Annotated in this window: 112 protein-coding genes, 3 tRNA genes, 1 other RNA gene and 1 riboswitch (2 of these 117 only partly in view); of the genes, 55 read left to right on the top strand and 61 right to left on the bottom strand. The window is 62.9% G+C overall.

What is annotated here, in order from left to right:
* Positions 1-66: transfer RNA gene (locus DXY35_RS06195), tRNA-Arg, on the bottom strand (it extends 8 nt beyond the left edge of the window).
* An 88-nt stretch (positions 67-154) separates the two neighbouring features.
* On the opposite strand from DXY35_RS06195, the gene DXY35_RS06190 reads away from it, so the two are divergent.
* From DXY35_RS06190 to DXY35_RS06180, 3 genes are read left to right on the top strand one after another with little or no spacing between them, the layout of a single operon-like run.
* Positions 155-400 carry a hypothetical protein gene (locus DXY35_RS06190; RefSeq protein WP_115081555.1) on the top strand — a complete coding sequence of 82 codons (246 nt, stop codon included), beginning with the start codon at positions 155-157 and terminating at the stop codon, positions 398-400.
* 42 nt (positions 401-442) lie between these two features.
* Positions 443-733, top strand: coding sequence for a DUF3181 family protein (locus tag DXY35_RS06185; protein ID WP_011363281.1), 291 nt, complete (start codon positions 443-445; stop codon positions 731-733).
* Positions 734-760: 27 nt separating this feature from the next.
* Entirely contained in the window at positions 761-1,024 is a 264-nt protein-coding gene (locus tag DXY35_RS06180) for a cytochrome-c oxidase (protein ID WP_114988123.1), read from the top strand.
* Here DXY35_RS06180 and murJ read toward each other — a convergent pair.
* A complete protein-coding gene (gene murJ, locus DXY35_RS06175; RefSeq protein WP_115081554.1) occupies positions 1,011-2,618 on the bottom strand; it encodes a murein biosynthesis integral membrane protein MurJ in 1,608 nt (535 codons plus the stop codon). The two genes, DXY35_RS06180 and murJ, sit on opposite strands and share 14 nt — an antisense overlap.
* Before the next feature lie 68 nt (positions 2,619-2,686).
* On the opposite strand from murJ, the gene sfsA reads away from it, so the two are divergent.
* The 4 genes from sfsA to DXY35_RS06155 all read left to right on the top strand — a co-directional run bounded on the left by sfsA (position 2,687) and on the right by DXY35_RS06155 (position 6,996).
* Positions 2,687-3,451, top strand: a complete 765-nt coding sequence (sfsA, locus tag DXY35_RS06170; protein WP_115081553.1) for a DNA/RNA nuclease SfsA — start codon at positions 2,687-2,689, stop codon at positions 3,449-3,451.
* Positions 3,452-3,553: 102 nt separating this feature from the next.
* Entirely contained in the window at positions 3,554-5,017 is a 1,464-nt protein-coding gene (locus tag DXY35_RS06165) for an ammonium transporter (RefSeq protein WP_115081552.1), read from the top strand.
* A 110-nt stretch (positions 5,018-5,127) separates the two neighbouring features.
* Complete coding sequence (locus DXY35_RS06160; protein WP_115081551.1) at positions 5,128-6,327, top strand: 4-hydroxy-3-methylbut-2-enyl diphosphate reductase; 1,200 nt, start codon at positions 5,128-5,130, stop codon at positions 6,325-6,327.
* 60 nt (positions 6,328-6,387) lie between these two features.
* Positions 6,388-6,996, top strand: a complete 609-nt coding sequence (locus DXY35_RS06155) for a DUF1997 domain-containing protein (RefSeq protein WP_115081550.1) — start codon at positions 6,388-6,390, stop codon at positions 6,994-6,996.
* A gap of 7 nt (positions 6,997-7,003) precedes the next feature.
* Here DXY35_RS06155 and DXY35_RS06150 read toward each other — a convergent pair whose 3' ends face one another.
* On the bottom strand, positions 7,004-7,462 hold the full coding sequence (locus tag DXY35_RS06150) for a DUF4079 domain-containing protein (RefSeq protein ID WP_114988117.1): 459 nt from the start codon (positions 7,460-7,462) through the stop codon (positions 7,004-7,006).
* 54 nt (positions 7,463-7,516) lie between these two features.
* Positions 7,517-9,079 (bottom strand): bifunctional phosphoribosylaminoimidazolecarboxamide formyltransferase/IMP cyclohydrolase, encoded by a 1,563-nt coding sequence (purH, locus tag DXY35_RS06145; protein WP_115081549.1) that lies wholly within the window; start codon positions 9,077-9,079, stop codon positions 7,517-7,519.
* Positions 9,080-9,135: 56 nt separating this feature from the next.
* On the opposite strand from purH, the gene DXY35_RS06140 reads away from it, so the two are divergent.
* Positions 9,136-9,708 carry an alpha/beta hydrolase gene (locus DXY35_RS06140; RefSeq protein ID WP_115081548.1) on the top strand — a complete coding sequence of 191 codons (573 nt, stop codon included), beginning with the start codon at positions 9,136-9,138 and terminating at the stop codon, positions 9,706-9,708.
* Here DXY35_RS06140 and DXY35_RS06135 read toward each other — a convergent pair whose 3' ends face one another.
* Positions 9,709-10,077: a DUF3155 domain-containing protein gene (locus DXY35_RS06135; RefSeq protein WP_011363271.1), complete on the bottom strand. Its 369-nt coding sequence runs from the start codon at positions 10,075-10,077 to the stop codon at positions 9,709-9,711.
* A 340-nt stretch (positions 10,078-10,417) separates the two neighbouring features.
* Between DXY35_RS06135 and DXY35_RS06130 the strand changes: the two genes are divergently transcribed.
* Positions 10,418-11,539 (top strand): sensor histidine kinase KdpD, encoded by a 1,122-nt coding sequence (locus DXY35_RS06130; protein ID WP_115081547.1) that lies wholly within the window; start codon positions 10,418-10,420, stop codon positions 11,537-11,539.
* Here DXY35_RS06130 and cobS read toward each other — a convergent pair.
* Positions 11,499-12,269 (bottom strand): adenosylcobinamide-GDP ribazoletransferase, encoded by a 771-nt coding sequence (cobS, locus tag DXY35_RS06125; protein ID WP_115081546.1) that lies wholly within the window; start codon positions 12,267-12,269, stop codon positions 11,499-11,501. The genes DXY35_RS06130 and cobS overlap by 41 nt on opposite strands.
* A gap of 29 nt (positions 12,270-12,298) precedes the next feature.
* On the opposite strand from cobS, the gene tgt reads away from it, so the two are divergent.
* Entirely contained in the window at positions 12,299-13,417 is a 1,119-nt protein-coding gene (gene tgt / locus DXY35_RS06120; protein ID WP_115081545.1) for a tRNA guanosine(34) transglycosylase Tgt, read from the top strand.
* A gap of 31 nt (positions 13,418-13,448) precedes the next feature.
* Positions 13,449-13,592, top strand: a complete 144-nt coding sequence (locus tag DXY35_RS06115; protein ID WP_025362038.1) for a photosystem II reaction center protein K — start codon at positions 13,449-13,451, stop codon at positions 13,590-13,592.
* Positions 13,593-13,596: 4 nt separating this feature from the next.
* Here DXY35_RS06115 and DXY35_RS06110 read toward each other — a convergent pair whose 3' ends face one another.
* Positions 13,597-14,331, bottom strand: a complete 735-nt coding sequence (locus DXY35_RS06110) for a WecB/TagA/CpsF family glycosyltransferase (protein WP_115081628.1) — start codon at positions 14,329-14,331, stop codon at positions 13,597-13,599.
* Positions 14,332-14,379: 48 nt separating this feature from the next.
* Here DXY35_RS06110 and DXY35_RS06105 point away from each other — a divergent pair, with 48 nt between their 5' ends.
* Complete coding sequence (locus DXY35_RS06105) at positions 14,380-17,556, top strand: glycoside hydrolase family 15 protein (RefSeq protein ID WP_170950535.1); 3,177 nt, start codon at positions 14,380-14,382, stop codon at positions 17,554-17,556.
* 15 nt (positions 17,557-17,571) lie between these two features.
* Here DXY35_RS06105 and DXY35_RS06100 read toward each other — a convergent pair whose 3' ends face one another.
* The 4 genes from DXY35_RS06100 to DXY35_RS06090 form a co-directional block, all read right to left on the bottom strand.
* Positions 17,572-18,579 (bottom strand): Gfo/Idh/MocA family protein, encoded by a 1,008-nt coding sequence (locus DXY35_RS06100; protein ID WP_115081544.1) that lies wholly within the window; start codon positions 18,577-18,579, stop codon positions 17,572-17,574.
* Between the two features lie 37 nt (positions 18,580-18,616).
* Positions 18,617-19,900: a hemolysin family protein gene (locus DXY35_RS06095; protein WP_115081543.1), complete on the bottom strand. Its 1,284-nt coding sequence runs from the start codon at positions 19,898-19,900 to the stop codon at positions 18,617-18,619.
* Between the two features lie 13 nt (positions 19,901-19,913).
* Positions 19,914-19,986 (bottom strand) — tRNA-Ile (locus tag DXY35_RS12645).
* 12 nt (positions 19,987-19,998) lie between these two features.
* Complete coding sequence (locus tag DXY35_RS06090; protein WP_244272941.1) at positions 19,999-20,499, bottom strand: hypothetical protein; 501 nt, start codon at positions 20,497-20,499, stop codon at positions 19,999-20,001.
* A 56-nt stretch (positions 20,500-20,555) separates the two neighbouring features.
* Here DXY35_RS06090 and pyrE point away from each other — a divergent pair, with 56 nt between their 5' ends.
* Both pyrE and DXY35_RS06080 read left to right on the top strand, forming a co-directional pair.
* Positions 20,556-21,128, top strand: a complete 573-nt coding sequence (gene pyrE / locus DXY35_RS06085; protein WP_115081541.1) for an orotate phosphoribosyltransferase — start codon at positions 20,556-20,558, stop codon at positions 21,126-21,128.
* Positions 21,125-21,919 (top strand): glycine cleavage T-protein, encoded by a 795-nt coding sequence (locus DXY35_RS06080; protein ID WP_115081540.1) that lies wholly within the window; start codon positions 21,125-21,127, stop codon positions 21,917-21,919. Before pyrE ends, DXY35_RS06080 begins: the two co-directional genes overlap by 4 nt.
* Here DXY35_RS06080 and DXY35_RS06075 read toward each other — a convergent pair.
* The gene (locus DXY35_RS06075) at positions 21,901-23,376 is read right to left on the bottom strand and encodes a TM0106 family RecB-like putative nuclease (RefSeq protein WP_115081539.1); all 1,476 of its coding nucleotides are present in this window, start codon (positions 23,374-23,376) and stop codon (positions 21,901-21,903) included. The genes DXY35_RS06080 and DXY35_RS06075 overlap by 19 nt on opposite strands.
* A gap of 53 nt (positions 23,377-23,429) precedes the next feature.
* Here DXY35_RS06075 and DXY35_RS06070 point away from each other — a divergent pair, with 53 nt between their 5' ends.
* The 6 genes from DXY35_RS06070 to DXY35_RS06045 all read left to right on the top strand — a co-directional run bounded on the left by DXY35_RS06070 (position 23,430) and on the right by DXY35_RS06045 (position 30,392).
* Complete coding sequence (locus DXY35_RS06070) at positions 23,430-24,893, top strand: phosphoglucomutase/phosphomannomutase family protein (RefSeq protein ID WP_115081538.1); 1,464 nt, start codon at positions 23,430-23,432, stop codon at positions 24,891-24,893.
* Positions 24,890-25,471, top strand: a complete 582-nt coding sequence (rdgB, locus tag DXY35_RS06065) for an RdgB/HAM1 family non-canonical purine NTP pyrophosphatase (protein ID WP_115081537.1) — start codon at positions 24,890-24,892, stop codon at positions 25,469-25,471. The genes DXY35_RS06070 and rdgB overlap by 4 nt, the downstream gene beginning before the upstream one ends.
* Positions 25,472-25,540: 69 nt before the next feature.
* The gene (locus DXY35_RS06060; protein ID WP_115081536.1) at positions 25,541-26,578 is read left to right on the top strand and encodes an SAM-dependent methyltransferase; all 1,038 of its coding nucleotides are present in this window, start codon (positions 25,541-25,543) and stop codon (positions 26,576-26,578) included.
* The gene (locus DXY35_RS06055) at positions 26,578-27,633 is read left to right on the top strand and encodes a Glu/Leu/Phe/Val dehydrogenase dimerization domain-containing protein (protein ID WP_115081535.1); all 1,056 of its coding nucleotides are present in this window, start codon (positions 26,578-26,580) and stop codon (positions 27,631-27,633) included. Before DXY35_RS06060 ends, DXY35_RS06055 begins: the two co-directional genes overlap by 1 nt.
* Positions 27,630-28,820, top strand: coding sequence for an FAD-dependent oxidoreductase (locus DXY35_RS06050; RefSeq protein WP_115081534.1), 1,191 nt, complete (start codon positions 27,630-27,632; stop codon positions 28,818-28,820). Before DXY35_RS06055 ends, DXY35_RS06050 begins: the two co-directional genes overlap by 4 nt.
* 18 nt (positions 28,821-28,838) lie before the next feature.
* Positions 28,839-30,392 carry a BCCT family transporter gene (locus tag DXY35_RS06045; RefSeq protein WP_115081533.1) on the top strand — a complete coding sequence of 518 codons (1,554 nt, stop codon included), beginning with the start codon at positions 28,839-28,841 and terminating at the stop codon, positions 30,390-30,392.
* Between the two features lie 12 nt (positions 30,393-30,404).
* On the opposite strand, the gene DXY35_RS06040 is transcribed toward DXY35_RS06045, so the two are convergent.
* The 5 genes from DXY35_RS06040 to fabI all read right to left on the bottom strand — a co-directional run bounded on the left by DXY35_RS06040 (position 30,405) and on the right by fabI (position 35,267).
* Positions 30,405-31,106 carry an SIMPL domain-containing protein gene (locus DXY35_RS06040; protein WP_115081532.1) on the bottom strand — a complete coding sequence of 234 codons (702 nt, stop codon included), beginning with the start codon at positions 31,104-31,106 and terminating at the stop codon, positions 30,405-30,407.
* Positions 31,107-31,225: 119 nt separating this feature from the next.
* A complete protein-coding gene (locus tag DXY35_RS12410; RefSeq protein ID WP_137006719.1) occupies positions 31,226-32,287 on the bottom strand; it encodes a hypothetical protein in 1,062 nt (353 codons plus the stop codon).
* A gap of 29 nt (positions 32,288-32,316) precedes the next feature.
* Positions 32,317-33,786, bottom strand: a complete 1,470-nt coding sequence (locus DXY35_RS06025) for a carotenoid oxygenase family protein (RefSeq protein ID WP_115081529.1) — start codon at positions 33,784-33,786, stop codon at positions 32,317-32,319.
* 60 nt (positions 33,787-33,846) lie between these two features.
* Positions 33,847-34,455 carry an imidazoleglycerol-phosphate dehydratase HisB gene (hisB, locus tag DXY35_RS06020; RefSeq protein WP_115081626.1) on the bottom strand — a complete coding sequence of 203 codons (609 nt, stop codon included), beginning with the start codon at positions 34,453-34,455 and terminating at the stop codon, positions 33,847-33,849.
* A 29-nt stretch (positions 34,456-34,484) separates the two neighbouring features.
* Entirely contained in the window at positions 34,485-35,267 is a 783-nt protein-coding gene (fabI, locus tag DXY35_RS06015; RefSeq protein WP_025362030.1) for an enoyl-ACP reductase FabI, read from the bottom strand.
* A gap of 83 nt (positions 35,268-35,350) precedes the next feature.
* On the opposite strand from fabI, the gene DXY35_RS06010 reads away from it, so the two are divergent.
* Positions 35,351-36,262 (top strand): FAD-binding domain-containing protein, encoded by a 912-nt coding sequence (locus DXY35_RS06010; RefSeq protein ID WP_115081528.1) that lies wholly within the window; start codon positions 35,351-35,353, stop codon positions 36,260-36,262.
* Positions 36,263-36,277: 15 nt separating this feature from the next.
* Positions 36,278-36,718, top strand: a complete 441-nt coding sequence (locus DXY35_RS06005; protein WP_115081527.1) for a hypothetical protein — start codon at positions 36,278-36,280, stop codon at positions 36,716-36,718.
* Here the strand turns inward: DXY35_RS06005 and DXY35_RS06000 are convergent.
* Complete coding sequence (locus tag DXY35_RS06000; protein ID WP_115081526.1) at positions 36,700-37,218, bottom strand: hypothetical protein; 519 nt, start codon at positions 37,216-37,218, stop codon at positions 36,700-36,702. The two genes, DXY35_RS06005 and DXY35_RS06000, sit on opposite strands and share 19 nt — an antisense overlap.
* Positions 37,219-37,275: 57 nt before the next feature.
* On the opposite strand from DXY35_RS06000, the gene DXY35_RS05995 reads away from it, so the two are divergent.
* Positions 37,276-37,860 carry a thioredoxin family protein gene (locus tag DXY35_RS05995; RefSeq protein ID WP_115081525.1) on the top strand — a complete coding sequence of 195 codons (585 nt, stop codon included), beginning with the start codon at positions 37,276-37,278 and terminating at the stop codon, positions 37,858-37,860.
* A gap of 19 nt (positions 37,861-37,879) precedes the next feature.
* Positions 37,880-39,121 carry a DegT/DnrJ/EryC1/StrS aminotransferase family protein gene (locus DXY35_RS05990; RefSeq protein ID WP_115081524.1) on the top strand — a complete coding sequence of 414 codons (1,242 nt, stop codon included), beginning with the start codon at positions 37,880-37,882 and terminating at the stop codon, positions 39,119-39,121.
* Here DXY35_RS05990 and DXY35_RS05985 read toward each other — a convergent pair.
* Positions 39,100-40,533, bottom strand: a complete 1,434-nt coding sequence (locus DXY35_RS05985; RefSeq protein WP_115081523.1) for an FAD-binding domain-containing protein — start codon at positions 40,531-40,533, stop codon at positions 39,100-39,102. The genes DXY35_RS05990 and DXY35_RS05985 overlap by 22 nt on opposite strands.
* Entirely contained in the window at positions 40,533-41,093 is a 561-nt protein-coding gene (locus DXY35_RS05980) for an NUDIX hydrolase (RefSeq protein WP_115081522.1), read from the bottom strand. The genes DXY35_RS05985 and DXY35_RS05980 overlap by 1 nt, the downstream gene beginning before the upstream one ends.
* Before the next feature lie 61 nt (positions 41,094-41,154).
* Between DXY35_RS05980 and DXY35_RS05975 the strand changes: the two genes are divergently transcribed.
* A complete protein-coding gene (locus tag DXY35_RS05975) occupies positions 41,155-42,837 on the top strand; it encodes an ATP-binding cassette domain-containing protein (protein ID WP_244272939.1) in 1,683 nt (560 codons plus the stop codon).
* On the opposite strand, the gene folK is transcribed toward DXY35_RS05975, so the two are convergent.
* Entirely contained in the window at positions 42,827-43,312 is a 486-nt protein-coding gene (gene folK, locus DXY35_RS05970) for a 2-amino-4-hydroxy-6-hydroxymethyldihydropteridine diphosphokinase (RefSeq protein WP_115081520.1), read from the bottom strand. The genes DXY35_RS05975 and folK overlap by 11 nt on opposite strands.
* Positions 43,313-43,350: 38 nt before the next feature.
* Between folK and DXY35_RS05965 the strand changes: the two genes are divergently transcribed.
* A complete protein-coding gene (locus DXY35_RS05965) occupies positions 43,351-45,456 on the top strand; it encodes a magnesium chelatase subunit D family protein (RefSeq protein WP_115081519.1) in 2,106 nt (701 codons plus the stop codon).
* Between the two features lie 50 nt (positions 45,457-45,506).
* On the opposite strand, the gene DXY35_RS05960 is transcribed toward DXY35_RS05965, so the two are convergent.
* Positions 45,507-46,367, bottom strand: coding sequence for an MlaD family protein (locus tag DXY35_RS05960; protein ID WP_115081518.1), 861 nt, complete (start codon positions 46,365-46,367; stop codon positions 45,507-45,509).
* 5 nt (positions 46,368-46,372) lie between these two features.
* Positions 46,373-47,131 carry an ABC transporter ATP-binding protein gene (locus DXY35_RS05955; RefSeq protein ID WP_170950534.1) on the bottom strand — a complete coding sequence of 253 codons (759 nt, stop codon included), beginning with the start codon at positions 47,129-47,131 and terminating at the stop codon, positions 46,373-46,375.
* 149 nt (positions 47,132-47,280) lie between these two features.
* Here DXY35_RS05955 and yvcK point away from each other — a divergent pair, with 149 nt between their 5' ends.
* Positions 47,281-48,636 carry a gluconeogenesis factor YvcK family protein gene (gene yvcK, locus DXY35_RS05950; RefSeq protein WP_115081517.1) on the top strand — a complete coding sequence of 452 codons (1,356 nt, stop codon included), beginning with the start codon at positions 47,281-47,283 and terminating at the stop codon, positions 48,634-48,636.
* On the opposite strand, the gene DXY35_RS05945 is transcribed toward yvcK, so the two are convergent.
* From DXY35_RS05945 to DXY35_RS05935, 3 genes are read right to left on the bottom strand one after another with little or no spacing between them, the layout of a single operon-like run.
* On the bottom strand, positions 48,630-49,196 hold the full coding sequence (locus DXY35_RS05945; protein WP_115081516.1) for an NAD(P)H-quinone oxidoreductase subunit J: 567 nt from the start codon (positions 49,194-49,196) through the stop codon (positions 48,630-48,632). The genes yvcK and DXY35_RS05945 overlap by 7 nt on opposite strands.
* A complete protein-coding gene (locus DXY35_RS05940) occupies positions 49,193-49,933 on the bottom strand; it encodes an NADH dehydrogenase subunit K (RefSeq protein ID WP_115081515.1) in 741 nt (246 codons plus the stop codon). The genes DXY35_RS05945 and DXY35_RS05940 overlap by 4 nt, the downstream gene beginning before the upstream one ends.
* A 2-nt stretch (positions 49,934-49,935) precedes the next feature.
* The gene (locus tag DXY35_RS05935) at positions 49,936-50,298 is read right to left on the bottom strand and encodes an NAD(P)H-quinone oxidoreductase subunit 3 (RefSeq protein WP_038551549.1); all 363 of its coding nucleotides are present in this window, start codon (positions 50,296-50,298) and stop codon (positions 49,936-49,938) included.
* Positions 50,299-50,381: 83 nt separating this feature from the next.
* Between DXY35_RS05935 and DXY35_RS05930 the strand changes: the two genes are divergently transcribed.
* The 6 genes from DXY35_RS05930 (at position 50,382) to DXY35_RS05905 (ending at position 52,594) form a co-directional block, all read left to right on the top strand.
* Entirely contained in the window at positions 50,382-50,780 is a 399-nt protein-coding gene (locus DXY35_RS05930; RefSeq protein ID WP_115081514.1) for a rubredoxin, read from the top strand.
* 9 nt (positions 50,781-50,789) lie between these two features.
* A complete protein-coding gene (locus tag DXY35_RS05925; protein WP_115009598.1) occupies positions 50,790-51,791 on the top strand; it encodes a photosynthesis system II assembly factor Ycf48 in 1,002 nt (333 codons plus the stop codon).
* A 71-nt stretch (positions 51,792-51,862) separates the two neighbouring features.
* Entirely contained in the window at positions 51,863-52,111 is a 249-nt protein-coding gene (gene psbE / locus DXY35_RS05920; RefSeq protein ID WP_006850675.1) for a cytochrome b559 subunit alpha, read from the top strand.
* Positions 52,112-52,114: 3 nt separating this feature from the next.
* A complete protein-coding gene (psbF, locus tag DXY35_RS05915; protein ID WP_006851435.1) occupies positions 52,115-52,255 on the top strand; it encodes a cytochrome b559 subunit beta in 141 nt (46 codons plus the stop codon).
* An 8-nt stretch (positions 52,256-52,263) separates the two neighbouring features.
* Entirely contained in the window at positions 52,264-52,383 is a 120-nt protein-coding gene (locus DXY35_RS05910) for a photosystem II reaction center protein L (RefSeq protein ID WP_006852026.1), read from the top strand.
* Between the two features lie 10 nt (positions 52,384-52,393).
* On the top strand, positions 52,394-52,594 hold the full coding sequence (locus DXY35_RS05905) for a photosystem II reaction center protein J (protein WP_011363231.1): 201 nt from the start codon (positions 52,394-52,396) through the stop codon (positions 52,592-52,594).
* An 89-nt stretch (positions 52,595-52,683) separates the two neighbouring features.
* Here DXY35_RS05905 and DXY35_RS05900 read toward each other — a convergent pair whose 3' ends face one another.
* The 4 genes from DXY35_RS05900 to hisS are packed head-to-tail and all read right to left on the bottom strand — an operon-like array spanning position 52,684 to position 57,351.
* Positions 52,684-53,706 (bottom strand): NAD-dependent epimerase, encoded by a 1,023-nt coding sequence (locus tag DXY35_RS05900; RefSeq protein WP_115081513.1) that lies wholly within the window; start codon positions 53,704-53,706, stop codon positions 52,684-52,686.
* Positions 53,706-55,109 (bottom strand): nucleotide sugar dehydrogenase, encoded by a 1,404-nt coding sequence (locus DXY35_RS05895; protein ID WP_115081512.1) that lies wholly within the window; start codon positions 55,107-55,109, stop codon positions 53,706-53,708. The genes DXY35_RS05900 and DXY35_RS05895 overlap by 1 nt, the downstream gene beginning before the upstream one ends.
* Complete coding sequence (locus DXY35_RS05890) at positions 55,106-56,056, bottom strand: UDP-glucuronic acid decarboxylase family protein (protein WP_115081511.1); 951 nt, start codon at positions 56,054-56,056, stop codon at positions 55,106-55,108. Before DXY35_RS05890 ends, DXY35_RS05895 begins: the two co-directional genes overlap by 4 nt.
* A gap of 2 nt (positions 56,057-56,058) precedes the next feature.
* The gene (hisS, locus tag DXY35_RS05885; protein WP_115081510.1) at positions 56,059-57,351 is read right to left on the bottom strand and encodes a histidine--tRNA ligase; all 1,293 of its coding nucleotides are present in this window, start codon (positions 57,349-57,351) and stop codon (positions 56,059-56,061) included.
* 110 nt (positions 57,352-57,461) lie between these two features.
* On the opposite strand from hisS, the gene galE reads away from it, so the two are divergent.
* Complete coding sequence (gene galE, locus DXY35_RS05880) at positions 57,462-58,496, top strand: UDP-glucose 4-epimerase GalE (RefSeq protein ID WP_115081509.1); 1,035 nt, start codon at positions 57,462-57,464, stop codon at positions 58,494-58,496.
* On the top strand, positions 58,493-60,517 hold the full coding sequence (selD, locus tag DXY35_RS05875) for a selenide, water dikinase SelD (RefSeq protein ID WP_115081508.1): 2,025 nt from the start codon (positions 58,493-58,495) through the stop codon (positions 60,515-60,517). The genes galE and selD overlap by 4 nt, the downstream gene beginning before the upstream one ends.
* On the opposite strand, the gene DXY35_RS05870 is transcribed toward selD, so the two are convergent.
* Together DXY35_RS05870 and DXY35_RS05865 are read right to left on the bottom strand one after the other, a co-directional pair.
* Positions 60,462-61,886, bottom strand: a complete 1,425-nt coding sequence (locus DXY35_RS05870; RefSeq protein WP_115081507.1) for a hypothetical protein — start codon at positions 61,884-61,886, stop codon at positions 60,462-60,464. The two genes, selD and DXY35_RS05870, sit on opposite strands and share 56 nt — an antisense overlap.
* On the bottom strand, positions 61,883-63,094 hold the full coding sequence (locus tag DXY35_RS05865; protein ID WP_115081506.1) for a CCA tRNA nucleotidyltransferase: 1,212 nt from the start codon (positions 63,092-63,094) through the stop codon (positions 61,883-61,885). Before DXY35_RS05865 ends, DXY35_RS05870 begins: the two co-directional genes overlap by 4 nt.
* An 18-nt stretch (positions 63,095-63,112) precedes the next feature.
* Between DXY35_RS05865 and DXY35_RS05860 the strand changes: the two genes are divergently transcribed.
* The gene (locus tag DXY35_RS05860) at positions 63,113-64,126 is read left to right on the top strand and encodes an SIS domain-containing protein (RefSeq protein ID WP_170950524.1); all 1,014 of its coding nucleotides are present in this window, start codon (positions 63,113-63,115) and stop codon (positions 64,124-64,126) included.
* On the top strand, positions 64,123-64,674 hold the full coding sequence (locus DXY35_RS05855; protein WP_115081504.1) for an HAD family hydrolase: 552 nt from the start codon (positions 64,123-64,125) through the stop codon (positions 64,672-64,674). The genes DXY35_RS05860 and DXY35_RS05855 overlap by 4 nt, the downstream gene beginning before the upstream one ends.
* A 2-nt stretch (positions 64,675-64,676) precedes the next feature.
* On the opposite strand, the gene kdsB is transcribed toward DXY35_RS05855, so the two are convergent.
* Genes kdsB through DXY35_RS05840 form a run of 3 tightly spaced genes read right to left on the bottom strand, consistent with a single transcriptional unit; the run spans position 64,677 to position 68,582 of the window.
* Entirely contained in the window at positions 64,677-65,456 is a 780-nt protein-coding gene (gene kdsB, locus DXY35_RS05850; RefSeq protein ID WP_115081503.1) for a 3-deoxy-manno-octulosonate cytidylyltransferase, read from the bottom strand.
* Complete coding sequence (locus DXY35_RS05845) at positions 65,456-66,166, bottom strand: hypothetical protein (RefSeq protein ID WP_115081502.1); 711 nt, start codon at positions 66,164-66,166, stop codon at positions 65,456-65,458. The genes kdsB and DXY35_RS05845 overlap by 1 nt, the downstream gene beginning before the upstream one ends.
* A gap of 25 nt (positions 66,167-66,191) precedes the next feature.
* Positions 66,192-68,582 carry a UvrD-helicase domain-containing protein gene (locus tag DXY35_RS05840; RefSeq protein ID WP_115081501.1) on the bottom strand — a complete coding sequence of 797 codons (2,391 nt, stop codon included), beginning with the start codon at positions 68,580-68,582 and terminating at the stop codon, positions 66,192-66,194.
* Positions 68,583-68,605: 23 nt separating this feature from the next.
* Between DXY35_RS05840 and DXY35_RS13020 the strand changes: the two genes are divergently transcribed.
* From DXY35_RS13020 to DXY35_RS05820, 4 genes are read left to right on the top strand one after another with little or no spacing between them, the layout of a single operon-like run.
* The gene (locus DXY35_RS13020; RefSeq protein ID WP_206749207.1) at positions 68,606-69,496 is read left to right on the top strand and encodes a hypothetical protein; all 891 of its coding nucleotides are present in this window, start codon (positions 68,606-68,608) and stop codon (positions 69,494-69,496) included.
* A 30-nt stretch (positions 69,497-69,526) separates the two neighbouring features.
* Complete coding sequence (locus tag DXY35_RS05830) at positions 69,527-70,351, top strand: sulfotransferase family protein (RefSeq protein ID WP_170950523.1); 825 nt, start codon at positions 69,527-69,529, stop codon at positions 70,349-70,351.
* Between the two features lie 45 nt (positions 70,352-70,396).
* Positions 70,397-71,245, top strand: a complete 849-nt coding sequence (gene kdsA, locus DXY35_RS05825) for a 3-deoxy-8-phosphooctulonate synthase (RefSeq protein ID WP_115081498.1) — start codon at positions 70,397-70,399, stop codon at positions 71,243-71,245.
* Between the two features lie 6 nt (positions 71,246-71,251).
* Positions 71,252-72,100, top strand: a complete 849-nt coding sequence (locus DXY35_RS05820; protein ID WP_244272937.1) for a sulfotransferase family protein — start codon at positions 71,252-71,254, stop codon at positions 72,098-72,100.
* 24 nt (positions 72,101-72,124) lie between these two features.
* Here DXY35_RS05820 and DXY35_RS05815 read toward each other — a convergent pair whose 3' ends face one another.
* From DXY35_RS05815 to DXY35_RS05775, 9 genes are all read right to left on the bottom strand, one after another.
* A complete protein-coding gene (locus DXY35_RS05815) occupies positions 72,125-72,979 on the bottom strand; it encodes a sulfotransferase (RefSeq protein ID WP_011363208.1) in 855 nt (284 codons plus the stop codon).
* Positions 72,976-74,100 (bottom strand): glycosyltransferase, encoded by a 1,125-nt coding sequence (locus DXY35_RS05810; RefSeq protein ID WP_115081497.1) that lies wholly within the window; start codon positions 74,098-74,100, stop codon positions 72,976-72,978. The genes DXY35_RS05815 and DXY35_RS05810 overlap by 4 nt, the downstream gene beginning before the upstream one ends.
* The gene (locus DXY35_RS05805; protein ID WP_115081496.1) at positions 74,097-75,356 is read right to left on the bottom strand and encodes a glycosyltransferase; all 1,260 of its coding nucleotides are present in this window, start codon (positions 75,354-75,356) and stop codon (positions 74,097-74,099) included. The genes DXY35_RS05810 and DXY35_RS05805 overlap by 4 nt, the downstream gene beginning before the upstream one ends.
* Complete coding sequence (locus DXY35_RS05800) at positions 75,349-76,503, bottom strand: glycosyltransferase (RefSeq protein ID WP_115081495.1); 1,155 nt, start codon at positions 76,501-76,503, stop codon at positions 75,349-75,351. The genes DXY35_RS05805 and DXY35_RS05800 overlap by 8 nt, the downstream gene beginning before the upstream one ends.
* Positions 76,500-78,755: a glycosyltransferase gene (locus DXY35_RS05795; RefSeq protein WP_115081494.1), complete on the bottom strand. Its 2,256-nt coding sequence runs from the start codon at positions 78,753-78,755 to the stop codon at positions 76,500-76,502. Before DXY35_RS05795 ends, DXY35_RS05800 begins: the two co-directional genes overlap by 4 nt.
* Before the next feature lie 6 nt (positions 78,756-78,761).
* Positions 78,762-80,579, bottom strand: a complete 1,818-nt coding sequence (locus DXY35_RS05790; protein ID WP_115081493.1) for an ABC transporter ATP-binding protein — start codon at positions 80,577-80,579, stop codon at positions 78,762-78,764.
* A gap of 81 nt (positions 80,580-80,660) precedes the next feature.
* Positions 80,661-81,698 (bottom strand): glycosyltransferase family 1 protein, encoded by a 1,038-nt coding sequence (locus DXY35_RS05785; protein ID WP_115081492.1) that lies wholly within the window; start codon positions 81,696-81,698, stop codon positions 80,661-80,663.
* 16 nt (positions 81,699-81,714) lie between these two features.
* Positions 81,715-82,428 (bottom strand): heme oxygenase (biliverdin-producing), encoded by a 714-nt coding sequence (locus DXY35_RS05780; protein ID WP_115081491.1) that lies wholly within the window; start codon positions 82,426-82,428, stop codon positions 81,715-81,717.
* Between the two features lie 75 nt (positions 82,429-82,503).
* A complete protein-coding gene (locus DXY35_RS05775; protein WP_244272935.1) occupies positions 82,504-82,947 on the bottom strand; it encodes a hypothetical protein in 444 nt (147 codons plus the stop codon).
* Positions 82,948-83,024: 77 nt separating this feature from the next.
* Here DXY35_RS05775 and DXY35_RS05770 point away from each other — a divergent pair, with 77 nt between their 5' ends.
* Both DXY35_RS05770 and DXY35_RS05765 read left to right on the top strand, forming a co-directional pair.
* On the top strand, positions 83,025-83,780 hold the full coding sequence (locus tag DXY35_RS05770) for a 5'-methylthioadenosine/adenosylhomocysteine nucleosidase (RefSeq protein ID WP_115081622.1): 756 nt from the start codon (positions 83,025-83,027) through the stop codon (positions 83,778-83,780).
* Complete coding sequence (locus DXY35_RS05765; RefSeq protein ID WP_244272933.1) at positions 83,780-84,985, top strand: ChbG/HpnK family deacetylase; 1,206 nt, start codon at positions 83,780-83,782, stop codon at positions 84,983-84,985. The genes DXY35_RS05770 and DXY35_RS05765 overlap by 1 nt, the downstream gene beginning before the upstream one ends.
* On the opposite strand, the gene DXY35_RS05760 is transcribed toward DXY35_RS05765, so the two are convergent.
* Positions 84,968-85,918, bottom strand: coding sequence for a glycosyltransferase family 2 protein (locus tag DXY35_RS05760; RefSeq protein ID WP_115081489.1), 951 nt, complete (start codon positions 85,916-85,918; stop codon positions 84,968-84,970). The two genes, DXY35_RS05765 and DXY35_RS05760, sit on opposite strands and share 18 nt — an antisense overlap.
* Before the next feature lie 82 nt (positions 85,919-86,000).
* On the opposite strand from DXY35_RS05760, the gene DXY35_RS05755 reads away from it, so the two are divergent.
* Together DXY35_RS05755 and DXY35_RS05750 are read left to right on the top strand one after the other, a co-directional pair.
* Positions 86,001-87,425, top strand: a complete 1,425-nt coding sequence (locus tag DXY35_RS05755) for an NADP-dependent isocitrate dehydrogenase (RefSeq protein ID WP_115081488.1) — start codon at positions 86,001-86,003, stop codon at positions 87,423-87,425.
* 34 nt (positions 87,426-87,459) lie between these two features.
* A complete protein-coding gene (locus tag DXY35_RS05750) occupies positions 87,460-88,818 on the top strand; it encodes a (Fe-S)-binding protein (protein WP_115081487.1) in 1,359 nt (452 codons plus the stop codon).
* On the opposite strand, the gene DXY35_RS05745 is transcribed toward DXY35_RS05750, so the two are convergent.
* The gene (locus DXY35_RS05745) at positions 88,717-90,063 is read right to left on the bottom strand and encodes a four-carbon acid sugar kinase family protein (RefSeq protein ID WP_115081486.1); all 1,347 of its coding nucleotides are present in this window, start codon (positions 90,061-90,063) and stop codon (positions 88,717-88,719) included. The genes DXY35_RS05750 and DXY35_RS05745 overlap by 102 nt on opposite strands.
* A 14-nt stretch (positions 90,064-90,077) precedes the next feature.
* Between DXY35_RS05745 and DXY35_RS05740 the strand changes: the two genes are divergently transcribed.
* Positions 90,078-91,229, top strand: coding sequence for an FAD-binding oxidoreductase (locus DXY35_RS05740; RefSeq protein WP_115081485.1), 1,152 nt, complete (start codon positions 90,078-90,080; stop codon positions 91,227-91,229).
* Here the strand turns inward: DXY35_RS05740 and DXY35_RS05735 are convergent.
* Both DXY35_RS05735 and DXY35_RS05730 read right to left on the bottom strand, forming a co-directional pair.
* Complete coding sequence (locus DXY35_RS05735; protein WP_170950522.1) at positions 91,214-92,068, bottom strand: galactose mutarotase; 855 nt, start codon at positions 92,066-92,068, stop codon at positions 91,214-91,216. The genes DXY35_RS05740 and DXY35_RS05735 overlap by 16 nt on opposite strands.
* A gap of 26 nt (positions 92,069-92,094) precedes the next feature.
* The gene (locus tag DXY35_RS05730) at positions 92,095-93,006 is read right to left on the bottom strand and encodes an alpha/beta fold hydrolase (protein ID WP_115081483.1); all 912 of its coding nucleotides are present in this window, start codon (positions 93,004-93,006) and stop codon (positions 92,095-92,097) included.
* 20 nt (positions 93,007-93,026) lie between these two features.
* On the opposite strand from DXY35_RS05730, the gene DXY35_RS05725 reads away from it, so the two are divergent.
* Entirely contained in the window at positions 93,027-93,377 is a 351-nt protein-coding gene (locus DXY35_RS05725; RefSeq protein ID WP_115081482.1) for a hypothetical protein, read from the top strand.
* 1 nt (position 93,378) lies between these two features.
* On the opposite strand, the gene DXY35_RS05720 is transcribed toward DXY35_RS05725, so the two are convergent.
* Complete coding sequence (locus DXY35_RS05720; protein WP_115081621.1) at positions 93,379-94,755, bottom strand: cation:proton antiporter; 1,377 nt, start codon at positions 94,753-94,755, stop codon at positions 93,379-93,381.
* A gap of 211 nt (positions 94,756-94,966) precedes the next feature.
* On the opposite strand from DXY35_RS05720, the gene DXY35_RS05715 reads away from it, so the two are divergent.
* Positions 94,967-97,489, top strand: coding sequence for a glycogen/starch/alpha-glucan phosphorylase (locus DXY35_RS05715; protein WP_115081481.1), 2,523 nt, complete (start codon positions 94,967-94,969; stop codon positions 97,487-97,489).
* A gap of 59 nt (positions 97,490-97,548) precedes the next feature.
* On the opposite strand, the gene DXY35_RS05710 is transcribed toward DXY35_RS05715, so the two are convergent.
* The 3 genes from DXY35_RS05710 to DXY35_RS05700 all read right to left on the bottom strand — a co-directional run bounded on the left by DXY35_RS05710 (position 97,549) and on the right by DXY35_RS05700 (position 98,547).
* A complete protein-coding gene (locus tag DXY35_RS05710; protein WP_115081480.1) occupies positions 97,549-98,016 on the bottom strand; it encodes a hypothetical protein in 468 nt (155 codons plus the stop codon).
* 37 nt (positions 98,017-98,053) lie between these two features.
* Positions 98,054-98,380, bottom strand: a complete 327-nt coding sequence (locus DXY35_RS05705) for a hypothetical protein (RefSeq protein WP_025362017.1) — start codon at positions 98,378-98,380, stop codon at positions 98,054-98,056.
* Between the two features lie 93 nt (positions 98,381-98,473).
* A tRNA-Arg gene (locus DXY35_RS05700) sits at positions 98,474-98,547 on the bottom strand.
* Between the two features lie 38 nt (positions 98,548-98,585).
* Between DXY35_RS05700 and rnpB the strand changes: the two genes are divergently transcribed.
* An RNA gene (rnpB, locus tag DXY35_RS05695) (RNase P RNA component class A) lies at positions 98,586-98,976 on the top strand.
* Positions 98,977-99,018: 42 nt separating this feature from the next.
* On the opposite strand, the gene DXY35_RS05690 is transcribed toward rnpB, so the two are convergent.
* Positions 99,019-99,276, bottom strand: a complete 258-nt coding sequence (locus DXY35_RS05690) for an HU family DNA-binding protein (protein WP_170950521.1) — start codon at positions 99,274-99,276, stop codon at positions 99,019-99,021.
* Between the two features lie 130 nt (positions 99,277-99,406).
* Between DXY35_RS05690 and rnc the strand changes: the two genes are divergently transcribed.
* A complete protein-coding gene (gene rnc, locus DXY35_RS05685) occupies positions 99,407-100,132 on the top strand; it encodes a ribonuclease III (protein ID WP_115081620.1) in 726 nt (241 codons plus the stop codon).
* On the opposite strand, the gene DXY35_RS05680 is transcribed toward rnc, so the two are convergent.
* Both DXY35_RS05680 and DXY35_RS05675 read right to left on the bottom strand, forming a co-directional pair.
* A complete protein-coding gene (locus DXY35_RS05680) occupies positions 100,090-100,917 on the bottom strand; it encodes an ion transporter (protein ID WP_115081478.1) in 828 nt (275 codons plus the stop codon). The genes rnc and DXY35_RS05680 overlap by 43 nt on opposite strands.
* Positions 100,918-100,921: 4 nt before the next feature.
* Positions 100,922-101,107: an NAD(P)H dehydrogenase subunit NdhS gene (locus tag DXY35_RS05675; protein WP_114988059.1), complete on the bottom strand. Its 186-nt coding sequence runs from the start codon at positions 101,105-101,107 to the stop codon at positions 100,922-100,924.
* A gap of 55 nt (positions 101,108-101,162) precedes the next feature.
* Here DXY35_RS05675 and rimM point away from each other — a divergent pair, with 55 nt between their 5' ends.
* Positions 101,163-101,696: a ribosome maturation factor RimM gene (rimM, locus tag DXY35_RS05670; RefSeq protein WP_115081477.1), complete on the top strand. Its 534-nt coding sequence runs from the start codon at positions 101,163-101,165 to the stop codon at positions 101,694-101,696.
* Between the two features lie 70 nt (positions 101,697-101,766).
* Positions 101,767-103,227: a mannose-1-phosphate guanylyltransferase/mannose-6-phosphate isomerase gene (locus DXY35_RS05665; RefSeq protein WP_115081619.1), complete on the top strand. Its 1,461-nt coding sequence runs from the start codon at positions 101,767-101,769 to the stop codon at positions 103,225-103,227.
* Positions 103,228-103,230: 3 nt separating this feature from the next.
* Here DXY35_RS05665 and glmS read toward each other — a convergent pair whose 3' ends face one another.
* Complete coding sequence (gene glmS / locus DXY35_RS05660) at positions 103,231-105,120, bottom strand: glutamine--fructose-6-phosphate transaminase (isomerizing) (RefSeq protein WP_115081476.1); 1,890 nt, start codon at positions 105,118-105,120, stop codon at positions 103,231-103,233.
* A 54-nt stretch (positions 105,121-105,174) separates the two neighbouring features.
* Entirely contained in the window at positions 105,175-105,420 is a 246-nt protein-coding gene (psaC, locus tag DXY35_RS05655) for a photosystem I iron-sulfur center protein PsaC (RefSeq protein ID WP_006850103.1), read from the bottom strand.
* 146 nt (positions 105,421-105,566) lie between these two features.
* Between psaC and acpP the strand changes: the two genes are divergently transcribed.
* Genes acpP through tkt form a run of 3 tightly spaced genes read left to right on the top strand, consistent with a single transcriptional unit; the run spans position 105,567 to position 109,129 of the window.
* On the top strand, positions 105,567-105,809 hold the full coding sequence (acpP, locus tag DXY35_RS05650; RefSeq protein ID WP_011363161.1) for an acyl carrier protein: 243 nt from the start codon (positions 105,567-105,569) through the stop codon (positions 105,807-105,809).
* A gap of 8 nt (positions 105,810-105,817) precedes the next feature.
* The gene (gene fabF, locus DXY35_RS05645) at positions 105,818-107,065 is read left to right on the top strand and encodes a beta-ketoacyl-ACP synthase II (protein ID WP_115081475.1); all 1,248 of its coding nucleotides are present in this window, start codon (positions 105,818-105,820) and stop codon (positions 107,063-107,065) included.
* A 54-nt stretch (positions 107,066-107,119) separates the two neighbouring features.
* Complete coding sequence (tkt, locus tag DXY35_RS05640) at positions 107,120-109,129, top strand: transketolase (RefSeq protein ID WP_115081474.1); 2,010 nt, start codon at positions 107,120-107,122, stop codon at positions 109,127-109,129.
* 140 nt (positions 109,130-109,269) lie between these two features.
* Here tkt and thiC read toward each other — a convergent pair whose 3' ends face one another.
* The 4 genes from thiC to DXY35_RS05620 form a co-directional block, all read right to left on the bottom strand.
* Positions 109,270-110,673 (bottom strand): phosphomethylpyrimidine synthase ThiC, encoded by a 1,404-nt coding sequence (thiC, locus tag DXY35_RS05635; RefSeq protein ID WP_115009642.1) that lies wholly within the window; start codon positions 110,671-110,673, stop codon positions 109,270-109,272.
* A 45-nt stretch (positions 110,674-110,718) separates the two neighbouring features.
* A riboswitch (TPP riboswitch) is annotated at positions 110,719-110,825 on the bottom strand.
* Between the two features lie 31 nt (positions 110,826-110,856).
* Positions 110,857-111,471 (bottom strand): HEAT repeat domain-containing protein, encoded by a 615-nt coding sequence (locus DXY35_RS05630; RefSeq protein WP_115081473.1) that lies wholly within the window; start codon positions 111,469-111,471, stop codon positions 110,857-110,859.
* Positions 111,468-111,695, bottom strand: a complete 228-nt coding sequence (locus DXY35_RS05625; protein WP_115081472.1) for a DUF3188 domain-containing protein — start codon at positions 111,693-111,695, stop codon at positions 111,468-111,470. Before DXY35_RS05625 ends, DXY35_RS05630 begins: the two co-directional genes overlap by 4 nt.
* A protein-coding gene (locus DXY35_RS05620) for an amidohydrolase (RefSeq protein WP_115081471.1) crosses the window boundary here: on the bottom strand, positions 111,692-111,930 show its 3' portion. It continues 943 nt past the right edge of the window; 239 of the gene's 1,182 nt are visible here — the last part of the coding sequence; its start codon lies off the right edge, out of view — the gene reads right to left on this strand; it ends in the stop codon at positions 111,692-111,694. The genes DXY35_RS05625 and DXY35_RS05620 overlap by 4 nt, the downstream gene beginning before the upstream one ends.

Raw genomic sequence — 111,930 nt, 5'->3', positions numbered from 1 at the left:
GAGAGATTCGAACTCCCGACCCTCTGATCCGTAGTCAGATGCTCTAATCCGCTGAGCTACAAGCGCTTGCGCCAAACCATCAGACCCCATCGAGGGTCCGCTCGTCAACTGGGTGCGGGCCGCGTCAGGATTCAGGTGTTTCTGAGCCTGAGCAATGCCGATCCGCTGGTATGGCCCCGCTAACCCTGAGGATCCGACCTACCGGCATTTCGAACGCATCGTGAACCTGTGCCTGCATGGCGGCGTGTTCGCCGCGGTGAACAGCGGCGGCTGGTTTCTGCAGGAGATGCGCCACCCCTTTCCCGAAGGGAGCCTGACCTGGGTCACCAGCCTCTGGGCAAGCCTGTGGCTGGGCCAATTGATCTGGGTGATTCTTCAGCGCCCCAAGCCGGAGGAATAAAGCCAGCATGGATGCAATCCCCACCTCGATCCTTCCGGGCTGATGTCCCTCTCCGCCAGTGACCTGCAGGACCTTCAGAGTGCTTTGGCTGACCGCCTCTACGTGCAGATCAGCGGCTGGCATCTTTACCTCGGCGATGCCGACCTGGCCTCAGCCCTGGCGATCGAATGCAGTGCCCGCGTCAATCAAGGTGCTGAGGTAGCGGCCCGGCAGGCCCTCGACGCCGTCAAGGTACCTCTGGCAGGAGGCGCCAGTCAGCTCCCGCTCTCGAAGCTGATTCCACCCGCCCAGTTGAGGGATCTTGAAGAGATCCTCGAGCCGTACTGCGGATAAGGTTGCAGTCCATCCGCAGCGGTTGGTGTGCTGATTATTGAAGTCACCAACTCAAGGGATTTGGTGCGCCAACGCATCGGCCGCCTGGGTGAACGGCTGATCGGTCGGGTCGTGGATGCGGAGGCTCAGGTTGAAAAAGCCCTGATTCAGGAACTGGAAACCGCCTTTAAAGAGTTCGGCATCGAGGCCCGGATTGTGTCTGTTCAGGGCCCGCAACTCGTGGGTCGCGAGCAGCTGGAACTTCCCATTCAGGTGCGTGAAGAGCTCGATGTTCGTCTCAGCGAGCCCTGAATCGGCCCACCACCAACTGCGTGACCTCACGCACCTCCGGCACCTGAAATTGCGCACCGATTAAGGCAAACAAAGCCAAGCCCAGCAGGCCAGGGGCAGACACCTGCAGCAGCAGGCCCAGCAACCCTGAGGGCCAGGGCACGACGGTCACCAGGATCCACGCACACCCCGCTGCCAGAACTCCGGCGATGGCGAGCCGCAGCAGATCCATCCCCCAGCGCCGCAGCGGCAGGCCTCCAACCTGTTGCTGCAGACCCAGCAACAGGGCGAGGCAGGTGAGCAGGTTGATGGCAACCGTGGCGAGCACCAACCCGGGCGCACCGAAATTGAACGGCAACTGATTCCCCCAAGGGGTCGGACCACCCACCAGCAGCCAGTCAAAAACCACGTTCAGACCGATCCCCGCCAGCGAGAGCCGAAAAGGCGTTGTTCCATCTCCAAGGGCATAGAAGACGCGCACCAGCACATCCCGGCCGAGGTAGGCCGGCATGCCCAGGCCATAGGCCATCAACAGGCCCGTCACCAGCTGTGCGGCTGATGCATCGAAGGCACCACGCTCGTACACCAGGGCGACGATGGGGCCACCCAACGCAATGAACAGTCCCCCCAGGGGGATCATCGATGCCGCAGACAGCATCAACCCCTGGCGGATCCGATCGATCAGCTGCGGACGATCCTGCGGAGCCGTGAGCCTGGAAAAAGTGGGCAGCAAGGGCACCAGCAGTGCATTCGAGATCAGGCCCAGGGGGGTTTGCACCAGCAAATTGGCGTACCCCAGACCCGCCGCCGCACCGAGGATGCCGGAGGCGAAAAACAGATCAGTGAACACATTGATCTGAAGCATTCCGGACGACAATGTCGCCGGCCCCATCACACGCCACACCTCCCGCACTCCCGGGTGCCGCCAGTCCCAGACCAGTTGGAAACGGGCCAACCCCTGCCGGATCAACGCCGGCAGCTGGATCAACCACTGCAGCAAGGCCCCCACCAACGTGGCCAAGGCCAGCACCACACCACCTGTCATGGCGGCGGACGGCAAGGCGATGTCAGCACCGAGCTGCCACCAGAGCAGTCCCACCCCCAGGATCAAGGCCCCGCTGGACATCAGCGGTGAAATCGCAGGGATCCAAAATTCGTCGGCGGCGTTGAGGGACCCGAAGCCCAGCCCGATCAGCCCGGCCAGCAGTGCCATCGGCGCCATCACCTGCAGCTGGACCCGTGCGATGGCGTGAAGCTCAGGAGCAAGGCCAGGGCCCACAAGGGTGATCAGGAGATCCGCCGCCAGCACCAGAACGATGGTGACCAGGAGCAAAAGAGCACTGACGCTGGTATTGAGCGCCGCAAGGATGTGCGCCCCTTCCGCTCGGGGGCGCCGGCTCAGCACGCTCACCATGGCGCTGTGGAAGGGGCCATTGATTCCCCCGAGCAAGATCAGGAGAAATCCAGGCAGCACATAGGCGTAGTTGTAGGCGTCATAGGCAGCGCCCACCCCGAAGGCCGCTGCGATCACCAGCTGCCGAATCAGGCCACCCACCTTGCTCAGCAGGGTGCCGAGGGTCACCACCAGTGCGATCCCCTTCAGTGAACGCGCCATTCGGCCCCCAGCATTGGGCGCATTGTGGAGGCACCACACGAGACCATGGGCCGATCTCGGCTGCTGCCATGACTGGCCTTCCCTCTCCGGGCGATGCCCTGCTGCACTTTGAACCCCTAACGGAGGGCGTGCTGCTGAAGCGCTACAAACGCTTCCTGGCCGATGTGGAGCTGAGCAGCGGCGAGACCGTCACCGCCCACTGCGCCAACACCGGCCCGATGACCGGGGTCTTGATCCCTGGCCAACGGGTGCGTCTGCGCTACGCACCCTCCCCCAAACGCAAGCTGGCCTGGACCTGGGAGCAAGCCGAGGTGCCAGGCGCCGATGGCCAACCTTGCTGGGTGGGCATCAACACGGCCCTGCCCAACCGACTGATTCGCGCCACGGTCGAAGCAGGGTGCCTGGAGGCCCAACTCGGGGCCATTGAGGGGATCCGCGCTGAAGTGGCCTACGGCACGAACAAACGCAGCCGGATCGACCTCCTGCTGACGCCATCCGCGCAGAACCCTGATCAACGACCGATCTATCTGGAGGTGAAGAACACCACCTGGACCGACGGCAGCACAGCCCTGTTCCCCGACACGGTGACCGAACGGGGGCAGAAGCATCTGATTGAGCTGATGGGGGTGCTTCCGGACGCGCGGGCGGTGCTGGTGCCCTGCCTCAGCCGCCCGGACGTGACTGCCTTTGCTCCCGGCGACAGCGCCGATCCGCGCTATGGAGAGCTGTTTCGCCAGGCCACCAAGAGCGGTGTGGAAGTTATGCCGTGCTGCTTCAGCTTCAGCGCCAATGCGGTGCACTGGCAGGGGACACGCCTAGTCCACCTAGATTGATTTTGGTAGCAGATCGAACATAGAAAGACGAGATTGACGTGCAGCGTGGACTGGTTCGCCTAGTTACAACTGGGCGTGTCACGCAGCTCTGCACCCTCGTTCATGACAACTGCATTCCACGCGCCACCGCAAAGGCGGCGCAAAACTCTTCAGGAGGCCAGCCTCCTGGAAGGCCCGATGCTGCTTCTGAAGGGCATCCGGGGCTTCAGCTCCAACCGCGCCATGACCTGGCTCGCCTGCGCGCCCCTGGCGCTCATGGGCCTTGGCATCTTCACGCTGTCGGCCAAAGCCGAAGAGCTTCCTGAGCTCTCCGCCGCTTTCCTGGCCAACAACCTCTGGCTTCTGGTCGCCACCATCCTGGTGATCTTCATGAATGCCGGCTTCGCCATGGTCGAAGCAGGCATGTGCCGGCAAAAGAATGCCGTCAATATCCTTGCCAAAAACCTGTTCGTGTTCGCCCTCGCGGTGACCGCCTACTGGTTTGTGGGCTACTCCCTCATGTACGGCGACTCCGTCATCGGCGGCTGGCTGTATTTCGGGGGCCTCTTCTTCGACCCGACCGTCACCGCTGAGACCATCAGCGAAGCCGGCCTGGTTCCCACCGTTGATTTCCTGTTCCAGGCGGCCTTCGCCGGAACCGCAGCCACGATCGTTTCCGGTCTTGTGGCTGAGCGGATCAAGTTCGGCGAATTCGTGATCTTCGCCCTGGTGCTCACCGCAGTCATCTACCCGATTGCCGGTAGCTGGCAGTGGAACGGTGGTTGGCTCAGCGAAATGGGCTTCATCGATTTCGCTGGTTCCTCGATCGTTCACTCCGTTGGCGCCTGGGCCGGCCTCGTCGGCGCCATGCTGCTCGGACCCCGCATCGGCAAGTACGTCGACGGCAAGGTTCAGGCCATCCCTGGCCACAACATGTCCATCGCCACCCTTGGCGCCCTGATCCTCTGGATCGGCTGGTACGGCTTCAACCCCGGTTCCCAGCTGGCCATGGACCAGTGGGTTCCCTACGTGGCCGTCACCACCACCCTCGGTGCTGCCGGTGGTGCCATCGGCGCCACGGTGATCTCCACGATCACCTCCAAGAAGCCTGACCTCACCATGATCATCAACGGCATCCTGGCCGGCCTGGTGAGCGTGACTGCCGGTTGCGGCAACCTCACCCTGACGGGTTCCTGGGTGGCTGGCCTGGTGGGCGGCATCATCGTCGTCTTCTCCGTGGCCGCTCTCGATGCCGCAGGCATTGACGACCCCGTCGGCGCCTTCTCCGTGCACGGTGTGTGCGGCGTGTGGGGCACGATCGTGATCGGTCTCTGGGGCTACGACGTCCAGGGCGACGGCTCCGGCCTCGGCCTGCTGGTCGGCGGCGGCATCGACCAGCTCGGCATCCAGGCTCTGGGTGCTGCTGCCTATGCCATCTGGACCGTGGTCACCTGCTTCATCGCCTGGCAGATCATCGGCTCCCTCTTCGGCGGCATCCGCGTCACCGAACAGGAAGAGTCCGAAGGTCTGGACATCGGCGAACACGGCATGGAGGCCTACGCCGGTTTCTCCACCACCAACAACTGATTCCGCGTCGGATCTGTTGCTGTCCTCAAGCCCGGCCAAATGGCCGGGCTTTTTTACTGCCTGAAGCGCTGCTTCAGGCCACATAGAGTTGCCCCACTCCAGCGCCCTCCATGGACACCCACGCCTTCAAGCGCTCCCTCCACCATTCCGAGCGTTACAACCGGCGAGGCTTCGGGCGCGCCGAGGAAGTGGCGGAGAGCCTTGAGCAGGCCTACCAGAGCGGCCTGATCGGCACGATCCGGGACAACGGCTACCGACTGGAACACGGCCGGCTCAACGTCCGGTTGGCGGAAGCCTTCGGCTTCTGCTGGGGTGTTGAACGGGCTGTGGCGATGGCCTACGAGACCCGCAAGCACTACCCCAGCGAGCGTCTCTGGATCACGAACGAGATCATTCACAACCCTTCCGTGAATGATCACCTCAGGGAAATGGATGTGCAGTTCATCCCTGTTGAACAGGGAGTGAAGGACTTCTCAGGCGTCACCTCCGGTGATGTGGTGATCCTGCCGGCCTTTGGTGCCACCGTTCAGGAAATGCAGCTGCTGAATGAACGGGGTTGCCACATCGTTGACACGACCTGTCCCTGGGTGTCCAAGGTTTGGAACACCGTGGAGAAACACAAGAAGCACACCTTCACCTCGATCATTCACGGCAAGGTGAAGCACGAGGAGACACTGGCCACCAGCTCATTTGCCGGCACCTATCTGGTGGTGCTCGATCTGGAGGAAGCCCAGTACGTCGCCGATTACATCCTCGGCAACGGGGACCGAGATGACTTCATTCAACGGTTTGCCAAAGCCTGCTCTCCAGGGTTCGATCCCGATCGGGACCTCGAACGTCTGGGCGTGGCCAACCAGACCACGATGCTGAAGAGCGAAACGGAAGAGATCGGACGCCTGTTCGAACGCACGATGTTGAGCAAATACGGTCCAACCCAGCTCAACGACCACTTCCTGGCCTTCAACACCATCTGCGACGCCACCCAGGAGCGTCAGGACGCCATGTTCTCCCTGGTGGATGAACCCCTGGACCTGATGGTGGTGATCGGTGGTTTCAACTCCTCCAACACCACCCACCTGCAGGAGATTGCCGTCAGCCGTGGGATTCGCTCGTTCCACATCGACACGCCCGAGCGCATCGACGTCGGCACCAATTCGATCGAGCACAAACCACTGGCAGCCGACCTCTGTCGTGAGGGCGATTTCCTGCCTGAAGGCCCTGTGCGGGTGGGAATCACCTCCGGTGCTTCAACCCCGGATCGGGCGGTCGAAGAGGTGATCGAAAAACTGATGCAATTGAGCGAAAACTGAAGCGCAGAGAGCTTTACATTGGCTCATCTTTTATCGCCCTCCGCCGGCAGCTCCCCATCCGTGATGGTCTTGTCGCCCACCGAAACCGACAATCAGCTTCACGGTGCCGACCCGCAGGTGCGCTGCTACAGCAGCCACTTCGAGGATTCGATGCAGATGCTGGCGCCCCAAGCGGTGGTAGCTCGCTACCTGGATGACCATCAGAGCTGGTTTGAACGTTGTGCCAGCCCGATGCAGGTCGAGGCCATCGATCGGCAGTCCTACAGCCTGACCCTGGGGCGGTTCGGCAACTTCGGCTTCGAGGTGGAGCCCACGATCGCTCTGCGGCTGCTGCCACAGCAGGAAGGGATCTACCGGATCGAAACTGTTCGAACCGTGCCACAGTCGCTCGCCCTGCGGCATCACTACGACGTCGACTTCCGCGCGGGGATGCGCCTGATCCCTGAACAGGAGCACACCTCCGTCCAATGGGACCTGGATCTCAAGGTCTGGATCCGTCTGCCCAAGGTGATCACCATGCTCCCGGATCAGTTGGTCCAGAGCAGTGGTGATCATCTGCTCAAGCAGATTGTCCGTCAGATCTCACGACGGCTCACCTGGAAGGTCCAGGAAGATTTCCACGCCGCCCATGGCCTGAGCTGCCCACCGCGTCAGCGGGCAGCCTTCTGAAGGATCTTCAGCGGTTGGTCCAGATTTTGTTGACGATCTCCATGCCGCTGACGGCCTGCCAGAGGAACAGCGTGAGCATGCCCATGTTCAGGCCCACATGAGCCTTGCGCGCAATCACATTGCCCCGCTGCATCAGGGGTGAGAGCGAGGCGGCAACGGCGATCATCCCGGTCATGGCAAGACCCACCAGCAGGTGCGGACCGACAAACAACTTGCCGTTGTTCAGATAGGTGACCGCCATGCCACCCAGGGTCCCGAGGGTCATCACGGCCAGCAGGATGCTGCCCCAGAGGTAGTGGCGCTGGGCGAACTTTTTCGGCACCAGTTCTTTGCGCTGTTCTGGGGTACCGGTGCGCGTTTTCTTGGCCTTGATCCCCAGGTAGAGAGCCCAACCACCAACGGCGAGCAGGCCCCACTCCGCTAGGGGGTGAGCGAAATTGAGGCTGAAGGGGAGGGTGGCGAGCATTGAAGGGGACTCTTCAGTGCCGCGAGGCTAGGGGGCCGGCGGCCCCCACCAGCGTCAATGCAGGAAATGGCGGCGCCCCGTGAGCTGCATCGCCAGGCCGAGCTCATCGCAAGCTTTGATCGAATCGGCATCGCGCATGCTCCCACCGGGATGAATCACAGCGGTGATGCCGTGGCTGGCAGCCAGACGCACCGTGTCGTCAAACGGGAAGAAACCATCACTGGCCAGAACAGCCCCCTGGGCTTTCTCACCCGCAGCCTCCAGGGCAATCCGCGCTGAGCCCACGCGATTCATCTGACCAGCACCCACGCCGAGGCTCTGGCCATCCTTGGCCACAACGATGGCGTTGGAGCGAACGTGACGCACCAAGCGCCAGGCAAATTCCAGGTCCTGCTTTTCCTGCGGCGTGGGCGGCCGCTGGCTGGCCACGGTCCAGTCGGCCGGGGTGATCGCCTGGTCATCGAGGTCCTGAACCAGGAGACCACCCAGGATGCTGCGCACGTGATCGGGGCCGGCCAGGTCAATGGCCTGCGGAGCAAGTTCCAACAGGCGCAGATTGGCTTTGGCCGCCAGCACCTCCCGTGCCTCGGGCGTGAAGCCCGGTGCCACGACGCATTCCAGAAACAGGCTGGTGAGCTCACGGGCCGCCGTGGCTTCCACCACACCATTGATGGCGATGATGCCGCCGAAGGCACTCACCCGATCGGCATCCAGGGCCCGCGTCAGTGCAGCAGGAATCGAAGCTCCAATCGCCACACCACAGGGGTTGGTGTGCTTGACGACCACGGACGCAGGCTGCAACGCCGGTGCGGAACCGTCGGCTCCGTAGCCGAACTCCCGCACCGTGGCGAGGGCCGCCTCGAGATCCAACAGGTTGTTGGTGCTCAGCTCCTTGCCCTGCAGCTGAATGGCCCCGCCCCAACCCTGTTTGGGATGGCTGAACCAACGCGCTTTCTGGTGGGGATTTTCTCCGTACCGAAGGGTCTGCCGCAGCGGCACCGCCTCCAGCCAGGGGCTGTCTTCTGCGGCGGTTTGGTCGGCCATCCAGCGGCTGATCGCCGTGTCGTACGACGCCGTGTGCTGAAACGCTTCAAGAGCCAGTTGGCGCCGCAGCTCTGAAGGCACGCTCCCGCCCGACTCCGCCATGGCGGTCAACAGACGGTCGTATTGGTCAGGGCTGGTGAGAACAGCCACATCAGCATGGTTTTTGGCAGCCGCCCGAACCATGGCGGGGCCACCGATGTCGATGTTCTCGATCGCCTGATCCCAGGTGACGTCAGGCCGAGCAATCGTTTCGCGGAAGGGATAGAGGTTGACCACCACCACATCGATGGGGGCGATGTTCTGCTGCTCAAGATCGGCCTGGTGGGACGCTTCGCCCCGCTTGGCCAGAATCCCGCCATGCACCCTTGGATGGAGTGTTTTCACACGACCGCCAAGAATTTCTGGAGCCCCGGTGTGCTCCGACACACGGGTCACCGGAAGGCCGGCCTGCTCGAGCACCTTGGCCGTGCCCCCACTGGAGAGCAGCTGATAGCCATGGGTCCGATGCAGGGCCTCCGCCAGGGGCACCAGCCCGGATTTATCGGAAACACTCAGCAGAGCGACAGGAGCCATCGAAGGGTCGTGACTGGGTCGTGAGCCAACCTACGCAGCAGTGATGCTCATGCCCCATGGATGGCCGACTGGTACTGCTCCACGGCTGGGGAGCCAACGGAGAGGATCTCAAGCCCCTGGGCGATCGCCTGGCGCGAGAGTGTTCCAAGACCCTTGATGTGGTGTGCCTGGAGGCTCCTGAGCTCCATCCCGACCAACCGGGAGGGCGTCAGTGGTATGGCCTGTTCCCAGCCCAGTGGGATGCCGTGCCCTCGGCCGTTGAGCGCCTCAAGGCTCAACTTCAGAGCCTGAGCAGCTCAGGCCTTGGACTCGAACGAACGGTGCTGTTCGGCTTTTCCCAGGGGGGAGCCATGGCCCTGGAAGGCGGCTGCGCCCTGCCGATCGCAGGGCTGATCAGCTGCAGCGGCTATCCACACCCCAACTGGGCTCCGCCCCAGCAACACCCCCCTGTGTTGCTGATGCATGGTTCAGACGATCCCGTGGTGCCGTTCCAGGCCATGCAGTCGATCGCTGCGCAGTTGCAGTCCGATCAATGTCAGACAGTTCCATTCAAAAACGGCCACACCATCCCTGATGAGACGGTGCAGCCGATCCTGATGTTTATCGAGCGTGTTCTGGAGAACGCCTGATCAAACGAAGGCGTATTCGTACTCCTCCATTTCCTCCCAATCATCCGCGCCAAGCTCGAGCCCCTCGAAGAGCTTGTCTTCACCGATGGAATCAACAATCGTGCGCAATGAGGGGAAGAGGAAATGGTTCTCTTCGGCGTATTGAGCGCTGAACAGACCTTTCTCACCCCAGAAGAAGCGGTCGGTGGTGTGCTCATTGCGGCGCACATTCAGCAACGCCGGAGGCACCAGTCCACCCTCAGCTATATAACGACGAGCGGCCGTCACGGGCTTGTACTCACCGGTTTCGAGGTGATGGGTTGGCACATGGGCCAGGACCCGCTGACCTGCCAGGCGACGACGGCTAATGCGCTTGCGCTTCTTGGACATGGAAGGGCTCCGGTACGAAAGGAAGAACGGGGTGGATCGTCAGAACAAACAGGTGCCGTCGGCGCGAAAACGCCAGACGCAAGGGAAGCGTCGAGGCAATTGCAGACACACCACAATCACCGGCAGGACACCAACACCCAAGCGGGAACCAGCGGAGGACACTGCAACCTCTGCTGTAGCTTTGGTTGCGAAGCAATTGCAACCGTTGCGAGAGCTGGCGGGCGTCTGTTCATGGTGAACAGCGCCTCGGTCGATAAGAGGATCTTAAGACTTTTCCCAGATTTTTCAAGTCCCCCTGGCGCAGGCTTGCCCAAGCGCCTGAATTGATCGTCCGGAACTGATGCAGCTCACCGATCGATTCTTCGATTTCACCGATCAACAGCTGGCTGATCTAACCGCCAAAGAAGGCATCCAGCATCTGGGGCTGTACGTCAGTGCGCCACCCAATCAGCAAGGCCCGCCACTGCTGCTGATCCGGCAATGGTCAGCCAATGAACGATCGCTTCCCCCTGCCGACGCAGACCCGAACCTGCGCCTGCCGCACGAGAGTCGGCGCTGGTACCCCCTCCAGGATGCCGGTCTGATCCTGGGAGCCCTGCGCGCGGACCTGGATCCGCAGCGGAGCTGGACGCTGACCCTGGACCAACGGATGCGGCGCAGTGCCGCCGCCATCAGCCACGCCCTGGGGCGTGACCTTGAATGCCTGCAACTTCGCCAGGAACTCAGCCAGCAAAACGAGCAGCTGCGCACCCTCGTACATCAGCTGCGCAATCCACTGGCTGCCCTGCGCACCTACGCCCAACTGCTGCTGCGGCGGCTCGAAGCCGACAGCTCCCACCGTCCACTCGTGGAGGGAATGCTCTCGGAACAACGCCAACTCGGCCAATACATCGACGTGCTCGATGACCTCGGGCAACAACGTCTCCCCGAACAGGACCCCCTTGGCCCCACCCTGTTGCCCCCCGGGCCTGCCGAAGGTGAGGCCACCATGCAAACCCTGCTGATGCCTCTGCTGGAGCGGGCGGAAGCGACGGCAAGCCTGCAGGGCCGCTCCTGGCGGGGACCAGACCTGTGGCCCCAGTGGATTGATCAACCGTCCCAGGACGGAACGATCGCGGAGATCATCGCCAACCTTCTTGAGAATGCCTTCCGTTACAGCCCAGCGGGCTGCAGCGTGGGGCTGTGCCTGTTACCCGATGGGCTCTGCGTCTGGGACAACGGGCCGCCGATTCCCCTCGAGGAGCGCGACCTGATTTTCGAGCGGGGAGCACGGGGGTCCACCGGACAGGACCGGGCGGGCACCGGCCTTGGCCTCGCCCTTGCACGCTCCCTGGCGGAGCAGCAGGGCCGCAAGCTCACGCTCTGCGTGGAGCCTTCCACAATCGCTCCGGATCTGCCCACTCAGGGCAATGCATTCGTCCTCAGCTGGCCGGCAGGAGCAAGGCCAGACCCAACAACGTGACCATCTCGGTGAGCACAAGAACCGCGCCATAGCTGTCACCGGTGTGCCCCCCCAGGCGTCGCCCAAGGCTCTGGGCGACAAGGATCGCCACCACGCCCCCCAGGAGAAGGGGCAGGGGCCCCACCCAACCGGCCAAGAGAAGCACCACCAGAAGTGAAGGCAGGGCATCCCAGAGCGGCCTGCCCTGCTCGCGATGAAACGCTGCGGTTCCATCCGCGCGGAGGTAGTCGAAACGTGCCATGGCCCAGAGCGGCGCCACCCGGGCCCAGAACGCCGCAAGGCAGAGCCCGAGCGGGGCCTGCCCCCCCAGCTGGATCAATGCCGCAACCTGTAGCAGCAGCACCATCACGAGAGCCAGCACACCACTGGCGCCCACCCGGCTGTCCTCCATCGCCTCGAGCCGCCGCTCCGCTGGCGCCCCGAGGCCATCCGCCGTGTCAATCAGGCCGTCGTGGTGCAAGCCACCACTGAGCTGGATGCCGAGAGCCACCACGCAAAGGGCACAGGCTGCCGGAGGCCAGGAGAGCCTGGACAGACCAATCCAGAGCAGCCCCTGCAACGCACCGATCAGCAGCCCCATCCAGGGGGCGAAGCGGGCAATGCGCTGAAAGGAGGGCTGCGGCCAGGGCCATGCGGGCAGCACCGTGTAGAAGATCCAGGCTCCCGCCAGATCGGAAAGCCAGGGCGGAACGATCCTGGGAATGGGGCGAGGGATGCAATCGGCCCTCACCGTAGGGTCAATGCAGGGGCGGATCAGTCGTGTTCGGCTTCGAAATCAACGCGCATTGCGCAAACACATCAGCACGGTGCGGCACCTTTGAGACCCCGCATGGGCCAGTGCACACACCACGCTTCATGCCGGTGGGAACCCTGGCCACCGTCAAGGGCATCAGCACGGAGCAGCTGGGGCGCACGGGAGCACAGATGGTGCTCTCGAACACTTACCACCTGCACTTGCAACCGGGGGAGGAGATCGTGGCGGCTGCCGGTGGCCTGCACCGGTTCATGGGCTGGAACGGTCCGATGCTTACCGACTCCGGCGGCTTTCAGGTGTTCAGCCTGGGAGATCTGAACAAGATCGATGACCGTGGGGTGGTGTTCCGAAACCCCCGCGATGGACGCACCATCGACATGACCCCGGAACATGCCACCCAGATCCAGATGGCCCTCGGGGCGGATGTGGCCATGGCCTTCGACCAGTGCCCGCCCTATCCGGCGACGGAGAACGACGTCATCGATGCCTGTCGCCGCACGCATGCCTGGCTCGAGCGCTGCGTCACAGCCCACACCCGCGAGGATCAGGCGCTGTTCGGCATCGTTCAGGGCGGCTGTTTCCCCCATCTGCGGCGGGAGAGTGCCATGGCCGTCGCCTCCTTTGATCTGCCGGGCATTGCCGTCGGTGGCGTCAGCGTTGGTGAGCCCGCTGAGGAGATGCATCGCATCGTGCGGGATGTCACGCCCCTGCTTCCTTCGCACAAACCGCGTTACCTGATGGGCATCGGCACCCTGCGCGAGATGGCCATTGCCGTGGCCAACGGGATCGACCTGTTCGACTGCGTCCTGCCCACCCGACTCGGCCGTCATGGCACCGCCCTGGTGGGCGGTGAACGTTGGAACCTGCGCAATGCACGCTTCCGCCACGACCACACTCCCCTGGATCCGAGCTGCTCCTGCGTGGCCTGCACCGGTCACACCCGGGCCTACCTGCATCACCTGATTCGCAGCGAGGAGCTTCTGGGCCTCACCTTATTGAGCATTCACAACATCACCCATTTGGTGCGTTTCACCTCGGCCATGGCACAAGCAATTCGCGACGGCTGTTTTTCAGAGGATTTCGCTCCTTGGGAGCCAGACTCGCCAGCCCATCACACGTGGTAGCGTCCAGCCCAACGCCTTTTTGATGCAAGGGATGGCCGCCTTCACCCTCGACCTGCTGGCACAGCTGCCCGAGGCCTATCAGGCCTTCTCTCCGCTGATCGACATTCTCCCGTTGATCCCGGTCTTCTTCCTGCTCCTGGCCTTCGTTTGGCAGGCCTCTGTGGGCTTCCGCTGAAGCCTCAGCCCATCTGGATCACCTTCAGAACAAACGCTGGCAGCGACAGCATTCGTTGCCAGCGTGATGGCTCCTGCATGAGCCGATACAGCCATTCAAGTTGCATCCGGCACATCCAGCCGGGGGCACGTTTCTTGATACCGGCCCAGACGTCAAAACTGCCGCCGACACCCATCCACAGTCCTGGCTGCCCGGTGGCCACGCGTTCCGACCAGGTTTCCTGGCGCGGCACCCCCAGGGCCACCAGAACGAGATCCGGCTTCAACGCCCTGAGCTGAGCCTCAACGCCCGGCCAGGCCTCGGGGGCTTGATAACCGTCCACCGCGAGCGCCAGGTTGAGGCCACGGATGCGTTGCGGCAACTCCGCACGCAGTGTTGCCATCACCTCAGGTGTCGCCCCCACCAGCGCCACACTCCATTGGTGGGCTGCGGCGTACTCCAGCAAGGTCCACGCCAGTTCAATGCCGGCAGTTTTGACAACCCGGATCTGCTGACGGCCCAGGGCCCAGACCACGCCCGCTCCATCCGGGATCACCAGATCAGCGGTTCCGATCGCCTGCCCCAAAGCGGCATCGGCCCGAGCCGACATCGTCATCTCAGCGTTGAGGGTGACGATGCGTCCGCCGCCCCGTGAATGCAGACCGAGAGCAGCTGCACAGACATCACGGCAGGCATCCACCGGCACGCCGAGCACCTGGCAACGGCGACGGTCGTCGGGAGCAGTGCTGACAGAGTCCATGGCCATGGGGCTGCGTTGGAGAATTTAGGGGTGGTGATGCATGAGGGCATGGTTGTGACGACGACGGAAACCCTTCCGCAGAACCACTCCGCCACCCTTAAGCGTCTGGATCAATCCATCCAACGGGTGGTTCTCGATCGGCAGGACCCGATCAGTGGCCTGCTCCCCGCCAGCACCGCTCACACCATTCATGGCAACTACGGCGATGCCTGGGTGCGGGACTGCGTCTATTCGGTGCAGTGCGTCTGGGGACTGGCCCTGGCCCACCGCCGTGAGCAGGGGCAGAACAGCCTGCGCGCCTGGGAGCTGGAGCAGCGGGTAGTGGCCCTCATGCGCGGCCTGATGCGCTCGATGATGCGGCAGGCCGAGAAGGTGGAGCGCTTCAAAGAGAGCCTTAACCCCCTCGACGCCCTTCACGCCAAATACGACAGTTGCACCGGCGAGCCGGTGGTGGCCGACGACGCCTGGGGGCATCTCCAACTCGATGCCACCTCCCTGTTTCTGCTGCAGCTGGCGCAGTTAACCAAGGGCGACTGCGCGGTGGTGCAAAGCCGTGATGAAGTGGATTTCCTCCAAAACCTGGTGCACTACATCGCCAGGGCCTACCGCACTCCCGACTATGGGATCTGGGAACGGGGCGACAAAGGCAACCATGGTTTACCGGAGCGCAATGCCAGCTCCATCGGCATGGCCAAAGCCGCCCTGGAGGCACTCGATGGGCTTGACCTCTACGGCCCCCATGGCGACGGCAGCTGCATCCTGCTGATTCCCCAAGGGGCCATCGTGCGCCTCCGTCGCGCCCTGCAAGGGCTCCTGCCGCGGGAATCCGCCAGCAAGGAAGCCGACAGTGCCTGCCTCTCAGTGATTGGTTATCCCGCCTGGGCCGTGGAAGATGCCGCCCTGGTGGAGCGCACCGGCCGGCGGATTCGACGGGAACTCGGCGGGGCTTATGGCTACAAACGCTTCCTCCGGGATGGTCACCAGACGGCGGTGGAAGACGTCAACCGCCTGCACTACGAACCAGAGGAGCTCGCCGCCTTTGAAGGAATCGAGTCGGAGTGGCCGTTGTTTCTGGCCTTCGAACTGGTGACCGCATGCTGCGAAAGACGCTGGGAGGAGGCCCGGCGCCTGCACAGCCAGCTCAAGACCCTGGCCGTTGAACAGGACGGCGAACGCCTCTACCCCGAGCTTTATCAGGTGCCGGCCAGTGCCGTCGATCAGGAACGGCTCAATCCAGGCAGCCAAGAGCGGGTGGCCAACACCAACCTGCCGCTGATCTGGACCCAGAGCCTGGTGTGGCTTGGGGAAATGCTGCTGGACGATCTGATCCGTCCCGAGGACATTGACCCCTGTGGACGCAGGGAGCCGCAGTCGCTCGGCGCCGACAGTGTTCTTGTGGCAATGGCTGCGGAGACGGATGACGTGCGCCAGGCGCTGCTGGCCGCCGAGGTGCCGATCGACCCAACCTCAATGATTTCCGTGCAGTCGTCCGACGAGCTGAAGCAACGGTTGAAAGCCGCCGGCACCAATCCGCGGCTTGAGCTCACCGGGCGCCCCGGGCACCGGGTGGAAACCGAGGACACGGCTCGGGTCTACCGCCAGGACGGCGCCATCAGTGTGTTCACCCCATCCGTGCTGGAAGACGTCAGCAGCTATCTGGCCGATGACCCGGAGGAGCTGGTTGAAACTGTTGTGGACGAGCTGCATCTGCTGCAACGGCACTGGCGCGGCATGGGACGTCCTCTTCTGGTGATCCCCATTCGCGACGCAGCCCTCCAGCAGCACCGCGACGTCATCCTCAAACTGGCCCGGCAACTCGGCAGCGGCGTCATTGAAAGCATCCCCGTCCGCTTGGGCTGCCTCAGTGAACTGGTGGATCAAGCGCAGGAGGTGCAGCTGCCGCCGCTCCAACAGAAACCGGTGCCACGCTCCGAGCCAGCCAAGCCGCTTCTGCGTGACGCCACCGATCTCCGGGATCTGACCGCCGCAGAGGAGCAGGAGCTGGATGACACACCGATCGAACAATTGAGCCAGCGCCTCTGGAACAGTGCGCTGCTGCATGAACAGGCGGAAGTGCTCGAGTTGCTGCAACGGCGTCTTGGCCCCCAGGGGATTCAACGCAGCCCCGAGGGCCATCCGGTGGCCCTGCGCACCCTGCTTGAGGAGGTCTATCAACGGGGCTTGCGTTGTGAAGACTGGAATGTGGTGCGGCGCTGTGCTGGCGCCATGGGAATGGTGCATCCCCAACTCGAAGATGCCCTCACCGATCTTCTCGTGCGTCAGAAACAGGTGGTGGTGGGGCGCAACTACACCGGCGACTCCCGGCTGCGTCAGCCGATGGACAGTGCCGCCATCGCCGAGCGGATTGAAACCACCAGCGGAATCGACGGCCGTGAACGCATGCTCGAACAGGAGCTCCTGCTCGCCCTCGACAGCGTGGCGCGGCGGGAGCCAGCGCTGCTGAAGGGGAGCCTCACCCTGCAGCTGGGGCAGCTGATGCTGCTGCTGACATCAGAGCTGGCCGTGGAGAAAACGCTCAGTCAGGACGAAGCCTTTGAAGCCCTCTGCAGCGAAGCACCCCACGCGATTCGCAAGCGCTTGCGCGCCGTGCTCGCTGATGTGGACCATGCCAGAGCAGCCTTGCAACGCGGCGAACAGCTGCACGTGAGCGGCCGAGTGCAGTGGTCAGTGCCTGACCCGTTGGAGGAAACACCGGGGGGTGGGGACTGGCTTCAACACCGCATCCGCCTGGGTTCCTTCCAGAAAGTTCCCCGCGATTTCTATGCCGGGATCTGGTCGCTGCTGCAGCACTGCCGCGGCCTGGTGATTGGCGACAAGCTGGAGCGGCGCAATCGCCTTAACAGCAGCCTCATCCTCGAGAAGACGCCAGGGGAGCGCAATTTCGCTGCCCAGGTTGACCATTTGCTCAGTCGGATCAAGGCACCGGAATACCGACAACTCTGCAGCGAATGCCTGCTTTCGCTGATGGCCTTTGTCGAAGCCAATCCAGAGGTGCGCTTCGAGGATGACCTGGCCCTCGACGTGGTGATCGGTCATGCCGTCAGGGTGGGCTGGCAGCAGAGCCATCCCTCTCTTCGTCCAGAGAACTACCCGCAACACAAGGCCCAGGCCTGGGGGCAGTTTTATCGGTCCTCACCCGGTGACTGCCGCCGCTGGCAGGTCACGGCGTTGCGGGAACTGGCCGAAGAGCAGGGGCTGGTGTAATCCCAGTGAAAGCCCTCAGATCGGTGCGCACAGGGGCGCTCCCGTATCCGGATGTTCAACGGCCTGCTCGATCAGGTCTGCCAATTTGAGAGCCCGCGAGGCCTGAAGACCATCCACCGCAGGGGTCTCCCGGCCGCGAACGCACTGCAGAAAATGCTCGAGCTCGGCATAGAGCGGTTCGATCGAGGTGGTGCTCACCTCCTCGATGAAGCCATCATTCCGATACAGCAGCTCGCCGTGATCAGCGGAATACCACTCGTGAGCCCGGCGGTGGATGTGCAGGGTGTGGTTGAGGAAATCCGTCTCCACCAGGCTCGAACGGCAATGGGCACTAAGGCTCCGGATTTTTCGGTGGCTCATCTTGCTCGCCGTCAGGCTGGCCACAACACCGTTCTCGAAACCCAACGTGGCGTTGACGTAATCGATCGGGCCTTCGGCACTGCGACCACCGGCAGCGGCAAGCCGTACCACCGGTGCCTTTGCCAGCTCCAGCACGAGGTCGATGTCATGGATCATCAGATCCAGCACCACAGAGACGTCATTGGCCCGATCGGAGTGGGGGCTGTGGCGACGCGCCTCAAGAACCACCACCTCCTCGTTGGCCACCACCTTGGTGAGCTCACGGAAGGCAGGGTTGAACCGCTCGATGTGGCCCACTTGCAGCAGACACCCCGCCGCTGAAGCGGCCTCGATCAGTGCTGTGGCCTCGTCCTGACTAGCCGCAATCGGCTTTTCAATCAGAACGTGCACACCCGCACGCAGGCAGGCCAGACCGACGGGATGGTGCAGCAGCGTGGGGACCGCGATGCAGACGGCCTCCACCTCCGAGAGCATGGCGTTGTAGTCGGCGAACCAGCGACAGCCGAATTGCTCAGTGGCGAGCTTGCCGCGCTCAGCATCCGGATCCGCGACGCCCACCAGATCGGCATCCCGCAGAAGGCTGAGCACCCGCGCGTGGTGCCAGCCCATGTTGCCGATGCCGATCACCCCGACCTTGACTGGGACCATGGGGTCGGGAGACATCAGCGCAGGCGGTCGATTGGGGGAAGACTATCGGCCTTCAGTCGGAATCTTCCTCTGAGCTGGGGAGAACAAGCCGGACCCGCTCGATCCGCGGCCCGGCCATGGCTGTGATCTCGAACTGCAAGCCGTTGAAATGAAGACCTTCCCCCGCGGACGGAATGTGCTGGAGCCGCTCCAGCAGGAAGCCCGCCAGGGTGTGATGGTCATCGGCCTCGGGCAGATCGAGATCGAGCTGTCGATTGAGCTCGAAAATCTCCAGATCTCCGGCCACCAGCCAGGCACCGGGGCAGTCCTTCTCTTCGATCAGATCCGGTTCATCGGTCTCGGCGGGATCCTCATCACCAACGATTTCTCCGGTGAGATCAGCTGCGGTCACCAGCCCCTCGGTGCCGCCGTGTTCATCCACCACCAGCAGCAGCGGCTGACCGCTGCGGATCATCGGCAGCAGTTCCGCCAGCGTGCAGGTCTCCAGCACGGGCACCGCAGGCTGGAGATAGGGCTCGAGCAACGAATCGGCCTGCAATTCGCCCCGCGCAATCGGTTCGGCCATCTGACGCAGATCCAGCACACCGCGCACGTCATCCAACGACTGGCCGATCACTGGGAAGCGGGCATGACGGGTGTGGTGCACGGCCTCCATCATTTCCGCGAAACGAACCGTGGCCGGCAGGGTGACCATCCCGGAGCGCGGCACCATCACCTCCCGCACCTGGGTGTCCCGCAGGGCGAAGACACCTTCCAGGATGTTCTTCTCATCTGGGAATAACCCCGTGACCCGTCCGGATTCCACCAGGGTTTCCAGTTCACCAGCTGAAAGGGCTGGCACCAGCACATCCCATTGGGGAGCCAGGCCAAGCAGGCGCATCAACAGGCCCGCCAGCGCCTCAAGCAGGTTGAGCAGTGGAGCCAGGCAGCGCATCACCACCTCCAGCAGCGGCACCAGGCGAAGCGCCGAAGATTCCGGACGGTTCAACACCCAGGCCTTGGGTAGCAAACCAGCCACCAGCGTGGCCAGCAGCACGATGCTGAGGAACAAGGCTGTATCGCGCCAAGCGACACCCACAGACCCATCTGACCAGAGCCGCCCCCCCAGACCACGGCCAGCCCAGCCAAGGGCCACCAGAGCGAGGGTTGCACCCAGTTGAGACACCAGCAGAGCGCGCCGCAGGCGTCGCTGAAGACGCTGGATGGAACGGGCCCCGGCCTGCTCTTCCTCGACGAGCACTTCAACGCGGCTTGGGCGTAGCCGCAGCAGGGCCACTTCTGCAGCCGCGAAGAAGGCCGGCAGAACCAGCAGAACAGCCAGCAGAAGAAGCCGCATCAACAGGGGGGAATGGGGGTCGCGAGGATCGAACTCGCCTTAGGCGAATTATGAGTTCGCTGCATTCACCAGATTGCTAGACCCCCTTGGGGAGAGTGTTACCACAGGGGAGTTACGCCGGGGAAGTGATCGTCCGAGGGCGCATCCGGCACGGCTTCGATGGTCTCGGTGGCCGCCAGGCTGCCATTGAAACCGCTCGAGATGTCCAGGGTTCGCATCGGCAACGGCGGACTCTGCTCCTCCAGCAGAGCTCCCGTCGTGTTCTGAAGTGCAGACCCATCCCAGATCAGTGTCTGGTCGGGGAAGCCGAATCCCATGAACCGGTTCCCCTCGATGCCGCCAACCGCGATCCCCAGAACATCGGTCAATTGATGTAAGGGGTCCACGCCCCGGGCCATGGGTGAGGTCCAGGTGTAAAAGCGACGGCTGACCAGCTCACTGGTGGTCTCCGTGGGGTGGCACACCGTGACTTCGACGGGAGCAGAACCACTGCCGGGCGGAGGCGCCTCAACACTGGTGGTACAGACCAACGGACCCGCCAACACCGATGGGCCGGCGAGCAAAAGCAGGCTCGAACCAAAGAACGACCGCAGCAGCACCGGATGAATCAGCTCTAAGCGCAAACTAAGGACATCTGCGAAGCGCGGCCAGCCCCATGTCTGAATCGTCGAGTGTCCCGACTGAGCGGGAGCAACTGCTGAACCGTCTGGCCACCCTGGCCTACCGACGCGGAGACTTCACCCTGGCTTCAGGCCGCAAGAGCGAGCACTACGTGAACTGCAAACCCGTGAGCCTGAGCGGTTCCGGCCTGGCGCTGATCAGCCGGGCGATGCTCACCCACGTGGAGGCCGATGCGCTGGCCGTGGCTGGGCTGACCCTCGGAGCAGACCCACTGGTGAGCGGTGTTGCCATGGCCGCCGCCGATCGAGGTCGGGAGCTGGATGCGCTGATCGTGCGCAAGGAAGCGAAAGGCCACGGCACCGGTGCCTGGCTGGAGGGTCCGCTCCCTGCCCCCGGGGCACGCATCACAGTGCTGGAAGACGTTGTCACCACAGGAGGCTCATCCCTCAAGGCGGTTCGGCAGCTGCGCGACGCCGGCTACAAGGTGGAGCGGGTCGTCACCATCGTCGACCGGGAAGAAGGGGGTGACGCTGCGATGACGGCTGAAAATCTTGAACTGATCAGCCTTTTCAAGCTGTCTGAAATCGCCGCCTTCACGCCGGCATGAGCAAGTTGTTTTGGGACGCCCAGGTTCCCTGGCTGCGCTTGAACGGCAGCGGAGCACGCCAGTTTCTTCAGGGGCAGACCAGTGCTGACCTCAACGCACTCCAATCCGGGGATCTGCTTCAGACCTGCTGGCTGACCGCAACGGGACGCTTGCGGGCCGTGCTGGAACTTCGTTTCGATTCAGAGGGGGCCGATGTGATCGTTCTGGCGGGAGAGGCCTCTGCCGTTCACGCTGGATTTGATCAGGTGATCTTTCCAGCCGATCGGGTTCGCCTCCAACCCCTGGGCCAGTTGCGCCGACTGCAGTGGCTCGAGCCCATGGCTGCAGCCGTGTGGTGCGATCCGGATGCGGCCCTGCCGGAACCCTGGGCATCAGGGGAAGCGGCCACCGCGACGGCTCTGGAGCAATGGCGGCTTCAAAGCGGATTCCCCCCGGGCCCCGGTGAACTCAATGGCGAGACCAACCCCCTGGAGCTTGGGCTCATCGCTCAGGTCAGCACAGAGAAAGGCTGCTACCTCGGCCAGGAGACCATGGCCAAACTCATCGGCCAGGCAGGGGTGAAGCAACAGCTGCGCTGTTGGAGCTGCCCCAGTCCGCTGGCGGCCGCCGCCAAGCTCACGCTGGATGGCGAGCGAGCCGGGGTGATCACCAGTGCACTCGAACGCGATGGCACTTGGCTTGGGCTGGCCCTGGTGCGCCGCCAGTGCCTGGCCAGTCCAACGCTGGAAGGTCCCAACGGAGAACAGCTCCAGATCCGTCAACCTGAGGAGTTTCAGGATCCCGACGCCTGATCCTGTTCAAGCAACCAGTCGGCTACGGCCCAGGTGGCCAGGCAGTCGTCGCGGTTGTAATCGAAGATCCAGCGCAGCCCGTGCCTGGTGCCGCGTCGATCGGGCCCCTCCCCCTGCCACTGCCGCCACCAGAGCAGGGCCCTGGCACCATCCACACCGGCCTGACTCCATTGGAACCCCTGCCAAACAGCCACGGCCTTGAGGCCATAACTGGCCAGGGGTAGGCGCCAGTGATGTCTGACCCGGGCATGCACATCCACCAACCGCTGACGAAGCTGCAGCACCTCGGCCTCGGCAGCACCCTGGCGCTCAGCCATACGCCTTAAGGCCAGGCTTTCTGTCTCCCCGTAGTGGAGGATCGGCCAACCCCGATAGCGATTCAGCAACCGTTGCAAACGGAGCCAGCAACGGGCTTCACCATGCTCCGCCAGAGCCAGGATCGGGTGATACGCCACGGATGCCAGATCCCAGTTTCCGCTTTTGGTTCTGGGCAACACCAGAAAACCGTGAAGGAAGTCGTGACGGGCGTCGGGATCGGATTCGATGTCGTAGAGCAGCACACCAGCACAGTCCTGCAGTTCCGGCAGTGCCGCTGAGGCATCCAAACGCTCCACCCGTCCATCCCGCTGCGCCCGGGCCTGAGCCACCAGGGATGCGGCCACCTCACCATGCTGATCCCCAAAACGTTGCAGCTGCTCGGCGAGCTGCAACGGATCAGCCGCGGCCAGATCGGACAAGCCGCGAATCCCAAGCTCCAGCAACATCTCGCGCCGCTTGGCGCCGATGCCGCTGACCTCGCTCAGATGCCCTTCCTCCGCCGCAACGGCATTGCAGGCGACACGCCAGCTGCAAAGTGAGCACTTGCGCCGGTCAGCGGCCAGCGGAGGAGGAACTGGGCGCTCGAGGTCAGAGCGCAGTTTGCGCAGCCCCTCCGACAGCTGTCGGCGCAGACCACTGGAGAGATGCAGCCGCTCCTGTTCCAGGCGCCGGCCACCACCGCCGAGTACCAGCATCGAGGGAACGTCCCCCTGCTGATGCTGCTCAAGCAACAGGGCCATCAGCGCCAGCGGCAGCTGATGTTCCCGGGTGGTGCGGCGGCCCTGACGGGCTAGCACCGGTTGATAGGCGAAGTCACCCCAGCGGCTCTTCCCCTTGACCCGCCGCAGCAGTGGAGGGTGTGCCTCCAACGGCTCACCGGATGGGCCAAGCCCCTTCAGGCGCAGACCCACCACGGCCTCGGCTCCGGCAGCACAGGCGGCGATGCCATGGCCAGGCTTGCGGGGGAGCAAGGCCACAAAACAGCGCTGCTGGTCGTCCAGCAGCAGATTGCGATGGGCCGTCCAACGCCGCTCGGCAGGATTCCCGTGGCGATCGAGCCAGGACTTGCGACGGCAACGCAGCCAACTGCGCAGCAACCGGTCGGTGAGAGCGTTGTCGGCAGCCGGGGTGTCACCCATCCGCCGACCCTACGGCTGCCAGCTGCTAGATCCACTGAAGTGCAGGCTGTGCCATGGCATCGGCTCCCCTCCCTCTGAGTCCAGCTCCGATCAAGTTCGGCACCGATGGCTGGCGCGGGATCACCGGCGTCGACATCACGGTTGAGCGGTTGTTGCCCGTTGCCGCAGCCGCGGCTCAGGAGCTCGCACATCGCGCCCCCGAGGGTCTCAACAGCCGAACGGTGGTGATCGGTTACGACCGGCGCTTTCTGGCTCCAGAACTGGCGGAAGCCATCGCGGCCGCTGTGCGGGGTTGTGAACTGGAACCCCTGCTCACCGACACCGCTGTGCCCACGCCGGCCTGCAGCTGGGCCGTGGTGGAGCGCAAAGCCCTGGGAGCGTTGGTGATCACCGCCAGCCACAACCCGCCGGAATGGCTGGGGCTGAAGATCAAAGGACCCTTTGGTGGATCGGTCGAGGGAGACTTCACGGCCGCAGTCGAACGACGTCTGGCCGCCGGCGGCATCACGGCACCGATCAAGGCGGAAGTCCCCCGGTTTGATGGGCGCGGCGAGCATCTGGAAGGGCTGCGCCGCAAGTTGGACCTCAGTGCCCTGGTTGATGGCCTCAAGGCCATCAACCTCAAGGTGATCGTCGATCCGATGCATGGATCAGCCGCCGGCTGTGTGTCGGAGCTGCTCGGCCCTGAAGCCGCTGGCGTTGTGGAAGAGATCCGCAGCGACCGTGATCCCTTGTTTGGCGGTCATCCACCGGAACCCCTGGCGCCCTACCTCGGGGCATTGATCGCGGCCGTGAAAGCCTCAACGGCCGCCGGAACTCCTGCGGTGGGATTGGTGTTCGACGGCGATGGTGACCGCATCGCTGCCGTGGATGAAACCGGCCGGTTCTGCAGCACCCAGCTGCTGATGCCCCTGTTGATCGATCACCTGGCACGAGCCCGCCAGCTGCCGGGCGCCGTGGTCAAAACCGTGAGCGGCTCGGATCTGATGCGGCTGGTGGCGGAGGCCCAGGGACGCAAGGTTCTGGAGCTCGCGGTGGGCTTCAAGTACATCGCCGCAGAGATGCTGGCCGGGGATGTGCTGATCGGCGGAGAGGAATCCGGTGGCGTGGGCTTCGGCATGCACCTGCCCGAGCGGGACGCCCTGTTCGCGGCGATGCTGGTGCTGGAAGCCCTGGTGGAAGGAAAGCAACCCCTGGGTGCGCGTCTGGATGCACTCCAGCAACAGCATGGAGGCAGCAGTCACTACGACCGACTCGACCTGCGCCTGGCCGACATGGAGGCACGCCGACGGCTCGAGACGCTGCTGGACCAGAGCACGCCCTCGACCGTCGCCGGCGCAGACGTGCTGGAAGTGATCAGCACCGACGGGATCAAACTGAGGATGGGGCCGAATCACTGGCTGATGCTGCGCTTCTCCGGCACGGAACCGCTGCTGCGGCTCTACTGCGAAGGGCCGGATGCCGAGCGGGTGAACGAGGTGCTCGCCTGGGCCCGACAGTTTGCGGAGGCCGCATGAAGACCCTTGTGATCGCCAGCGGCAACGCCGGCAAGATTCGTGAATTCCAGGGTCTGCTGCAGGCCCTGCCCGTCAGCGTGCAACCCCAGCCAGAAGGCTTGGAGGTGGAGGAGACGGGCACCACCTTTGCCGCCAATGCCCGGCTCAAGGCTCAAGCGGTTGCCGCCGCCACAGGGGAATGGGCCCTGGCCGACGATTCAGGCCTCAGCGTTGATGCGCTTGATGGCGCTCCGGGTGTTCATTCCGCCCGCTACGCTCCCACCGACCCAGAACGCATTGCCCGACTGCTGAAGGCCCTGAACGGCTCAGACCAACGCCAGGCCCATTTCTGCGCCGCGCTCTGTGTAGCCGCCCCAGACGGCACGATCCTGCTGGAGGTGGAAGGCCGCTGCGACGGCTTGATCACGGGCGCACCCCGGGGAGATCAGGGTTTCGGCTACGACCCGATCTTCGAAGTTGCTGGAACCGGCCGCACCTTCGCGGAGATGCCGTTGGCGGAGAAAAAGCAGCACGGCCACCGCGGCAAAGCCTTCAGCCTCCTGGAACCCAAGTTGCGCCAGTTGCTCGAAGCAAGCTGAAGAAGAACCACGGATACAAAGGCTCTCGGGGCATGGTCTGTACGGTGAGGCCTGCCGCTGACGAGGTCCATGGCCATCGCCATGACCACGGGTTACAGCGCGCAGACCGAGGGCGCTCTTCTGTGCATCGAAGCCGCCTCGGACTGGGCCCTGACTTGTGTGAATCAACTGGCTGTCGCTGACAGCCATGTCCTGATCGATTACGGAGCTGCCGACGGCGGCACCGCCGTTGGGCTCTGGAACCAGGTGCTAGATCGCCTGCACGCCAACCAGCCGACGGCGCACCTGACGCTGATCGGCAACGACCTACCGAGCAACGACAACATCGCTCTGGCGAACAATCTGGCCCTGCAGATCCCCCGGGATCCGAAACCAACGGTGCTGGTGAGTGCCCGCAGCTTCTACGAGCCCTCCGTGGCGCCGAACTCGGTGAGCTTCGGTTTTTCCGCCACGGCCATGCACTGGCTGAGCGCCTCCCCCGGCCCCCTGAACAGCCACACCCATGTGCTGGCGTCCGGTGATGACAACGCACTTCAGCGCTTCACCGCCCAGGCGATGAAGGACTGGAACCACATCCTCGAGCTGCGCAGCCGCGAACTGAAAGTGGGCGGGCGCCTGCTGACGGTGAACCTCTCCCGTGATGAAGCAGGGCTCTATCTCGGCCACAACGGCGGCGAAACCCGCAATGTGCACGACCAGCTGCACCAGATCTGGCGGGGCATGGCCGAGGAAGGCCTGATCAGCCAGGAGCAGTACCAACAAGGCACGGTTCTGAACTTCTACAAGTCCCCCGAGGAGTTCATGGCTCCGCTGAAGGACGAGAGCAGCGCCGCCTACCGCAACGGCCTGCGGCTGGTGGACGAGCGCACCGTTTACGTGAAGTGCCCCTACCGACGCCGCTGGAACGAGAACGGTGACACCGCGACTTTCGCCGCCGGATTGATGGCGACGATCCGCAGCTGGAGCCGTCACAGCTTCGCCAGTGCTGCCGGCGACACCGCAGCAGACACGGTCTTCGAGCGGCTGCAGCAGCGCATCGCCGAAGCCCCCAGCGAATGGAGCCTCGACTACGTCGAACACCACCAGATGATGGAGAAGGTGGCCTGATGAGCAGCGGCAAGAAAACAGCGCCGACCGTGTCGGTGCTGGCGGAACACGTCTCCGATCACCTCTCGGTGTTCGTGGTGGCGGAAGACACCGATGCCAAGCGCCCCGCCAACGGAGGCCTGCGGGTGCTCAATTACCCGAGCGATGAGGCCTGCATCGCAGACGGCCAGCGACTGGCGGGGTTGATGACCCACAAGCACGATCTTTACGGCACCGGTTTCGCCGGGGGCAAGATCGTTGCCCGGGCCGCTGAGCCCGATGCCGTCAAGGATGAGCTGATCAGCGTCACCGCTGAGCTGCTGGAGTCGCTTGACGGCGCGATGATCACCGGCTGCGATCTCAACACCAGCCTGGAGGACATGGAGCGCCTGACGGCGCTCACCCCCCATGTGCTGGCGGCGGTCGGCAGCCCTGTGGACGCCAGTGCCGCCACCGCCCACGGCACCCTCGGCGCTGTGGAGGCCGTTCTGGACAAGGACCTCAACGACGCCCGCCCCGGCCGGGCCCTCGTGCACGGCTGCGGTGCCGTTGGTGGCACCGTTGCCCGCCATCTCGTCGCGCACGGTTGGACCGTGTTCACCGTGGATCTGGACCGCGAGAAAGCCAGTTTTCCCGGCGCGACGCCGTTGCCAGACAGCTGCGCCTGGTGGGAACTGAACCTCGACCTGCTGCTGCCCTGCTCGATCTCCGGATTGATCAACGCCGAAATGGCGACGGCGCTGAAAACCCCCGCCGTGGTGCCTGCCGCCAATGCCCCCTTCCAGCAACCCCAACTGGCCGATGACCTGCGTCGCCGCGGTGTGCGGGTGCTGCCGGACCCCCTGGTGAATGCAGGAGCTGTGATCGCCGACTCAATCGAGCGGTTCTCCCCCGACGCCTGGAAAGACGCTGGTGCCAAGGACGTCTATGCCTTCGTTCGCGATGAGGTGCGCCGACGGGCCAGCGAGTATCTGAATCAACGCGAACAGGGCCTGTCGGTGGGTGCAGCCCTTGAGGAGGTGGCTGCAACACCCTCCACCGAGCCCATCGGCCTCAGTTTTGGAGAAAGCGAATGAGCGCACCAGCGTCCCTGCCCAGCCGGGCAGCCGTCGTGATTGTTGGCGGCGGCATGGCTGGCCTCAGCTGCGCTGCATCCCTGGCCCGCCGTGGCGTGCACGATGTGGTGCTGCTGGAAGCTCAGACCCTGGCCCACGCCAAAGCCAGCAGCTATGGCGAAACCCGGATGTTCCGGGAGATGTATTCCGACCCGGTGCTCTGCCGTCTCGCCCAGGAGGCCAACCGCCTCTGGCGCGAGGAAGAAAACCACGCAGGCCAACAGCTGCGGGAGACCCACGGCCTGCTCTTTTACGGCGAAAGCTGGGATGAAGAGACGATCGAGGGGTCGATCCCTGGGGCCCGACGGGTCATGGACGATCAGGGCATCCCCTATGAGGCCCTCAACGCCGACCAGATCGCGGCCCGTTTCCCGCTGAAGCCGAAGCCGGGCTTCACCGGACTGTTCGAGCCCACCGCTGGAGCCGTGCGCAGCGACAGGGTCGTGGCCCACTGGATCAACACCGCCCGCAAGGCCGGCCATCAGCTGATCGAGCACTGCCCTGTGGCGGGCCTCGATGCCGATGGCGGTGGCGTCACCCTGAAGAGCGGCGAACACATCGTCGCCGGACAGCTGGTGGTGGCCTGTGGGATCTGGAGCCAGCTGTTGCTGGCCCCTCTTGGCCTCTCACCCAAACTGGAGGTGTGGCCGATGCTCTGGGCCCACTACACGGTCGACCCGGCACTGGCCGATCGCTACCCCCAGTGGTTCTGCTTCCAGCAGGAACGCGGCGATGACGGTGGCCTCTACTACGGATTCCCCGTCCTCAGCCAAACGGCGGATGGCCGCTCCCGGATCAAGGCGGGCATCGACTGGGCTCCGAAGGAGCTGCGCGTCGCCGAACCCAACGCCATGGTGACCGAGCCACCCGCTCGCCTGGTGGAGCTGCTCGACACCTTCCTGTTCAACGAACTGGAGGGTGTGCAGGAGCGGGTGGAGACCGTGATCAGCCCTTACTCCATGGCCAGCGACGTGAACTTTGTGCTGGACCGGCTCACCCCGAAGCTGAGCCTGTTCGCAGGAGGCTCCGGCCAGGCCTTCAAGTTCGCCCCCCTGATCGGTGATTCCCTGGCACGCCTCGCCAGTGGAGAACAACCAGCGGTGGATCTCTCCTGCTGGAGCCACCAACGCGCCGCCGTCCGCGCCTGATCCCTCACCCCTCATCCGATGTCTGACACCCCCGCGAATCAGCGCTCCTGGTGGCGCCAGCCCCCCCTCTGGGTGGGGGCTGCTCCCCTGCTGATCTTTCTGCTGGTGTCGGCCATCGACCTGGCGCTGGCCAAGCAATTCACCGACAACGGCAAAGCCGTGATCAGTGATGCCCTCGGCGGGGTCTGGCAGTGGATGGTGGTGCTGCTGTTTCTGATCGCGCTGATCCTGGCCATCAGCCCAGTCGGCAAACTCCGGCTTGGAGGCGCGGAGAGCAAGCCCAGTCTCAAATTCTTCGATTGGTGCGCAGTGCTGATCTGCACCCTGCTGGCGGGGGGTGGTGTGTTCTGGTCGGCAGCCGAACCGCTATATCACTTCCAGACCCCATCCCCGGTGTTTGCGGGGGTCGAGGGCAGCACAGCCGCAGCGGTGGATCCCGCCCTGGCGGTGAGTTTTCTGCACTGGGGCTTCCTCGCCTGGGCCCTGGTGGCCACCACCACCACGATCACCTTCTCGATCCTGGAGCGACGCGGTGAACCCCTGCGTCCACGCACACTGCTGGTGAACATCGTTCCGCGCAGCTGGGTGGATGGTCCACTCGGTCACCTGGCGGATGGGTTGTCTGTGGTGGCCGCAATCGCCGGCACGGTTGGCCCCCTGGGTTTCCTCTCGCTGCAGCTCAGCAATGCCGCAGGGCAACTGCCCTGGCTCAACGACAGTGCCGGCTTGCAATCCCTGGTGGTGGTGCTGCTGACCGCCGTCTTCGCGACCTCCACCGTCAGCGGCATCCAAAAAGGCATCAAGTGGCTGTCGGAACTCAATGTGTGGCTCACCCTGGCCCTGGCGGCGGGCCTGCTGCTGTTGGGCCCGGGCCTCTGGCTGATGCAGCACTTCTTCAGCGGCTTCATCACCTACCTGATCCACCTGCCGCAGATGGCCCTCACTCCCAATGCCGTGCCGGCGAACTGGGTGAACGGCTGGACGGTGTTCTACTGGGGCTGGTTCCTCGGCTATGCGCCCTTGATGGGGCTGTTCACCGCCGGCGTCAGCCGCGGCCGCAGCATCCGTGAACTGGTGCTGGCGGTGGCCATCCTCTGCCCGATCGTGACCAACCTTTGGTTCACCCTACTGGGGGGCACCGGATTGCATCTCGAGTTGGCGGGGGGCGGCATCAGCGAAGCCCTGGCCCAGAACGGAGCCGCCGCTGCCCTGCTCACGATCCTCAGCCAACTCCCCCTGGCCGGTCTGCTAATTCCGATCGGCCTGGTGCTGGTGGTGCTGTTCATGTGCACCAGCGCCGACTCAATGAGTTATGCCGCGGCCATGGTGGTGAGCGGCCGCAACGAGCCCCCTGCTCTGCTGCGCCTGTTCTGGGCCCTGATGATCGGCAGCCTCACCTTGGTGCTGCTACGCATCGGCTCGGGCCTGGGGGACAGCACCTCCATCGATGCCCTGCAGGCCTTCATCGTGATCACCGCGGTGCCGGTCACCCCCTTGGTGCTGGCCACCCTCTGGAGCGCGCCACGGTTGGCCTGGAAGGAATGGCGGCGCACCACGGTCACCCCGCAGTGATCCCGATGCCCATCAACGCAGGCAGTAGTTCAGTTTGAGAGTGAGGTTCTGACTGGGATTGGGAGCCTCCCCAGGCCTGAAGCTTGCCTCCCCCATGCGCGCCACCATCGGCATGGGTCGATGGATCGAACCCCGCTGGTCAATCAGCAACAACTCCACCTCGCGCAGGCCGAAAACCCGTGCTGTGGTCTGAGCGCGACGTCGCCCCGTCTCAAAAGCTTGTTTGAGCAACTGATCAGCCAATGAGGCACGGCTGTCGCTGGACGCCCAGGACGTCATTCCCTGCAGTCGCACTCCCGGCAAGCTACCGGCGGCCTGGATCAGCGCGTCGTAATCGTCACGGCTCACCTCGCCTGTGATGGTGGTGCTTGCCCGCTCCAGTCGTGATCCCGCCGCGCCTCCTCCTACGGGGTAGCTGCGGGGTGCAGGGATGGTGAGCTGACCCAGGGCGAGCGGCTGAATGGCCTGACGCGCCTCTGCCAACCGGGCGTTCAGGGCGCTCAGCGCAGCGTCCTTACTGAGATCTTCAGCGTCGAGCCCGAGCGAGAAGCGAAAGCGATCGCTACGGCTTGTTCCACGCTCGTTCACCTGGATCTGAAGCAGGGTGCCATTGCAAACGCGTTCTGCAGCCCTCAGGGGGAATGGCGCCACAGCACTCAGCCCGGAGAGGACGGCCACGGCGACCGTGGCAGCGCCCCAGAGTCGAGAAGTCATGCCGAGCTTTCTGTTGAATCTCCATGCTGGCGAGCCTGGAGCCTCAAACCCTGCTCAACCGTGACCGGCCTGTGTCAAGCCATGACTAAGCCGAGAGCAAGGGGATCCAACGGTTGGGCTCAGACGCTTGCGTCGTAGAGGGAAAAGAAACGACGCCGCAACCGCCAGGGGAAACGCAACTCCCGCAGCACACGGACCATGAGAGATCGCATCTCTTTGCGCTCCTCTTCGCTCTGAGGCCCCGCATACACCCGTTGGGCGGCAGGCCGCACCGGGAAAAGACTGTTCCAGCTGACACCCCAGTGCTCCTGAGCAAAAACTTCATTGGAGCTGGCGTAAAAGCCCGAAACTCGATCTTGTAACGGTTGATCGAAGCCATCAAATTTTTCCCGGTCCCAACCGCGCTCGATGGCGAGATCACGGATGACCTTGCCCTTCCGCTTGAGCACTTCCGGGTCGAAACCCGTTTCCACCATCAAGCGGCGGCAGAGGGCTGACATCCAAATTCCCCTGGCCCCGGGCTGGATGTTCTGCTTGGAGGGACGGCCCGCAAGCCAACCCTGTTCACCCGCAGGCGTGTACAGGCCAAGGGCCTCAACAAGGGCCAGGAAAGGGTCCGTGATTGCAACCTGCCTTGACAACGGCAGAAACAAGGTCGCAATCGCAGGGAAGCGACTCAACACACGGAACTTGGATGGATAAGCAATATTCCACGATTCTGAATCGTGCATGATGTAATCACAATATTCTCCGAAATCAGGCGTTTCACGAAACCTTCGCACCCGGTGCGCGTAAACAGAATTCAACCAGGACTGCTGATCTCGAACAAAATAACTGACGCCTAATTTGAACCCCTGCCGTTCAACCAAGGCCTGCAATTTACCCAACATAGTTCGACTGAGAATCCGATCATCCAAAGAAGAGCTGCTGAGCAAAACCCTGTTCAAATGGGAAGGAAGCGTGGCAAGAGTCTCCTCGACAGGGCCATAGTTCTTTTCAGCAATGGCATTAGCAAGACGGTTGTCATCACCATCCATCAAGACACCTTGAGCAGCCAGATGCTCCCGGTTTTGACGGAGCCGCTCAGTGACATAACTACTGGCTGCCTTGTGGGGACCGGCATGGATCCACAGCATCCGCTCGTCACGATTGATCTGCGGACGTGTGAATGACGTGGGCACCCGTAAGGCCTGCGAAGGGCCTCAACGTATCAGCGTTGGGGTGCCCAGCTCCCGTGCAGGCCATGGGGAACGGCCAAGGGCAGCTCAAGCATCGCCACCTCCGACAGATCATGGGCGTTGAGGATCACCAGATCGGATGCGGCCCGGGCCCCGTTCCACACCAGATCGAGCACCCAACCATCGTCCTCTGCCTCAGCACCGGGACGACGCACCATCAACGGCTCACTCACAAAGCCCCTGGGCGCCGCACTCCAGGTGTGGGTCTCCCCGGAATCCAGATCAAGTTTCTGGATGGCCTGCAACGGATCGTTGCCCCTCTCCCGCTCCGCCACCGCCATCCAGGCGAAGCGGGCGCTGAGGCCCTGACGCTCGGGATTGACCATGGCGAACTCACAGGTGCGCTCGCTGATCCGCTCGATCTGCACCGATTCCCGACTGAGATCGAGGCGGCAACGGTGCAGGATCCCCTCCGGCACCGTGTCGAAGTTCACCTCGGCGAAATCCTCATCAGGCCCAATGGACGGGAAATCGTCGTAGACGATGCTCTCCACCACAACGTGATCGCCATCCTCAAAGGCATTGAGGTGATGGAAAACGAAACCGTCGGGAGCTTCGAGGATGCGGGGCTTCTGACCAGCTAAGCGGCCGGAATCGCGGGGAATCAGCCAGAAACGCCCCTTGCCGCCGGGTTGGGATGCCAGGCACTGGGCCGCACCCTTTTCGCCGGTCACAAACGGCAAGGGATTGAAGGCGATGGCGTTCTGGAGGAACACCGCCCAGTTGGGCGTGATGGCGAAATCGTGAAGGAAGGCGAAGCCGGGGAAGCTGTCGGAACGGTCGTGCAGCAAGGCGCCGGCCTCCGGGCCATCGGTGGCGAACTCCATCAGACGGATGGTGCTGCGGGGCCCGGTCTTGACCCCGAAGGTGACCATGCAGGGCCGTCCGTTGTGGCCGGGATCGAAGCGGGGGTGAGCACTGAAGGCCTCGCCCTTTTTCAACACACCATCGAGGCGTGACAGGCCACGGGTCTCCAGGCTGCGGGGATCGAGCGAATGGGGTTCCGCCGCCTCCCAGAGGGCCAACAGCTGATCACCCAGACGCACCACGTTGGTGTTGGCGATGTTCTTCAAGCGCAGGTCAAAGGCGTTGGCCAGCCGACCACCCGGCTTCTGACTGCCGAACACGCCTCGGTAGAGAACCTTGCCGGCCTTCTCCTCCGCCAGCCAACCCTCGGTACGCACAAAACGGTTGCTGAGGAAGACGCTGCCGTTCTCAAACCGCATCGCCGCGATCATGCCGTCGCCATCGAAGGGGTGATGGACGCGATGTCCGTCCCGGTCAAGACGGCCAGGGCCATTGCGATAGAACGTGCCCTGAAGTTCGGCAGGAACCACGCCACGCACCGGCGTCAGCGCCACGTCGGTGAGTTCCTGCTCAACGTTCACAAAGGCGCTGGCCCAGTCGCTGCGGTCGTAGCTGCGGGCGGGGGCAACGGTCACGGGCGAACGATCAACGTTCACCCATCTTCTCGTAACGGACTGTGAAGCGCGGAGCCGCCCTCAGCTGGCGCCGGCCTGCTCCAGCACCCCTTTGCTGCTGGGGATGGCGCCGGCCCGGCGTGGATCCACCTCCGTGGCCATGCGCAGGGCCCGGGCAAAGGCCTTGAAGCAGGCTTCAACGATGTGGTGGGAGTTGGCCCCATCCAGCTGACGGATGTGGAGGGTCAGCCCGCTGTTGTTGACCACCGCTACGAAGAACTCCTTCACCAGCTCGGTGTCGTACGTGCCGATCTTCTGGCTGGGAATCGCCAGGCTGTAGCTGAGGTGGGGGCGCCCGGAGCAGTCCAGGGCCACCTGCACCAGGGCCTCATCCAACGGTGCCACGAAGTGACCGAAGCGATGGATGCCGCGCCGGTCCCCCAGGGCCTGGGCCAGGGCCTGCCCCACGGCAATCCCCACGTCCTCATTGGTGTGGTGATCGTCGATGTGGGTGTCTCCCACCGCATTGATCTCCAGGTCGATCAGGCCGTGGCTGCTGATCTGATGAAGCATGTGGTCGAGAAACGGCACACCGGTACTGGCCTGGCACTGACCGGAGCCGTCCAGATCCAGCCGCACCTTCACATCGGTTTCACCGGTGACCCGATGGATCGTTCCCTGACGTGCCATCACCCGAGCTTCAGTGCCCTCATCGTGCCTCACATTCCGGTAACGCAGTAGCCCGCATCCACGTAGATGGTCTGACCGGAGATGCCGCTGGCCAGATCGCTGAGCAGGAAGGCAGCGGTACCACCCACTTCCATCTGGGTGACGGTGCGGCGCAGGGGAGCCTTCTCCTCCACGTTGTGGATCATGTCGAGAATGCCGCCGATGGCGGAGCTGGCCAGGGTGCGGATCGGGCCGGCGCTGATGGCGTTGACCCGCACCTGCTTTTCGGGGCCCAGCTCTGCCGCCAGATAGCGAACGGACGCCTCCAGAGCAGCCTTGGCGACGCCCATCACGTTGTAGTTGGGGATCGCCCGCTCAGCACCGAGGTACGAGAGCGTGATCACACCGGCCTTCTCGCTGAACAGCGGCTTGGCATGGGCGCAGAGGGGCGCCAGGGAATAAGCGCTGATGTCGAGGGAACGGGCAAAACCCTCAGCGGTGGTGGCGCTGTAGTCACCGATCAGCTCTTCCTTGCCGGCAAAGGCCAGGCAGTGCACCAGACCGTCGAGAACGCCCCACTTCTCCTTGATCTCGCCGAAGACCTCAGCCATCTGGTCGGCATCCTGCACATTCAGAGGCAGGAACAGGCTGGGCTCCAGGGGAGCGGTGAGTTCGCGCACCTTGGCCTCAAAGCGGCCCTTGTCGTCTGGCAGGTAAGTGATGCCGAGTTCAGCACCGGCCGCCTTCAACTGCTGGGCGATGCCCCAGGCGATCGAACGGTTGTTGGCGATGCCGGTGACGAGAATCTTCTTGCCGGTGAGATCAAGCAGCATCGGGACAGACCGGAACGGGTTGAATTCGCGCGATTCTCCCCCATCCCCCGCCAAGATCACCGCTCCTTTGCTGACAAAGGCCGGTGCCCAGCGTTGCGTCACCCCCGATCAACGGCGACCTGCCGCGGCAATTCGCGTCCCGCGATGCCCTCAACACCCTGTTGGCGCAAGAGTTCCCAGGGGCGGAAGGGGAGCTCAGCCCGATCCGCGGTGGGCGTGAAGCAGCCGAAGACAAACTGTGGCGCATTGACGCGAGGCGCTACGCCAAAAGTCGCAATCACCTCAAGGGTGCGGTCACCGGGCTGTCTCCCTACATCCGTCACGGCGTGCTGACCCTCGCGGAGGTGCGCGATTCAGTTTTTGCACGGATCCGCAACCGCGATGAGGGCGGAAAGCTGATCAACGAACTCGGCTGGCGGGACTTCTGGCAACGGATGTGGCTCGATCTGGGGGATGGCATCCATGACGATCAGGAACCGTTCAAAACGGGCCATGACGCCAGGGCCTATGCCCGGGAGCTGCCGGCCGATGTGCGGGCAGGGAGCACGGGCCTTGCCTGCATGGATGGCTTCCGCGATCAACTGGTAACGACCGGCTGGCTGCACAACCACTCCCGCATGTGGATGGCCGCCTGGCTCGTGCACTGGCGACGGGTGCACTGGAAAGCCGGAGCCGACTGGTTCCTGGAGCACCTGCTGGATGGCGATCCGGCCAGCAACCATCTGAGCTGGCAGTGGGTGGCCAGCACCTTCAGCCACAAGCCCTACTTCTTCAACCGCGGCAATCTGGAGCGCTACAGCGACGGGAACTACTGCGACAGCTGCCCCAGTGCAAACAGCTGTCCATTCGAAGGCAGCTACGACCAACTGGAGAACCAGCTGTTCTCCCCGATGCCGGCCATACGGGAGACCGGCAACAACCGCAACCAACAGCGCAACCGCCAACGCCGGAGCAGCGGAGGCGCCAGTGCCGCCCTGGCCCGTCCCAAGCGATAAGCAGGAGATTCCTCGATGACATTTCAACTCCCAATCCTCTGGATTCACGAAGAGGCCCTCGGTGCCAACAACCCAGCGCTGCAGGCCTGGCCCGAGGCACCAGCGGTGTTCGTGTTCGACACCCGCTGGATCCAAGAGGCACGAATCAGCCGCAAACGGCTCGGCTTCCTCTACGAAAACGCCCTCGACCTTCCACTCACCCTGCGCAAAGGGGATGTAGCCGATGAGGTCCTGGCCTTTGCACGCCGCCATCAGGCCGATGGTGTGGTGAGCAGCAGTGCGGTGGATCCACGCCTGGAGCGCATCGGTGAGGCCATCGATGCAGAACTGCCGCTGGAGCTGCTGGATCCCGAACCATTCGTGGAACTGCCGCGGCCACCCCGGCTGGGACGGTTCAGCCGCTACTGGCGCGACGCCGAAGCGGTGGTGTGGGAGGGCTACTCACCAACCTGTTGATCCCTCAGCAGCTGCCGTGCCCGCTTCAATTCCTCCACGGGATTGGTGAGCAGGTCTTCCTCCTCGAGTGAGGGCAGCTGCACGGGAACCACCTGATTGTCGTTCCGGGGCGGCTCGATCCACTGCCAGCGGTCTTCCGGAGCGCGCGCCTGGCACAGAGCTTTCAGCTCGCTCTTCAACAGGCCACGCACATCGCTCCTGGCCACGGCATCAAAAAACTCCTCACGGGTCGCCAGACCGGAACTGAACGGTGTGGATCCATTGCCGTTGAACAGGCGGGCTGGATCCGGCAGCCATCGGGGACGACACACCCCCGGGAAGCTGGTGTCTGTCTCCAGATAGATGTGGAGCCCATAGCCATCGGGCTGATTGACCACAGCTACCCCGTCATGGGGGGAATGGCGCTCCAGAGGGAACAAGCGCCAGCTGGGCGGTTCCTTTGAAGCAGCGCAGGCCCCCAGGAGCAGGGCTACCCCCCAAAGCAGTCGCAGGCGCGGCATCCATCACCACCGGAGGAGGCCATCCTGAAGCAGATTCGCTGCATCTGCCTGCGTCTTATGGCCCTGACACCATCCACGATGCTGGCGCTGGGCACAGGCCTGCCTGATTTTGAACTTCCCCAGGTCACCGGCGGGCGGCTGAGCAGCAGTTCTCTGGACCAACGGCCCGTGCTGCTGATGGTGCTTTGTGCCCATTGCCCATTTGTGAAACATGTGGAGCCCGAGATCACTCGGCTGGACCACGACTTCAGCAATGCGGTGCAGCTGGTGGGCGTCAGCAGCAACAGCCTGATCACCCACCCCCAGGACGGGCCGGAACAACTGGCGGAGCAGGCCAGGCACCACGGCTGGAGCTTCCCTTACCTGCTGGATGAGCAGCAAACCCTGGCCCGAGCGCTCAGGGCCGCCTGCACACCGGAGTTCTACCTGTTCTCACCGGATAGCGAAGGCCTGCAGAGCCTGCGCTATCGGGGCCAATTGGACGACAGCCGACCCGGCAACGATCAGCCCCTCGATGGTCGTGACCTGCGGGCCGCCCTCGAGGCCGTGCTGACGGGATCTTTGGTGAATCCAGACCAAACCGCCTCGGTGGGCTGCAATGTGAAGTGGAACCCCGGACACGAGCCGGAGTGGTTCGGCTGAGCCACTTAAGCTTTGCTTTATGCAGGTACCTCCCTTCAGCCTCAGCCAGCAGATCGACGATCTCGGTGTGGACCTCGAAGAGGCGGTGCTCGAGGTGTTGCGCAGCGGTCAGTACATCGGTGGACCGCAAATCAAACGCTTCGAGGAGGCCTTTGCCGCAAGCGTTGGCTGCGAGCACGCCGTGGGCTGCAACAGCGGCACCGACGCTCTGATCCTGGCCCTGCGTGGCCTGGGCATTGGCGCCGGCGATGAGGTGATCACCTGCTCGTTCAGTTTTTTCGCCACGGCTGAGGCCATCAGCGCCGTCGGCGCCACGCCGGTGTTCGTGGATGTCGACCCCGGCACCTACCTGATTGATTTCGATCAGATCGAAGCCGCAATCACTCCCGCCACCAGGGCCCTGATGCCGGTGCACCTGTTTGGGCGTGCGGTGAACATGACGCGGCTGATGGCCATTGCCGAACGCCATCAGCTCAAGGTGATAGAAGACTGCGCCCAGGCAACGGGAGCACGGTGGAATGGTCAGGCCGTGGGCAGCTTCGGCGATGTGGGCTGCTTCAGCTTCTTCCCCACCAAGAACCTCGGCGCGGCCGGCGATGGCGGTGCTGTCACCACCAGCGATGCCCAACTGGCCCAGGCCATGCGTGAGCTAGCGGTGCACGGCATGCCCGAGCGGTACTTGCACACCAGCCTTGGCTACAACAGCCGGCTGGATGCGGTCCAGGCGGCTGTCTTGAACGTGAAGCTGCCGAAGCTCGAGGAGTGGATCAGCAAACGCACCAGCATCGCCAAGCGCTACCGGGATGCTCTTGGCGATCTCAACGGCCTCACCCTGCCGACCGACGACGACGGCCACAGCTGGAACCAATTCGTGGTGCGCATCGGCAGTTGCCCCAGCGGCCAGCCGCTCTGCAACGCCAGCTGCACCCCCTCCAACACCAGTGCACGGCACGGCATCCCCGAGAGCTGCTGCCGCGACTGGGTCAAGCAGACCCTGCAGGAGCGTGGGGTGAGCACGATCATCTACTACCCCATTCCAATCCACCGGCAACCGGCCTACGCCCATCTGGGCTTGCAACAGGGCTCCTTACCGGTGACGGAACAGCTCTGCAGCCAGGTGCTGAGCCTGCCGATCTTCCCGGAGCTAACGGTCGACCAGCAACAGGCAGTGATCGACACCGTGCGCCAGTTGCTGGGATCCAACGCACCAGCTCAATTCCGCCGCGGCGACGACCGTGATCAGGACCGGATGGTGGCGTAAAGCGCTTTAAAACGAGCCTGCTGCTTCTTGTGATCCACCAGAGGCTCGGGGTAATCGCGTCTCTCGAGGGCTCCGATCTCACCGCTGAGCAGATCCTTTGTGTTCACATGGCGGAGCTCAGGCACCCAATGGCGGATGTAGTCGCCGGCTGAATCGAATTTGGAGGCCTGGGTGGCGGGGTTGAAGATGCGCAGGGGCTTGGGGTCCATGCCACTGCTGGCGCTCCACTGCCAGCCACCGTTGTTGGCGGCCAGGTCACCGTCCACCTCCAGTTCCATGAAGGCGCGCTCGCCCCAGCGCCAGTCGCAGATCAGGTCTTTGACCAGATAGGAGGCCACGATCATGCGGCAGCGATTGTGCATCCAGCCGGTCTGGTTGAGCTGACGCATGGCGGCATCGATGATCGGCATGCCGGTCTGCCCCTCCTTCCAGAAGTCGAACCATTCCTCGTTGTTCTCCCAGGGGAAGCGGCGCCACTGCTCGCGGTAGGGGCCATCGGCCAGTTCCGGGAAATGAAACAGAGCCTGCTGGTAAAACTCGCGCCAGCCCAGCTCCTGCTCCCACACTGCAATGGCCTGCAAGTGCTCCTCGCTGCGGGCTTGCTCACGGGAGTCCTGGGCGGCACACCAGGCCTGGCGCGGGCTGAGGGTGCCGACGCTCAGTGCAGCACTGAGGTAAGAGGTGCCTGCGGTACCGGGGAAATTGCGGTCAGGCTCATAGCCGAGCAGCGGCCCATCACAGAAGCTGTTGAGTTGGGCCAGCGCCGCCGCTTCTCCAGGGCGGCAGGGGCAGATCTCAGTTCCCTTGAAACCATGGCTCTCCCGCAGAGCCTCCAGGGACTCAACGGCCGGCAGCTGAGCAGGATCAAGATCCACCAGCCCGGTGGGGGCCGCAATGGTGCTGGGTTGCTTGGCCAGCACCTGGCCGCGCCAGTTGCGCAAGAACGGGCCATACACGCGATATGGGTCACCACCACCAGTCTTGAGCAGCTCCGGAGCGATCAGCAGCTGATCCCAATCCACCACCACCTTGCGGCCATCGGCCTGCAGTTGTTTGGCCACCTGGCGGTCCCGCTCACGGGCATAGGGCTCCACATCGCGATTCCACACCACAGCCTCGGCACCGATCTGCTGCGCCAGCTGCGGCAACACCGCCACCGGGTCACCTTTGACGACCAGCAACCGGCTACCGGCCTTCCGCCAGCGCTGCTGCAGTTCCACCAGGCTCTCGATCAGAAACCACAGCCGGGCCGGCGCCATCGGCGGCAGATGATCCGGCGGGTTGATCAGCTGCGGGTCGAGCACGTACACACCCGTCACCGCCGGACTGATGTCCGTAGCAGCCACCAAACCAAGGTTGTCCGCCAGGCGCAGGTCGCGGCGATGCCAGAACAGAACGCGAGAGCTGGTCATCAGAGGCCGAGAAGCTGCTTGGCACGGAACCAGGCGGTCACGCTTTTGCCATCGAGCCATTCGTCACCCGAGGCCAACGCTGCATCCAGCTGAGCTGGGCTCATCAGCACCACCTCCAAATCTTCGTCGTCATCGCCGGCTGGCGGGTTCTCCAAGGGCGTGAGCTCCCGGGCCAGGAAGCAATGGATCACTTCATCGGAATAACCAGGGCAGGGGAGCATCGGCCCCAGCACATCCCACTGCGCAGCGCTGTAGCCGGCTTCCTCCCCCAGCTCCCGCTGCATCGATTCCAGTGGATCTTCGCCCTCTTCAAGCGTGCCGGCAGGGAATTCGAGCAGGCGGGCCTGAACCGCAAAGCGGTACTGACGCAGCAACACCACCTGGCCATCGTTGGTGATCGGCACAGCCAGAGAGGCGCCTGGGTGACGAATCATCCCAAAGGTGGCCTCGACACCCATCGGCAACTTGATCCTGTTGCGCTCGAAACGGAGCTTGCGAGCATCCACCACTTCAACGGTGTCCAGCAGCTCGAACGGTTCCGGCGACGGCAGGGGCGCCATGGCTCAAGGGCATTGCTAAGGCCCAGCATGGCGGGTAAACCCAGCCCCCGTGTCGTCTGCCTTGACCGAAACTGGCCCGCAACCACTGCCCCGTCGGCGCCAGGCCCAGCTGCTCAAGGCCCTGGCCCTTGAGGCGGGATGGCGCCATCTGGCTCTGCTGAGTGGCCTGAGCACCCTCAACAGCTTGCTCGATATCGCCGGCCTCGGCCTGGCGGTAACGCTGCTGCTGGGATCAGGCTCCAGCACGGACGCCGCACCCCTGATCGGCGGCCTTCCCATTGCCGCCAGCCTCGGGCTGCTGGTCGGCCTGATCCTGGTGCGGGGTCTGATCCAGGCCCAGGTCGACATCAACCGTGAACGGCTGCGCTCCGGCTTCACCGATCGACTTCGGCAACAGCTGCTGCATGAAGTGTTCGAGGCTTCATCGGCTCAACTCGACCGGCTGGGACGCGGTGAGCTGCTCGCCCTGCTGATGGCCGACATCAACCGCACGGCACTGAGCCTGGATCAGGCGGTGCGCATGGGGCAGTCGCTTCTGGCGATGGCGATCTACCTCGCCAGCGTGCTGCTGGTGGGCCAGGCCACCGCCTGGCCGCTGTTGCTGGCCCTGTTGGCCACCACTGCAGCGGCGTTGCTACAGCGCTCCGGCAGTTGGGGACTGGGGCGGATCCAGAGCCGCCTCAATGCCGCCTTGCAACGCACCGTCGGCGATGGACTGCATGGCCTCAAGGCCCTGCGCGCAGCAACGGCGGAGGCCTGGCTGCTGCAGCGCTTCGCCAGGGAAACCGCCGAAGGACGCTGGCTGCTGCGGGAACGGGTGCGCCGCCGAGCCAGCTTCAACGCCTGGCGCGACACCCTGGTGGTGGCCGTCGCCGGTCTCTGGATGCTGCTCCAGGGCGAAACCCTGACAGCCGAAGTCCTCACGACCACCCTGGTGCTGGCCTACCGGGCCAGCGCATCCCTGAGCACGGTGGTGCAGGCTCGCCGGCTCTGCCTGGGGAACCTGCCGGGCTACGAAGCACTGCGGCAACGGCGCGGTCAACTGATCCCCCGCCAAGGCGAAGCCAGCGACCTCACTATCACTGACGACACGCTGTCGAGGCTCAGCCGTCAACGCTGGCATCAGTTGAAGTGGAGCCGTCGTGATGACGGAACACAAAGCCTGGATTCCCTCTGCCTGCGCGCCAACGGGCTGGTCGCGATCACCGGACCCACCGGCAGCGGCAAGAGCACCCTGCTCGATCGGATCTGCGGTTTGCTCCGCGAAGAAGACAGCCATTGGCAGCTGAGCTGCGAAGGGGGGGCCTGGTCGCTGAGCGGGCTGGCCGGGGCGCGACAGATGCACCAGCTGATCGCCTACGCACCCCAGAACGCGGTGCTGTTTGAAGCAAGCTTGCGCGACAACCTGCTGCTGGGGGCGCATCGCCACCAAGACAACATCGAGACCTGGCTGGAACGACTGGGGCTGGCCCACCTGCTTCAGCGCCAGGGCAGGCTGGATGCACCGCTCGCCCTGGCGCAGGATCCGTTTTCAGGCGGCGAGATTCACCGGCTCGGCCTGCTGCGCGCCTGGCTGCGCGACAAGCCGATGGAGGTGCTCGATGAGCCCACCGCTTTCCTCGATGCCACCGCCGCTGCGCAGGTGCGTTCGGTGATTCGCGAACGCGCCGAGCAACGACTGATGTTGATCAGCAGTCACGACCCGGAGCTTCTGGCCCAGGCCGCTCAGGTGGTCACGGTGTAGATGAGCCCTGCATCGCTTCCAGCAACGGAGCCAGCACAAACGTCCTGAGGTGCAAGCGAGGGTGGGGCAGCATCAGCCGCGGATGCTCCAGCCGAAGCTGCCCCCAGAACAGCAGGTCCAGATCGAGGCTGCGCGGGCCCCAGCGCTTTTCCTGCGATCGGTTGCGGCCGAACTGCTGTTCCAAACCCTGTAAGGCATCCAACAGTTCCAGGGCAGCGGCCACGCTCGGCGGGGCCTGCATCCCCTCCACAAGCATCACAGCATTGCAGTAACTGGGCTGGTCCGGGGGACCACCAACAGGGGCGGTGTCGTACAGGGATGACCAACGGCAAACCAGCTCCTGAGCGGACCAGGCCTTGATCAGCTCCTCCAGCAAAGGCCGCACCGCCAGCAACGTCTCGCGCGGAGATCCCGCCGCACTGGGCTGGTTCGCCCCCAGCGCCACCGCAACAGAAGCGTCATCGATGGAGGGCATCAGCGAGACTGGCGCGCACGAACGGGCTGAACGCGTCCATGGTGGCAACCGGAGTAGCGGTGAAGGACAACCAGGCCACCCGTGCCTTTCCGCTGGCAGCGATCACGGGCCATGGCACGTTGAAGCTGGCCCTCCTGCTGGCGGCTGTGGATCCTGGGTTGGGCGGTGTGGTGATCGCGGGGGGACGCGGCACCGGCAAATCAGTTTTGGCTCGGGGGCTGCATGCCCTGCTGCCCCCGATCGACATCCTCGATGCCGAAGGAGGCGTGGGCCGCAACCTCGATCCCCAGAACCCTGAGGAATGGGACGACACCACCCGTGAGCGGATCACAGGCGCAGCACCGTCCACGGTCATTCCCGCCCCCTTCGTACAAATCCCCCTTGGCATCACCGAAGACCGGTTGGTGGGCGCTGTGGATGTCGCAGCCTCCCTGTCCAGTGGCAGTGCGGTGTTCCAGCCGGGTCTGCTGGCGGATGCCCACCGCGGCGTGCTCTACGTCGACGAGCTCAATCTTCTTGACGACGGCATCGTCAACCTGATGCTGGCGGCGGTGGGCAGCGGCGAAAACCGAGTCGAACGGGAAGGTCTCAGCCTCAGCCACCCCTGCCGGCCGCTGCTAATCGCCACGTACAACCCTGAGGAGGGCAACGTCCGCGATCACCTGCTGGATCGTTTCGCCATCGCGCTCTCCGCCAACCAGCTCGTGAGCACCGAGCAGCGGGTGGAGATCACCAACGCAGTGATCAGCCATGGCCAGTGCAGCCGCAGCTTTGCTGAGAAGTGGAGCGAGGAAACCGATGCCCTGGCCACCCAGCTGCTGCTGGCCCGCCAATGGTTGCCGGATGTTCAGATCAGCGGCGAACAGATCGAGTACCTCGTCACCGAAGCCATCCGCGGAGGCGTTGAAGGGCACCGCTCCGAGCTCTACGCGGTGCGGGTGGCCAAGGCCCATGCCGCCCTCAGCGGCCGGGACCAGGTGGAAGCTGACGACCTCCAGGTGGCCGTCGCCTTGGTGATCGCGCCGCGGGCATCGCAGATGCCACCACCGGACCAGCAGATGGAACCACCGCCACCGGAGGATCAGGAACCGCCACCGCCGCCCCAGGACCAGGGCGACCAGCAGCAGGAGAATCCGCCTCCGCCGCCGGAGGGATCCGGCGAAGAGGACAACGACCCTCCGGAAGACAACAACGACGACAACTCCGACGACGATGAGGGCGACGGAGAGGAAGATCAGGCCCCACCAGCGGTGCCCGAGGAGTTCATGCTCGATCCCGAAGCGATCGAGGTGGACCCTGATCTGCTGCTGTTTAATGCCGCGAAGGCGAAAAGCGGCAACAGCGGCAGCCGTTCAGTTGTGCTGAGCGACAGCCGTGGTCGCTACGTGAAACCGATGCTTCCCCGCGGACCGGTTCGCCGCATCGCCGTCGACGCCACCCTGCGGGCAGCGGCGCCGTACCAGAAGATTCGCCGCGAACGGGAACCGGGCCGCTCGGTGATCGTGGAAGAGGGCGATCTGCGGGCCAAGTTGCTGCAGCGCAAGGCCGGTGCTCTGGTGGTGTTCCTCGTGGATGCCAGTGGCTCGATGGCCCTGAACCGAATGCAGAGCGCCAAAGGCGCCGTGATCCGCCTGCTCACCGAGGCCTACGAAAACCGCGATGAAGTTGCTCTGATCCCCTTCCGCGGGGATCAGGCCGAAGTGCTGCTGCCTCCAACCCGCTCGATCACGGCGGCCCGGCGCCGGCTGGAATCGATGCCCTGTGGCGGAGGTTCACCCCTGGCCCATGGCCTCACCCAAGCGGCCCGCGTTGGCGCCAATGCATTGGCCACTGGGGATCTCGGCCAGGTGGTGGTAGTGGCCATCACCGACGGTCGCGGCAACGTGCCCCTGAGCACCTCTCTGGGCCAACCCGAACTGGAGGGCGAAGAGAAGCCCGATCTCAAGCAAGAGGTGCTGGATGTGGCCGCCCGCTACCGGATGCTCGGGATCAAGCTGCTGGTGATCGACACCGAGCGCAAGTTCATCGGCAGCGGCATGGGCAAAGACCTCGCCGAAGCCGCAGGCGGCAAATACGTGCAGCTGCCGAAAGCGAGCGATCAGGCGATCGCGGCAGTGGCGATGGACGCCATCAGCAGCATCTAAAAGGCACGATATCGAGCCGGATTCACGCCAATATCAAAACGATACCGTGCCTACTGAGCGGCTTGCGCCGGATAAATCTCTCCGAACAGTTCACCCAAGCCGATGGTGAGATTGCGCACGCCCTCCATGAACTCGGGATCACCGGTGAGTTGAGCCACGTCACCACCCACGGCATCGATCGTGGCGGTGAGCTGGGCGGCATTGGCAGCCGTCTGTTGGAGCTCACTCAGCGTCTGGGGGTTGTCGAGGGAAGCCACGATGTTGTTCAAGTGAGCCGTTGCCAACTCCAGATTGCGAATCACAGGAACAGCCTTGGCCAGCTCGTCCTGCAGCTGGACCGTCAGCGCCTCGAATTCCTGCGCCGTGGCATCGATCTGCTCCAAAGACTCCGCCGCGTGGGGGATCACCCGTTCTTGTTGAGCTTGGGCCAAAAGCTCTTGCAAGGTCTCCGTCACCGTGGACAAGCTGGCCGCCTCACGCCCTTCGACGCTGCTTCCATCACACAGTTGCAGATCAGCACGGCAGCCAGCTGCACGGGGGAGGGGTGCATCCTTCTCCAGTGGACGACCAGCGCTGATCAGGGCCACCTTGGCACTCCCCCCCAACAGGGAACTCGACCCCACCGTGGCCGTCACAGGGAGAGGCAGGCGCAGATCAGCGTTGTTGATCTCAAGCTCAGCCACAACAGCCTCGGGCGTCACCGCAATCGAGCGCACCGAACCCACCAGGATGCCCCGGTAGGTGACAGGAGAACGCTCCGCCAGGCCCGCCGCATCGCTGAAACGTGCGGTGAGGGTCCAGTGGCTGGACCCCAAACGAACCCCCCTGAGCCAGAGGGCCATTGAAGAAAACCCGATGATGCCGCCAATCAGCGTGAATCCGACGATGGCATCACGAACGCTGCGTCGCATGGTGGTCAGTGCTCCGCCGGTTGCATCGGTCCGCGCAGGCTACCCGTCCTGAACTGGACGACATAGGGGTTGTCTGTGCTGCGGAACGCATCCACTGAGCCCTCCCACCGGAACTGACCGTCGTAGACCATCAACACCCGTTGCGCAGAGCGTTCGATCGTGCTGCGCACGTGACTCACCACCACCGAACATCCCTGGGCCACGGTGGTGGTTTTCACAATCAAGTCTTCGATCCGCGTGCACGCCACGGGGTCAAGCCCAGCGGTGGGCTCGTCGTACAACAGCAAGGGCATCGATTGATCCCCCCGCTGAGGATCATCAATCAGGGCACGGGCAAAGCTCACCCGCTTCTGCATGCCTCCACTCAATTCACCGGCATAGAGGTGGGCCACGTCATAGAGCCCCACCGCCTCCAGGCAGGCATGCACACGATCGCGAATCTCTTGCCGCGAGAGCTGTGCCCGTTCGCGCAGCAGGAAGCCGACGTTCTCCTCAACCGTGAGCGATGCCAACAGAGCAGGGTTTTGAAACACCAGCCGCACGTCCGGTGGATCGGTCTGGTCCAGCCGCAGGTAGGTCTGGGCTTTGTTGAACAAGCGCAGCTCACCACTGGTGGGCAACTGCAAGCCGGCTAGCAGGCGCAACACCGTTGACTTGCCAGCCCCCGATGGACCCACCACGGCCAGGCGCTCCCCCGCACGCAGGGTCAGGTTGACCCGATCCAGAACAGGCCGAGCTCCCCACTGCATCGTGAGGTCCCGCATCTCCACGACGGCTTGAAGCTGCGGCACGATCTGGGCCGAAAAACACAGACATCCTGCCGCCCTTCCACAAGCTCCGTACAGTTCGGTGAACTTGCGAATCAAGCCGTTCCTTGGCGCTGAAGCCCCCAACAAGCAGACGCCAAGCCCGGATGATGCGCGATCAGCGGCGACGGGATCTGATGACCCGATCCCAACGGGCCGTGCGCTGGTTGCAACCTGGCCTGGTCGTCAAACGCTGGCTGCTCACCTCCGGCCTGGGCCTGTTGATGGCGCTGCTGGGGGCCGCCGTCTGGGCCGACCTGAAACCGATTTACTGGATTCTGGAAACCCTGAGCTGGCTGCTGAGCAGCCTCACCACCGTGTTGCCCCGGGAGATCACCGGCCCGCTGGTGGTGCTCATCGGCAGCGGGCTTTTGCTCTGGGGGCAAAGCCGCAGCTTCGGCTCGATTCAACAGGCTCTCGCTCCCGACAAAGACACCGTGCTGGTGGATGCCCTGCGGGCCAAAAGCCGCTTGAACAGGGGGCCCAACATCGTGGCCATCGGCGGAGGGACAGGCTTATCGACCCTGCTGAGCGGTCTGAAGCGTTACAGCAGCCACATCACCGCCATCGTCACCGTTGCCGATGACGGCGGCAGCAGCGGGGTGCTCCGCCGGGAACTGGGGGTGCTTCCCCCGGGCGACATCCGCAACTGCCTGGCCGCGCTGTCCACCGAAGAGCCATTGCTCACACGCCTGTTCCAATACCGCTTTGCCGCCGGGAGCGGTTTGGAGGGGCACAGCTTCGGCAATCTGTTTCTCTCTGCCCTCTCAGCGATCACGGGCAATCTGGAAACAGCCATCACCGCATCAAGTCGTGTGCTGGCCGTGCAAGGTCAGGTGGTGCCCGCCACCAATGTGGATGTGCAGCTCTGGGCCGAACTTGAAAACGGCCAACGGATCGAAGGCGAAAGCAACATCGGCCACGCCCCCAGCCCCATTGTTCGCCTGGGCTGCAGTCCTGAACGACCGCCGGCCCTGCCACGGGCACTCGAAGCGATCGCCAATGCCGACCTGATCGTGCTCGGACCGGGCAGCCTTTACACATCCCTGCTCCCCAATCTGCTGGTGCCGGAACTGGTGGGCGCCATCAAACGCAGCAAGGCCCCCAGGCTCTACATCTGCAACCTGATGACGCAACCCGGCGAGACCGATGGCCTGGATGTGCGCGGTCACATCCGGGCAATCGAGGCACAGCTCGCCACTCTCGGCATTGAGCCCAGACTGTTCAATGCCGTCCTGGCCCAGGACGACCTGCCCGATTCAGACCTGGTGCGGTACTACCAAAGCCGCGGCGCTGATCCCGTGCGTTGCGATGCGGAAGGGCTCCGCTCAGACGGCTACGACGTCACTCAGGCACCACTGCAGGGGGTGAGGCCAACAGCAACGCTGCGCCACGACTCGCGCAGCCTTGCCCTTGCGGTGATGCGCTTCTACCGAACCCACCGACGTGAACGCGATCAATAGGCGTCCTGCATTTCATAGAAATCGGGCTGGACGTAGTCTTTACGCAACGGCCATCCCTTCCAGTCCTCTGGCATCAACAAGCGTTTGGGATGCGGGTGCCCCTCAAATTGGATGCCGTACATGTCGAAGGTTTCGCGCTCCTGCCAATCGGCGCCACGGAACAGTACATAGATCGACGGCAGCGAGGGGGTGCCTTCACGATCGAGGAAGACCTTGATCCTCACTTCCCGCAGCTTGGCCGAGGGATCAGCCGCCATGGCTTCCACCTGTTCCGCCATCGCCAGGAAGTGATAGAAGCAGACCAGTTGCTCACCGGGGCCTTCGTCGTAGCCCCCTTGGCACTGGAGATAGTCGAAACCGTTGCTCTTGAGCGCCGCAGCGATCATCGGGAGAACCGCAGCGTCAACGCCGATCTGTTCAACACCGAGATGATCAGGCTCGAGGCTGTTGTGGTCAAAGCCCTGCTTGTTCAGCCATTGGCTCACCGGACCAGGCTCGGGAGCAACAACCGCACCCGCGTCATCCGAGGCGGCTGTCTTCTTGGAAGGGGTTTCGCTCATGACTCGACAGGTTCAGCAGCAGGGGTGAGCACGGCGGAATCGGTGGCCAAAGTCTGACCGGCCGGCGCTGCAGCCAGGGCAGCTTTCTGAGATTCAGCCCGAAGGTAAGAACCTGTCACGACAGGTTCAACGCGCTTCATTTGATGGGAGACCGTCATGTAGCGATGGGTCTGCTGATGCTTGCGCCGCTCCGCCAGCGACTCATCGCCAACTTTCTTGCGCAGTTTGATCACGGCATCAAAGATCGCTTCGGGGCGGGGCGGACAGCCCGGCAGGTAGAGATCCACCGGAATCAATTTGTCGACGCCGCGCACTGCAGTGGTGGAATCAGCGCTGAACATGCCGCCTGTGATGGTGCATGCACCCATGGCGATCACGTATTTCGGCTCAGGCATCTGCTCATAAAGCCGCACGAGGGCGGGTGCCATCTTCATGGTGACGGTACCGGCCACGATCAGAAGGTCGGCCTGACGCGGGGAGCTGCGGGGAACCAGACCGAAGCGGTCGAAATCGAAACGAGACCCGAGAAGCGCAGCAAATTCAATGAAGCAGCAGGCCGTTCCATAGAGAAGAGGCCAGAGACTGCTCAACCGAGCCCAGTTGTGCAGGTCATCCAGACTGGTGAGGATGACGTTCTCGCTGAGATCATTGGTAACCGTTGGGGCACCAATCGGACCGCAGCTGGCTTCGCGCAGATCGCGAACAGCAGCAATGGAGGGGGATGTGTTCTCAGACATGACTAGCTCCACTCAAGGGCGCCTTTGCGCCAGGCGTAGGCCAAGGCCACCAGCAGGATGGCGATGAAGATCAGGGCCTCAATGAAGGCCAGCAAGCCGAGACGGTTGAACGCCACAGCCCAGGGATAAAGGAACACGGTCTCGACATCGAAGATGACGAAGACCAGCGCAAACATGTAGTAGCGGATATTGAATTGAATCCAGGCCCCGCCAATGGGCTCCATGCCGGATTCATAGGTGAGCTGGCGCTCGCCGGCACGGCTTTTCGGCGCCACCAATTTGTTTGTGATCAGCGCCAAGGCAGGCACTGCAGCCGCAATCAGCAGAAACCCCAGAAAGGCGTCGTAGCCGGGCAGGGCAAACATGGAGGTCCCCGTAGACCGGGCCAGTCTGGCATTCACCGCCTGGAGTTGTCGTCGATAGAGTCGATTGGCCCAGCAACACAGCGGTGAGCGACGAACAACAGTCCGTCCAGCCGGTCGAAACCACCGAAGCGGTGGAACCAGCGGTTGAAACCGCTCCGGAGATCGACCCAAGGACCCACCGTTTCGAATGTCGCAGCTGCGGCTACGTCTATGACCCCGACGAGGGGGTGAAGAAGGTTGGGATTGACCCCGGCACGGCCTTCGAGGATCTAGATGCGCTTGCTTTCCGCTGCCCCGTCTGCCGCAGCAAGGTGGCCGCTTTCCGCGACATCGGTCCACGTGCCAAGGCCAGCGGTTTCGACGAAAACCTCGATTTCGGCCTTGGGGTCAACCGGATGACCCCCGGGCAGAAGAATGTTCTGATCTTCGGCAGCCTTGCCCTCGGCTTCGCCTTTTTCCTGTCCCTTTATTCCCTGCGCTGAGGCCCAGCCATGAAACGTCTGTTGAACTCTTTGAGCCAGCTCCTGCTGGTGCTGGTGCTGGGGGTCAGCCTCAGCGGCTGCGTCACCACCCACGTGCCAACAGCCAGCACGAGCCCCTGGCAGGCCGAGGACCTCGACACCCAGGCCAACCCGCTGGATGTGGCCTTCACCGACAGCCGCCACGGCTACCTGGTGGGCAGCAACCGGATGATCCGGGAAACCAACGATGGGGGCGCCCATTGGAATGAACGCAGCCTGGATCTGCCCGACGAGGAGAACTTCCGCCTGATCAGCATCGATTTCGATGGCGATGAAGGCTGGATCGCCGGACAGCCCGGGCTGCTGATGCACAGCGACGACGGTGGCCAGAACTGGACCCGCCTGTTCCTCGACACCAAACTGCCCGGCGAGCCTTACCTGATCACCGCCCTGGGCAGCCATTCCGCAGAGCTGGCCACCAACGTGGGTGCGGTCTACGAGACCCACAACGACGGCAACAGCTGGGAAGCCAAGGTGACCGATGCCGCCGGTGCCGTCCGTGATCTGCGTCGCAGCAAGGACGGCAGCTACGTGAGCGTAAGTGGCCTCGGCAACTTCTACGCCACCTGGGAGCCGGGTGATTCCGTCTGGCAGGTGCACCAACGGGTGAGCAGCCAGCGGCTGCAGAGCATCGGCTTCCAGCCCGACGGCAACCTCTGGATGGTGGCCCGCGGCGCGCAGATCCGCCTGAACGATGAGCCCGGCAACTTCGACAGCTGGAGCAAAGCAATCATCCCGATCACCAACGGCTACGGCTACATGGATCTGGCCTGGGATGACGACGGCGCCATCTGGGCCGGCGGTGGCAACGGCACCCTGCTGGTGAGCCGCGACGGCGGCGATAGCTGGGAGAACGACCCCGTCGGGGACCGTCAACCCAGCAACTTCACCCGCATGGTGTTCGACGGGGAGCACGCCTTTGTGCTGGGAGAGCGGGGCAACCTGCTGCGCTGGGTGGGCAACGCTGTGTAACTGCAGCAACGCCTCAGCCTCAGCTCACCTGAGCCACCTCCTAAGATCATCTTCCTGACACGCCCAACGCCATGGCCGCCGGCTCAACAGGAGAACGCCCGTTCTTCGAAATCATCACGAGCATCCGCTACTGGGTGATCCACGCCGTAACACTCCCTTCCATCTTCCTGGCAGGATTCCTGTTTGTGTCCACCGGCCTGGCCTACGACGCCTTCGGGACACCCCGACCTGACGCCTATTTCCAGGCTTCGGAAAGCAAGGCTCCCGTGGTGAGCCAGCGCTACGAGGGCAAATCTGAACTTGACATCCGTCTGAAATAAGTCATGACACAAGCTCCTCCTGTCGCCACAACGCCACGCAACTATCCGATCTTCACGGTGCGTTGGCTGGCGTTGCACACCCTCGGAATTCCGACGGTGTTTTTCTTGGGCGCCCTTGCCGCGATGCAGTTCATCCGTCGCTGATCCGAACCATGGAACGCAATCCCAATCCCAACAACCTTCCGGTTGAGCTCAACCGCACCAGCTTGTACCTAGGTCTGCTTTTTGTCTTCGTAACCGGCGTGCTCATGTCCAGCTACTTCTTCAACTGAGGATTATTCGATGAGCGGAAAAAAATCTCCCTATCCCGACGGTCGAATTCCCGATCGCAATCCGGATGGCACTCCGGCTGTGCCCTGGAGAAGCCGGTGGACCGAAGGCGTTCTCCCCCTCTGGCTTGTTGCAACAGCAGGAGGAATGGCCGTTCTGTTCGTTGTGGGCCTCTTCTTCTATGGCTCCTACACCGGAGTTGGTTCTGCCTGATTCCAGTCAACTCGATGCTTCATGCCGGTCCGATGGACCGGTTTTTTAGTCCCCTGTGCATGAAGAGCAGAGGAACAAAAAACCTCAGCTCAAACGCTGAAATAGTCGCGAAACCACCGGGCAAAGGCGTCTACTCCTTCCTCGATGGAGGTGGATGGCTTGAAGCCCACCCACTGCTCCAAGGCGGAGGTGTCGGCAGCTGTCGCCACCACATCACCAGGCTGCATCGGCTGGAAGTCCTTGATCGCCTCCCGGCCCAGAGCTTGTTCCATCACCTCGATGAAGCGCAACAGCTCGGTGGGCTGACTGTTGCCGATGTTGAACACCCGATGCGGTGCAGCCGCCGTTGCAGGATCCGGCTGCAACGGATCAAAGAGGGGATTAGGGGTGGCAGGTTTATCACAGCAACGAAGCACCCCTTCAACGATGTCGTCGATGTAGGTGAAGTCCCGCTGCATTTTGCCGTGGTTGAAGACCTTGATCGGTTCACCCGCCAGGATGGCTCGTGCGAAAAGCATCGGAGCCATATCGGGGCGGCCCCAGGGGCCATACACCGTGAAAAACCGCAGCCCCGTTGCCGGCAAGCCGTAGAGATGGCTGTAGGTGTGTGCCATAAGCTCATTGGCTTTTTTGCTGGCGGCGTAAAGGCTCACCGGATGGTTCACAGGCTGCTGTTCGTGGAAAGGCAAGTTTCGATTCCCGCCATAAACCGAACTGCTCGAGGCATAAACAAGGTTTTCCGTGCCGTGGTGGCGGCAACCTTCCAGCAGATGGCCAAAGCCCACAAGATTGCTCTGGATGTAAGCCGCCGGATTTTCCAGGGAGTAACGAACCCCGGCTTGAGCCGCCAAGTTCACCACCACAGCCGGGTTGTCTGCCGCGAAGAGAGCCATGAGGGCGTCGCCGTCTTCCAGGGCCAGGTGCTCGAACTGCCAGGCGCCTTCGGGGGCCACGGCTTCGATCTGACCCAGACGAGCTTGTTTAAGGCTTGGGTCGTAATAGTCGTTCAAGTTGTCGAGACCGACGACCCGATCACCGCGTTGCAACAACCGCTTCGACAGCGCCGCGCCGATGAAACCGGCCGCACCCGTGACAAGGACTGTCTTCGCCATCAACCTTCTCCATCCCCGACGCGCCAAAGGGTGAGGCCCGCTGCTCTCACCTGTTCGGGATCAGTAACAGCCCTGGCATCAAAAACCCATGCCGGTTTACGCATCCGGCCAGCCAGAGCCATCCAATTGAGATCCCGGTACTGCTGCCATTCGGTAAGCACCAGCACAGCATCAGCTCCTCTCACAGCATCTTCAACGCTGCCAGCCTCCATCCAATTGCCAGTTCCGCTGAGAGCATCCAGCTGGGGCGCGGCATCCTGTTGAAGATCCCGGGCCATCTGTTGGGCTACCACTTTGGGGTCGTGAATGGCCAGCTGCGCACCTTCCTCCAACAGATCGCAGCAGATGCGAATCGCCGGCGCTTCACGGGTGTCATTGGTGTCGGCCTTGAATGCAAATCCAAGAATCGCCAGTCGTTTTCCAGTCACCGTGCCGAACAACTTCTCAACCACCAACCGGGCAATCCGGTGCTGTTGCCAGGTGTTGAGGGCAACAACACTCTCCCAGTAATCCGCCACCTCCGGCAGGCCGAAATGCAAGCAGAGATACACCAGGTTGAGGATATCTTTCTGGAAACAGCTGCCACCAAAGCCCGGCCCAGCATTGAGGAACTTTGGGCCGATCCGACTGTCGGTGCCAATCGCCCGGGCCACCTCACGCACATCCGCCCCACTGGCCTCGCAGAAGGCAGCGATCGAGTTAATGGAGCTGATGCGCTGCGCCAGAAAGGCATTGGCTGTGAGCTTGGAGAGCTCGCTGCTCCAGAGGTTGGTGCGCAGAATCTGCTCCTCTGGAACCCAGTGGGCATAGATCGCCGCAAGGGCATCAATCGATGCCGGATCATCACCACCGATCAACACCCGATCAGGGGTCTCGAGATCCCGAATGGCCGTTCCCTCCGCCAGAAACTCAGGGTTGGAGAGCACTGAAAACGTGCGGTGATCTTCTCCCTCACTGGCTGCTTCCAAGATGGTTTTGATCGCGGCAGCCGTGCGCACGGGCAGGGTGCTTTTTTCCACCACGATCGTGTGACCGGTGGCCGCCTGAGCCACCTCACGGGCACAGGCTTCCACCCAGCGGAGATCGCTGGCCTGACCAGCACCCAGCCCCTTCGTCTTGGTGGGCGTGTTCACCGAAATGAACACCATGTCTGCAGCGGCGATCGAAGCAGCTACATCGGTGGAGAAATGCAGGTTCCGCCCCCGCGCCCGTTCCACAACCCGGTCTAACCCCGGTTCGTACACCGGCAATTGGCTGAGGTCGGCATCGTTCCAAGCATCGATGCGCGCTTGGTTGATATCAACCACCTGGACATCAACCTCAGGGCAGCGATCAGCGATGACCGCCATGGTCGGACCGCCCACATACCCCGCACCGATGCAGCAGATCCGTCGAATGGTCACGTTCCGCAGCAGTCGGCATGTTCGAGGAGATTACGGAAGGAGTCGATGGTGGGGGGGAGCCCCTGCTCCAGTGACACAGTCGGCTGCCAGTTCAACTGCTCACGGGCGAGGTCAATCGCCGGCTGACGCTGTTGTGGGTCATCCTCCGGCAAAGGGTTCTCCTCCAACTGCAGCTCCGGGTTGATCTGCATCCGCACGAGTTGAGCCAGCTGCCGGATCGTGAACTCTTCTGGATTGCCAAGATTGATCGGGCCGCTGTGCTCACCATTCATCAGGCGGATCAACCCCTCAATCAGGTCACTGACGTAGCAGAACGAGCGAGTCTGACTGCCATCGCCGTACAGCGTCAGCAGTTCGCCCCGCAGGGCCTGAACGATGAAATTGCTCACCACCCGGCCGTCATCCAGGAGCATGCGCGGGCCATAGGTGTTGAAGATGCGCGCCACCCGCACCTCCACCCCATTCATGCGCTGGTAATCGAAACAGAGCGTTTCGGCAATGCGCTTGCCCTCGTCGTAGCAACTGCGGACACCGATCGGATTCACAGACCCCCAATAACGCTCCGGCTGCGGGTGCACCTCAGGATCGCCGTAGACCTCGCTGGTGCTGGCGAGCAGCAACCGTGCCCCCACCCGCCTGGCTAAGCCCAGCATGTTGTAGGTACCAAGAAAACTGGTCTTGGCCGTCTTGACCGGATTGAACTGGTAGTGAATCGGGGAAGCGGGACAAGCCAGATGCCAGATCCGGTCCACCTCCAGCTTGATCGGCTCGGTGACGTCGTGGCGGATGAGCTCAAACCGGGGATGCCCGATCCAGCGAGCAATGTTGGCCTTGCGTCCGGTGAAATAGTTGTCGAGACAGATCACCTCGTCGCCGGCCTCCATCAGGCGATCGATCAGGTGCGAACCGAGAAAGCCGGCACCGCCGGTGACGAGGTGAATCTGCATCCTCAGGGACTAAGCACTCGCTCCACGATCGCGGCCACTGGCGCGAGCGCAACGGTGGATTCTTCCGCCTGCTTCTTCAACGCCTTCAAGCGCACCTCACCGCGCTCAGCCTCGTCATCGCCAAGCACCAAAGCCCAACGCGCCCCGCTGCGATCCGCCCGTTTGAACTGTTTGCCGAAGGCGGAGCCAGATGCATCCAATTCCACCCATAACCCAGCCGCCCGCAGATCCCGGGCTAAGGCCAGGGCAGCAGGCTCGGCTTCTCCTCCACGGTTCACCACGTACACATCGGGACATACCGATGCAGTCAGCCGGGCAGCGACGCCCTGAGGATCAGCCTGAGCGGCAGCTTCCAGCACCAGCAACAACCGTTCCATGCCAAGAGCCCAACCAATGGCAGGGGTTGGTGCCCCTCCCAACTGGTCAATCAAGCCGTCATAACGACCGCCACCACACACGGTGGCCTGAGCTCCAAGTTGATCACTGGTGATCTCAAAGGCGGTGTGGCTGTAGTAATCCAATCCGCGCACCAGCCGCGGATTGAGCCGGAAGGGAATTCCCAGAGCGGTCAGACCGCGCTGCACCTCGGCAAAACGCTCACGGCTGGCCTCAGATAGGGCATCCGCCAAGGTTGGTGCGTCCTCCAGGAGCGCCTGGGTGTCTTTGTTCTTGGAATCGAGGATGCGCAGCGGATTGGTGCTCAGCCGAGCCTGGGAATCCGGATCGAGAGCTGCTGCGCGCTGCTCAAGCCAGGCCACCAAGGCGCTCCGGTAAGCCTGACGATCCTCGGCCGTGCCAAGACTGTTCAGTTCCAACACCAAGCCACCCACGCCGAGGCTGGCCAGCAGATCCCAGGCCAGCGCAATCACCTCAACATCACAGCGAGCCCGTTCAGCCCCAAGCCACTCCACCCCGATCTGGTGGAATTGCCGCTGCCGGCCCGCCTGGGGCCGTTCATAGCGAAACATCGGCCCCGCATACCAGAGCTTCTGGGCGCCCTGGCTGAGCAAGCCGTGCTGGAGAGCAGCGCGCACCACCGATGCGGTGCCTTCCGGCCGCAGGGTGCAGGAGCGATCGCCACGATCCTGAAAGCTATACATCTCCTTGCCCACTACATCGGTGCCCTCGCCGATGCCACGGCAAAACAGGTCTGTTGTCTCCAGAAGCGGCGTCCGGATCTCTCCAAAACCAGAACGCTGGAAATGCTCCCGCGCCATCGCCTCCACCGCCTGCCAGCGCTGCAGCGCCTCCGGCAGCAGATCCACCATGCCCCTGAGGCTCTGGAGCTGACTCACGTGCGGGATTCGGGTACGGCGACTCAGTCTGCCGGGTGAGACTCCTGAAGCCTTCAGACCTCGAACCGGCGACCTGCTTCAGAATCATCTACATCAGAAGGATTTGGGCAATGGGACGGCGTGTTTTGATCACCGGCGGAGCCGGCTTCATCGGCAGCCACACCTGTCTTTTGCTGCTTGAGCAGGGCCATGAACTCGTGGTTCTCGACAACTTCGACAACAGCTCTCCGGAGGCCCTGAACCGGGTTCAAGAGCTGGCGGGATCCAACGCCATCAATGTTGTTGAAGGGGATGTGCGGGACCCCGATGCGGTCGAGCGTGCCTTCAACAGCGGTGAAACCATTGATGGCGTGATCCATTTCGCCGGGCTCAAAGCGGTGGGGGAATCTGTTGCTGACCCGTTGCGGTACTGGGACGTAAACCTGAACGGCAGCCGCGTGCTCACCGCTGCCATGGAGCATCACCACTGCCGAACGCTGGTCTTCAGCAGCACCTCCACGGTTTACGGCGAACCCGAAACCTTCCCGCTGCGAGAAGACACCCCCACCGCACCGATTCATCCCTACGCCCAGACAAAACTGGCGGTGGAACAAATGCTGCAGGCCCTGGTGCGCACTGGTGCCTGGCGGATCGCCGCCCTGCGTTATTTCAATCCCGTGGGAGCCCATCCAAGTGGTCGCATCGGGGAGGACCCTTTGGGCATTCCCAACAACCTGTTCCCGTTCATCACGCAGGTGGCTGCAGGCCGCCGGGATCAACTGCGGGTCTTCGGCCAGGACTACCCAACGCCTGACGGCACGGGCATCCGGGACTACCTGCATGTGATGGACCTGGCAGAAGCCCATGGGGTCACCCTGGACCACCTCCTCAACCAGCCGGCCCCCTGCCACTGCACACTCAATATCGGCACCGGACGTGGTCTCAGCGTGCTGGATGTTGTGCGTGGTTTCGAGCAAGCCACAGGGATCGAAATCCCCTTTGAGGTCGTTGAACGACGTCCAGGAGATGTGCCGCGGTTGGAGGCCTGCCCCAAGCAAGCGGAGGCAACGCTTGGCTGGAAGGCACAACGCTCACTGCTGAACATGTGCCGCGATGGCTGGGCCTGGCAACAGGCCAATCCTCTGGGGTACCGGACCGAGCCATGAAACCCAAGGAGCCGCTGCTGCTCGCCGGTGGCGGCCACAGCCATGCACTGCTGCTGAAGCGCTGGGCCATGCAGCCCCAGTTGCGGCCGGATCGCATGGTTGTGCTGATCAACCGATGTAGCACTGCCCTGTATTCCGGCATGGTGCCGAGCCTGATTGCTGGGCTGGTGCAGCACCACGACCTGGCCATCGATCTGAGACAACTCTGTGAACGGGCTGGCGTCGCCTTTATGGCCGCGGAGATTCAGGGCCTGGATCCAGGCCAGCAGCTGCTGCATTTGGAAGGTCGCCCTTCCCTCCAGTACGGCTGGCTCAGCCTCGATGTCGGAGCGGTCAGCCGCGCCAGCGCATCAGGCATCCCGATCAAGCCACTGGAGCCCGCCCTCGCTTTTCTCAAGCAGCAATCCCCCAACGACCCTGACCCTTTTCGGGTGATTGGGGCTGGTGCAGCGGGGGTGGAAGTGGTGCTCGCCCTAAGGCGGCGTTGGCCACAACGACCACTACAGCTGCAAATGCGACCTGGCCAGCTCTCAGACGCCTTGAAACGGGTCTTGCAAGAAGCCCGGGTCACGTTGATTCAGAACGAGGCGCCATGGGTGGGCCCAAGCCTTCTCTGCACGGGCAGCCATGGCCCAGCCTGGTTGGCCAACAGTGGCCTGCCCGTCAATGAACAAGGGCGGGTGCAAACGGACCCCTGTCTCAAGGTCAACGGGACATCGAACATCTTCGCCAGCGGGGACTGCGGCGTGATCAGCAATGCACCACGGGCAGCATCAGGGGTGTGGGCTGTGCGTGCAGCAACACCACTGGCGACCAATTTGGAAGCAGCCTGCCGAGGCAAACCCCTGGTCCCCTGGCGACCTCAACGGCGAGCACTGCAGCTGATCGGAACCCACCGGGACATGGCATGGGCGCAATGGGGGGGCTGGCGATTGGGACCGTCCCCGCTGATTTGGCGCCTCAAGCAACGCATCGATCACGCCTTCATGGCCGGCTTTCAGCAGCCGGCGTCGATGTCCGATGCGACTCCAATGGCCTGCCGGGGATGCGCTGCCAAGTTGCCGGCTCAACCCCTGAGCACAGCATTGGAGCGGGTGGGGCTGGGGGGACAAGCGGAAGACGCCTCCCGAGTCCCTGGCCATCAAGGGCTGTTGCAAAGCGTGGATGGCTTTCCGGCCCTGGTGAGTGACCCCTGGCTCAACGGACGTCTGACGGCCCTGCATGCCTGCTCAGATCTTTGGGCGTGCGGGGCGACAGTCTCCAGCGCCATGGCCACGATCACCCTGCCCGTGGTTCCGGCCGGCACACAGCAAGAGCTGCTGGTGCAGACCCTCGCCGGCATCCGCTCCGTGCTGGATGAACAGGGGGCCGAACTCATCGGTGGGCACACGATGGAGGCCCGCAGCACTGCCCCCACACCGGCAAGCCTCGGGGTGCAGATCGCCCTCACGGTGAACGGCAGCAACTCATCGTCCTGGCTCAAATCGGGCTTGCGGACCGGTGATGCACTGCTGATCAGTCGCCCACTAGGCACCGGGGTGCTGTTTGCAGGATCCATGACCGGCGCCACCTCTGCTCCTGATCTGGATACGGCGCTGCAAAGCATGGCCACCAGCCAACACACGCTTCTGAAGCAAGTGGAACCGATCCAAGAACACATTCACGCCTGCACCGACATCACGGGTTTTGGCCTGCTCGGACATCTGGGCGAGATGCTCCAGAACAACCCCGGCCTCAACATCGAACTCGACGGCTCTGCCATCCCGGCCTACTCCGGTGCGCGTGAGCTGTTCGAACGCGGCATCTCCAGCACCCTGGCCCCCTCCAACCGGGCTGCCTGGCGATGGTTGGAGGGCCCAGTTCAACTGCGACAGCAACCTTCTGCTGCTCTGCTGGAGTTGTTGGTGGACCCGCAGACCTGTGGCCCCCTGCTGCTGGGCTGCACCAGCGCAGCAGCCGCACATCTCACTCGGACGGGTCCATGGATTGAGATCGGCAACGCAACAGCCGTGCATGGGTGAGGTCGTTGGCCTGTGGTTCACAGCGGAAACCCGCCTGCTCAACCTGCGATTGCATTGATCTGAGTTTGCGCTTCATCGCCAGCGGCGGCCCACTGCTAGCCAGCCAGAGCTGCTTCGGCGGATCCGGCGCCTGAAGCCGTTGTTTCAGCGCTTCCTTTCCCCCCCAGGGTGATGAAGGCAAGGGAATCCGACCCATCGCCGCCTCCATTCGGTCGCTGAGGTTGAACAGACGCTCGCGGGGGCTGTAGCGCTCCTGAAGCCCGCTGGTGCGCTGGCTGACCAGACGGAACTGATCCTGTTCCCGCACCCCGCCGGCACCGGCATCAAGCTCCGCGAACCCTGGTCCCCACCAGCTGGCCAACACCAGCACCAGCACCAGCAGCCCACAGCCGCGGCCAAAGCGATTGAGCTCCAGAGCAGCGATCTGCACCGCCAGGACGGGCACCACAGCCGGCAGCAGAACCACGAAGTAGCGGCTGAACGCCATCGGCTTCACAAACGACACGGCAACAACCCCAAGAACCATCAGCAGGGACGGGATCAGACCACTTCGATCGAGCAGATTCCAAGTCGGCCACGGCACCCGACGCAGCCCTCCCCAGCGCCGCAGCACCACCAGCACCAGCAGGATCAGGGCCAATTTGGGCAACGGCCAGAGACCAAGGCCACGGGCCAAGGTTTCCTCAAACAGGGCGAAATCAGGCACGCCGATCCAACTGCCGGCCCGAGAGCTGAACAGATACTCCGCGGCATAGGCCATCCAGGCCAAGGCCGGGAGGGCTCCGATCAGCGCGGCAACAGCCAAGCTCCAGCGGCGTCGCCAGCCGTCCCAAGCCGCGGCCGCCAGCACCAGAAACAAACCATAGAAATGCGTCAATCCGGCCAGCCCGGCCACAGCGCCGTAGGCCATAGGACGCACCGAACGGCGCCACCACCAGGCCAGGGCCAGCAGCAGCACCAACAGGGCATAGCTCTTGCCCTCGATCGCAAAACGGATCGGAAAAGGACTGCAAAAAGCCAGCAGCGCTGCAACTGCCGCCACCCTGACCCGAGTGCCCGAATGGCCGAAGGCCATCGCCTGACGGACCATCACCAAGCCACCGGCGAGATACGCCAGCCAGGAGAGCAAGCGAAGACTCACCGGGCTCTGGCCGACCAGATGCCCCCAGAACCAGAGCAAGCCGTAGTAGGCCGGGGGATGGGTGTCCTCCCGCAGCATCGCCAGCAGGCTGCCGAAGCTGGGCTGAAAACTCTTGCCAACGCTGTACAGCTCATCGCTCCACAGCGCCGTGGCATCGATCAACAGCAAGGCCCGCACACCAAAGGCCAGGCAAAAACCCATCACCAGCACAAGCCAGCTGCGTTTCATCGGCTGCAGTCCTGCGCTGCGCTGCGCTGCCGGCGCAACTCCGCACCGATCGCCGGCCCAGGCTGCCAACCCGCAGCGATCAGGTCACGCGCCGTTTGTGGCGCCTGAATCCTGCGCCAGCGCCCCCACCAACGCAGCAGTGGTTTCCATTGCTGCGGACGGAGGGTCACCGCCAGGGCCACCACCTCCGGCGGCCAACCCTGTTGTTCGATGGCCGTTGACCAGATCGACGGGGCGGCCTTCAAAGGTGGGGGTGTGTCAACCAGCCAGTCGCGCAGTTCCCCGCACTGCTGCAGCCATTGCAGTTGCGTGCCGGGAATCTGCAGCCGTTGCGCCACCGCGACTGGGTCCGCTGCCCCTAAAAGAAGTGTGGGCATCAGAGGAAGGCCCAGACGTCGGGCCCAATGAAGCCGCTGCGTGCGGCTTGGATCGTTCTGAAGCTGCGGGTCCAACAGCGGCAGGGCCTGCCACTTCTCCAACAGATTCAGCGCCTGGGGCCAGGGTTCATGCTCCAGCAGCCGCTCCAACTCCATCCGCAGCCGGGTTGCGAGGGCCGGCGGTGCTGCCATGGCGGGATCTCCCTGACGCCAGGCCCAAGGCCAGTTCTCAATGGTGCAGCGGATCTGCTTGCTGCTCTCCTCCGCGAGGTGGAAGCCGAGCCGAGCGGCGTAGCGGGCAGCCCGGATCACCCGGGTGGGGTCGTCCTGAACGCTGCCGGCGTGCAGAAACCGCAACTCCCCAGATTCCAGATCCTTCAAACCATGGTGGAGATCGATCAGCTCACCAGCCACCAGATCAAAGGCCATGGCATTGACGGTGAAGTCACGGCGCGCAAGATCAGCCTCAAGGGTCCCGGCCTGAACCACGGGATTCTGCGCCGGGGCGGGGTAGTTCTCCTGTCGCGCCGTCGCCAGATCCAGGGGTAGTCCATCCAGCTGAAACGCCACCGTGCCGAAGGCTCCATGCTCCTGAACACCGGTGATGCGTTCGGAACCGACCTGACGTTTCAGGTCCTCCACAAGCGCAGCGGCATCTCCCTCCACCACCCAGTCCAGATCAGGAACACCCGACCAGGTACGGCCGTAGCGCTGATGCAGCAGCTGATCACGCACAACGCCGCCCACCAGGGCCAGACGTGAGATGCCGAGAGCTCGAGCCGCTCCCTGCAACGCCTCCAGAACAGAAGACGGCACACCTGGAAGATCCATTGCGGGGCTTGCAGGAGAATGCGTCGATCATCACGGATTCTGTCCTTGTCCGCTCTCACCCGCTGCCTTGAGGAGGAAGCCTCAGCGATCGCCTCTGCTGCTGAACGCTTGAGCAGCGAGCAGGTGGAAGCCGCCCTGGCCCTGCTGGAGCGCTGTGCAGATCGCAAGGCCAAACTCGTGATCACAGGTGTGGGCAAAAGCGGCATCGTGGCCCGCAAGATCGCAGCCACCTTCTCTTCCATCGGGCTGATGGCCCTGTTCCTCAATCCCACCGACGCACTCCACGGCGATCTGGGGGTGGTAGCCGCCGAGGACGTTTGTCTGCTGCTGTCCAACAGCGGGGAAACCAGCGAGCTGTTGGAGGTGCTGCCCCACTTGACCCGACGTGGAACCGGGCGGATTGCCATCGTTGGACGGGCTGACTCCTCCTTGGCCCGCGGCAGTGACGTGGTGCTGGAAGCCGGTGTTGACCGTGAGGTGTGTCCCCTGAACCTGGCTCCCACCGCCAGCACCGCGGTGGCCATGGCGATCGGGGACGCCCTGGCCGCGGTGTGGATGGAACGGCGCGGAATCTCACCGGCGGATTTCGCCCTGAATCACCCCGCCGGATCGCTGGGCAAGCAGCTGACCCTGACGGCCGCCGACCTGATGGTGCCCGCCAGCCAACTGCACCCCCTGCAGCCCAGCACCCCCTTGCCCGAGGTGATCGGCGGACTGACGCGCGATGGCATCGGCAGTGGATGGGTCGAAAACCCAGACAGCCCTGGAAGCCTGCTCGGGATCCTCACGGATGGCGATCTCCGCCGTGCCCTGCAGGATCACGGTGCTGAAACCTGGAGCCAACTGACGGCCAAGGATCTGATGACCGCCGATCCGATCACAGTGAACGCCGATGTTCTGGTGGTGAAAGCCCTGGCTCAGATGGAACACAACCGACGGAAACCGATCTCTGTACTGCCGGTGGTGAATCAGGAGCAACAACTGATGGGCCTGCTGCGCCTGCATGATCTTGTTCAGGCCGGACTTGCGTGAAGAGACTGCGCTGGTGGTTATTACGGCATCGCCTGAGATCGATTCAGCTGCTCGTGCTGGACGTGGATGGTGTGCTGACCGATGGGGGCCTCTGGTTTGATGCCGAAGGCCACTTGAGCAAGCGCTTCGATGTGCGCGATGGTCTCGGGATCCGCCTGCTGCAACAGGCGGGGCTTCAGATCGCGTTTCTCAGTGGTGGCCAGGGAGGCGCGACAGAGGTGCGGGCCAGGCAACTGGGGATCAGCCACTGCCTTGTAGGCATCAAGGACAAACCGGCTGCCCTCTCGGCCCTGCAACACCAACTGGGGGTGAGCGGCGCGCAAACGGCGTTTGTGGGCGATGACCTCAACGACCTAGCGGTTCGGCCGGTGGTTGGTCTGCTGTTCGCCCCAGCCGATGCCTGTCGCCCCGTCAGGCAAGGTGCCGATGCCGTACTCCGCCGGCGAGGTGGCCATGGAGCCGTCCGAGAGCTGGCGGAGCGCATCCTCCAAGGGCGTGGCCGCTGGAGCCACTTGCGCCGCGACGGCTGGAAAGACCGCAACGATTGAGTTCAGACCATCGCCCGGGCCTGCTCCAGCTGCTCAGCGGTATCCACCGAGAGCGATGTGCCCTGGACCCGGAAGGTGGCAATGGTGAGGCCCGCCTCAATCAGCCGCAGCTGCTCGAGCCGTTCCAAATCCTCGAGTGGAGAAGCGGGCAGCTGATCCCAGGCGGCCAACACATCTCCCCGGAAGCCATACATGCCCACATGGCCCCAATACGTGGTGTGCTGATGCCACTCGGCCTCAGCCACATCACGCACATGGGGAATGGCGGAGCGGGAGAAGTAGAGGGCGCGGCCGTCGTGGGCCAACAGGGTCTTGACGACATTGGGGTTGTGCACCGAGTCGGGCTTCAGCCCATACACAGGGGTCACCACGGCGGGCACTGGGTCCTGGCTTTGAAATTCCTCGGCCATGGCGTCGATCACAGCAGGATCGATGAACGGTTGATCGCCCTGAACGTTGATGACTGCGGTTTCTTCTACAACAGGCGACACTTCTCCCCAGGCCAAGGCCATAAGCGGGTGGGCCACGGATGCGATGCGCTCACTGCCGGAGTTGCAGGATTCTGCCGTCATCAACACCGGGAAGCCCCAGCCCTCGGCCAAGGCCTTCAACTCAGAACTATCGGTGCAAAGCACCACCGCTTCAACACGTTGGGCCTCACGGCAGCGTTCCAGCACACGCTGAATCATCGGCTTGCCACCGATGTCAGCCAGCACCTTGTTGGGCAGTCGAGACGACTGGAGCCTGGCCGGGACGGCCACCACACACTTGCGAATCGCCATCAATCCCAGAGCTTCATTGCATCGTCACGGGCGCTGAACCATTCAGCGGCCAAAGGGCCACCCATGGTGCGCTGTTCGCGGAACCAGGGACCGCCGAGCGTCCAGTGCAGCATCGGAGCAGCCTCCTCGGACTCCGGCGGAGCCTGCACATCCACCAGATGGTTCCATCCGCCCTGAATGGCACCGATCTCGTGATCACCCTCGAGCCAGTGGAAGCGGTGCAACTCCAGCCCAGTTGCCGTGTTCACGTAGTCGGGCGTGAGCTTGGTGCAGCGGCTGCAGTTGAGCAACATCAGGGAGCTCCAGTTCTTCTTCGGGTAAGCGCTCTGGACTTCACCGAGGAATTTCACGGTCTCTCCGGGCACGTGCTCGTGCTGCACGCACATGGCGCCATAGGCGTCATCACGCTGATCCCACAACGCCTTGATATCTGCACGACAGAGCATGTCGCAATCCATGAACAGAGCCCAGCCCTGGTAGCCCATCAGGTACGGCACCAGAAACCGGGTGAAGGAAAACGCCGTGCTCTGTTTAGGGTCTCGTTCGCGGCGAAACAATCCCTGAGCCTCCAGCTGAGGCGTCACCAGCGGCGTGATCGCCAGAGGAACACTGCTGTTCTGATAAAGGCTGTCGATCAGAACATTGGTCGCCGCCCGCTCTCTGGGGTCGTAGCCGATAAAAATTGGAATCGGCTGACTGGTGGTCGACACAGGCCGTCGATGGCTGGTGAGGAGATTAAGCGGTGGTCACGGGCTCGATCGGCGCCAGACGCGGATCAAGGATCTTGGGCCCCATACCGGCGAACTTGACCGCGATCGATACCTTCTCGCCGCTGCCGAAGGTGTGGGTGATTTCGCCAACCCCAAAACTGGCGTGGATCACCTGATCTCCAACTTGCCAGCTGCGTCCGGGAGCTGGGCCAGCCTGACGGCGACGCACAGCATTGGCAGGGGCCGATGACGGCTTGTCGCGGTCCACACGGGTGAGCCGGTCAAGGCGCCGCTCACGCCGTAGCGCTGCACCACCGGCCTGGGGGATATCTCCCTGAATCAGAGCTTCCGGCAGCTCGGACAAAAAGACCGATGGCACGGCCGCTTCGCGCATGCCGCCCCAGAGTCGACGCTCACAGGCATGGGATAGGAACAACCGTTCCTTGGCTCGGGTGATGCCCACGTAGCAAAGCCGACGCTCCTCTTCCAGGGAGGCCGGGTCGTCCAGGGAGCGGTAGCTGGGGAACAATCCCTGCTCCAGGCCCACCAGGCACACCACAGGAAATTCGAGGCCCTTGCTGCTGTGCAGCGTCATCAGGGTGACGCGATCGGCCGCCGTGTCCTTGTTGTCGGCATCGCTGGACAGGGCCGCCGTGGCCAGAAATCCCTCCAGATCGCCCTCGTCGTTTTCCTCCTGGTACTGCAGAGCCGCATTCACCAGTTCCTGCAGGTTGCGTCGGCGCTCCTCCGCCTCATCGGTGCCATCGGCAATCAATTCACTGACGTAGCCGCTCTTCTCCATCACCTGCTGAATCAGCTCGGATGGCGCCACGTCACGGCTGCGATCTTTCAAGTCGTTCACTAGGTCACAGAACTGCAGGAGACCCTTGGCCGAACGGCCGCCGAGAGAACGCACCGCTTCGGGATCACTCACCACATCCCAGAGCGGAATCCCCAGCTGATTGGCCGCATCGGTGAGGCGCTGAATCGTGGTCTTGCCAATGCCGCGCTTCGGCACATTGATCACCCGCAACAGACTGACCGTGTCGGCCGGGTTCACCAGCAGCCGCAAATAGGCCAGCAGATCCTTGATTTCGCGGCGGTCGTAGAAGCGCAACCCCCCCACCACGATGTAAGGGATACCCCAGCGCACCAGGGATTCCTCGATCGCGCGGGACTGGGCATTGGTGCGATACAGCACGGCCATATCACCCCAGCTCAGCTCGGGGTTGGCGGCTTCCATCGTGCGGAAGCGATGCACCACAGCTTCCGCCTCGGCAATCTCATCGTCACAGCGGGTGAGGGTGATCAGCTCTCCCTCTCCTCGCGTGGGACGGAGAACCTTGTCGATCCGCTCGCTGTTGTTGGCGATCAGAGAATTCGCCGCCTCAAGAATCGTGGCGGTGGAGCGATAGTTATCCTCCAACTTCACCATCGTTCGGGTGGAGTCATCCGGCGCCTGATCACCGAAGTCGTCCTGGAACCCCATCAGGATCGTGAAGTCAGCTGCACGGAAGCTGTAGATGCTTTGGTCGGCGTCACCGACCACAAAGACAGAACGGCCTGACCAGTCCTCAACATCCTGAGGATCCTTGCCATCGGTGACCAACAACTTGATCAGGTCGTACTGGGTTCGGTTGGTGTCCTGGTACTCGTCCACCAGGACATGACGAAAACGTCGGTGCCAGTAACTGCGCACCTGCTCGTTCTGCTGGAGCAACTGAACCGGCAGCAGCAACAGATCGTCGAAATCCAAGGCGTTGTTGGCCGCCAACGCTTTGCGATAACGCCGATAGACATCGGCCGTGAGCTTGCCCCGCTGGCCTTCCGCATTCGCTTCAAGCTGGTTCGGCAGCCATCCCTGGTTCTTGGCATTGCTGATGGCCCAGCGGGTCTTTTTGGGCTCGAACCGCTTGGGATCCAGCTGCAGCTCCTGAGTCACGATCTCCTTCACCAGGCTCTGGGCATCGGCCTCGTCGTAGATCGAAAACTGCTTGGTCCAGGTGAGTCCTTCCGCGTCCTTGAACTTGTCGATGTCGTAGCGGAGCATCCGCGCGAACAGGGCATGGAAGGTGCCGATCCACAGCTCCTTGGTTACCTCCCTGTAAATGCGTGAGCGCAGCTGACGCTGCTCCACTGGAGGCAGGGTGCTCCAGGGCTGGCCGTACTGGCTCTGGGCCAGACGTTGTGCCAGAAGAACCTCAAGCCGCTCCTTCATCTCGCGGGCGGCTTTGTTGGTGAAGGTCACCGCCAGGATCTGAGCGGGATCGGCACCGTGCTCACCGATCAGGTGAGCGATCCGATGGGTGAGGGCACGCGTTTTTCCACTGCCAGCTCCCGCCACTACCAGCAGGGGCCCCTCGTGATGGTCCACCGCCCGTCGCTGGGCGTCGTTAAGGCCGGCCAAAAAGCTCATGGTTGGAGATTAGTGGTGCTTAGATGCCTCCAACGCAGCCGCGCATGACTGGCGAAGTCTCGATGCCATCCCCTAAAGGGTCACAGCGCGCGCTTCTCGTTCCGGCTCCACCGAAATGTGCCAGTCAGACCCTCGCGGCCCTGCTGAGCAATCACCTTGATGCGCCGGTTGTGCGCCACAAAACCACCAAGGGATTCGGACACCTGCTCCTGAACGTTCCAGAGCTTGGGCGCCGCGAACGTTGGGTGCGCAGGATCCGGTTTCACCAACCGCACAAACGTCTCTTGGTTTACGGGCATTACCCGGCCTCCCACCACAACCTCAAGCAGCTCAAGCGGCGCTACAGCACAGCCGCGGTGGTGATGCCCGTGCGCCCCCTCGGCGCCTTGTTGTGCTCCCTGATTCACCACACCAGACGCAAGAGCTACGGCCCCCTCGACCTCCGCTGTCCAGGACTCACGGATGGCATCCCGAACCTCCATCAACGCTCAGAAAGCGATTTGTTCCACCTCCTGGGCATCCTCTATCTTCCCCAGATTCATCTGCTGATTCGCAGCTGGATCGAAGCAACAAAGACAAATAAGTTCCCTCTCTTTTTTGTGCCTTTCGAAAGCATCACTGGAGCCCAAAGCGACTTGCTCGCAAAGATCAACTCACTGTTGCCCGAGGACTACCAAAGCGCTGTAGATCCCAACGGGAAAAACAACGCAGTCAAGGTCAACATGTCAACAACTCGGAAAATAAAAATCGGCGACATCGGCTTCAACCAACGCGAATCCATCGAGGCGATCGCAACAAAGCTTTTCGGCTGCGACGACAGCCTGGGCGCCCTCCTGCCCTACCTGCTCTCCGACCTCCATTCTTCTGAAAGAGATTGCGTCACCCCTCTGGCCTGGAACTTCAACAGCCATTAGTAGAGTCAACACTCAGCAATCCGACATTTCTTGCCCTTCTCTCGCACCCAGAAACGTATCCGCAGAGAGTTGCGAGAGCAGCGAGCCCTCCTAAGCCTGGCCATCGAGCGCAAGACGTTAAAGATCAAACGCGACAATCTCGATCGCGTCGTGTTTTACCCAGAACACAACATTGCTTTCAATAGAATCGCTAAAAGCGGCAATTCGTCCGTCATTCTTTACCTGGATGAAGCCATCAGAGGCCCAAGCAGCCATCAAAACGACTACAAGCAAGCCAAACGGAGTGCCATGGGCACAGGCAAAAGCCTGGTTGAAATGTCCAGGACCAAACAAGACCGTGCAAGCCTGAAAAATGCCGCATTTTTTACGGTCGTTCGCAATCCCTGGACGCGGACACTATCCGCATTTCTCGACAAAATCGCTAACGGCCCTCAAGACAAATACGGATCCATTCCAGGATTTGGTGACAACAGCAAAGCCGGCTTCGAAGCCTTCATCACCTTCCTCGAAAGCGGCGGACTGCATGCCAACCACCACTGGAAACCACAGAACGATGCGTTACTCCTGCCCGCATCCCAGTTCAAAAGCATTTGCAGGCTTGAACATCTCTCAACTGAACTTCCCAATGCCCTGGCCGAATCAGGCTTAACGCTGCCCAATTCCGAGCAGCTGCAACAACCGCACCGCATTGAAAGCAACCAGCACAGCAAACTCACCCAGGCCTCCAGCAAGTTGTCGCGCTACTACAGCCCTACAACCATCCAGGCTGTGGCGAATCTCTATACCGCCGACTTCAAGCTTGGGAGCTACAACCTGGACCCCCGCAGCATCGGCTTGAGTCTGCAGAGCAGCTAAAGGAAGGCGGGTAGGCTCGCGCGATCCGGAAGAACGCTCAAGACCGTGGCGCAGCAGATCCAACTGGGCGAGATCACCTTCGCAAACGATCGCCCCTTCGCCCTTCTTGGTGGCGTCAACGTTCTCGAAGATCTGGATTTCGCCCTGCGCTGCTCAAAGCACTACAAGGATGTGTGCGAGCGACTGAACATCCCTCTCGTCTTTAAGGCCTCCTACGACAAGGCCAACCGCTCATCGATTCACTCCTTCCGCGGCCCCGGCCTGAAACATGGATTGGAGATCCTTCAGGCGGTCAAAGACACCCATGGCATCCCGGTGATCACGGATGTCCACAGCCCTGAGGAGGCAGCTGCCGCTGCCAAGGTGGCCGACATCATTCAGCTGCCTGCCTTCCTCGCCCGTCAGACCGATCTGGTTCGCGCCATGGCTGAAACAGGGGCTGTGATCAACATCAAGAAGCCGCAGTTCCTCAGCCCGGAGCAGATGCGCAACATCGTGGACAAATTCCGCGAATGCGGCAATGAACAGCTTTTGCTTTGCGAGCGAGGGACCAACTTTGGTTACGACAACCTCGTCGTCGACATGCTGGGCTTCGGCGTGATGAAACGCACCTGCGACGACCTGCCCTTGATCTTCGACGTAACCCATGCTCTGCAATGCAGAGATCCAGGTGGTGCTGCCTCAGGCGGACGCCGCACGCAAGTTGTTGACCTGGCCCGCTCAGGCATGGCGGTTGGTCTGGCTGGTTTGTTCTTGGAAGCCCACCCAGACCCAGTCAAAGCACGATGCGATGGCCCCAGCGCCCTACCACTCGATCAGCTGGAGCCATTTCTGACGCAGGTCAAAGCCATCGATGATCTGGTGAAAGGAATGCCAGACCTGCACATCAACTGATGCCTGTTGGCACGGGAGAACCTCTTGGCCTCTGACGCAACCTTTCTGCTCGGCGTTGGCGCCCAGAAAGCAGGAACCTCCTGGCTGCACGATCAACTGAACAGCAGGGAGGATGCTGATTTCGGTTTCCTGAAGGAATACCACGTTTTCGATGCTCTGGAGCTGGAGCACTTTTCCTCCTTCCGGCCCAAGAACCCCACACCATTGAAGTGGCGCACCTGGCGGAGGGCACGGTTTATGGAACAACCTGAGCGCTACTTCGACTACTTCGCATCACGGCTCAAGCCACCTCAGATCCGACTCACGGGGGACATCACTCCCTCTTACGCCGGGTTGAGCGCAGAGAGCTATCAGCGCATCCAGAAGGCCTTCGCGCAACGGGGCGTGCAAACGCGGGCGGTGTTCATCATGCGCGACCCAGTGGAACGGTTCTTGTCTCAGCAGCGCATGCAACTGCGCAAGCGGCGCTTGCTCACGCCCAAGCATGAAATCGAGCACCTGAACAAGGCCAGCCTCAAACTGCTCAAGCGTGACTCTCCTCGGAACGATTACCCCGCCACCCTCGATGCCCTGAAGGACGGGTTCGCTGCATCACATGTCTTCATCGGCTTGTACGAAACCCTGTTCACCGCAGACAACCACCGTGCGTTGTGCCGCTGTCTGAACATTGCGGAGCAGATCCCTGAACTGAGCCACCGGGTGAATGCCAGTCAGGCCACCACAGCTGTTCCAACGGAGGTGTTACGCCGTCTTGGCCAGCACTTCACCCCGTTGGTGACGGCGGTCCAGGAACGGTGTCCGGATCTCGGCGTTGAGCAGCACTGGGCCACCGCGATGACCTGGAGAGACGCCTAAGGCGACCCACCGCACAGCAGCCCGTCACAGCAAACCGTTGGAATACACAAGGCGGCGGTTCATGCGAGCCACGTTGGGCAAAAGCAAGCCGAGATGGGCAGCCGTGGGTGCCGGCGCTCCTAACCAAGCGCCGTCGTAGGCGATTGTTCGACTGCGCTCCGCATCAAAACGCACCCGATTGCCCGCAAGGATGTGGCTGCTGCTGTTCTGGCCGGGAGCCAGCATCGCCTCCTGAAAATCGATGGACAGCCAGGTGGAGAGCAACTCCAAACTGCGCTGGGGTTGAAGCGCAAATTCCTCATACCCCAGATGAAACACCGGGTAAGGAGACTGCCGGAAAGACCGTTCGAACTTGGCGTTGACACGCCACCAACGCGCCAGCTGACGCATGGCAGGCCAACGCAGATCGGACTTGCGGCCGGCCCTGGCGCGGGAATGCACCCAGGAACGCACATCGCGCACGAGATGGATGATCCGGATGTCAAACATCGCCTCGGGCAACCGCGTCAACTCCAGATCGTCCTGGTACGAATCCACATGCCAGACGGCCCCGCCGTCGTGGGGGGAACCCTTCAGCAGCCGCAGCACTTTCTCCTGCATCGGCATTTGGTCGTGCAGGCGAAGCCACTCAAGCTGAGGGCCCCAGATGGGGCACTCCGCCGCAACGACCCCACAGGTGCAACGTCGCTCAAACCGATGGGCACCACGAAGTTGGCTGGGCCCACGATGCTCATCCCCCGGCTTTGGCGTCGCCAGAATTCGTGCCGCTTCACCCAGGCCGATGATCTGTGGATGCGCCCCAAGGGCCAGATCCAGCATGGTTGTACCGCTGTGGCCGAGCCCCCGGATCAGCAGCAACTTCAGACGTTTGCTGCTCATGCTCTGTGCTCCACCAGATCGTTGAGCAGCATGGTGATCTGATCCACGTGGTGCTTCACGGTGAATCGTGCCTGGGTCCGACGTTGACCGGCAGCCCCCCAAGCAGCGGCAAGTCTCGGACGATCAGCCAGCAAGGCCATGGCCTCCGCCATCCCCCAACGGTCGCCTTCCTCCACCAGCCTTCCGGTCTGTTGATCCACAACCACATCTGGAATCCCGCCATGACGGGTCGCCACAACGGGCAGACCACAAAGCTGGGCTTCCATCACGGAGACAGGGCATCCCTCCTCATCACCATCTTCCGCTGTGCGGGAATGCTGCACAAACACCCGTGCACGCCTCATCTCCTGCACCACTGCATCCGGCGAAAGCACGCCTGGGAACTGAACAAGATGCTCAAGTCCCAGCTGGTGAGCCCTGTCCTGCACGACGGAAAGGAGAGGTCCATCACCCACCATCACCAGGCTGCAGGCATCAGCATGGTCCGTCAGGCCTTGCAGGAGAGCAAAAGCCTCCAGGGTGTCCAGCGGGCCTTTTTTGGCCACAAAGCGTCCCACCGCCAGAAACCGCGGAGGCATGGATGCGGGAGTGGCTCCCTGAAACCGCTGCTCATCGGCACCGGATGGACTGATCACGAGCTGTGCCGGCTGGGCGCCGAGGGAGATCAATCGGCTCCGCATCGTTTGGTTCTTGACGATCACAGCCGAGGTGAGCTGAAACAAACGGCGGTAGCGCGGCTCGAGGCGCTTCAGGTAGCGCTCCGCTGAGGCATCAGCGCCGCGAAAGTGAACCGCCAAGGGAACTCCCAGACGAGCCAGCTCCATCACCCTGACGGCATGGAAACCGAACTCCACCATCACCACATCCGGCCGGTGGCGTTTCACCAAAAGCATGGCCACGATTGAAGTGGGAAGTGTGGCCAGCCGAAGCCAGCCCAAGCGGGTGCAGACTTTGCTGGTCAGCACCGCCAGGCCATAGAGCGCTTTGAGGGGCTCGCGCCAAGGCATCTCATCCCCGAAACAGGCCTCCACCGCAAAGGGCAAGCGGGCCAGATTGGCGCGCACAAAGGTTTCCGTCCGCGCCCGCCGGGTCGGGGCCAATACCAGGACACGAGCGGTCATGACAACGCCAGGATCGACCGCCAGAGCGGTTCCAACTGGGGCCAATCCAACGCAACAATCCGTGCCTTGGCCGCTGCCCCCATCCGCCGGCAACGGTCTGGATCCGAAACCAGCGCCTGCATGGCTTCCGCTAGAGAGGCAGGATCATCGCTTGGAACGACCAATCCACTGATCCCGGGCTCAACCACCTCCAGAGGGCCAGGGGATGCGTCCGTCACGATCACAGCCAGACCGGCAGCCATGGCCTCCAGCAGAGCATTGGGCATGCCTTCAAAACGGGAGGGGAGCACAAACACGGCAGCTTCCGCCAGGAACTGATCTGGATCTGAGCGAAAGCCCAGGAAGCGCAGCCGACTGGAGACCCCCAGATCCTTGGCCTGTTGCTGCAACGCCTCACGCTCGGGCCCATCACCCACCAGGTTGACGGGCCATGCAGCTGCGGATCCGCTCAGCTTCGGCAGAGCAGCGACCAAGACATCCAGGCCTTTCTGGGGCACCAACCTGGCAACACTGATGAAGCCAGAGGCCCGCGATTGATCTCCGCGAGCCGCAGCCTTGGAGGCGCCAGGCAACGGATTGGGCAGAAGGGCCAACCGCTCCCAAGCCCCCATGGAGTCCAAAGCCGAGAGAACGCCGGCTGTGTTGGCGGTCACCACATCGGCCCGGCGATAGGCAAGCGGCCGCAGGCGCTGCCACACCTCCGGCAGGAGCTGAAGCGAGGGGTCGTTGCGCTCCGACACAACAAGGTGAATCGGCAAGTCCCAAGCGGCACAACAACAGGTGATGTTGGTGCGGGTCAGCAGAGCCAAAACCCGATGGGGCCGCTGACGACGGAACTCCCGGCGTAACTGGCGCAAACGCAAGCCAGCCGTCGCCTCAGTACCGACATGAAAGAGCCTCATGGCGAGCCCCAGCCCCTGGGGACGGACGCAGGTTTGAAACCAACCCTCGAACCAGCGCAACTGCAGCTGGAAGAACAGGCGGATGAGCTTGTCAAGCTGCGCCAGGGCGAAACGACCAGCGCGGGCCCACCAGGAGCGATGGGTCGGCGCCCCCAGTTCGAGCCAAGGAATCCCGTCGGGAAGGGTATGGGCCACAGGATGCCCCGGGATCAGCGTCACCAGCTTCACCTTCAAGCCCTGCGCCGCAAAATGACGGGCGGCAATCAAGGCCACTTTCTGAGCGCCCCCCGCTCCGAGATGTGGCAACACCAGCCAGAGATCATCACGGCCTGCAGCCGACACTGATTCAGTCATCACCAACCAGCTGCAACACGCCGTGCATGAAACACCGGCGCAGGCGTCCCTCTGAAAAGCGTTGCCGCACCTCCAGAGCCGCATCCCCTAAGCGCCGGCGTTGGCCTGAGTCCTCCAGCAGCTCCGACACCAGCTCAGCCCAGGTCTCCGGGGTGGCATCGTTCGCCAACAAACGACCATCAACACCATCGCGGATCAACTCGGCTGGACCCTGGGGGCAGTTGGAAGAGACGCAACAACAGCCGCTGGCCATGGCTTCGAGCAGCACGTTGGGAAAACCCTCGTAGCGAGAGGAGAGCAGGAACAGATCGGCCCGCTCGTACCAATCCTGCACATTGCCCACCCGCCCGGGGAAGTGCAAGCGGTGGGATGCCTGCGGCAGCAATCGGCGCAACTGAGCCTGTTGGTCAACACCGTGATATTGCCCCTGATCGAGGCCAAGGATCACCAGATGCACGGCGGGATACCGCTGCGCCAACAGGCCAAACATGGCAACCAAACGGTCAAAGCCCTTCTGATGGGATTTGGTTCCCACAGCCAGGAGCACCTGCTGGTCAGCTCCGACATTCCGGCGGAGCAACCAAGCGATGGGGTCGGGATCGGGCGCAAACCGGGGCAAAGGCCAGGCCACGGGGTTGGGCAGACAAAGTTGGGGACGCGCCTTCAAATGCTGGGCCAGCCAGCGACCCGTGGCTTCGGTTTGCACAAGATGCAGCTGGGCCCATGGGTAAGTGAGCCGCCGCAGCACCCGCCACGGCCAGCTCGGCCGCTTCAAAGGAGGGAAGTTCCGTTCCGAGACGATGCATGGACAGGCCATGCCCCGCACCGCCAGCAGCAGCTTGATCGCCGGCAGGGTGGTCATGCCGAGAACCAGATCAGGTTGATGGCGCCGCAACCATGCGCGCAACCGCAGCACGCGAAGGGGAAAACCCAGCGGCCCGAAGCGTCTTAACCAGATCGGATCTCCGGGTTCGAGAGCCCGTTGAACACCTGCCGGGACGGGATAAAAATCGCGGGACGCACCATGGCGGGTGAGCACCGTGGCCTGCCAGCCGGCTTCCACAAGCCAACGTGAAAGCAGAAGGGTGACGCGCTCGGCTCCACCGGTTTTGAGGGAATCGATGTAAAGCACGACCCTTCGGGTCATGGCGTACTCGACGTTGCAGGGTGAGGCTTAAGAAAGCCCTCGAAACAAGGCAACACTCCCGGCAACCGCTCGGCCCGCCAAGACTCGTTAACGATCTTGGCGCGGAACAGCAACAGCATCAAATCTTCAGTGGCCCTGCGCCTTGCGGCCTCGTCGGCGAGAGCGGGGTCCATCAGTGCGACACGCTCCATCACCTGAACGGCGAAGCCACGGTGGTCTTCCTGCACCTCGCGATCATCATGCTCCGGTCGATGGGCATGATCATGAACGGCTTGCAACGCCTGCCTCGCCTGCCAGTAGAGCGCGACATCTGCTGAAGCCCAGGCCTCAACAGCATTGATCGCCAGCACGCGCATCAGATTCCGTGTGAGCCGGAAGGAGGTATCGGTTTCGATCGTGGTGAGATCGAGGCGTGCACAGAACTGCAGCGCACGCCGCCCAAGGCGAGCGGCACCAGAGCGATCCGCCAGGGTGAGATGAAGCCGCAGCGAGGTGGCGTAACAGGAGATCAGCAACTTGGCGCGGTTGAAGCGATTCCCCTGGCGACACAACGGTGTGTTGGGATCGTTTTCCAGACCTGTTGCCACTTCGTCCAACGCTGCGAGCGAAGCACACATCAGCTCGGGGTTCTTGGCTTCAGCAGCGCGGTAAGCACAAACGACCCTGCAGTAGGCGCGGTAGCTGAGGGGCAGGCGGGTGCTGGAACCCAGGGTCTCAAACAAAGCGATCTGCTCCTCCAGCACCTTGGGCCTGGCGCCACGGCGGAACAACAGGTGTTGAAGGTGATCGGTGCGGCCGAGCTCCAACCAGGAGCGCTCCATCAGCGCCAAGGCCTCGGCATACAGCCCTTTCTGGATGAGGCGGGGAATCTGTGCATCAAGCACCTGCGGCTCAATCGGATGGTGCCCATCAATCCAGCCCAACAGCTGACGTCCGACTTCACTGCGCCCACACCGGTTGCGCAACCGCACCGAGCGAAACAGGGCCGGCATCAACAGCCGCTGCAATGGCCAGGTTCGGGTTTGGGCCCGCAGCATCGACCGGCCACTTGAAGCCGCATCCAACAATCCCTCCCGCTGCAGGTCAGCAAGCATCTTGCGGGTGCGGCTTTCATAGGTGTGTTCAGCGGCCAGCGCCAAGCGCTGCTGCAGAGGTGGGCCATCACCGGCCAATGCCATCGCGATGGCGGCTTCGAATGCCTCCGCATCCGGAGGGCAAAGCAACGCTCCAGAGACGTAGGGGCGCAACGCCGGAATTCGGGTGGCCACCACGGGTCGCCCGGCTGCCAGGTATTCGAAGAATTTCATCGGAAACATGTGCTGCGTGTAGGTGTTCTCCTGCAGTGGCAGCAGAGCCACATCGGCGTAAGCGAGCCATGCCGGCAAATCGGCATAGGGTTGCAAACCCATGAGGTGCACATTGGGCAAAGCCTTAAGGGCAGTAATGCGTGTGTCCGGATCGGCCTCTCCAACAGGGCCCAGCAAAACGAACGACCACTCCGAACGTTGATGGGCCAAGGCCGTCAGCATGGGTAAATCAAGCTTGTAGGCATCGATAGCTCCGACAAACATCAGGCGAGGCTTGGGGATGCCAGCCAGATGCTTCGGGGCGTGGGGCGCATCCAGGGCGGCGGCGAAATGGCTCTGATCGGCAACGTTGCCGTAGTGGTATGTGCAGGCATTCAGTTGCATCAACGACGCCTGAAGATCAGGAGACGTGGTGAACACCACATTCACCGTGCGACACAGCTGGCGCTCACTGTCAGCAATCAAGGTCGCGGGCATGCCTGGCTGGGCATGAATGCGATCAACGCAGTGGTAAACGGCAGCGGAGAACATCGACGACGTCGAAGCTGCAGCACGTCGTTTGAGGTTGAGATAACGACCGGTCAGCGGGTTGTAAGTCCACAACAGTGGCGAGCGAAAACGCAGACGCCGGAGCACCCAGGCCAGAGCGGCGCTGAACAGCACCCGGTTGATCCGCATCAACACCCCGCGTGTCCCACCGGGAATCACCATCGGTGACCAGATCCACAAGCCCGGCTCGACCTGGCGGGGCGGGCTGAACATCCGCCTCAGTCGCTTGGCGATCCGCTGCCGGTCCTGACGATCAGCACGCGGGGGACGCAACCCAAGAGACTCGATGTACAGCACGCGGTGGCCAGCCCGATGCAGGGAAAGCGCGGTGTGCTGCTTGTTCGTCCACAGGCGGTGGTCCCAATCCGCCGTTGCCAAGACAACGAAATCAGCCATCGGTGGTCAGGTTGATTCCAATCGATTCATTTCACGGAAACTGTCTGAAATTTTGACCAAATCTTCGAAACTGCCGGACGCCTTGATGCGGCCATCACTCACTTCAAACACCTGATCACATTTACGAACCGTCGACAAGCGATGGGCAATCACAATCGTGGTGCAACGGCGACCAATGATGTCGAGGGCCTGCATCACTTCATGCTCCGTTTTGTTGTCTAACGCGCTTGTCGCCTCATCCAAAATCAAGACGCTTGCCTTTCGATAAAAAGCACGAGCCAAGGAGAGTCTTTGACGCTGTCCTCCGGACAACTTCACACCATTTTCACCAATCATCGTGTAAAGCCCATAAGGCATCTGGCTCACAACGTCATCAAATTGAGCTGCAGCCAGCGCATTCCAAACCTCATCATCGTCAATGGCGTCACCGGACTGACCGAAGGCGATATTTTCGCGAACACTGGTATCCAACAAACGGATGTCCTGCGGGACCAATGCACAATTGGCCTGCCAGGCAGGCATCTCCTCCGCAGTCAGAGGAATCCCATCGAGACAAAGCTCACCAGAACTTGGGGTGTAGAGGCCAAGAATGATGTGGGCTAAAGTTGTTTTGCCACTGCCCGTGCGGCCCACCAGCGCAATACGCGAACCAACAGGAATGGAAAGATTGATCCCCTCAAGCACAGGCTGATCACGGCCGGCGTAGGTGAAACCGACGTTGTCAAGCTGAATCAGACGACGGGGGGACACACCACTGGGGGAGGGGACACCCGGGCTTTGCAAGGTGAGACGTTCCGGCTTCAGTTGAAGCAGATCGAGAGCATCCTTGATCTCCGGCAAGCCACCACGCAACTTATTCACGCTGCGGAACATAGACTGAAGCGGACCAGAAATCCGGAGCAGCGTTACAAGAATCACTGAAATGAGAGGCAAGCTCTCGCGAACACTTTCCATGTCCCCAGCCATCAGCGAAGGCCCTACACCAATGGCGAAGAGAACGGTGACAGCAACTGGTTCGATCACATAACGCGGAACATCAGGAAGCAGTCGGGTCAGACGGTCATACCGCTTTGCGATCACCCCATCGCGGGAAAAACGAGACGTGAAATATTGATCTGCTGAATAAAGCTGGACATCCCGCATCGAGCGAAGGGATTCCATGAGGATCATGTTAATTCGCCTGGTGTAGCGAACCCGCTGCTTGGTTCCCAAACGCAAATAAGGCGTGATCAAACGTGACGACACCACATAGGCCATCAACATCAAGGCAAACATCAACAAGGCTTTCCAGCCAAGAATAATGTTGACGCCCACAAGCAAAACAACAACAGACAACAAGTTGCCAGCAATAGTGATCAGAGGACTGATTACTGCTGTGGAGATACGATTCAAAACTCGGTTGAAACTTTCCGAGAGATTTGCTGTTCGATTTTCTGTAAAAAAGGCATAGCGCTGCCGCATCAAATTGGCATACACCCTGTTCACCAAATCGTTCCAAATTTCCGCGCTGAGCATGCTCTGCATCAGCGAAACACCAAAACGAATGATGGAGGTGAACCAAAATGCGGCGATCAGCAGACCAATCAGCCAACCCGCCTGATCCAGCAACGACCCACCAAACACGCGAATCCCTGGGATCTGATCCTGCAGCTTCACGCCCGCAAGCAAACCAACCATGCGAGCCATCAGGCCCACCAACAACATGTCGAGCAAGCCTTGAAGGAAGGAGGCCACAAGAACCACCCCCATCAGCCGCAGACGCCGCCGTGGCAAATGATTCAACAGAACCGCAAGATCACTGAGGGTTCTGCTCTGCATCAACATCTCTCAATGGCCAGAACTTTCGTCTGAATCAAGTTCTGACAGTGCCTCAAAGAACTTAAGTCGGGGTCGCGGGGGATGGTTTTATCCCTTCGGCCAGCCGGGCAACCGATTGACCACTCGCTGCAGCCGAGAAAGCAGCTGCTGCAGACGTAACCGCCACGTGGGAAGACTGCTCAAGGATGGCCCCGACGAAGCCTCAAAAGCATCTAGATGAACGAAGGCATCCCGCCAGCGTTGCAACAGCGAAGCTTCTGAACACTCCTGCAGCAGCACCTCCAAGCGATCGCCGGCGGGCCTCCAGTGCTGAGGAGAGGCAACAGCAGCCTTGATCCGCTCGAGATCGAAATCAAGCCGCCCACAACCGATCTGATGCACGGTGTGCCCAGGGTCGCCGTAGTCCGCCAGGGCGTGATTCAGGCTGCTGAACACAACGCATCCACAGGCCAACGCTTCAAGCGGCGGCAATCCAAAGCCCTCGGTCACGCCGCGGCCGCGCCAGTACTCCGCTGAGTCGTAGAGGTACACGGTGGAGCAATTGAACAGACCCACGAGGTCATCCACCCAGCCGGTCTGCACCTCCACCACAAGACCCGCCTGTTGCAACGCCGGCACCAGTTGCTTCAGCACATAGGGGCTGCTCTTACGGGCCTGCACCAGCACATCGATCGGTCGATGCTGGCCTATCGAACGGTCGCCACGGTCGAGCCAGGCCTGGCCCAGGGCATTCGGAACCAGGAGCAGCGGATTGCGGGGAGCTTTGTTGCCCCAATAGCCCAAGGTGTTGCGGCTGACGGCCAACACCGGTACACCTGGCGGCAAGTCGAAGCCGTACTCGCTGCTGTGGGCGTGGTATATAACCCGACGGCCTTTGAGCCGTTGGATCAAACCGGGTACATTAAAGCCCCAGCTGACCACCCAGAGAACCTTGGGATCCGGGGGCTGCAGGCGAAGGCAATCGTCCAGGTACGGATGGTCGGGTGAGCGTTCGCGGTAGGTGACCAGTTCCGTCGGGCACAGACTTTCCACCAGTCGGGCGGTCTGTTGTTCGACGCTGAGTCCGCCACCCCGGAACCTGGCACTGGTGCCGGGAACCAGAAAGCGGACAAGCGCAGGGGCCAATGACTTAGACAGCGAATCAGGCCGCAACAGCCTCCGTGCTGCCGGCCCGCTGACGGCGGGTGAGGAAACCAAACAGCACCTTGCCAATGGCGGCGACCAGGTTTCCCTCCAGCTCCTTGAACATGTTCATGTTCAGGTGGAAGGCATGATTGGCCTCTTCAACGATGCGATCGGCCATGGCCTGATCGATCGGCAGCGTGTCCATGGCCGAGCGATAGGTCGTCTTGAACGCTTTCTCATCGGCGATGTCATCGAAGACGTAGAAGCGCAGGCCCGCATCACCCTCCATGTTCATCGCCTTCTGGGCAATGTTCTTGAGGATCTGGCCACCGGAGAGATCGCCGAGGTAACGGGTGTAGTGGTGACCCACCAATAGCTCGGGTGACTCCTGGGCCACGGCATGAATGCGCTCCACGTAGGCCGCCGCCGAGGGGGAGGGCTGGATGTCGTCCTTCCAGCTGTCGCCGAAGTAATAGGTGAGGTCTTGCTCGAGTGCCTCACGACGGTTCAGCTGGGTCATGGCAACAGGACCCACCACCGGATGATCGGTCAGCTTGCCGATCTCCTCCTCCATGGCGGAGTAGACGAAATACAGATCAGCCACCAGCTTGCGGTAGCTGGCCTTATCAACGACTCCCTTCAGAAAGCAGCTCACGAAGCCGGTGTTCTCGGCCATGGTGTGCGACTTTTTCGTGCCTTCCCGGAGCTGGGCAGCAAGGGCGACAGACATGGTTACTTGTGATTGGACCGATAGAGGGACCCTATAAGCAGTCCACGCAAGGGTGGTCACGAGCGTTGCGAAGGGTTACGCCGCTGTATCGGACGAAGCATTCCGATCAAACAGTTCGAACAACTCGCGACAGATCTGCTGGAGCTGCTTCACCTGCTGCTGCTGAGGCAGGTGGGGACCTTCCGGCAACCATTCACCAACCGTGGCGAGGCGCCAGCGTTCGCCGTCATAGGTCATGCCCCGCATCAACACCCCCAGGAGGCGCAGCTGGTCGTCACCCCGCTCCGCGCTGATCCGCAACTGCATCAGCAAACTGCGGCATTCCAGGCGTGGACTCCAGCCAGGGAAATGAAAGGAGAGGTCGAGTGATTCCGTTTCACTCCACTGTCGGGTCTGCGGGTCGTCCCGCCAGGGGCTGAGGTTGGCCTGAGCAACCGGAAACTGACGGCGAACAAGGGTGATGGTGGACGCCAGTGCTCGCATCCGGGCCACGCTGTGTACCGACTCGCCCGCGTTCACTGCAACCTCCTGATTCCGCACAGTGTGCAGGGAGAAGCAAGAGGTCGCCGTTACGGTTGCGCGAGGTTCACGAAACCATGACGCAACCGCTGCATATCGGCTTGCTGGGCGCCATGCCGGAGGAGATCGGCTCGGATCTCAGCCACCTCAAGGATCTGAGCTGCAGCGACCACGGCGACCTGAGAATCCACAGGGGATCGTGGAACGACACGGTGCGCCTCAGCCTGGCCTGGAGCGGCTGGGGCAAGGTGAGCGCTGCACGGGCCGCCACACGCCTGCTCGCGAGTGATCCCAGCATCGATCTGCTGGTGTTCACCGGCGTTGCCGGGGCTGCGGATCCAACCCTGCGTCAATGGGATGTGGTGTTGGCCGATGCCGTGGTGCAGCACGACATGGATGCCCGACCCCTGTTTCCACGCTTCACGCTGCCAGCACTGAAGCAGGACCGGCTCCAACCGCAGCCGGCTTGGTTCAAATGGGCCAAGACCGCTCTGCTGGAGGCCCATAGCGCAGGCGATCTGGACGGATTTGCTCGGCCCAGCAGCGGTCTGATCGCCACAGGAGATCGTTTCATCGGCGATCCAGCGGTGCTGCAAGCGCTGCGGGATGCCCTGCCCGACCTGCGGGCCGTTGAGATGGAAGGCGCCGCCGTCGCACAGGTGGCCGAGCAGGAGGGCGTCCCCTGGCTGGTGCTGCGAGTGATTTCCGATGGTGCCGATGAGACGGCGGCCCAGAGCTTTGAAGACTTCGTCAAACGCTACGACCAAAAGGCCTGGCGGCTGATTGAGGCCCTGCTGCAGCGCTGCAACAACACGCCCCCACAGTGCGCATGATGCCTCTGCTGAACCGCCTGCTGCGCTACGGCCTGGTGGGGGGCGCGGCCGCAGCCGTTCACATCATCGTGCTGCTGCTGCTGGGCCCGTGGATGAGCCTGAGCCTGGCCAACCCCATCGCCTTCCTGGCCGCCTCCATGGCGGGGTATCTCGGCCATGCCCTGCTGACGTTCCGGGAGGAGACGGGGGGGCGCCAGTTCGCCCGTCGCTGGCTGCTGCTGCAGTACGCGGTCAACCTCAGTGTGTGCGCACTCCTACCGCTGCTCCAGGCCCCGACCCTGGTGCTGGTATTCACACCCACGCTGCTGAATGCCGTGATCTGGAGCCGAGCGGCCCGCTTCAGCGCCAAGGCCCGTGAGCATCAGAACGGCCAACCCCCTCTGCTTCACGCCGATGATCTCGGCCTGGCGGAGGGCGTGGATGCAGCCATCCTCAATCTGGCCCAAAGCGGGCGGCTTCAGGGGGCCAGTCTTCTGGTGAATGGTCCCAGCGCGACCGCCGCCGTTGAGGCGTGGCGAGACCTTGCCGACCCACCACCGCTCAGCCTGCATGTCTGTCTCACTGAGGGGCATGGCCTGCCCGACAGCCCGGATCTTCCGACCGGATTCGGACGCTTGCTGCTGGCTTCGCTCCTGCCCTGGCAGCGACAACGGATCGCCCCTCAGTTGCGCGCTGTTTTGCTGCAGCAGATCAGCCGCTACCGCCAGCTCACAGGACTGCAGCACATCCGCCTCGATGGCCACCAGCACATTCACCTCGTGCCCCTGGTGCTGGATGCGGTGCTGGATCTGTCCCGTTCCGAATCGATCACCTGGGTGCGCACGACGCGGGAATCCCTGCCGGAAGGTCTGTCGCTCCGGCTTTGGTGGCGCAGTCTGCAGACAGGCGGTCTGATCAAGTGGCTGGTTCTGCAGCTGCTGAGCGGGCTGGCGGTTCCCCGTCTGCACAGGGCTGGACTTCAGACCAACCGACGCTTCGCCGGGGTGTTGTTCAGTGGATCGATGTTCGGAACAGCGTTCCGCCGCAGCTGGGAAACGGCTTACAACTCCATCGCCGTTGATCGTGCCTCACAGTCTGTTGTGCTCATCCACCCAGGGCTGCCCAATGCTGTGTCAGGCATGAATCAAAAGGCTTTTCAGCAGTCGGTGGCCTTTTTCAATTCGACCAACCGCCAAAAGGAGTGGGCTTCAGCGCAGAAACTCTGAGCCCTGATGCACGGCCCTGACGAAATAGTGCGGCCGCCGTTTCACATCGATGTAGATCCGACCGATGTATTCGCCCAGAACGCCAATGCCGATCAGCTGAATTCCCCCCAGAAACAGAACCGCCACGATCAGTGAGGCGTAGCCCGGCAGGTCGACACCAAAGGCCAGGGTGCGCAGCACGATCAGGGCGGCATAGACAAAACTCAGGAACGAAATCAGCACACCGATCACACCCCAAACCTTCAGAGGCTTCACCGTGAACGAAAAGATGCCATCCAGGGCATAGCGCCAGAGCTTGAGGGAGCTCCAGGACGTACTGCCTCCAACGCGGGCCACCCGGCTGTAAGCGATCTCCTCGCTGCGGTAGCCGGTCCAAGGCATCAGCCCCTTGGAAAAACGGGTGGCCTCACGCAACTGGGTCACCGCCTCCACCACCGGCGCACTCAACAGGCGGAAATCGCCGGCGCCCTCCTGCAACTGAATCGAATCCACCAGGCGGTTGAACACCCGGTAGAACCAGGAGGCCGTGGCCACCTTCACCAGCCCTTCGGCATCGCGGTCATCCCGCACCGCGGTGACTACCTCAGCGCCGTTGCGCCAGGCATGCACCATCGCCGGAATCCGCTCCGGCGGATGCTGCAGATCGGAATCAATCAGCACCGCAGCAGCACAACGGCCATTGGCATAGTCCAGCCCCGCCAGCATCGCCGCCTCCTTGCCGAAGTTGCGGGTGAGTTCCAACAGGGTGACGGCCTGGTCGGCATGGCTCTGCTGCCAGGCACGGATTACCGCCACCGTGGCATCGGATGATCCATCATCAATGAGCAGCAGATGGTCCACATCCGGCAAGGCCATGACCCGCTCTAAGAAGACGCTGATTACCTCTGCTTCGTTGAAGCAGGCCGCCACCACCCACACCTGCTCGCTGGCCATCAATGCGCGGTCTGCACTGTTTGAAACCGTAGGGCTCCCGGCTCAGTCATAGGCTCGGCCTGCTGACGCCCGACCAACCGCCATGGCCCAGTTCGAGAAGCTCACCGCCCCGAGCCAGGGCACACCGATCCGCTTCGAGAACGGTCAGCCCGTGGTGGCCGACAACCCGATCATTCCCTTCATCCGGGGCGATGGCACCGGCGTGGACATCTGGCCCGCAACCCAGAAGGTGCTGGATGCAGCCGTGGCACAGGCCTATGGCGGCAGCAAGAGCATCGAATGGTTCAAGGTCTACGCCGGCGATGAAGCTTGCGACCTCTATGGCACCTACCAGTACCTGCCGGAGGACACCCTCGAGGCGATCCGCACCTACGGCGTAGCCATCAAAGGCCCCCTCACCACACCCGTGGGCGGTGGCATCCGTTCGCTGAACGTGGCCCTGCGCCAGATCTTTGATCTATATTCCTGCGTGCGGCCCTGCCGCTATTACGAGGGCACCCCAAGCCCCCATAAGCGTCCCCAGGATCTGGACGTGATCGTTTACCGGGAGAACACCGAAGACATCTACATGGGGGTGGAATGGGAAGCCGATGACCCCGTTGGCCAGGAGCTGCGCAAGCACCTCAACGAGGTTGTGATCCCTGCCAACGGCAAACTGGGCAAGCGCCAGATCCCAGAGGGTTCAGGCATCGGCATCAAGCCGGTGAGCAAAGCCGGCAGCCAGCGCCACATCCGCAAGGCCATCCAGCACGCCCTGCGTCTTCAGGGCGACAAGCGCCACGTGACCCTGGTGCACAAGGGCAACATCATGAAGTTCACGGAAGGAGCCTTCCGCGACTGGGGCTATGAACTGGCCACCACCGAATTCCGCGATGTGTGCATCACCGAGCGGGAAAGCTGGATCCTCGGCAACCTCGAGAAGGATCCCAACCTGAGCGTGCAGGCCAACGCCCGCATGATCGAGCCTGGCTACGACAGCCTCACTCCAGAGAAGAAAGCCGACATCGACGCCGAAGTGCAGGCGGTGATCGACGCCATCGGCACCAGCCATGGTGGCGGCAAGCGGAAGGAGATGGTGCTGGTGGATGACCGCATCGCCGACAGCATTTTCCAGCAAATCCAAACCCGGCCCCAGGAGTATTCGATCCTCGCCACGTTGAACCTCAACGGCGATTACATCTCCGACGCAGCCGCCGCGATGGTCGGTGGCTTGGGCATGGCCCCCGGCGCCAACATCGGCGAGAACGCCGCCATCTTCGAAGCCACCCACGGCACCGCCCCGAAACACGCTGGCCTCGACCGGATCAACCCCGGTTCGGTGATCCTCAGCGGCGTGATGATGCTGGAGTTCCTCGGCTGGCAGGAGGCTGCTGATCTCGTGACCAAGGGCCTCAGTGCCGCCATTGCCGACAAGCAGGTCACCTACGACCTGGCCCGACTGATGGAGCCCCAGGTGGATCCGGTGAGCTGCAGCGGTTTCGCCGAAGCGATCATCCAGCGCTTCTGATCACCAGAGCTGCCATTCACGCCAGACTCAGGCGATGGCCTCTCCAACCCAGCTCCCCGGGCTTCCCGCAGGCGCAGCAGACCCCTGCGTGCACTGCGGCTTCTGCCTGCCCACCTGTGCCAGCTATCGCGTGCTGGCCAGTGAGATGGACTCACCCCGCGGCCGCATCCATGCGCTGCGGGCGATCGAAGCCGGTGACCTGGAGCTGGATGCCACGGTGGCGAGCCATTTCGACACCTGCCTGGGCTGTTACGCCTGTGTTTCCGCCTGTCCTTCGGGAGTCCGCTACGACCAGCTGATCGAAGCCACCCGGCCCAAGCTGAATCAGGCCAACCAGCGCAGCAGTTGGCAAACCAGCTTCCGCAAGCTGCTGCTGCAGGTGCTGCCCTACCCCCAGCGCCTGCGGGCCCTGCTGCAACCCCTAAGGGCCTACGCCGGCACACCACTGCAACAGCTTGCCCGCCGCTCCGGGCTCACACGCCTGTTAGGGCCCGAAATTGAAGCGATGGAGCAGCTGCTGCCACCCCTGGTGCCGGAAAGCTTCAGCGACCAACTGCCCCAGATCAACCCCGCCAGCGGGAAACGCCGCGGCCGCGTGGCGCTGTTGCTGGGCTGCGTGCAGCGCTGCTTCGATCCCAGCGTCAGCACCGCAACGGTGAAAGTGCTGCAGGCCAACGGATTTGAGGTGGTGATTCCGCCAGAGCAGGGCTGCTGCGGGGCGGTGAGCCATCACCAGGGAGAGCTGGAACTCACGCGCCAATTGGCAACGGATCTGATCCGGAGCATGAATGCCGTTGAGGGGGATCTGGATGCGGTGCTGGTGGCTGCTTCGGGCTGCGGCCACACGATGAAGGCCTACGGCGAGCTCCTGAACGGCAAGGCGGCCTTCCGCGCTCCGGTGTTGGATGTGCAGGAATTCCTGGCGGACCGCGGCCTTTTGGAGTCGTTCCGCGCCCAACTGCAACCACTTCCCGGCGTCGTGGCCATGCATGACGCCTGCCACATGATCCATGGCCAGGGCATCCAGGCCCAGCCCCGCCAGCTGCTGCGGGCCATCCCCAACGTTCAGCTGCGGGAAGCAACCGAGGCGGGGGTGTGCTGCGGCAGCGCCGGCATCTACAACCTGGTGCAGCCAGAGGAAGCCGCCGAACTGGGCCGAATCAAGGCCGACGACCTCAGCAGCACAGGCGCCGAACTGGTGGCCAGCGCCAACATCGGTTGCACCCTGCAGCTGCGGCGCCATCTGGGCGATCGGGCCCAGGTGCAGCATCCGATGGAACTGCTGGCCGCCTCAGCCGGCCTCCATCCGCTGCCAGGCGTCCCTCAACGTGCCAGCAACGCCGAGATTGCCGGGGAAGGTGAGGATCGGCAGTCCGCTGCAGGGCCCCGCTGACGGACGCACCAACGACAGACCCGGCAGCAGCTGCCCTTCCAGCTGCACCGACTCGAGGGCCAGCCCCCGTGCCAGCAGCGTCTGGGTGGTGATGCCACCTTTGCTGAGCAGATAGCCCAGATCAGGAGCCAGGGCTGACGCGAGTCGCCCCATCAACTCGCCCAGAGCGCAGGACAAGCGCCGGCCCTCCTGTTCGGAAGCACAACGCAGCTCACCGCGGCTGGTGAACAACACCGGCGTCAGACCTTGATCCAGCAGTGCCCGCAGCTGCTGCAACCAGACCCGCTCAAGATCCGCCAGCAACAGGTCGGGTGTCGGCCCCTCCAGCACCCGAGCGATGCGCGGCACCGACAGTTCAACCCCTTGGCAACCCGATTCCTGCAGCAACAGCTCCAGCTGCTGATCCGCCAAGGGCACGTGGGAGCCCACCATCACCAGGCCCGGCAGAGGCGTTCCATCGTCAGCCAACCGTCGCAACCCCGCTAAGCCCTTGGGATCAAGCGGCGGCGGGCCTGGATCCGCCAGGGCCTTCACCATGCTGGCGGCGGAACGGAACAGAAAGCGTTTCTGCCCTTGCAGGGCGCGCACCGCTGCGGCCAGAGCGGTGAGCTGCTCCTGCCGCTCGGCATCCACCACCACAGAGGCATTGCCCTGGAGCCCACGCAGACGATCAATCAACAGCGGCAGGCCTGCTGCGCAGGCGGCATCAAGCTCCCGGCCACAGATGCGCTGCACGGACGCCGCGGCAATGGACCCATCACTCTTCTCCTCCAACCAGCGGGCCAGATCACTGCTGGTGAAACCGAACAGCCGATCCTGAGCGAACGGCGTGGTGTGCACCGGTTCCCCGTGGAGGAGATGCACCCCGTTCACGGTGGTGCGGCCTCCTTCCAAGAACGCCGGAACATGGAACGTGGCATCAAAGGGCCCGAAGGACGCCTGCAAAACCTCAGGCTCCAGCACCCCATGGCCGCGCAAGGTCGAATCACCACGACTCACCAGCAGCACCTGATCACGGGCCAATCCCTCCCGCTGCAGCGCCTGATCCAAGGCCACCGCAATACCGCAGTTGCGTTCCGCGGCATCCGTGGGCATCAGCGCCCGGGTGTCAGCCAGCAGAAACAACAGAGGCGACGCATGACGCAGCCCCCGGCGCAGGGTGTCGACATCCCAGCGCAGCAGCAGCGGGCAGCTGTGCACCGTCTGCGAGCCGGTGGGATCGTCGTCAATGACCACAACCTTCATGGCACCATCGTGCCGTGAGCCATTCCCCCGCCAGCCGCAGTGCTCTGGTTGATCTGGTGCGCCAGTGGCACCAGAGCGGCACCCCCTGGAGTCCCAGTGGCCTGGGCACACGCCTGGACTGGGGTCCGCCGCTGGATCCCCGCCATGAGGTGCTCTCCTGCCGGCAGCTCAACCAGGTGATCGACCATGCCGTGGACGATCTGACCATCACGGTGGAAGCCGGCATGCCATTGCAGGACCTGCAGGATCTGCTGGCGGAGCAGGGGCAATGGCTGCCCATTGACTGGCCCCGAGCCGGCGCTGCCGGTAGCATCGGCGGCCTGGTGGCCCGTGGACTGGCGGGGGGACTGCGGCAGCGCCATCTGGGGGTGCGCGATCAGATCATTGGCATCGGCCTGTTGCGGGCGGATGGCGTCGAAGCCCACGCCGGTGGACGGGTGGTGAAAAACGTGGCGGGCTACGACCTGATGCGGCTGCTCTGCGGCAGCTGGGGAAGCCTGGCGCTGATCACCGAACTCACCCTGCGGCTGCAACCGCTGCGGCCCGCCCGGAGCGGCCTGCTTGTGGAAGGCGACCTGAAGGCCCAGGAGGCCTTTCGCAGCGAACTGCTGCGCTCCAGCCTGACGCCGGAACGCTGTGACTGGATCAACGGCGGCGATGGTGCCTGGCGGCTGCGGCTGGTGGTGAGCAGCGTCTCGGAGCAGGCGGTGAACGATCAGCTGAAGCAGCTCGAGGCGTTGGCGCTGAACCAACAGCTCAGCTCCGAACGCCAGGCATGTTCCGATGCCCTCACCACACCCTTCGATGCCAGCCCCTCTGCGCAGCTGGTGCGGCTGGTGCTACCGCCGGCCCAGTTGCACCGGTTGTTGCGGGATGAGGCGATGAGGGCCCTCAAACCATGGACCTGGGAGCTGGCCGCAGGAGCCGGCTGCGGTGATGGCTGGTGCGACGCGGCGACAGCGGATCACCAGCTGGAGGCGCTACGCCGCAGCGTGATCCGCCTCGGCGGCGAAATGACGCTGTTGAAACGCGCGGCCGAATCAACCGTGCCGGTCTGGCTTGACCGTCCTTCCCGACCGCTGATCGAAGCGGTGAAACGCCAGTTCGACCCCAAACAGCAGCTCAGCCGCGGCCGCCTGCCGGGGGTGAATCAGGAGACGCTGTAGCGACAGGCCAGGGTCTGGATTGCACCGGGCTCGAGCACCAGTTTTCGATCACCACTCACCAGGGCCTGGCGCGGACCGGTCCAGGGTTCCAGACAAACCATTGGCCGCGGGGGCTCAGTCCAAACCACGCTGAGGTCCAGCGGTGTCTGATGCTGCAGCTGCAGCGTCACGCCGGTGGCGTCGTCGATCAAGCTGACAGGACCCGCAGGCCGGCAGAGGAAATCCACCCCTTCGGACAGACGCTTGAGCTGATCGGCGGTGGCGGCCTCCGCCATCTCCAGATGGTTGAGGCAGCGTTCCGCCAGACCCGTGAGCCGGGTCTGGGCCAGATCGCTCACGTTGAAGTAGGGGTGCAAGCCGAAACTGAACGGCATGGCGGCATCACCGCAGTTGTGCACGGTGGTGGAGATCTCCAAGGCAGAGGCCACCGGGCGCAGCTCCATCTCCAAACGGAAGGGGAAGGGATAGGCCTTCAGCGTTTCGTCGCTGCTGGAGAGGCTGAGGCACACACCGCTCTGATCCTCCAGCAACTGAAGCTGCCAGGGAAGATCCCGGGCGAAGCCGTGCTGCTTGAGGGGATAGTCGACGCCATCCACAGGCAACACATCTCCTGGCAGATTGCCGCAGATCGGAAACAACACCGGAATGCCGCCGCGAATGCTTTTGCTGGGATCGGCGTAACGCTCTTGATCGAAATACAGGATTTCCTGCCCCCCGCAACACCAACCACTCACCAGACCACCCCGCTCGGGAATGATTCGCAACCGATCACCGCTGCTGGGATGCACGAAGTCCCAGTGGGCGTAGGGGGTCGACTGCTGGGTGAGGGTCATGGGCATCCGCCGATGCGGGGTGGCTCATCCATTCACTTAGCCAGCAGATCCGCATTTGTCGGTGCCGCAGCCAACTTGAGGCCCTCCAGCCATTGCAGCAACGCCGCATTCACCTGATCCGGCACCTCATCGTGGGGGCAGTGCCCTGCCTCCAGAACCACCTCAGTGGTGGCCTCAGGAGCATGGCGCTGAAAGGTGGAGCGGCGACCGGGGGCGTTGATCCAGGGATCACGAATGCCCCAAAGAAGCAACAGCGGCGCCGTCAGTTCCGCGAAAAGCTCATCGAGGGGCTGACCGCGGGGGATATCGAAGACCGTGCGGAACACCCCGAAGGCGCCGGGATCGAGGGAGGGGCGCCGGATCGACTCCACCAGCCAATCGTCAACGTTGGTCTTGTCGACGTACACCTGATTGAGGGTGCGGCGGATCGTGGCGGGTCGGCGCAGGTTTTCGAACAGCAACCGCTGCAGCACCGGACTCTTCAGCAGGGCCGTGCCGATGCTCTGGCGGGCGATGGCACCCCAGCCTTGCGGCGGTTTCTGCTCATCACTGAAAGGACCAGCGGCATTGAGCAGCACGACTCCCGCACAGTCCGATCCCAAAGCAGCCCCGGCAGCAAGGGCCGCAAAACCACCAAGGGAATTGCCGGCGATCACCGTCGGGCGGCCGATCCGCTCGCGCACATAGGCCACCAGTTGATCGCGCCAAAGGGCACCCCCGTAATTGAGACCCGCCGGCTTGGCACTTCTGCCGAAGCCCAGCAGATCAATCGCATGCACCGCGTGGGTCTGGGCCAACACGGGAATGTTGTGGCGCCAGTGATCGGTGGATGCTCCGAACCCATGAACCAGCAGAAGCGCCGGATGATCGGTGCTGTCCTGCTCGGGATGCTGCTGCACCGTGTGCACGGTGTGGCCGAGATGGCTCCAAGTGACGCGATCCACAGCCGGCTGCGAGGGACGCGATGCTAAGCAGCACTGAAGCGGCCTGGATGGTGAGCTACGAGGTGATGGGCGGACCGCTGGCAGACGCATCCGTCTGGCGCGGAGCTTTGCTCTGGGCCATCGCCCTTTACGTGCCGCTAAGCGCACCGCTCAGCACGTTGGAATCAAGCCTCAAGGAGAGTGAGCTGCCCGAATCGGTGCTTCAACCGGTGCTGGTGATCAGCAGCCTGCTGCTGGCCCTCGTCGTGGGCGTTGTCACCCAGCTCGGATTCAGTTGGGTCCTGGGTCCGAGCTGGGCCTCCAGCCTTGGTGTTGTGGCCGTGGGCTGGAGTGTTCTGATCGTCCTCGCCAATGCCGGAAAAGATGACTGATTCAGGAAGCACCCGCCAGGGGATCGGCAGCGAATTCATCGGGAACCTGATTGCCGTCTTCAGGGGGCTTGTCTTTGAGGACGATGCGCAGCAGCACTGGCGCCAGGAACGTGGTGCCGATCACCATCAGCAGAATCGCCGCCTCAAGGCCAGGGCTGAGCAGCCCTGAAGCGGTGCCCAGGCCCAGAAAGATCAGGCCAACTTCGCCGCGGGGCATCATTCCCAGCCCCACCACCAGGTTGTTTGTTTTTTCCTTGCTGAAGATGGCCCAGCCGGCAGCCACCTTGCCAATTATCGCCACCACAAACAGGAAGGCTGCCACCACCAGGGCGGAACGGGCCCCCGGATCAGAGGGGTTGATCACTGAGAGGTCCATTCCTGCACCCACCAGCACGAAGAAGACGGTGGCGAACAAGCCAACGATGGGAGTGACCGCCGCCTGAATCTCGTGGCGATGCTTGGAGGTGCTGGCGATCAAACCAGCGGCGAAGGCCCCGAGGGCGGCCTCCAGTCCGATGGCTGAAGCAACAAAACAGCTGACGGCCAGCAGTAGATAGGAACCAATCAATTTGGCGCCGGGGGCCTTGAGCTGGTCAATCAGCCAGTCGAAAGCAGGGGCAGCCTTCTGGCTCAACAACAGGGCCACCACCACAAACAGAACGGCCGCCACCACCAGCTGAACAATGGGCCCGATCTCGAGAGTTCCGCCAGCCGCCAGGGACACCACGATGGCCAGGATGACGATGCCGAGGATGTCATCGAGCACGGCGGCTCCGATCACGATCTGGCCTTCTCGAGTGCGCAGATAGCCGAGTTCACCGAAAACACTGGCGGTGATGCCGATGCTGGTGGCCGTCATCGAGGCACCGGCGAAGATGGCCGGGATCGCATCCACGTGGAAGATCGCCATCAAGCCGAGGGTACCGAGGGCGAAGGGCAGCACCACGCCGACCACGGCGACGCTGAAGGCCTGGGCCCCCACCGCCATCAGTTCCTCCAGCTCACTTTCAAGACCCGTGAGGAAGAGCAGGGAATACAGACCCAGCGTGGCCACCGCCTGCAAGGCACCGAAGCTCTCGTTGTAGAGGGCTGGAATCTCATCCACCGGCACATGCGAAAGGCCGGCCACCACCTCGGAGAAAGCTCCGGAAAGTTGCACCTGAGTCTCCGGTGGCACCAGAAGGTGAAGGCCCGAAGCACCAATCAGCACGCCAGCGAGGAGTTCCCCAAGAATCGTGGGGAGCTCAAAACGCACCAGCACCTCAGCGAGGGTGCGGGCCGCCACGAAGATCAGCATGAAGCGAAGGACGCCGATCAGCGTTTCCGCCAATTCGAGGTCGTGACTGCTGATTTCGCTCAGCAGGGTGGGCAGCAGCATCAAGCCGGGCATGTCTCACGCCGAACCTTAATGGTGATTCCGCCGCTGAACTGTTCGCTGGATGATCCCAATTGACCGGGAATGCTGTATTAAGCGCTTTTTTGCAGGCAGCCCCAGTTGTGATGGCTACGGTCCGGGTAATTCATTGAGTTGGGCTCCGAGCACCCCTGGCCTGACGGTGATTCCACGCTCCATGGCTCGCTGAACCCCCATGACCACGTCACAACCGTTCGATCTGCGTCTGCCGACCCCCGGCTGTCACAACGACCCAGAACGCGCCGGCCTCGATGCCAAGAGCGTGTTCGACGGCATGACGGAACACCTGTTTTTCACGCTCGGCAAGCTCGCCCCCACCGCCAGCCGCCATGACCTCTATATGGCCCTGAGTTATGCGGTGCGTGATCGGCTGATGATGCGCTACCTGGCCACCACCGAAGCGATGCGGGCCCGCCCGCAGAAATCGGTGGCCTACCTGTCAGCGGAATTTCTGATCGGCCCGCAGCTCCACAGCAACCTGCTGAATCTGGGAATTCAGAAGGAAGCCGAAGAGGCCCTGAAGAATTTCGGCATCGAGTCGTTGCAGCAGATCCTGGATGTGGAGGAGGAACCGGGTCTAGGCAATGGAGGCCTCGGCCGTCTGGCGGCCTGCTACATGGAATCGCTGGCCAGCCTGAAGATCCCGGCCACCGGCTACGGCATCCGCTACGAGTTCGGCATCTTCGATCAGCTGATCCGCGATGGCTGGCAGGTGGAGATCACCGACAAATGGCTCAAGGGCGGCTGGCCCTGGGAACTGCCCCAGCCCGATGAGGCCTGCTTCGTGGGCTTCGGCGGTCGCACCGAGAGCTACATCGACGACAAAGGCAACTACCGCTCCCGCTGGATCCCTGCGGAACACGCCATCGGCATTCCCCATGACGTGCCGGTGCTGGGCTATCGGGTGAACATCTGCGACCGGCTGCGGCTCTGGCGTGCCGATGCCACCGAAAGCTTCGACTTCTATGCCTTCAACATCGGCGACTACTACGGCGCCGTTGAGGAAAAGGTGGGCAGCGAAACCCTCTCCAAGGTGCTGTACCCCAACGACGGCACCGACGAAGGCCGGCGTCTGCGCCTGAAGCAGCAGCACTTCTTCGTCAGCTGCTCGCTGCAGGACATGCTGCGCAGCCTCGACAACCGCGGACTGTCCGTCGAGGACTTCCCCAACTACTGGACGGTTCAGCTCAACGACACCCACCCGGCCATCGCCGTGGCGGAGCTGATGCGACTGCTGATCGACGATCGGCATCTGGAGTGGGACCGGGCCTGGGATATCACCTCCCGCTCCGTGGCCTACACCAACCACACCCTGCTGCCCGAAGCGCTTGAGAAGTGGGACCTCAACCTGTTCAGCAGCCTGCTGCCGCGCCATCTGGAGCTGATCTACGAGATCAACCGACGCTTCCTGCAGCAGGTGAGGCTGCGCTACCCCGGCAACGACGCGATCCAGCGCAAGCTCTCGATCATCGATGAAGAGGGCAGCAAGGCCGTGCGCATGGCCCACCTGGCCACAATCGGTGCCCACCATGTGAACGGTGTGGCTGCGCTTCACTCCGATCTGGTGAAAACCGATCTGCTGCCTGAGTTCGCGGCGCTGTGGCCTGAGAAATTCACCAACGTCACCAATGGCGTCACCCCGCGCCGCTGGGTCGCCCTGGCCAACCCCGAGATGTCGGCTCTGCTGGATCAGCACGTTGGCCCCGACTGGATCTCCAACATGGAGAACCTGCGAAAGCTGGAGGAGCGGCAGAACGACCAGGGCTTCCTCGAGCTCTGGGGCAACACCAAGTTGTCAGTGAAGCGCAAGCTGGCCACCTACATCCACCGCAACACCGGTGTGCTGGTGGACCCCGCCAGCCTGTTCGACGTGCAGGTGAAGCGCATCCACGAGTACAAGCGCCAGCACCTCAATGCCCTGCAGGTGATCACCCAGTACCTGCGGATCAAGAACGGCCAGACCGACGGCATGGCGCCCCGCACCGTGATCTTCGGCGGCAAGGCCGCTCCCGGCTACTACATGGCGAAGCTGATCATCCGCTTCCTCAACGGCATCGCCGACACCATCAATGCCGATCCGGACATGGATGGCCTGCTGCGGGTGGTGTTCCTGCCGGATTACAACGTGAAGTTGGGGGAACAGGTGTATCCCGCCTCCGACCTCTCCGAACAGATCTCCACCGCCGGCAAGGAAGCCTCCGGCACCGGCAACATGAAGTTCGCCATGAATGGTGCCCTCACCATCGGCACCCTTGATGGGGCCAATGTGGAGATCCGTGAGCTGGTGGGAAGCGAGAACTTCTTCCTGTTCGGCAAGACCGTGGAAGAGATCACGGCCCTGCAGCAGGACGGCTACCGCCCTGGCGATGTGATCGCCGCACTACCGGAACTGCAGGAGGCCCTGAGGCTGATCGAGATGGGGCACTTCAGCAACGGCGACGGCGAACTGTTCCGCCCCCTGCTCGACAACCTCACAGGTAACGACCCCTTCTATGTGATGGCCGACTACGCCGACTACCTGCGGGCCCAGGAGGCGGTGAGCCGTGCCTGGAGCGACCGGATGCACTGGAATCGGATGTCACTGCTGAACACGGCCCGCACCGGGTTCTTCTCCTCCGACCGTTCCATCGGCGAATACTGCAAGAACATCTGGGCCGTGGATCCTCTCAACGTGGAGATCACCTGCGACGTGCGCTGAAAACAGCCACAAAAAAAGCCCTGGTTCCTGTCCAGGGCTTGGAACCAAGATGCATTGCTTCAGCTCCGATCAGGCAGATCAGGCGTCTGATGCAACAGGCGGTTGAGCCGCAGACGGTCCACATTCAAAGGATCAGGAGCCAGCTCACCAGCCAGTTCGCGGAACTTCTGCTCGATTTCTTCCGGGACGCGCACATCAAACACCCGCTCCATCAACGCCTCGATCGAGAACAGATGGGCGTTGATGTTCTCCAGATCGGCAATGGCCTGCTGGATGCCATCACTTGATTCTTCCGGCACAGGCGTGCCGGATGCCGCAGGCTTCGAGGCGGCTGCATCGGCGGTCTGGCGGGACCCGTGCTGCTTTTGCAGATCCTCGAGCACCCGGCCGGACAAGGTTCGGAACGACTGGAGTGCTGCCCAGTTGAGCTCCTGTTGCTGACGAAGCGTGGGGGACTCCCGGATCAGCCGGTCATGCTCCCGGTAAAACCGTTGGCAATCCGGGCACTGGCAGGGCTCTTCCGGCAATGCAGTCCCTCGCGGTCATTCCCCACTATGCCACCGATCAAGCCGCCTGAGGCCCCAGATCCTCCTCGGCCTGGGGGCCATCCTCACCAGCGGTGTCGGGCAGAGGGATCTCAATGGACGACACCACACCGATCACATCCCGCAGCCGCATCGAATCGGCGAACCAGCCCATGGCCTGTTCCGTATCGCCGCGACGTTCCGCGTCACTGGCCTGGTCTTCATGGGCTTCCGCCAGGAGGGCGAGCCAACACAGGCAACGAGCCTGCACCACTGATAAGTCCAGATCCGTGGGCTGGGATTCAGCAATCCGCTCACTTTCCTGCTGCACCAACAGCCGCAGACGAAGATCGTGAAGCTGGGTCATGGCACCCAAACCCGGTTTCACCAACCCTAGCGGTGGTGAACGATCTGAACACCCCACCAGATGTAGCGCTCACTACCTCTTCGGCAATTCTCACGGGGCTGGCGGGACTCGAACCCACGACCTACGGTTTAGGAAACCGTCGCTCTATCCAGCTGAGCTACAGCCCCAGACCTCTGAATTATGCCCACGAGGCATGATGAGATCTGAAAGCAGGCGAGGTGGTTGCGGCCGATCTCTTTGAGTGTCGGCTGAGGAAAGTCCGGGCTCCCTGATGGCCAGGCTTGCTGGGTAACGCCCAGTGCGGGTGACCGTGAGGAGAGTGCCACAGAAACACACCGCCGATGGCCGGTTCGCCGGCACAGGCAAGGGTGCAAAGGTGCGGTAAGAGCGCACCAGCAGCATCGAGAGGTGCTGGCTCGGTAAACCCCGGCTGGGAGCAAGGCCAAGGAACGACGGCTGGCCATTGGCCCCGTTCCGTTTGAACGCGCCGCTTGAGGCCGTCGGCAACGGCGGTCCCAGATAGATAGCCACCCACCCTCTGCAGACCAACCTCTGTGGGGCGTGAACAGAACCCGGCTTATGTCCTGCTTTCAACTCATCTGCCCCCCTGAGCAAGCGCTCAGGGGGAACAGGCTGGTTCAATCAGCCTCGTTCTCGTCGGACTGACGCAGCTTCACAACCGTGCGCTTCAGCTCTGGACGGGCCTTGCGATTTTCCGTGGCTTCACGCGCGGGAGTGACTTGAGTCTTGATCTTGAGGCCAGGCAGTTTCAAATCCTCACCTGACTCGACAGAGGCTTTGATGTTTTCAGCTAAGGCTTTGACCACCTTGCGAACGGTTCCTGCAGGGATGTCCTGGTCGGTGGAAATCGTGGAAACGAGGTCTTTGAAGCTCATGGTTGGTGTCCTCATCGAGGCGCGAATTTGGGAGGGGCATTGCTCTCAGCAATAAAGCCCCGCCGCAGAATCTATGCGCAGCCGGAGGCTTCCCTACGGTTTGGGAGACGCCTTGCCGGATGCCACTTCTGTGGATGAGACCCGAATCGCGGCGCTTTCGGCCCTGATCCAGCGCCTCGACACTGAGATTCCGATCAACCCTGAGCTACTCGCCCTGGTGGATCAGGCCCTCACCCACATATCGAGCGGCCGGGCCCGCAACCTGGAACGGTTGGAGTTCCTTGGTGATGCGGTGCTGCGGCTCGCCGCCACCGAATTCATTGATCGCCACCACGCCGATCTCGCGGTGGGTGCCTGCTCCAACCTGCGGGCCCAGCTGGTCAGCGATCGCTGGCTGGCGGACGTGGGTGCAGCACTTGGCATCGAACAGCATCTGCTGCTGGGGCGGCACGCCCAGGGGGATCGGTCCGCCGAATCCAGGCTGCGAGCCGATGCCACCGAGGCTCTGATTGGTGCGTTGTACAGCGCCCTCGGCAACGTTGAAGCGATTCACCGCTGGCTGACCCCCCACTGGTGCGCCACCGCACAGGCGGTGCTGGCAACTCCCCATCAGTTCGGCGGCAAAACAGCCCTGCAGGAGTGGAGCCAGGGCCAGGGGCTGGGACTGCCCAGGTACACCACCGAAGAATGCAGCCGCCAGCACGGCGACGCCGAACGCTTCCGCTGCCGGGTGAGCATTAGAGGCCAAGACCTAGCGGAGGCCAAAGGCCGCTCCCGCAAGGAGGCCGAGCAGAGCGCGGCAACAGCAGCTCTTCAGGCCCTGGAAGGCAGCGACGCGCCACAGGCATCGCAGTGACGGGCACCCTTGCGGTGCCCCTGACGCCCGCAGCTGCTGCAGACCAGCTCCACCGACCTCTGCTGGTGATGGCGCACCCCCGACACCGTCAGGATCCCTGTGGGAATGGCAATGATGCCGAAACCCAAGAGCATCACGACTGAGGCCAACAGCCGCCCCAGTTCGGTCTGGGGCACCACGTCGCCGTAGCCGACGGTGGTCATAGTGACGATCGCCCAGTAGACCCCACTCGCCACCGTCTGGAACTGGGAATCCGGCCGGGCGCTCTCGATCACAAAAATGCTGTAACCGAGCACCACCTGCAGCAGGAAGACGAAGAACAAAAAGACGCCGATGGTGCGAGCACTTCCCCGCAGGGCCTGCCCCAGCACGCGGGCTTCATCGATGAACTTGAGCAGCTTGAACACCCGCAGGATGCGGCCGAACTTGAACACCCACAGCAACAACTCACTGCGCACCTGCGGCACGAAGAAAAACAGGACTGCCGAGGCGTCAATCAGTCCGGTGAAGCTGAACAGGTAACGGCGAGGCTTCTCCACCAAGGCCAGATGAAGAACGAAATCAGCCGCAAACACCGCCAAGCAAACGTTCTGAACCAGATCGATCCAGGGCACATTGGTTTGGCGCAGGGCTGAATTGCCCAGGGGGTCGGGTTCCAGCAGCAGGGCCAGAACACTCAGCAGAATCGCCCCGAAAATGACAGCGTTATAAGCCTTGCCCGCCGGGGTGCAGGCTTCCAGCACCGTGGACTGCAGCCGTTGTCGCAGGCTTCGGTGGGTCTCCATTGCCTCAGGCCGGCTGGAGGTCCTTCAACCGCAGGGTCACCAACTTGTCCCAGTTGCCACCTTCAAACAAAACGGCCGCACGGTCTCCGCTGATTCGCTGCACAAAGCCGGTGTAACCGTTGTAGATCGAGGTGGCATCCGCCACGGTGACGGTGGAGCCGGGGAGGATCGGAGCGGTTGCAGGCGCCATGGCTCGTTCGCGGACGGATCTGGCGCCATTATCGGCAGAGTGCGCGACGGATGGCATGGCGGAGAACAATGAGTGGCTCAGCGTCGGCAAGATCGTGGGGGTCCAAGGGCTGCAGGGGGAATTGCGGGTGAACCCCGCCAGTGATTTCCCCGAGCGGTTCACGGCACCGGGGCCCCGCTGGCTGCGCAGCCGCAAGGGGGGTGAACCGACGGAGATCCAACTCAAGAAGGGGCGGCAACTGCCCGGCAAGTCGCTGTTCGTGGTGCGGCTTGAAGGAATCGACAGCCGTAGCGCCGCCGAAACCCTTGTGGGCCAAGAACTGCTGGTGTCAGCGGATGACCGGCCCGAATTGAACGAGGGGGAATTTCACCTGCTTGATCTGCTGGGCCTGGAGGCACGGCTCGCGGCCGATGGCCCTGCCGTTGGCACCGTGAGCGATTTGATCAGCGGCGGCAACGACCTGCTGGAAATCACCACATCGGAAGGCCGCAAGCTGCTGATTCCCTTCGTGGAGGCGATCGTGCCGAAGGTGCAGTTGGAGGAAGGCTGGCTACTGCTCACGCCACCGCCGGGCCTGCTGGAGCTCTGACAGATCTCTCACGTGGCATCGACAGAACCCCATAGAGCGAGCGATTCTGGGTCACCGCTTTCAGGACATGATGGCCTCCACACCGCTGATTCCTGTGATCCTTTGCGGAGGCACCGGCACACGGCTGTGGCCGCTGTCGCGGGCGAGTTACCCCAAGCAGTACTGGCCGTTGAGCGGAGACGGCGAAGCCACATTGCTGCAGCAGACTCAACAGCGGCTCTATGGCCTGGACGCTCTGTCGGCTCCCCTGCTGATCTGCAATGAAGACCACCGCTTCATCGTGGCCGAACAGATGCGGCAGATCGGGGTCGAGCCGAACGCGATCCTGCTGGAACCGATGGGCCGCAACACCGCCCCGGCTGTGACCGTGGCCGCGTTGCAGGCCACGGCCAACGGCGAGGACCCCCTGCTGCTGGTGCTGGCGGCGGATCACCTGATCCGCGATGCCGCCCAGTTCCGCCAAGCCATCGACGCCGGCCGCAAGCCCGCCGAAGAGGGACGACTGGTGACCTTCGGAATCGTGCCAACGGCCCCGGAAACCGGCTACGGCTACATCGAAGCCAGCGAACCCTTCTCCCTTGGAGGACCGGCCCATGTGCCGATCAAGCGGTTCGTGGAGAAGCCCGATCAGGCCACAGCAGAGCAATTCCTGGCCACAGGCCGCTTCACCTGGAACAGCGGCATGTTCCTGTTCCGCGCCAGCGCCATGCTGGCGGAACTGGAGCGACTGGCCCCGGAAGTGGTGAGCTGCTGCCGGGCAGCTCTGGAGCAGGACACAGCTGACCTGGAATTCCATCGGCTGGAGCGGGAAGCCTTTGCCAAGTGCCCCAACGTGGCCATTGACGTGGCCGTGATGGAGAAAACGGAACTGGGCAGTGTGCTGCCGCTGGATGCGGGCTGGAGCGACGTAGGCAGCTGGAGCGCACTCTGGGAAACCTCAGAGCAAAAAGATTCCCAAGGCAATGTGCTGCAGGGCCATGTGATTGCCGAAGGCAGCCGCGACTGCTACCTGCGCAGCGAACACCGCCTGGTGGTGGGGCTAGGAGTCGAGAACCTGGTGGTGGTGGAAACCGACGACGCCGTGTTGATTGCGGATCGCGCCAAGGCCCAGGAGATCAAGACCGTGGTGAAGAGGCTGGAGGCTGCCGGCAGCCCCGAGGGCAAGGCACACCGCAAGATCTACAGGCCATGGGGCTCTTACACCGGCGTCACCGAAGGAACCCGCTGGCAGGTGAAACGGATCTCGGTGAAACCCGGCGCCAGCCTGTCGCTGCAGATGCACCACCACCGAGCCGAGCACTGGGTGGTGGTGAAGGGCACAGCCCTGGTGGAGCGCGACGGCAACGAGCAGTTGGTGGGGGAAAACCAGAGCACCTACATCCCGATGGGTTGCAAACACCGCCTCTCCAACCCCGGCCGGATCCCCGTGGAACTGATCGAAGTGCAGAGTGGCGAGTACCTCGGTGAAGACGACATCGTGCGCTTCCAGGACCGCTACGGCCGCAGCGACCTAACCATCAGCGCCAACTGAGGCTCACTCCACCGTGACGCTTTTGGCCAGGTTGCGGGGTTGATCCACATCAAGGCCGCGATGGGCGGCGATGTGATAGCTCAGCAACTGCATGGGAACCACGGTGAGCAAAGGGCTGATCCACTCGCTCACCGAAGGCACCGGCAACAGTTCATCAAACAGATCGGTGTCGGGCCCCTGGGGCGCCACGCCGATCAGCTGGGCATCGCGGGCTTTGGCCTCCTGTGCGTTGCTGAGCACCTTCTCGAACACCACACCGGGCACGGCGATCGACACCACCGGCACCCGGGAATCGAGCAGGGCGATGGGACCGTGCTTCATCTCTCCGGCCGGGTAGCCCTCGGCATGGATATAGCTGATCTCCTTGAGTTTCAACGCCCCCTCCAGGGCGATCGGATAGTTGATTCCCCGGCCAAGAAAAATCACATCCTGGGTGTCAGCAAAGCGAGGTGCCAAGGCTTCGGAGCGCTGGTCGTGAAGATCCACCAGCTGGCGCAACTGCTGGGGCAGACCGCGCAGTTCGTCCGCCAGAGCCTTGATCTCAGCCGCGGGACGAGCACCACGGCGGGTCGCAAAGGCCATTGCCAGGCCGTAGAAGGCCAGTAGCTGACCGAGGAAGGTCTTCGTGGCCGCCACACCAACTTCGATGCCGGCCCCGATGTCGAGGATGTGGGGCACCTGGCGCGAGAGGGAGCTCTCCGGACGGTTGGTCACCCCCAGCTGCCGGGGGGCAAAGGCTGAATCCCCATGGGCCAGACGTCGCTCTGCCTCCATCGCCAGGGCGGCCAGGGTGTCGGCCGTCTCACCCGATTGGGTCACACCAATCGTGAGTGTATGAGGGGCAAGCGGCGGCGGCGCGTAGCGGAACTCACTGGCGTAGTGCACCGATGCGGGAATGCCGGCGAACTGCTCCAGCAGGTAGGCCCCAACCATCGCGGCATGGCGGCTGGTGCCACAGGCCAGGATCTGAATCCGCTCAATCCCGGCAAAAAAGGCATCGTCCATCGGCAGCGCCACCGGCTGCTCCGGCGGCAGTCCCTGAGGCAGATGGCGCGCCACCCACAACTCCGCGGTCTCCGGTTGCTCATGGATTTCCTTGAGCATGAAGTGACGGAACTCACGTTTGTCGGCCACGTGGTCCACACCGCTCAGCTGGGTGGGCATGCGTTGCTGACGGGCCCCTGCGGCGTCATAAAGCTCAACGCCGAGGGGTGAGAGCAAGGCCACCTCGCCGTCTTCCATGGGAAGGATCGTGCGGGTGAAGCCCGCCAGGGCCGGCGTATCGCTGGCACAGAGGAATTCCCCTTCCCCCAAGCCGATTAACAGGGGTGCTGCCTTGCGGGCCACCACCAGCGCCCCCGGGGCCTGATCCCAGATCACCGCCAGGGCATAGGCCCCTTCCAACTTGGGCAGCACCTGCTGCAGGGCCGCCAATAACAACTCACCGCCAGGGGTTCCACCTGCTGCTTGCAGCTGCTGCAGTTCTGCAGCCAACAGATGGGGAATCACCTCGGTGTCGGTCTCCGACTGGAACACCACACCGGAGGCCTCCAGCTGCTCCCTCAGGGCCCGATGGTTTTCGATGATTCCGTTCTGAACCACCGCCACTGCTCCATCGCTGCTGCGGTGCGGATGGGCATTGCGCTCCTCCGGTTTGCCATGGGTGGCCCAGCGGGTGTGGCCAATGCCGCATTGCCCAGGGGCACCCTGGGATTCAAAACAAGCGGTGAGATTGCGCAGCTTTCCCTTGGCCCTCAGGCAAGTCAGCTGACCATGAGCCGCAACCGTGGCGATCCCAGCGGAATCGTAGCCGCGGTACTCCAGCTGGCGAAGGCCCTCCAGGAGCTGGGGTGCTGCTTCTCGGGAGCCCACCAGGGCAACGATTCCGCACATACAAAAAAAGCCCGGCTGAAGCCGGGCCGAGCTTATGAGGTGAAACGGGGCGAATCAGTAGGCCAGACCCATGGAGCGGGTGGTCTCGTCGCCCAGGTAAACGCGGATGCTGAGGAAGTCGGTGGGGCAGGCGGTTTCGCAGCGCTTGCAACCGACGCAATCTTCGGTGCGGGGGGAGGAGGCAATTTGGCCGGCTTTGCAGCCGTCCCAGGGCACCATCTCAAGCACGTCGAGAGGGCAGGCACGCACACACTGGGTGCAGCCGATGCAGGTGTCGTAAATCTTGACGGCGTGGGACATGTGCCCGATGCATACGAAGGCTTGCGGCAAACGTACCCGTCCTTCGCCGGTCCATGGCCAGGCCGTCACCGTTGTTAACGGCCTGAGCCTTGGCGAAATGCAATAGGAGGCGTGCCCGTAGGATGCAGCGTCCCGTTGCCACGGCTATGTCCCAGGAAGCGATTCTCGAAAAGGTGCGCTCAATCGTTGCGGAGCAACTGAGCGTTGACTCCGGCGAGGTGAAGCCCGAATCCAACTTCCAGAACGATCTTGGTGCCGATTCTCTGGACACCGTGGAACTCGTGATGGCCCTGGAAGAGGCCTTCGACATCGAGATCCCCGACGAAGCCGCTGAAGGCATCACCACCGTCGGCGACGCCGTCAAATACATCGAAGACAAACAGGCCTGAGCAACGCAATGGTGGATGGTCTCCATCGCGTCGTCATCACCGGCCTCGGCGCGGTCACACCGATCGGCAACACGGTTCAGGACTACTGGAATGGCCTCACCTCCGGCAGCAACGGAGTGGAGGCCATCACCCTGTTCGATGCATCCGAGCACGCCTGTCGCTTTGCGGCGGAGGTGAAGGATTTCGATCCGTCCGGCTTCATCGAACCAAAGGAAGCCAAGCGCTGGGATCGGTTCTGCAAGTTCGGCGTGGTGGCTGCCAAACAGGCTGTTGCCCATGCCGACCTTGAAATCAACGACGAGAACGCGGATCGGATTGGCACGATCATTGGCTCTGGCGTCGGCGGCCTGCTGACGATGGAGACCCAAGCCCACGTGCTTGAGGGTCGTGGACCGGGACGGGTGAGCCCGTTCACGGTGCCGATGATGATTCCCAACATGGCCACGGGCCTCGCTGCCATTGCCCTGGGCACCAAGGGACCCAGCTCCGCTGTGGCTACCGCATGCGCTGCCGGCTCCAATGCCGTTGGCGATGCCTTCCGTCTGCTCCAAATGGGCAAAGCCGACGCGATGGTGTGCGGAGGCGCCGAATCGGCGATCACTCCCCTGGGAGTGGCCGGCTTCGCCAGTGCCAAGGCCTTGTCGTTCCGTAATGACGACCCGGCCACCGCCAGCCGTCCATTCGACAAGGAGCGCGACGGCTTTGTGATCGGTGAAGGTGCCGGCGTGCTGGTGCTCGAAACCCTCGAGCACGCCCACGCCCGTGGCGCCACGATCCTTGGCGAAGTGGTGGGTTACGGCATGACCTGCGACGCACACCACATCACCTCCCCCACACCCGGCGGCGTCGGTGGCGCCGAGGCGATGCGCCTTGCCCTGGCCGATGGCGGTATTGATCCATCCGGGATCGACTACGTCAACGCCCACGGCACCAGCACCCCGGCGAACGACAAAAACGAAACCTCGGCGATCAAAAGCGCCCTGGGTGAGCGGGCGCTGCAGATTCCGGTGAGCTCCACCAAATCGATGACCGGTCACCTGCTGGGTGGTTCTGGTGGCATCGAGGCCGTGGCCTGCGTGCTGGCGCTGCAACACGGCGTCGTGCCCCCCACGATCAACCACACCACCCCGGATCCCGACTGTGATCTGGATGTCGTGCCCAACGAGGCGCGGGATCAGACACTGGGAACTGTGTTGTCCAACTCCTTCGGCTTCGGCGGCCACAACGTCTGCCTGGCTTTCAAACGCGCCAGCTGAGCCTCCGCGCTCACGCCGTGCGTCAAAATCGCTCCAACTTTTCCTCTTAACACCATGGTCGCTGCGCCCGCGTCACTCGACACGCTCTGCATCAACAGCATTCGGATGCTGGCTGTCGACGCCATCAACAAGTCCAACAGCGGCCACCCCGGCCTGCCGATGGGCTGCGCACCCATGGGTTACGCCCTCTGGGACAAGTTCCTCAAGCACAACCCCAAGAACCCCAAGTGGTTCAACCGCGACCGCTTCGTTCTCTCCGCCGGTCACGGCTGCATGTTGCTCTACGCGCTGCTGCACCTCACCGGATACGACTCGGTCTCCATTGAGGACATCAAACAGTTCCGCCAGTGGGGCTCCAAGACTCCGGGCCACCCCGAAACCTTCGAGACCCCTGGTGTTGAAGTGACCACCGGCCCCCTGGGTGCCGGCATCTCCAACGCCGTGGGCCTGGCCATCGCTGAATCCCACTTGTCGGCCAAGTTCAACAAGGCCGACGCCACCGTGGTGGATCACTACACCTACGTGATCATGGGCGACGGCTGCAATCAGGAGGGTGTGTCTTCTGAAGCGGCCTCCCTGGCTGGACACCTGAAGCTGGGCAAGCTGATCGCCCTGTACGACGACAACAGCATCACCATTGACGGACGCACCGATGTGTCCTTCACCGAGGACGTACTGAAGCGCTACGAGGCCTACGGCTGGCACGTGCAGCACGTAGCCGAGGGCAACACTGACGTGGATGCCATTGCCAAGGCAATCGAAGCCGCCAAGGCCGTGACCGACAAGCCGTCGATCATCAAGGTGACCACCACCATCGGCTACGGCTCCCCCAACAAGGCCGACACTGCCGGTGTGCACGGTGCTGCTCTGGGCGAGGAGGAAGCAGCCCTGACCCGTCAGCAACTGGGTTGGGACTACGCCCCCTTCGAAATTCCCCAGGACGCCTACGACCAGTTCCGCCAGGCCATCGACCGCGGGGCCAGCCTCGAGGCCGAGTGGAACCAGACCCTGGCCACCTACCGCACCAAGTACCCCAGCGAAGCCGCCGAGTTCGAGCGGATGCTGCGCGGTGAGCTGCCCGAGGGTTGGGACAAGGACCTGCCCACCTACACCCCCGAAGACGGTGGCCTGGCTACCCGCAAGCACTCCCAGATCTGCCTGGGTGCTCTGGGCCCCAACCTGCCCGAACTGATCGGCGGCTCCGCCGACCTCACCCACTCCAACTACACGGACATCAAGGGTGAAACCGGCTCCTATCAAGCCAGCAGCCCTGAGAAGCGCTACCTGCACTTCGGTGTGCGTGAGCACGCCATGGCCGCCATCCTCAACGGCATCGCTTATCACAACAGCGGCTTGATCCCCTACGGCGGCACCTTCCTGGTCTTCGCCGACTACATGCGTGGTTCCATGCGCCTGTCGGCCCTGAGCGAGCTGGGCGTGATCTACGTGCTCACCCACGACTCCATCGGTGTCGGCGAAGACGGCCCCACCCACCAGCCGATCGAAACCATCCCCTCCCTGCGGGCGATGCCAAACATGCTGGTGTTCCGCCCTGGCGACGGCAATGAGACCAGCGGTGCTTACAAGGTGGCGATCCAGAACCGCAAGCGCCCCAGCTCGCTTTGCCTCAGCCGCCAAGGCATGGCCAACCAGGCGAACTCCTCGATCGACAAGGTGGCCCTGGGTGGTTACGTGCTGGAAGACTGCGCTGGAACTCCCGATCTGATCCTGATCGGCACCGGCACCGAACTGGACCTCTGCGTCCAGGCCGCCAAACAGCTCACTGCTGAAGGCAAGAAGGTGCGCGTGGTCTCCATGCCCTGCGTCGAGCTGTTCGACGAGCAGACCGACGCCTATAAGGAAGAAGTGCTCCCCAACACCGTGCGCAAGCGCATGGTGGTGGAAGCCGCTGAATCCTTCGGCTGGCACCGTTTCATTGGCCTGGATGGCGACAGCGTCACCATGAACCGCTTCGGCGCTTCCGCCCCCGGCGGCACCTGCCTCAAGGAATTCGGCTTCACGGTGGAGAACGTGGTGGCCAAAGCCAAGGCCCTGCTCGGCTGATCGCCAGAACACTTCAACAACAAGGCCTCCTGCCTCGGCAGGGGGTCTTTTTTTATGCCACCAACCCGACTAATGGCCCTACACCAAAAAGCCCGACGTCCTAACGGACGCCGGGCCAAGATCTGATTGCAAGCAGGCAATCAGTCGGCTTTGTCGAGTTTGACCGGCGTCAGCTCTGCAGCGCCGGTGTTGGCTTCGAGCACCTTTTCAAGACCTTCGAGATCTTCATCAGTGATCTTGGTCTGCATCGGGCAGTGCTTCGGTCCGCACATGGAGCAGAACTCAGCCTGCTTGTAGATGTCAGCCGGCAGGGTTTCGTCGTGATACTCCTTGGCCCGCTCAGGATCCAAGGACAGCTCAAACTGCTTGTTCCAGTCGAAGTTGTAGCGGGCGCGGCTGAGCTCGTCGTCACGGTCACGAGCGCCGGGGCGGTGGCGAGCGATGTCTGCAGCATGGGCAGCGATCTTGTAAGCGATCAGGCCTTCGCGCACATCCTCAGCATTGGGCAGACCGAGGTGCTCCTTCGGCGTCACGTAACAGAGCATCGCCGTGCCATGCCAACCGGCCATCGCCGCACCGATCGCAGAGGTGATGTGGTCGTAACCGGGAGCAATGTCGGTGACCAAGGGACCGAGCACATAGAAGGGTGCTTCGCTGCACTCCTCCATCTGCTTCTTCACGTTGAACTCGATCTGGTCGAGGGGAACGTGGCCGGGACCCTCCACCATCACCTGCACGTCGTGCTTCCAAGCGCGACGGGTCAGTTCACCGAGGGTGTGCAATTCAGCCAGTTGAGCAGCATCCGATGCATCGTGCTGGCAACCGGGACGCAGCGAGTCGCCAAGGGAGAAGGTGCAGTCGTAGCGCTTGAAGATCTCGCAGATGTCATCAAACCGCGTGTAAAGCGGGTTCTGACGGTGGTGATACAGCATCCATTGAGCCAGGATGCCTCCGCCGCGGCTGACGATGCCGGTGATGCGGCCTTTCACCTTGGGAAGGTGCTCAATCAACAGGCCAGCGTGGATGGTCTGATAGTCGACGCCCTGCTGACAGTGCTTCTCGATGATGTGGAGGAAATCGTCCTCATCGAGCTTCTCGATCGAGCCGTGGACGCTCTCGAGAGCCTGATACACAGGCACGGTGCCGATCGGAACGGGGGATGCACCGATGATCGCGGTGCGCACCTCATCGAGGTTGACGCCGCCGGTGGAGAGATCCATCACGGTGTCGGCGCCGTACTTCACCGCCAACTTCAGCTTCTTCACCTCCTCAGCCGCATCAGACGCATTCGGAGAGGCGCCGATGTTGGCGTTCACCTTGCACTTGCTGGCGATGCCGATCGCCATCGGCTCCAGATTGGTGTGGTTGATGTTGGCCGGGATGATCATTCGCCCCCGGGCCACCTCTTCCATCACCAGCGATTCGGGCAGGTTCTCCCGCTTCGCCACATGGGCCATTTCTTCGGTGACCACGCCCTGACGGGCGTAATGCATCTGAGAGACGTTGGCCTGACCCTTACGGGACTCAACCCAGGAAGCGCGCATGATCTGAGGTGCGACGGACAGCCCAGGGGTCGACGTTTGGCCGTGGATCACGCTCAAGCACTTCCCTGCGCCGGCATGACCCGGAATCAGGTTCGGAGGGTGTGATCTCAGTCTGGGTTCATGAGAAAACCCGGACACCCCTAGTGATGTTTGAACGCTAGCAAGCGTTGCTCAAAGACCCGTTCAGCTGACCTGCAAACCATTGAGCACCGCAGCCACCACCCGGTGATCGCTGTCCTGCTGCAGAGATTGCAACAAGCCTCTGGCCTGCACCGCGCTGGGATCGGCGCGCCCCTCCCGCACGATCCGACTGAGGATCTCAGCTCCACTCACCCGCACGATCGCATCAGCATCAGCGATTGCCATGGTGGCCAACTCCAGCAACCAACCCAGATCAATGGCGGGCTGTTCCGCCAGGGCAGAAAGGATGCTGCAGCGCACCAGCCAGGCGGCATCGGCCTCGAAGGCCGAACGCAGCAAGGGCCAGGCCCTATCCACCCCATAGCTGGCCAGAGCATTGGCTGCCTCAGCCCGCACATTGGGGTCTTCATCGGCAGTGATCAACGCACTCAGGACGGTCCAGCCCTGTTCGGTGCGCTTGTAGCCCAATCCACTGCAGCTCAAGGAACGCACCAGGAAAGGCTTTTGCTCCGTGCCCAGCACCAGCAACGGCACCGCCTCAGCGTCCGAGCAATGGCGGAGCTGTGTGATCGCCGGCATCGCCTTCACCGGATCTCCACTGGCTATGGCCTGGCGCACCGCCTCGAGATCAGGACGTTGCGGATCGGTCTCGCTCATGGGTTGCTGCCGGGGGTGCGCGCCCGTTGAAGATCGGCTAACAGCCTGGCGCGGCGACGCTGCTGACCGAGAGCGCTGCTGATGATGAGACCCGAACCCACCAAGATGGCGGGCAATACCTGCACCCGGTCCTTGCCCTGGCGCTGGTTTGTGGCCAGCACCGCGAGCAGGATCAGCAACGGAGCCCCGAGGGAAACCCAAATCACCGCACGACGTTGATTCATGCCGAGGTGTTCTCCGTGATCCACGCCAGCACGGTGGCCGTGAGAACCGCAATGCCAACACCGAGGGCGTCTTCCTCCAGTGCGAACGCTCCGTTGTGCAGCGGCGCACACCCCTCGGGCCCGGCCACACCCAGCCGCACCATCATTCCCGGCACATCCCGAAGCAGCTCAGCAAAGTCTTCCGCCCCCAGGGAGGGCTGCTCCACCGGCAGCACCTTGTCGCGCCCCAGACACT

Source organism: Synechococcus sp. N32, assembly GCF_900473895.1.
Taxonomy (GTDB): Bacteria; Cyanobacteriota; Cyanobacteriia; order PCC-6307; family Cyanobiaceae; genus Parasynechococcus.
Note: the sequence above shows the minus strand (reverse complement) of the source record. Positions and strands in the feature narration are given on the sequence as shown.

Bases quoted from the DNA above. Each gene is read 5' to 3' on its own strand.
- DXY35_RS06100 (WP_115081544.1), bottom strand. From the start codon at position 18,579: ATGTCTCCCGACCCCATGGTCCCAGTCAAGGTCGGGGTGATCGGCATC.
- yvcK (WP_115081517.1), top strand. From the start codon at position 47,281: ATGATGCGCGATCAGCGGCGACGGGATCTGATGACCCGATCCCAACGG.
- psaC (WP_006850103.1), bottom strand. From the start codon at position 105,420: ATGTCCCACGCCGTCAAGATTTACGACACCTGCATCGGCTGCACCCAG.
- DXY35_RS06160 (WP_115081551.1), top strand. From the start codon at position 5,128: ATGGACACCCACGCCTTCAAGCGCTCCCTCCACCATTCCGAGCGTTAC.
- DXY35_RS05690 (WP_170950521.1), bottom strand. From the start codon at position 99,276: ATGAGCTTCAAAGACCTCGTTTCCACGATTTCCACCGACCAGGACATC.
- DXY35_RS05780 (WP_115081491.1), bottom strand. From the start codon at position 82,428: ATGTCTGTCGCCCTTGCTGCCCAGCTCCGGGAAGGCACGAAAAAGTCG.
- DXY35_RS05865 (WP_115081506.1), bottom strand. From the start codon at position 63,094: ATGGATCTTCCAGGTGTGCCGTCTTCTGTTCTGGAGGCGTTGCAGGGA.
- DXY35_RS05750 (WP_115081487.1), top strand. From the start codon at position 87,460: ATGGCCTCTCCAACCCAGCTCCCCGGGCTTCCCGCAGGCGCAGCAGAC.
- DXY35_RS05925 (WP_115009598.1), top strand. From the start codon at position 50,790: ATGAAACGTCTGTTGAACTCTTTGAGCCAGCTCCTGCTGGTGCTGGTG.
- DXY35_RS06185 (WP_011363281.1), top strand. From the start codon at position 443: ATGTCCCTCTCCGCCAGTGACCTGCAGGACCTTCAGAGTGCTTTGGCT.
- DXY35_RS05900 (WP_115081513.1), bottom strand. From the start codon at position 53,706: ATGGCGAAGACAGTCCTTGTCACGGGTGCGGCCGGTTTCATCGGCGCG.
- selD (WP_115081508.1), top strand. From the start codon at position 58,493: ATGAAACCCAAGGAGCCGCTGCTGCTCGCCGGTGGCGGCCACAGCCAT.
- fabF (WP_115081475.1), top strand. From the start codon at position 105,818: ATGGTGGATGGTCTCCATCGCGTCGTCATCACCGGCCTCGGCGCGGTC.
- DXY35_RS06110 (WP_115081628.1), bottom strand. From the start codon at position 14,331: ATGGACTCTGTCAGCACTGCTCCCGACGACCGTCGCCGTTGCCAGGTG.
- DXY35_RS05770 (WP_115081622.1), top strand. From the start codon at position 83,025: ATGACGCAACCGCTGCATATCGGCTTGCTGGGCGCCATGCCGGAGGAG.
- DXY35_RS05815 (WP_011363208.1), bottom strand. From the start codon at position 72,979: ATGAGCAGCAAACGTCTGAAGTTGCTGCTGATCCGGGGGCTCGGCCAC.
- DXY35_RS05955 (WP_170950534.1), bottom strand. From the start codon at position 47,131: ATGCGGGACCTCACGATGCAGTGGGGAGCTCGGCCTGTTCTGGATCGG.
- DXY35_RS05960 (WP_115081518.1), bottom strand. From the start codon at position 46,367: ATGCGACGCAGCGTTCGTGATGCCATCGTCGGATTCACGCTGATTGGC.
- DXY35_RS06165 (WP_115081552.1), top strand. From the start codon at position 3,554: ATGACAACTGCATTCCACGCGCCACCGCAAAGGCGGCGCAAAACTCTT.
- DXY35_RS05745 (WP_115081486.1), bottom strand. From the start codon at position 90,063: ATGAAGGTTGTGGTCATTGACGACGATCCCACCGGCTCGCAGACGGTG.
- DXY35_RS05870 (WP_115081507.1), bottom strand. From the start codon at position 61,886: ATGAAACGCAGCTGGCTTGTGCTGGTGATGGGTTTTTGCCTGGCCTTT.
- DXY35_RS06140 (WP_115081548.1), top strand. From the start codon at position 9,136: ATGGATGGCCGACTGGTACTGCTCCACGGCTGGGGAGCCAACGGAGAG.
- DXY35_RS05765 (WP_244272933.1), top strand. From the start codon at position 83,780: ATGCCTCTGCTGAACCGCCTGCTGCGCTACGGCCTGGTGGGGGGCGCG.
- DXY35_RS06080 (WP_115081540.1), top strand. From the start codon at position 21,125: ATGAGCAAGTTGTTTTGGGACGCCCAGGTTCCCTGGCTGCGCTTGAAC.
- acpP (WP_011363161.1), top strand. From the start codon at position 105,567: ATGTCCCAGGAAGCGATTCTCGAAAAGGTGCGCTCAATCGTTGCGGAG.
- DXY35_RS06000 (WP_115081526.1), bottom strand. From the start codon at position 37,218: ATGCCGCGCCTGCGACTGCTTTGGGGGGTAGCCCTGCTCCTGGGGGCC.
- purH (WP_115081549.1), bottom strand. From the start codon at position 9,079: ATGGCTCCTGTCGCTCTGCTGAGTGTTTCCGATAAATCCGGGCTGGTG.
- DXY35_RS05940 (WP_115081515.1), bottom strand. From the start codon at position 49,933: ATGTCTGAGAACACATCCCCCTCCATTGCTGCTGTTCGCGATCTGCGC.
- folK (WP_115081520.1), bottom strand. From the start codon at position 43,312: ATGCCCTCCATCGATGACGCTTCTGTTGCGGTGGCGCTGGGGGCGAAC.
- DXY35_RS06075 (WP_115081539.1), bottom strand. From the start codon at position 23,376: ATGGGTGACACCCCGGCTGCCGACAACGCTCTCACCGACCGGTTGCTG.
- rimM (WP_115081477.1), top strand. From the start codon at position 101,163: ATGGCGGAGAACAATGAGTGGCTCAGCGTCGGCAAGATCGTGGGGGTC.
- DXY35_RS05790 (WP_115081493.1), bottom strand. From the start codon at position 80,579: ATGTTGATGCAGAGCAGAACCCTCAGTGATCTTGCGGTTCTGTTGAAT.
- DXY35_RS06105 (WP_170950535.1), top strand. From the start codon at position 14,380: ATGGTTGTGACGACGACGGAAACCCTTCCGCAGAACCACTCCGCCACC.
- DXY35_RS06130 (WP_115081547.1), top strand. From the start codon at position 10,418: ATGCAGCTCACCGATCGATTCTTCGATTTCACCGATCAACAGCTGGCT.
- DXY35_RS05935 (WP_038551549.1), bottom strand. From the start codon at position 50,298: ATGTTTGCCCTGCCCGGCTACGACGCCTTTCTGGGGTTTCTGCTGATT.
- tkt (WP_115081474.1), top strand. From the start codon at position 107,120: ATGGTCGCTGCGCCCGCGTCACTCGACACGCTCTGCATCAACAGCATT.
- DXY35_RS05965 (WP_115081519.1), top strand. From the start codon at position 43,351: ATGGTGGCAACCGGAGTAGCGGTGAAGGACAACCAGGCCACCCGTGCC.
- DXY35_RS05860 (WP_170950524.1), top strand. From the start codon at position 63,113: ATGCGTCGATCATCACGGATTCTGTCCTTGTCCGCTCTCACCCGCTGC.
- DXY35_RS05810 (WP_115081497.1), bottom strand. From the start codon at position 74,100: ATGACCGCTCGTGTCCTGGTATTGGCCCCGACCCGGCGGGCGCGGACG.
- DXY35_RS05675 (WP_114988059.1), bottom strand. From the start codon at position 101,107: ATGGCGCCTGCAACCGCTCCGATCCTCCCCGGCTCCACCGTCACCGTG.
- sfsA (WP_115081553.1), top strand. From the start codon at position 2,687: ATGACTGGCCTTCCCTCTCCGGGCGATGCCCTGCTGCACTTTGAACCC.
- DXY35_RS06095 (WP_115081543.1), bottom strand. From the start codon at position 19,900: ATGCGGCTTCTTCTGCTGGCTGTTCTGCTGGTTCTGCCGGCCTTCTTC.
- DXY35_RS06150 (WP_114988117.1), bottom strand. From the start codon at position 7,462: ATGCTCGCCACCCTCCCCTTCAGCCTCAATTTCGCTCACCCCCTAGCG.
- DXY35_RS05985 (WP_115081523.1), bottom strand. From the start codon at position 40,533: ATGACCAGCTCTCGCGTTCTGTTCTGGCATCGCCGCGACCTGCGCCTG.
- DXY35_RS05890 (WP_115081511.1), bottom strand. From the start codon at position 56,056: ATGCAGATTCACCTCGTCACCGGCGGTGCCGGCTTTCTCGGTTCGCAC.
- DXY35_RS05840 (WP_115081501.1), bottom strand. From the start codon at position 68,582: ATGAGCTTTTTGGCCGGCCTTAACGACGCCCAGCGACGGGCGGTGGAC.
- DXY35_RS05735 (WP_170950522.1), bottom strand. From the start codon at position 92,068: ATGCCCATGACCCTCACCCAGCAGTCGACCCCCTACGCCCACTGGGAC.
- psbF (WP_006851435.1), top strand. From the start codon at position 52,115: ATGACACAAGCTCCTCCTGTCGCCACAACGCCACGCAACTATCCGATC.
- DXY35_RS06115 (WP_025362038.1), top strand. From the start codon at position 13,449: ATGGCCGCCTTCACCCTCGACCTGCTGGCACAGCTGCCCGAGGCCTAT.
- galE (WP_115081509.1), top strand. From the start codon at position 57,462: ATGGGACGGCGTGTTTTGATCACCGGCGGAGCCGGCTTCATCGGCAGC.
- pyrE (WP_115081541.1), top strand. From the start codon at position 20,556: ATGTCTGAATCGTCGAGTGTCCCGACTGAGCGGGAGCAACTGCTGAAC.
- DXY35_RS05945 (WP_115081516.1), bottom strand. From the start codon at position 49,196: ATGAGCGAAACCCCTTCCAAGAAGACAGCCGCCTCGGATGACGCGGGT.
- DXY35_RS05680 (WP_115081478.1), bottom strand. From the start codon at position 100,917: ATGGAGACCCACCGAAGCCTGCGACAACGGCTGCAGTCCACGGTGCTG.
- DXY35_RS06070 (WP_115081538.1), top strand. From the start codon at position 23,430: ATGGCATCGGCTCCCCTCCCTCTGAGTCCAGCTCCGATCAAGTTCGGC.
- DXY35_RS05725 (WP_115081482.1), top strand. From the start codon at position 93,027: ATGCTAAGCAGCACTGAAGCGGCCTGGATGGTGAGCTACGAGGTGATG.
- murJ (WP_115081554.1), bottom strand. From the start codon at position 2,618: ATGGCGCGTTCACTGAAGGGGATCGCACTGGTGGTGACCCTCGGCACC.
- DXY35_RS06060 (WP_115081536.1), top strand. From the start codon at position 25,541: ATGGCCATCGCCATGACCACGGGTTACAGCGCGCAGACCGAGGGCGCT.
- DXY35_RS05705 (WP_025362017.1), bottom strand. From the start codon at position 98,380: ATGACCCAGCTTCACGATCTTCGTCTGCGGCTGTTGGTGCAGCAGGAA.
- DXY35_RS05800 (WP_115081495.1), bottom strand. From the start codon at position 76,503: ATGACCCGAAGGGTCGTGCTTTACATCGATTCCCTCAAAACCGGTGGA.
- fabI (WP_025362030.1), bottom strand. From the start codon at position 35,267: ATGCTGCTTGATCTCACCGGCAAGAAGATTCTCGTCACCGGCATCGCC.
- DXY35_RS06040 (WP_115081532.1), bottom strand. From the start codon at position 31,106: ATGACTTCTCGACTCTGGGGCGCTGCCACGGTCGCCGTGGCCGTCCTC.
- DXY35_RS05755 (WP_115081488.1), top strand. From the start codon at position 86,001: ATGGCCCAGTTCGAGAAGCTCACCGCCCCGAGCCAGGGCACACCGATC.
- DXY35_RS05795 (WP_115081494.1), bottom strand. From the start codon at position 78,755: ATGGCTGATTTCGTTGTCTTGGCAACGGCGGATTGGGACCACCGCCTG.
- DXY35_RS13020 (WP_206749207.1), top strand. From the start codon at position 68,606: ATGCCTCCAACGCAGCCGCGCATGACTGGCGAAGTCTCGATGCCATCC.
- DXY35_RS05630 (WP_115081473.1), bottom strand. From the start codon at position 111,471: ATGAGCGAGACCGATCCGCAACGTCCTGATCTCGAGGCGGTGCGCCAG.
- rdgB (WP_115081537.1), top strand. From the start codon at position 24,890: ATGAAGACCCTTGTGATCGCCAGCGGCAACGCCGGCAAGATTCGTGAA.
- DXY35_RS05715 (WP_115081481.1), top strand. From the start codon at position 94,967: ATGACCACGTCACAACCGTTCGATCTGCGTCTGCCGACCCCCGGCTGT.
- DXY35_RS06005 (WP_115081527.1), top strand. From the start codon at position 36,278: ATGACATTTCAACTCCCAATCCTCTGGATTCACGAAGAGGCCCTCGGT.
- thiC (WP_115009642.1), bottom strand. From the start codon at position 110,673: ATGCGCGCTTCCTGGGTTGAGTCCCGTAAGGGTCAGGCCAACGTCTCT.
- DXY35_RS06055 (WP_115081535.1), top strand. From the start codon at position 26,578: ATGAGCAGCGGCAAGAAAACAGCGCCGACCGTGTCGGTGCTGGCGGAA.
- DXY35_RS05760 (WP_115081489.1), bottom strand. From the start codon at position 85,918: ATGGCCAGCGAGCAGGTGTGGGTGGTGGCGGCCTGCTTCAACGAAGCA.
- DXY35_RS06050 (WP_115081534.1), top strand. From the start codon at position 27,630: ATGAGCGCACCAGCGTCCCTGCCCAGCCGGGCAGCCGTCGTGATTGTT.
- DXY35_RS05990 (WP_115081524.1), top strand. From the start codon at position 37,880: ATGCAGGTACCTCCCTTCAGCCTCAGCCAGCAGATCGACGATCTCGGT.
- glmS (WP_115081476.1), bottom strand. From the start codon at position 105,120: ATGTGCGGAATCGTTGCCCTGGTGGGCTCCCGAGAAGCAGCACCCCAG.
- DXY35_RS05665 (WP_115081619.1), top strand. From the start codon at position 101,767: ATGGCCTCCACACCGCTGATTCCTGTGATCCTTTGCGGAGGCACCGGC.
- DXY35_RS05805 (WP_115081496.1), bottom strand. From the start codon at position 75,356: ATGACTGAATCAGTGTCGGCTGCAGGCCGTGATGATCTCTGGCTGGTG.
- DXY35_RS06190 (WP_115081555.1), top strand. From the start codon at position 155: ATGCCGATCCGCTGGTATGGCCCCGCTAACCCTGAGGATCCGACCTAC.
- DXY35_RS05980 (WP_115081522.1), bottom strand. From the start codon at position 41,093: ATGGCGCCCCTGCCGTCGCCGGAACCGTTCGAGCTGCTGGACACCGTT.
- DXY35_RS05995 (WP_115081525.1), top strand. From the start codon at position 37,276: ATGGCCCTGACACCATCCACGATGCTGGCGCTGGGCACAGGCCTGCCT.
- DXY35_RS06135 (WP_011363271.1), bottom strand. From the start codon at position 10,077: ATGTCCAAGAAGCGCAAGCGCATTAGCCGTCGTCGCCTGGCAGGTCAG.
- DXY35_RS06045 (WP_115081533.1), top strand. From the start codon at position 28,839: ATGTCTGACACCCCCGCGAATCAGCGCTCCTGGTGGCGCCAGCCCCCC.
- DXY35_RS05910 (WP_006852026.1), top strand. From the start codon at position 52,264: ATGGAACGCAATCCCAATCCCAACAACCTTCCGGTTGAGCTCAACCGC.
- DXY35_RS05905 (WP_011363231.1), top strand. From the start codon at position 52,394: ATGAGCGGAAAAAAATCTCCCTATCCCGACGGTCGAATTCCCGATCGC.
- DXY35_RS05625 (WP_115081472.1), bottom strand. From the start codon at position 111,695: ATGAATCAACGTCGTGCGGTGATTTGGGTTTCCCTCGGGGCTCCGTTG.
- hisB (WP_115081626.1), bottom strand. From the start codon at position 34,455: ATGGCACGTCAGGGAACGATCCATCGGGTCACCGGTGAAACCGATGTG.
- psbE (WP_006850675.1), top strand. From the start codon at position 51,863: ATGGCCGCCGGCTCAACAGGAGAACGCCCGTTCTTCGAAATCATCACG.
- kdsB (WP_115081503.1), bottom strand. From the start codon at position 65,456: ATGGCGATTCGCAAGTGTGTGGTGGCCGTCCCGGCCAGGCTCCAGTCG.
- DXY35_RS05720 (WP_115081621.1), bottom strand. From the start codon at position 94,755: ATGCTGCTGCCCACCCTGCTGAGCGAAATCAGCAGTCACGACCTCGAA.